Here is a 114,612-nt window from a genome sequence, read left to right on the forward strand (position 1 = left end):
CCGCGTGGGGGGGTTTATCGTTTTTGTGGGGGCGGGGGGGGGGGGGGGGGGGGTTGGTGTGCCAATGTTATAAAAACCCGCCCCCCCCCACCCCCCCACCCGCAGGTGAGGTGTCAGTACTGACGCTGCGGCAGCGCGGCCTTGGCCGACGCCTGGTCGAACTCGGTCTCCTGGGTCTCGATGCGGGCGGGCACCTGCTCGCCGGCGGAAACCTTCTTCACCAGGTCCATCAGCTGCGGGCCGAGGAGCGGGTTGCACTCGACGACGTGGTTGATCTTGCCGTCGGCCAGCGCCGTCAGCGCGTCCTTGACGCCGTCGACCGAGACGATCTTGATGTCCTTGCCCGGGACCTTGCCCGCGGCTTCGATGGCCTCGATGGCGCCGAGGGCCATGTCGTCGTTGTGGGCGTAGAGGACGTCGATCTTGGGCTGGGACTTCAGGAAGGCCTCCATGACCTCCTTGCCCTTGGCGCGGGTGAACTCACCGGTCTGCGAGGCGACGATCTTGTACTTCGGGTCCGCCGCGATGACGTCGCCGAAGCCCTTCTTGCGGTCGTTCGCCGGCGCCGAGCCCGTGGTGCCCTGCAGCTCGACGATGTTCACCTGGCCGGTGGCGCTCGCGAACTCCTTGGTCAGCCACTCCCCCGCCTTCTTGCCCTCGGCGACGAAGTCCGAGCCGAGGAAGGTCTTGTAGAGCGACTTGTCCGGCGAGTCGATCGCGCGGTCGGTCAGGATGACCGGGATGTTGGCGTTCTTCGCCTCCTTGAGCACGGTGTCCCAGCCGGACTCGACCACCGGCGAGAAGGCGATGACCTTGACCTTCTGCTGGATGTACGAGCGGATCGCGGAGATCTGGTTCTCCTGCTTCTGCTGCGCGTCGGAGAACTTCAGCTCGATCCCGGCGGTCTTGGCCGACTCCTGGATCGACTTCGTGTTCGCCGTCCGCCAGCCGCTCTCGGCGCCCACCTGGGCGAACCCGAGCGTGATGGCCCCGCCCGAACCGCCGGACGAACCGCCACTCCCGCAGGCGGTGAGCAGCACGAGTCCGGCCGCCGCGGCCGCCGCGGCGGCCCATCGCTTCTTCAGCACGTTCACTCCTCGATCGACGATGATCAGTGGGAAAACCTGTGTGGGGACTATCGGGGTGTTGCGTCTGGTCAAACCGTTGCGTGTTAGCGCTAACAATCCCTCGGGGACGCCCGGTCCCCGCCGGCCGCCGCGCTACCGCGGTCCGGTGCTTTCGCGCACGATCAACTCGGGGACGACCAGGGCGCGCGCGTGCCGGTCGCCTCCGTCCATCCGCCCGGCCAGCAGGCCGAACGTACGCCGTCCGACTTCGATGAAGTCCTGGCGCACCGTCGTCAGCGGCGGCGTGAAGTACGCCGCCTCGGGGACGTCGTCGAAGCCCGCCACGCGCACGTCCCGCGGCACCGAGATGCCCGCTTCGGCGAACGCGCGCAGCAAGCCCAGTGCCATCTGGTCGTTGCCGGCGAAGACGGCGTCCAGATCCTTTTCCTTGGCGAGGGATCGCCCCGCCTCGTAACCGGAGCGCGAGCTCCAGTCGCCGCGGATCACCCGCGGGACGCCGGCACCGTGGCGTTCCAGGGTTTCCCGCCAGCCGAGTTCGCGGTCGCGGGCCTCCAGCCAGTCTTCCGGGCCGGCGATGTGCCACACGGTCCGGTGGCCCAGCGCCAGCAGGTGTTCGGTGGCCCGGCGGGCGCCGTCGCGCTGGTCGACGGAGATCACCGGGACCGGCGCGGTCTCCCCGCCGCCGACCGCGACGACCGGGAAGTCCGCCGGGGCGGCTTCCAGCGCCCGGCCCGCGCTGACGTGCGGGGCGATCACGATGATGCCCTCGACCGCCTGGCGGCGGAGGTTCTCCACCGCGTCGGCGATCGAGGACCGGCCCGGCCGGCTGACGCTGGAGATCGTGATCGCGTACCCGGCTTCCCGGGCGGCGTTCTCGATGCCGTACAGCGTGCTGGCCGGACCGTACAGATTGGACTCGAGCGCGACGACGCCGAGCGTGCCGGTCCGCCCGGTGACCAGCGCGCGGGCCGCGGAATTGGGCCGGTAGCCCAGCTCTTCGATCGCCGCGAGCACCCGGGCGCGGGTCTCGGGGCGCACCGGGCCGGTCCCGTTGATCACGCGGGACACAGTCATGTGGGACACGCCCGCGACGCCCGCGACGTCGGTCAGGCTCGGCTGCCGCGTCCCGGCCGCGGTCGCCTTCAGGGGTCCGCCGGAGCGGGGTCGTTCGGCCACCGGCGTCCCCTTCCGTCCGCTCCGACATGGTCTGCGTCACCTGTTCCGGTGACGACGAGGAGTTAGTGTTAGCGATAACACCCACGGGGTCAACCCCGGGTCGCGTAACGGTCTAGTCACATGCCCTTCACACGGCCCCGACCGCGGATTCACCGGCCCGACCTGCGCGTAGCGTCGTTTGAAATTCACCGCCCGTCAGCGCGGCCCGGTGTTCAAGCGCATGTTCGCCCCGCCCGCGAGGCTGATTACCACAGCCCGCGGCGAGCCGGCCCGCCAGGGACGCGAGCCGACCGCCCAGGGACGCGAGCCGACCCTCCGGGTACGCGGGCCGCCGGGTCAGAGGGCCAGGGTGGCGGCGACGGGCCGGTGGTCGCTGGCGGTCGCGGGCAGCGTCCAGGACGCCAGCGGCCGCACCCCGGCGACGAAGATCTGGTCGATCCGGGCCAGCGGCAGCCCGGCGGGCCAGCTGAAACCGAAGCCGTCACCGGCTTCGTCCTGCGTCGCGGACAGGCGCGCGGTGATCGGAGCCAGCGCGCGGTCGTCGGCGGTGCCGTTGAAGTCGCCGGCCAGCACCGTCCGCGACGCCGGTTCCGCGGCCATCGCGTCGGCAAGCCGGCGGACCGCGGCGTCCCGGCCGTCCGCGGTGAAGCCCGCGTCCAGCCGCACCCGCACCGACGGCAGGTGCGCCACGAAGACCGCGACCGGCCCCCGTGGACTGTCCACTGTGGTCCGCAGGGCGCGGGTCCACGGCATGATCGCCACCGGCCGCGTGTCCCGCAGCGGGTAGGTGCTCCAGACCCCGACCGTGCCCTGGACGGAGTGGTACGGGTAGCCCGCGGCCAGGGCGTCTTCGTACTTCGGGACTTCGGACTTCTTCAGCTCCTCCAGCGCGATCACCTGGGCGCCCGCCGCGGCCAGGGCCCGCGCGGTGCCCGCCGGGTCCGGGTTCTCGTCGTTGACGTTGTGCGACACGATCGTGAAGTCCCCGCCGGGCTCGCGCTTGTCGAACAGCCGGCCGCCGAAGAACCCGCCCCAGACCAGCGACGGCAGCAGGAGGGCCACGAGCGCGAGCGCCGAGCGCCGGACCAGCGCCGCGACGAGCAGCGGCAGCACGAGCAGGCCGGTCCAGGGCAGGAACGTCTCCAGCAGGCTGCCGGCGTTGCCCGCCCAGTTGGGCACGAGCGGGTGCGCGAGCAGCAGCACCGCGGTCAGGACGGCGAAGGCGGCGATGACGCGGCCGCGTCGCCACGTCCCGGGCCACCGGCGCGCGCGGGCCGGGACCTCCGGCCGTTCGGCGGTGGCGGTCACCGGGTGGCCGCCGGCAGTTCCCGCTGGATCGCGGCGATCAGCTTCCCGCTGGTCTCCAGGGCGGCCCGCAGCCCGGCCGCCGGGGTCCCGCCCGGGCTCTGGTGGAGGACCACGCCGAGGATCAACGCGCCGTTGCGCGCCCGCGCCGCCCACATCAGGGCGCCGCCGGCCGCGGTCGACGAGCCGGTCTTCAGCCCGATCACGCCGTCGTGGCCGAGCAGGGTGTTCGTGTTGGCGATCGTGCCCGGCACGCCGTCGACCCGCAGGTCCGCGGTCGCGACGATCTCGCGCACGACCGCGTTCCGCATCACCTCGCGCGCCAGCCGCAGCTGGTCGGTGGCGGTGCTCGTGGTCGAGTCCTCGACGCCGCTGGCGCCGGTGTAGGTGGTGCTGGTCATGCCCAGCGCCGCGGCCTCGCGGTTCATCTTCGCGACGAACGCCTCCTGGCTGCCCGCGTCCCAGCGGGCGAGCAGGCGGGCGACGTTGTTGCCGGACGGGACGAGCATCAGGGCCAGCAGGTCCCGCTCGCTCAGCCGGCGGCCCGCCCGGACCGGCGCGCTCGACTCTTCGGCGGAGGACGCCTCGGCTTCGGCCTGGTCGTCGACGGTGATCTCCGGGCCGCCTTCGCCCGGGCGGAGCGGGTGGTCCTTCAGCACCACGTACGCGGTCATCACCTTCGTGACGCTGGCGATCGGCACCGGCCCCTGTTCACCACGACTGCCGAGCGAACCCAGGTTCTGCACCTCGGCGCTCGCCTGGCCCTCGGCGGGCCACGGCAGCGGCAGGTCGACGACCGGGCGGGCGGCGATCGCGTGCCCGGCGGTCTCCGGCGGGAACACGACCCAGCAGCCGGCCGCGAGCACCACGGCCACGGCGGCGGCGAGGCCACCGGCGACGGGTGGGATGCGGGTTCGGGCCATCGGTCTCCTCCGGGTGCGGGGTGCGCTCGGGGAAGCGCACACCGCTCACGGTGCCCGGAGAAGATCGCCGGGCTGTCGGGGTTGTTCGACAAGCCTGAATCAGAAATGTCCCGATTGTGTCCCGGAATCGGGTCACGCGTTCACGTACGTGATCGACGTTCATCCTGTTGACGGATTCCGAGGGGGTGTCCTATAAAGGAACCGTCCGGGTGTCCGCCGCACACCTCCGCAGTTCCCTTTCCGGAGGCCGTCGGTGTCCCTGCGAAAATCCGTTTTCCTCGGTGTCACAACCCTTTCCGCCGCCGTCGCGGTGGCCGCGTTCGGCGGTCCGGTCGCCGCGCGGGCCGCCGCGGTGAACCTCTCCGCCGTCTTCGCGCCGACATCGGTCTGGACCAGTGGTTACGGCGGCGGCTACACGATCACCAACCGCGGCGACGCGGCCGCCACCGGCTGGACCGTCGAGTTCGACCTGCCCGCCGGCTCGGCGGTGAGCAGCTCGTGGAGCTCGGTGCGGACGCAGGCGGGGCAGCACTACCGGTTCACCAACGCGGGCTTCAACGGCACCATCGCCCCCGGCGGCAGCGCGAGTTTCGGCTTCAACGTCGCCGGGACCGGCCGCCCGGCCGCGTGCACCGTCAACGGCCTCCCGTGCGACGGCGGCGGCCAGGTGACGACGACGCCGACGACGCCGGCCACCCCGCCCCCGGCGACGACCACTCCCCCGCCCACGGGTGACGTCGTCGACGTCTCCACGGCCGCCCAGCTGCAGGCGGCGCTGGCGAACGCGGTGCCGGGGCAGGCGATCCGGCTGGCGCCCGGCACCTACCGCGGTTCGTTCGTCACGACGAAGGCCGGCACGGCGGCGAACCCGATCCGGCTGTCCGGCCCGGCGAACGCCGTGCTGATCAACGACGGCCCGGCGGGCGACGCCCCCGGCTGCCCGGTGCCGGCGGCCGGCTGGGACTCCGGCTACGGCCTGTGGCTGTTCGGCGCGCCGTACTGGACGTTGAGCGGGTTCACCGTGCAGGAGTCCAAGAAGGGCATCGTGGCGGACAACTCGCCGCACACCACGATCGACGGCGTCACCGTCCACCACGTCGACGAGGAGGCCGTGCACTTCCGCCGCTCGTCGGCCGACAGCGTGCTGAAGAACTCCACGATCACCTACACGGGCCTGGTCCAGCCGGGCTACGGCGAAGGCGTCTACCTCGGTTCGGCCAACTCGAACTGGGGCTGCCACGGCAACTCCGGCGGCGTCGACCGCGGCGACCGGATCCAGGTGCTGGACAACCACATCGGCCCGTTCGTCGCGGCCGAACCGATCGACGTCAAGGAAGGCACGTTCGACGGCGTCATCCGCGGCAACACCTTCGACGGCCGCGGCATCACCGGCCAGAACTCGGCGGACTCCTGGATCGACGTCAAGGGCATCGGCTACACGATCGAAGCCAACACGGGCACGTTCGCCCCGCCCGGGGTGTTCGCCAACGGCTACGAGAACCACAACACGAGCACGAGCCCGTCCTTCGACAACGGCTGCGGCAACGTCTGGCGGGACAACCGGTCCGACCTCGGCGGCGTCGGCGAGTACGCGATCAAGATCAGTTCGGTGTCGAAGTGCGCGGTGCGGCCGAACGTGGTTTACGCGTCGAACACCGTGACCAACGCCCGCGCGGGGCTGACGAACATCCCGGTCACGCCGTAAACCATCGCTAGACCAGGTCGTCCCAGGTCCACGGTTCGGCGGGAGTCCCGTCCGGCTCCCGTCCGAACCGGAACCGAGTCGCGTGGTCGTCCGCTTCGAGGAACCGGTCGAAGTGTCCGGCGGCGGGCAACCGGTCCACCGGAATGACGTCACCGGCCTCGTCAGAAGCACGAGGGATGACGGGATCCGCCGGGTCCCATTCCTCGTCGGACAGGTACGTTGCCTTGAGCCGCCTCTCTAGTTCTTCTGCGTGGCCATCGGCATCCACGGCCAGAAGGGCCTCCGAAAGCCGTGCAATGGTGTCAGGCTGGCCGAACGGTGCGTTTGCGACGATACGGTCGGCGAGAGCGGTGACCTGTTCGCCGGCTCCCAGCTCATGGAGCGTTGGAAGCAGAGAATCAGCACTTCGGTGCAGATTGACTACCACCTGCCGAGCGGGATCTCGCGCAAGCAGCACGGCGACCTGGTCGGCCATCCCGACCCGAGACAGAAAATCCAGGAGAAGTCCCACATTGTGCGCCTCTCCGAGAGGCGCGTCCGCCGCTGCACGAACAGAAAGCTTCCTGACTTGGTCGTCCGCCCCGCACTTCTTCAGCGCCTCGAGGCAACTTATCACTCCGAATAGATTATCCAACTTGATGTTTCCAGCGGGATTACGGGCAAGAAGAGATACAATTTGCCCTTCCGCTTCGACGGCTTTGAACGCCCGCAACAACTCTGCTACTTCGACGGGGTTAGAAATGTCAGCACCCAACCTGAGGTCGCGAGCCAGTAGAACGGCCAGCTCATCGGTGGCTGCCACCTCCAGCAGTGTCGGCATGAGCTTGTACGACTCAACTCCGACACCCTCGGCGACGACCCGGCGAGCCAGTCGAGCACCTGGTCGTCTCGCCCCCAGCGGCATAGCGCGACAAGCAACCTTCGGAGGCCGAAGGTGTGCATTGCCACCGACACGTAAGCCGATGGTCTCCTCTCGAGGAGACCATCGGCCTCTTCCTTCATCCCCAGCGTCTCAAACCGCTCCAACAGGGCACTGGCCCCCAAGGGGTCGTCCAGGGACGCCTCCTGAACCGCGCGCGAAGCCACAATCATCAGCTGCCTGCGCGCCCCTATCTCCTGCAACTTCGACAATAGCATTGCCGCGCCGAAAGGGTCGCGCAGCACTACGAACTCCTCAGGGCGGCGAGCCAGCAGGACAGCCATTTGATCGGCCGCGCCAACCTCGTTGAGGGTTTCCAGCGCACTCGCAAGGCTGCGGGAGTTTTCCAGAGGGAACTCCTTGGCGATGCGCATGGCCAGCTCGACGACCTGTTCGCGAGCGCCGATCGAGGCGAGAATTCTCAGCAGGCGCCTGCCACCGAATTCATTTGTCAGAACGGCCTCGGAAATCAGGCCACGCTCAAGAAGGACCCGCACCTCGTCGTAGGCACGGATGGAGCAGAAAATCTGCAGTAACGATTCAGCTCCGAACACACCGGACAGTGGCACACCCGCTGCAGCGCGCCTCGCCAGGATGACGACTTGCTCGCGAGCTCCGAGCGCCAGCAACTCCGACAACAACGCACCGACCGCGGACGCGCTGTCCAGCGATACGCTCGAGGCTGGATCGCGGGCGAGCAACGCAGCGACTTGATCGTCCTCGCCCACCGTGGACAAGGCTTGCAGAAGTTCGGCGATCCAACGCGGATCTTGGAGGTGCGTGCCCATAGCGGCACGGGCAGCCAATACGGTGACCTCTTCGCCGGCACCCAGATCGTGCAGCACTTTCAACAGCCGAGCGACCCCGCCTGGACCATCCAAGGCAACACAGGCCGCCGGGCTTCGGTCGAGCACCACGGCAACCTTATCGGCATAACCCACCGCGTTCAGGTTCGAGAGGAGGCCGGCGACGGAATAACCCCACGAGAGCGGTGAATCCGCTGCGGCACGGGCTGCCAAGATCGTTGCCTGCTCTTCGGCGCCACTGGCGTGCAACAGCGCGATCAATTCTCCGGTACTGCCGTTGATGTCGGCAACTTCGACATGAGATGCGGGATCTCTGGCCAATAAGGCTTGGACCTGGTCACCAGCGCCGACAGCGAGAAGCGCTTCCAGGAACATCCGAACATCGGCCTGATTGTTCAGAGCGATGGCGGAGGCAGGATCTCGCGCCAAGAACGCGTCGACCTGATCAAGGCTTGCCTTCGGGAGCCTGAGCAGGAAGTACCCGAGTCCGGCGGAGTTGTTCAGGGGGAGGCCGGCAGCCGCCTTCGAAGCGACGGCCCGGAGGCAGTCCCGAGCATCAATCGATTGCAGCTTGTCCATCAGGTTGACCACGGGGTAGAGAGGATCAAGAGCGGCGTGGGCCACGACCCACTCCGCCGGCCGGCGGTCACCGGGGTGAAGCATGTGCATCTGTTCGACGAGCTGGGTTCCCGCCCACACGTTCCCGAGCTCCGCCGCCTTCTTGTTAATTTCCACGGCGTCGCGGTAGAGACCGCGAGCCCACGCCGACCTGGCCAGCGATGCCAGGCTCTCCGGCTTCGCCGACAACACAGCGGCGGTCCAGAACCCGACGGGCGGGATGTGATCCGCGCGTTGGGTACGGCCGTACTGGTCGAGGTAGTCCGCCAGCCGGTACAGCGGCTCACCTGGCTCCGGCTGCCGCGTCCGGCTCTTGCGGCGCTCACGGCTGTTCGCCCGCTCCGGAATGCGGGTCACCGGTCCCAAGGCCCCCTTGCACGGGGCGGAGATGTCGGCAAACGCCGTTTCCTGCCAGTTCCCCTCGAGTCCGCTGTACTGAGCGTCGGTGAGGTAGGCGTCCACGGCAGTTTCCAGCAGCTCGCGGGGAAGGGCATTGCGGTGTCCCATGCGGACCGCGTCCATCGCGACCTGGATGAACGCCTTTGCGGCGGCGCTCGCCCCGTAGTACCGCTCGAGCAGCGCCGGTCCGCCGGCGAGGCACTGGGTGATCTGGCCGTCGTCGGCGTGCGCGGCCGCCCACGCCAAGCGCGTGTCGGCTACGGCCGACTCCTTCAGCCGCGCCAAGTCGTCACCGCCGAACCCTTCGGGCACTTCGATGACCGTGCCGTCCAAGACGAGCCGTACCTGCGAACCTGATTCACGAGTGAGGTCGGTGTGGTACTCGGGCCAGAGCGTCCCCAGTACCAGCACGGGTGCTCGGCCGGCGTCGGAAAGGAGGCTCCGAATCTTGGCCGCGACCCGTTCGCCGTGACGGCCCTTCAGGTACTCCTGGGTTTCGTTGAGCCACACCACCGTCCGCGGCCCGACCAGATCGAGGGCCTCCAGCGCGGCCTCGGGCCGTGTCGGGTCGTAGGGGTGCCACAGCCGCCACCGGCCGTCCGCCCGGAGCTGCTCCAGCGCCTCCCAGCAGGCTCTCGTCTTGCCCGCCGACGATCCGGCGACGAGAACCGCCATCGCGCTTTCGCCGTCCGCCGCCCGGGCCACGACCTGCTCGAGCCGGTCGTCGTGCGCACGCCGGACGTACCTCGGCAAAGGGGGCTGCCCGGCCGTGTCGTCGAGGGCAATCGGACGGTGCACTTCGAGCGCGAACGGGTCGACGACCTCCGCCAGAGGCTTCCCGACCGGTGTGACCAGCCACGCGTCCAGCCACAGCTGTGCGGCTCGCGCGGCCGCGTGCGCCACGTCGTCGGCGACGGCCCGGGCCAGCACCACGACGACAGCCACGACGTCGGCCTGCGACGGCGGCAGCTTCGGCTCTCCGATGACCCGGCCGACGGTCGTGCGGTCGGGCGCCCCGGCCAGCTCGCCGTCGGCCTCGATCCACGCGGCCATGGTGTCGAGGGTCGGTGAATCGGCGCGCAGGTAGAGTTCGTAGACGAAGTCCTTCAGCGCGCGCAGCGGACCTGGCGGTACCTGCGGCCGGCCGACCGGCCGGCGCCGCCGTTTAGGATCGCTCATGTCACCACCCCTCGCGGACATTCTCTACCGTTGCCTGCCAGACATCGTGCGGCGAGCCCGAGCCGTGTCAGTCTCGCGACCGGCCATCACCCGAACGGACGCCGACGAGCAGCTTGAGCACTTTGTACGCGTCAGCGCGGCGCGCGGGATCGCGCACGAACAAAGCGGCGAAGCCGGCGCTGGCCGACAGGAGCATGGAAAGCACGGCCCAGCAGGCAATGATCCAGGTGAACACGGGAACCCCTCGTAGCCGGGTGGAAGGCGCGCCGGTCGGCGCGGACCCAGCTTCGGACCGCCGGCGGGAGCCCGGTTCAGTCGCGATGACACGCACCCAGCATTCGCGCCTTTTGCTGTTCAGTACCTGGTCACCCGGCCAGGGACGCCGTACCGGTGCGATGAGTTGCAACGAACTACGCCATCGCCGGCGACGCAGGTCACCCACGCCCGCAGCGCACCCCTCTTGCCCCTGCCTTCATCCCGTGCCGGTACGACGGTGCCCGGGCCTCACCCGTTGCTGTGCCGGAATACCGTCATGCACGATTCGTGTTGTGCCTTCGCCGCGAGCCGGCCCGTACCGGCCACGAACATCCCGGTCACGCCGTAGCCGGACGCGCTGCCGTGAGGCCGCCGGGCCTCACGGCACGATCGCGTCGACGTACCCGCCGTCCACCCGCACCGCCGCACCCGTGGTGGCCGACGCGAACGGGGAACTCAGGTACACCACCAGGTGCGCGATCTCCTCGGGCTCGATCAGCCGCTGCAGCAGCGACTGCGGGCGGTGCTGCTTCATGAACTCGCGCTGGGCTTCCTCCCAGGGCAGGTCCTTGTCGACGAGCTCGTAGACGAAGTCCTCGACGCCGCCGGTGTGCGTCGGGCCCGCGATCACCGCGTTGACCGTGACGCCGGTGCCGGCCGCGTGCTTGGCGAACCCGCGTGACACACCCAGCAGCGCCGTCTTCGACACTCCATAGTGGATCATCTCGGCCGGGATGACGATTGCGGAATCGCTGGCGATGTACTGGATCCGGCCCCAGCCGCGGTCGGTCATGCCCGGCAGGTACGCGCGGGTGAGGCGGACCGCGGCCAGGACGTTGACCTCGAAGTAGTGCCGCCAGTCGGCGTCGGTGATTTCGAGGGGCTCCTGGGCGCCGAAGATGCCGAGGTTGTTGACCAGGATGTCGGCGTCCGGCACCTCCTCGACCACCTGGGCCGCACCGGCCTCCTCCGAGACGTCACCCGGGGCCGGCAGGAAGGCCGCGTCCGGCACCTGCTCGCGCAGCCGTGCGATGGCCTTGTGCACGCCGGTCTCGCTGCGGCCGTTGATCGCGACCCGCGCGCCCGCCGCCGCCAGGCCCGCCGCGATCGCCGCGCCGATGCCCTGGGTGGATCCGGTGACCAGTGCCGTCTTCCCGCTCAGGTCGACCCGCATCGTGAAAGCCCTTCCTCGCCGCCGTGGCTCCCTCCGGCCGATTCAAGCACAGCTCGCCGGAGCCCACCGGCTGGAAAACCCAGTTGCCCCGCCCGGGCCGCCGCCGTCACGATCGGCCCATGACCACGCACCGCTGTTCGCCCCTGCCGACCGCCGCCGCGACCACCGCGCCGGTCCGGCAGCAGCCGTGCCGCCCGCGGAGGCCGAGCACCCCCGCGTCGTGACCGCCGCGCTGCTCGCCGGCCTGGTGGCCGGCTACGGCATCGCCATCCCGGTCGGCGCCGTCGGCACCTACCTCGTCGCCCTCACCGCCCGCACGTCGCTGCGGACCGGCCTCGCCGCCGCTCTCGGCGTCGCCACCGCCGACGGGGTGTACGCGCTGGTCGCGGTCCTCGGCGGCGCCGCGATCGCGGGCGTCGTCACGCCGGTCGCCGGGCCGCTGCGGCTGGTCTCGGCGGCGATCCTGATCGTGCTGGCGGCCCACGGCGCCCGCCGCGCGGTGCGTTCACACCGCGAAGCCACCCCACCGGCCGTGACGCCGCTCGGGCCCGGCCGCGCCTACGTCAGCCTGCTCGGCATCACGCTCGTCAACCCGGCCACCGTCGTCTACTTCACGGCCCTGGTGGTCGGCAGCCGCGCCGGCACCGCCGTCCCGGCGCTCGAGCAGGGCGTGTTCGTGCTGGCCGCGTTCGCCGCCTCGGCGAGCTGGCAAGCGGCCCTGGCCGGCGGCGGGGCCCTGCTCGGGCGGGTGCTCACCGGCCCGCGGGGCCGGCTGGTGACGGCGCTCGCGTCGAGCGCCGTGATCACCGCCCTCGCCGTCCGGCTTGTCCTCTCCTGAGCCGGAAACCGTTGTCCTGCAACGGTATCTGGCACACTCGGGGCGCGGTCACCGGGCGGCCGGCGTGACGCAGGTCAGTGTCGGCACCGCCCAGTCCGCGTGGTCCTGGCCGTTGCCGTCGCCGCCGTCGGTCACCACCAGGTCGAGCACCTGGGCGCCGGTGACGTCGATGTCGATCGGCAGCGCCGCCTGGCCGCCGCGGACCACCGGCGTCGTCACCTTGGTCGTGCCGTCGGCCGCCACGCTGAAGCTGACACTGCCACCGGTGCCGGTTTCGCCGTCGACGCCGACCGAAGCCGTCAGCCGGGTGCACGAGCCGGCCAGGTAGAGCTGGACGTCGCTCTCCGCGTGGGCGCCGAGGCCCTTGGCGTAGGACACCCCGCCGATGGTCATCGGCTTGCCGTCGCCCGCGCTCGCTTCGCCGTTGCTCGTGTCGCGTTCGACCGGGCCCCAGCCGTTCGTGGCGGTGAGGAACGGCAGGGAGCTGACCGCCACGTCGCCCGCCGGCGGCGCCGGGGGCACCGCGCCCACGATCCGCTCCCCGGTCACCGCACCCGCGCGTCCCGCCTGCCGGTAGGCCACCGCGACCTTCAGCGCGGCCGTGTCCACAGTGGACGGCGGGGTCACGGTCCAGGTGAACGTCGCCGGCTTCCCGGCGTCGATCCGCGGGACCGAAGCCGGTGAAGCAGCGCCGACCGTCCACCCGGCCGGTGCGGTGAGCGCCGGCTTGACGTCGAACGCGGGCGGCGCGCCCGCCGGGATCCGCACGGTCGCCGACGCGGTGAACGGCTGCCCGCCCGACGCGGTGTCCGGCGCGGTCAGCGTCACGCCGGCCGTGGGCGCCGGCGGCATCGCGTACCGCACCGGGTCGTAGCCGGGCGAGACGTTCTGCCGGACGGTCAGCGGCGAGCGGTAGCTGCCGTAGTTCGTCCAGGCGATCGAGCCGAGGCCGCCGGTGCTGCCGTCGAGGTTCCACACCGCGACGGCGATGGTGTTGTGGCCGTTCGGGTTCAGGACGCCGTCCGGGATCGGGAAGCTGTGCTGCGGCCCGAGGTAGTTGACGTACTGGCCGAGCTGCCAGCCGTTGACGAAGATCAGCGCGCGGTACTGCCGCGCCGGGTCGTCGGTGATGGTCAGGCCGAGCGAGGTGTCCTGGCCGCGTGGCAGGTCCAAATCCGCGGTGGTGCGGTACCACGAGACACCGGGGGTGGTGTCCTTCGCCGGGAGCGACGCCGGCGCCCAGCCGCGGTCCGGGAAGCCGGGCAGCGACCAGCCCGCGCGCTCGCCGTACAGCCCGCCGGTGTTGAGCGGGCCGCGCACCGGGTCCAGACCGGTCTCGCCGCCCCGGACGCCTTGCAGCCGCCAGGTCACCGACGTCAGTGGGGTGCCGGTCAGCCGGGCGGCGGTGAGCCCGCGGGCGGCCTTGTTGCCGTTGCTGGCGCCGTAGTCCTCTTCGTGACCCATGTTCACGGTCAGCACGGAGAGCTCGTTGTCGCCCTGGTGCAGTGAACCGGCCGGGAAGGTGAACGTGTGCTGCGGGCTGGTCGAGCTGCCGAGGAAGACGCCGTTGAGCCACGCCGAGAACGCGCCCGCCGGGCCGCCGCTCTGGCTCGACAGGGTGATCCCGGTCTGCTTGCCATCACCGGTGAAGTGACCGCGGTACCAGGTGTTGCCGGTGTGGAAGCCGTAGTCGTCGGCGAAGAGGACGGGTTTCGTGCCGATGGCGGTCGAGCTGTTGGTGGTGTCCTTGTCCGCCACCGGCCACGCCGAGTCGTCGAAGCCGGGCTGGCTTTCCGGGGACTCCGGCTGGTGCTTCCAGCCGGTCAACGCGGGCAGCGTCACGGCCTTCGCGGTGGGGGCCGTTCCGGTGAGGCTGCCGCTGGACGTCGGCTTCACCGGCACCCAGGAACCGTTCCACAGCACGGCCTTCTCGGTGCCGAAGACCTCGAAGGCGCCGTCGGTGCCGGTGTCGCCGGTCAGCGACAGCACCCCGTACCCCGCGGCCGCGGTGCGCACCAGGTGAGTGCCGCGGACCAGCACCGGGCCGGCCGCGGTGTCCTGGCGCCAGAACGTCGCCGCCGTCGCCTTGTCCGCGAGCAGCAGGAGCAGCGGCCGCGCGCCGGGCGCGGTGACGAGCACGCGGGTCAGGCCGTCGTGGGTGTAGTTCAGCCGCAGGTCGCCGCGGGCGGCGTCCCAAGTGGACGTGGCCGCCCCGCCGAGGACCTGCACGGCCGGCTGCTTCGCGAACCGCAGCACGGTCTCCCCCGGCCCGCCCCGGTCGCCGTAGAGCACCGCGACGTCACGGTCGCCGATGGCGGCGTTCGTCATGATCTCCGAGGTCGAGTACTGCATCCGCGTGGCGCCGAGGTCGTAGCCGGCGACGAGGATCTTCGACTGCCGCCCGTTCAGCGTGATGCCGGTGCCGGGCTGCTGCGGCACGACCGGGTAGTAGTCGGTGCTGCCCGACAGCAGGTCGACCGCGTCCACCACGACGAACGCGCCGTTCGCCTTCGCGTTCTTCTGCCCGGTGACGACGATCTTCAGTGTGTGCGGCCCGGCGGGCAGGTCCCGCACCTCGTAGCCGGCGAGCTGGTTCTGCTTGCCCGCCGCGTAGAGGTCGACCGAGGTCACCTTGGTGTCGTCGAGGTAGACGTCGGCGATGCCGTGGCTCGGGTCCTTCGACGTCACCCACCGGATGCCGGTCCCGGTGAACGGGACGCTCACGCTGTCCCCGGCGACGTTCGAGAACGACTCCGTGTGCTGGTAGTCGCCGCCGGTGTAGTTGACCTCGGGACCGACGTGGCTCCAGGTGCCGGTGTAGCCGACCTCGGCCGCGCGGTCGTCGTAGGTGTAGCCGGCGTGCGCGGCCAGATCGAGCGCGACGCTGGTGGCGTTCGTGGCGGTCGACGTCGAGTCGCTGTGCCGCAGGGTGTGGAACTGCGTGCGGGTGTCGGGGTTGATCCGCGCGGTGTCGGTGAGTGCCGGGTCGGTCAGCGGCGCGCCGGCCAGCCCGTCGGTCTTGGTGAGCGGGGCGACGGACTGGGTGAAGTAGCCGATCAGCTTGTCTTCGGCGTACTTCGGGTCGAACTGGCGCGCCTCGGTGATCGCCGCGCCGTAGTCGTAGGAGGTGTAGTTCTGCGGGATCGCGCTCCAGCCCCAGGACGTGCCGCCGTGCAGCATGTAGAAGCTCTGGCCGGTGGCGCCGACGGCGATGTTCTGCTTGTAGAAGACGTTCGCGAACTGGTCGTTGATCAGCTGGGCGCACTTCTCGTAGCCCGGGCCGCCCCACGGGTCGAAGGCGCCGCCCTGGAACTCCGCGGTGATCAGCGGCTTGCCGGGGACGTGGTCGTAGCTGATGTCCGGCACGCCGTTCCAGCGGGTGGGGTTCGAGCAGTCGAAGCCCTGCGGGTAGGAGTCGGCGGCGTCGACGTCGAGCGCGGCGTCACCGGCGTTGAAGGTGCCGTTGTTGTTGCCGACCAGCGGAACGGTGATGCCGTCGGCGCGGGCCTTGTCCTCCAGGTGCTTCATGTAGGCGCGGCCGTCGGCGTTGCCGTTGTAGTACTCGTTCTCGACCTGGTAGGCCAGCACGCTGCCGGTCCCGTCGGTCAGCTGGTGGCGCGCGAGGATGCGGTCGATCTGCGTCTGCCACTCGTCGGAGTACCTGAGGTACACGGGATCGGCGCTGCGGGTGTGGCCGGGCGTGGTGGACAGCCAGGTCGGGAACCCGCCGCCGTCGACCTCGGCGTTGATGTACGGCCCGGGCCGCGCGATCACGTAGAGCCCGGCCTGCTGCGCCATGTCGAGGAGCTTGTCGAGGTCCCGGATGCCGGTGAAGTCGTAGACGCCCTGCCGCGGCGAGTGGTAGCCCCAGTCGAAGTAGAGCGAGGTCGCGTTGAAACCGGCCGCCTTCATCTTCTGGAAGATGTCGAGCCACAGGTCGGGGCTGGGCAGCCGGTAGGAGTGGAATTCCCCCGACCACAGGTAGGTCCGGTGCCCGTCGACCAGGAACGAGTAGCCGTCGTAGGTGACGCTGTGGCCCGGGCGTGCGGCGGGCGCGGGCGCGGCCGCCGCGGCCTGCGGGACGGCGATCCCGGCGAAGGCGAAGAGGACGGAAAGCAGGACGGTGAACAGCGACCGGCGACGTTGGGCGGCACGCATGCGGGGGCCTCCTGGAGCGGCGGGGACCACAATCGAACACGAACCTTTGCCGATCACACAGAAGCGGTCAAGATACAACACCACAATGGATCAGTGCCGAGGTATTGTTAGCGTTAACATCGAAGAGTTCGAAGGCTCGCCAATGCCTCTGGGACGTCGGCATTGCCGGGTAGCCCGAGGCGTCAGCGTGGCCTGGTGCTGTCCCGGACGACGAGCTCGGCGGGCACCAGGTGGCGAGCCCGGGCGTCCCCGCCCGCCATCCGCTCTTCGAGCAGCCCGAACGTGCGGCGTCCGACCTCGATGAAGTCCTGGCGCACGGTCGTCAGCGGCGGGGTGAAGTACGCGGCCTCCGGAACGTCGTCGAAGCCGGCGACGTGGACATCCTCCGGGACCCGGATACCGGCCTCGGTGAACGCCCGCAGCAGGCCGAGCGCCATCTGGTCGTTGGCCGAGAACACCGCCTTGAGCCCGCGCTTGCCGACGAGCGCCCGGCCCGCCTCGTACCCCGAACGCGGGCTCCAGTCGCCGCGGACGACCGCGGGCACCCGCAGGCCGCGCCCTTCCAGGGTCTCCCGCCAGCCGCGTTCGCGGTCGCGGGCCTCCAGCCAGTCCTCCGGCCCGGCCAGGTGCCAGACCGTCCGGTGGCCCAGCGACAGCAGGTGCTCGGTGGCACGGCGGGCCCCGTCGTACTGGTCGACCGAAATCACCGGCACCGGCGCCGTGTCACCGCCGCCGACCGCGACCAGCGGGATGTCCGAGGGCGCCGCGTCGAGCGCCCGCCCGGCCGTGACGTGCGGGGCGATCACCACGATCCCCTCCACGGCCTGGCGCCGCAGGCTCTCCACCGCGTCGCCGATCGACGTCCGGCCCGGCCGGGTCACGCTGCAGATCGCGACGCCGTACCCGGCCTCGCGGGCCGCGTTCTCGATGCCGTAGAGGGTGCTCGCCGGGCCGTACAGGTTGGACTCGAGCGCGACCACGCCGAGGGTGCCGGACCGCCCGGTGACCAGCGCCCGGGCCGCGGTGTTGGGCCGGTACCCGAGCTTCTGCACGGCGGCGAGCACCCGTTCGCGGGTTTCCGGGCGCACCGGCCCGCTCTCGTTGACCACGCGCGAGACGGTCATGTGCGAGACACCGGCCATGCCGGCGACGTCGGCCAGGCTCGGCTGCCGGGGCCCCGGCAAGGGCGCCCTCGTCTGCTCCCCCGGTTTCGCCCGGTCCACCACCCTGGCCCCCTCCACGTCGTACCGCCTCACCCCCGAGACGGTACCGCCGAACCGGCGAGTTCCGGACGCCCCGCGCCGCGTCCGGAGCACCGGAGCGGACCGGAAAGCGCTTTCACCGTCGCCGTGGGTCGCACGAGCCCGATCAGCAGCCCGGCCGGCGGTGCGGAGCGGCCGATCGCGGCCGCGCGGAGATCACGGCCGGGGACGACGACACCGGACTCCCCGTGCACGTGATCGGCGAGCGCGGCCCGCCGCGAAGCTGCTCGACGGCCCGTTCCGGCGGCGCTGCGGTCGCCGTCGTGGCCACGCTCGTGATCAGGGACGGCCCGGCCGGGGGCAGTGGTCCGGCCGGATCCGGCGGGCGCACCGCCGCGGCCACGCCCAGCACCGCCACGACCGCGCCGGCACACGTCCCGGCGACCAGCATTGCGGTTCCCCTGCGCATACCGGCTGTTGTCCGCAGGCCGCCGCGGTGTTCGCGCCGAGGCGGCGGATGTGGCCTGCGTCTCATCCGGGCGGGCGCCCGGGGACGCGGGCAAGGGGCGCCGACAACCAGAATCGCCGAACGGCTGACCCGGCCCGACCTCGCGGCGCGGGACACGAAAGAGGTCTTCGCGCGGCTCTTCGACGAGTACGCCCCTCCCCTGCGCGGCTACCTCGCGGGCCGGGTGGGCGTGTACGTCGCCGACGACCTCGTGGCGGAGACGTTCGTCGTCGCGCTGCGAAGACGGGCGAGCTACGACCCGATCCGCGGCTGGCTCTACGGGATCGCCACGAACCTGCTGCGCAACCACGTGCGCCAGGAGGTGCGCGGCTTCCAGCTGACCGCCCGGGCCGGCGCCGGGGACCGGGCGGCCGAGAACCACGACGCCGCGGTCGCCGGCCGCGTCGACGCGGCGGCGCGCCTGCGCGTGCTCGCCGCCGCCCTCGCCGCACTGTCCGAACAGGACCGGGACGTCCTGCTGCTCACGTCCTGGGCCGGTCTCGAACCGGCCGAAGTCGCCGAGGCGCTCGGCGTGCCCGCGAGCACGGTGCGCTCGCGCTTGCACCGGGTGCGCCACCGCGACGCCCGCACCGCTCCGGCGGACTTGACCGCGGCCCGCGCGAAGCTGCTGGCCGAGCTCGACGCCGAGCTGCCGGCCAAGGTCGTCCCGCTGCACCGGCGCCGGTTCGTCCTGCCGGTCGCGGCCGCGGTGGCCGGCGTGGTGGCGGTGACGACCGTCGTCCTGCTGCAGCGGCCGTCCGATCCGAAGCCGGCCGCGGCACCGCCGGTCCCGTCCGCGGCGCCGTCGCCGGTCCCGACGACGGGCCCGGACGTCCGGCTCACGTCGGTGGTGCAGGTGCTGACCCGGTGCGCAAAGCGGTTGGGCCGCCTCCCCCGGGAGGCGGCCCGCTTCAGTCCCGCGCGAGGCGGACGCAGCAGAAGCCCGGCTGCGGGGCCAGCCGCGCCTGCAGGTCGCACTCCCCCACCCCTTCGAGCATTCCCTCCACCAGGCCCAGGTTCATCTCGCACACCAGCCGCGTGTGCGCCTCGGCCAACCGGTGGAACGGGCAGTTGCCCAGCAGCACCTCCGCGCCCTCGACGCGGGGCTCGAAGCCGTTCTCCTCCAGCGTCCCGACGATGTCCGAGCCGCCGCCGGCCAGCTCGGCCCCGCGCTCGCGGGCGCGGCGGCCCAGGATCTCGCGGGCCGAGGCGCCCGTTTCGTCCGCTTCCTCGACCGCCGCCGCCAGCAGGCCGCCCGCCAGCTCGTAGTGGCGCTCCGGCAGCGACACGCTCACCTGCCGGTCCGAGCGGCGGTACAGCTTCGCCGGGCGGCCCGCCCCCGGCCCGGTGCGGCCCGTGCGGCGCTCGTGGCCGACCGCCAGCAGCTGCTCCTCGACCAGGCGGTCGAGGTGGAACGCGACCGTCGCCCGCGGCACGCCCAGCGCCGCCGCGACGTCGTCGCGGCTCACCGGCTCCGGGCGGCGGACCACGTATTCGTACAGCCGGCGCCGGGTCGGCTCGTCCAGCGCCGCCACCGCGGCCAGCGCGCCCGCCTGGGTCTCGTACATCGCCGCATTCTAAAACACATAACTGTTGACGAAAACCCCCACGAGCTTCTAGCGTCAGTCCGACTTGGTTTTAGAAGGAGGCACCCCCGTGACCGTCGATCCCGTCAGCGCAGCGGTCCCGCTGCGGCACCTCGGTGTCGTCCACGACCGCGACGCCGTCGACCTGCACGCGGCGGAGCGCGCGGTCGCCGACCTGCTGCGCGCCCTGGGCAAGGACCCGTTGTCGGAACACCTCGGCGACACCCCGCGCCGGGTGGCCCACGCCTACGCCGAAATGCTGCAGCCGCGCGACTTCCAGCTGACGACGTTCCCCAACGACGAGGGCTACGACGAGCTCGTGCTGGCGAAGAGCATCCCGGTGCAGTCGCTGTGCGAGCACCACCTGCTGCCCTTCCGCGGGGTCGCGCACGTCGGCTACCTGCCCGGCGAACGGATCCTCGGGCTGTCGAAGCTCGCCCGCGTCGTCGAGATGTTCGCGCGCGACCTGCAGGTGCAGGAGCGGCTGACCAAGCAGGTCGCGGACTGGCTGCAGGAGCACCTGGACCCGAAGGGCGTCGGCGTGGTGATCGAGGCCGAGCACCTGTGCATGTCGCTGCGCGGGGTGCGGGCGAACGGCGCGCTGACCGTCACGTCGTCGCTGCACGGCCTGCTGCGCGAAGAACCCAAGACGCGGCAGGAGTTCTTCGCCCTGAGCGGGGTGCACGCCTGATGGACACCTTCGTCGTCGCCGGCGCCGGCCTGACCGGCGCGAAGGCCGTGGAAACACTGCGCGCCGAAGGGTTCGCCGGCCGCATCGTGCTGATCGGCGCCGAGCCGGACCTGCCGTACGAGCGGCCGCCGCTGTCGAAGGGGTACCTGCTCGGCTCCGAAGACCGGTCGTCGGTGTTCGTCCACGACGAGAAGTGGTACGCCGACCAGGGCATCGAGGTGCTGACCGGGCGGCGCGTCACGGCACTGGACCGGGCCGCGCACGAGGTGGAACTGGCCGGCGGCGAACGGATCGGGTACACGAAGCTGCTGCTCGCGACCGGGGCGTCGCCGCGGCGGCTGCGGGTGCCGGGCAACGACCTCGACGGCGTCCACTACCTGCGCCGGCTCGCCCACGCCGACCGGCTGCGCGACGCGCTGGCCTCGGGTGGGCGGGTCGTCGTCGCCGGCGCGGGCTGGATCGGCCTGGAGACCGCCGCGGCCGCCCGCCACTACGGGTGTGCCGTGACGATCGTCGAGCCGGCCGCGAGCCCGTTGCACGCCACGCTCGGCCGGGAGGTGGGCGGCTTCTTCGCCGACCTGCACCGCCGCCACGGCGTCGACCTGCGGCTCGGCACCGGGGTGACGGGCTTCGCCGGCGAATCCGCGGTCACGGCGGTGCTGACCGACGACGGCGAGATCCCCGCCGACGTGGTCGTGGTGGGTATCGGCGCCCGGCCCGAGACGCAGCTGGCCGCCGACGCGGGGCTGGCGGTCGACGACGGCGTGCTGGTGGACGCGGGTCTGCGCACCGAGGACCCGGACGTGTTCGCGGCCGGCGACGTCGCGAGCGTGTGGCAGGAGCGCTACGGACGGCGCGTCCGCGTGGAGCACTGGGCCGCGGCGACGAACGGCGGCCCGGCGGCGGCGCTGGCGATGCTCGGCCGCGAAGTGGTCCACGACGAACTGCCGTACTTCTTCTCCGACCAGTACGACGCCGGCATGGAGTTCACGGGCTGGTTCCCGCCCGGCGGCTACGACCGCGTCGTCACCCGCGGGGACGCCGAGGCGTTCCACGCGTTCTGGCTGACCGGCGGCCGCGTGGTGGCCGGCCTGCACGTGAACAAGTGGGACGAGGGCCTCGACGCGGTCCGCGAGCTGATCCTCAGCGGACGGACCGTGGACCCGGACCGTCTCGCCGACCCGGCTCGCCCGCTGACGGACTGACTCACCCGGCCGGGGCGAACCCGGCCAGGCCGGAGTCGATGAGACGGGCGGCGCTGCGCACGTCGACGGTGACGGCGTCGCGGATCTCCTCGGGCTTGTTCACGCCGTCGAGGCTCCGGCGCAGGGCGGTGGACTGGACACGGCAGAGGCCGAGCAACGCGGTCGCCGCGACCTGGCACAGCGGGTCGTCGGCGGCGCGGCCGGTCCGGACGGCCAGCGCCTCGGCCGCCGCCGCCTCCAGCTGCTCGGCCATCTCGCGGTGGTGCGCGCGCAGCGCCGGCGTCGACCGGGCCAGCGCGGTGAACGCCTGGACGCGGGCGCTCGCCTCGGCCAGGTCGGGCTGGGCGCCCAGCCAGGACAGCAGCGCGTCCAGTTCCCGCGCCAGGATGTCCAGCACCGCGTCGACCGGGCTGCGGCCGGGCCGGGCCAGCCCGGTGCGCAGGGCCGCCATCGTGGCGGCGGGCCGGTCGAGGACCAGGGCTTCCTTGCTGGGGAAGTAGTTGAAGACGGTCTTCTCCGACACCTCGCAGGCCGCGGCGATCTCGGCGACGCGGACCGCGTCGAAGCCACGCTCCAGGAACATGGCGGTGGCGGTGTCGGTCAACCGCCGGCGCATCAGCCGCTTCTTGCGCTCCCGCAACCCCTCGGCGCGAGGCTCGCCAGGCTGCTCCCAGTCCACCGTGGGCAAGGTCATGCGCCCACTGTACTTGTACGGTGACTGAACTTTGTCCTTGCGTCGATAAGTTCAGTGACAGTAATATTTCGGTGTGAGTAACATAGTGCAGTACGCCGCGCTGTTCCTGATCGGCGTCCTCGCCGGCGAGGAGCTGATCGTCCGGTACGGCCTCCACCCGGCGCTGGCCCGGCTCGACGAACACGCCCACCTGCTCGCCCGCCAGGCCCTGGTGCGCCGCCTGCGGGTGGTGGTGCCGATCGTGATGCTCCCGGCGGCGGCGCTCGCCGCGGCGGTCCTCGTGGTGGTCACCGGCCCGGGCCTGGCGCTGCGGTGGGCGAGCCTGCTCGCGATGGTGGCGTTCCTGCTGCTGTCGTTCCTCGGCACGGTGCCGATCAACATCAAGGTCGACGGCTGGCACGCGGACGCACCCCCGCCGGACTGGCAGGCGGTGGTGCGCCGCTGGGCCAGAATCGACGTGCTCCGCTCGACGGCGGCGGCCGCCGCGTTCCTGTTCGCGATCCTCGCCCAGGCCGGCTGACCTGCCGACGGTCGATGTCGGTCGATTCCACGATCGCCCGGGCGCGAACGACGGGTCCGCGGCGACAAGACCGGCGATCCGCGGACACCTGCGTGCCCGCGGCATCACCGCGACTATCCCCGAGCCGGCCGGTCAGATCGAGCACCGGACCTGACCATTCTCAGACCCGCGCTAGTTGTATTGCCCTGTGAGGTTGGGGACGCGGCTGGCGGGTGGTTGACCGGCGAGTGAGGTGTGGCCGCGGTGGTGGTTGTAGGTGTGCAGCCATCCCGGCAGCGCTGTCCGACGTTCGGTTTCGGTCCGGTAGGGCTGGTTATAGGCCCACTCCTCGAGCAAGGTCCGATTGAACCGCTCGACCTTGCCGTTGGTCTGTGGCTGGTAAGGCCGGGTGCGTTTGTGGGTGATCTGCGCGTCGCGCAGCGTGTCGCGCCAGAGGCGGGATCGGTAGCAGGAGCCGTTGTCGGTCAAAACCCGCGCGACAGTGATCCCGCAGCCGGTGAAGAACGCCTGCGCCCGGCCCCAGAACGCGGCCGCGGTTTCCTTCGTCTCATCGGCCAAGATCTCGGTGTAGGCCAGCCGGGAATGATCATCCACGGCGTTGTGCAGGTAGCTGTAGCCCAGGTTCGCGCGGCCACCGACCTTGCGAGGCCGGGCAGGGTCGCGGTGGGCGGCGCTGTTGCGCCCGCCAATGGTGCGACCGTGGACTTTGTGGCCGCCGCCGTCGGGGATGTTGCCGAGCTTCTTGATGTCGACGTGGACCAGATCACCGGGTGCGGCGTGCTCGTAGCGACGGACCGGCCGGCCGGTGGCCCGATCGAGATGCGCCAACCGCGCCAGCCGGTAGCGGATCAGGATCCGATGCACCGTCGAGGGATTCAGGCCGAGCAGGTAGGCGATGCGGGCCGGGCCCCACCGACGGGTCACCCCGGACTTTGATCACGCGGCGTTCGGTGCGGGTGGGTGTCCGGTTCGGGCTGGTCCCCGGCCGGGAGGAACGGTCGGTCATCCCGGCCTCGCCCTGGTTGCGGTAGCGAGCGGCCCACCGCGCGGCGGTGGAGACCGACACCTGGAACCGTTCCGCAGCTCGCCGCAGCGGCCAGCGGTCTTCGACGATGCAGCGGGCCAGCCGCAGTCTGCCGGTCGGGGTCAGGGGTGCGTTAGCGTGGGTCACGAGGGCCTCCGTTGCTTGGTGTAGACGTCGCAATCCACACCGAACCCGGAGGCCCTCCCTCACACCAAGATCATCCGATCACGTGTCGCACCGATCGCAACCTCTCCGGACAGAACAGCTAGTCCTCGCGCCGGTGCCGCCCGCGGCGCACGCCCGCCAGCGCTCGGACGCGGGTGGCCAAGTCGCCCCGGCGGGAGCGGCGCGCGTACTCCAGCAGCGCCTCCGCCTGGGCCTCCGGCAGCCACCCCTGGTCGGCGCCCGCCTCCAGCCTCAGCAGGTGGGTCACCAGCTCCCGCGACTCCTCGTCGTGCTCGCCCGCCAGCTCCGCGAACCGGCCGGCCGCCTCGACCTCGCCGTCGCACCACGCCGTCATCGCCAGCAGCGTCGCCGTGGCCGTCAAGATGTCGCCGCGGTGGACGCCTCCCTCCGCCGCCAGGTGCTCCGCCAGCTGGAAGCTGTGCGTGCCGACCCCACCGGCCCCTTCCCGGCGCACCGCTTGCGCGAGTGCCCGGATCTGCTGCGTGACATAGTCCCCGCCCGACAACCCCGACATGCCGTCCCCTCTGCCGCGCACGCCAACTCGTGCGTCACCCGACAGGTGTACTCCATCCGTGGCTGGATACGTCGGACGCCCCACCGGTTTCGTCCGATCGGTCCGCAAGTCAGCCCGATCGTCCCGGCTCCGCGCGACGCTGGGACATGTACACCGCCGCCGACGTCCGTCGTTCGACGCCGAGTTTGTGCAGGACCGACGAGACGTAGTTCTTCACCGTCTTCTCGGCCAGGAACAGCCGCTCGGCGATCTGCCGGTTGGTCAGGCCCTCCGCGACGAGGTCCAGCACCCGCCGTTCCTGCGGGCTCAGCTGCTCGTACCGCGGGTCGGGCGCCGAGACGTTCTCGCCGCGCAGCTTGTTCATCACCGACGCGGTCAGCGTGGCGTCCAGCAGCGAGCCGCCGCCGGCGACCGTGCGGACGGCCTCGACCAGCGACCGGCCGGACACCTGTTTCAGCATGTAGCCTGCCGCGCCGGCCATGATCGCGCCGAACAGGGCGTCGTCGTCCGAATAGGACGTCAGCATCAGGCAGGCCGGCGGCGGGTCCACTGTGGACCGGATCTCCCGGCACACCGCCACCCCTTCGCCGTCCGGCAGCCGGACGTCGAGGACGGCCACGTCCGGGCGTGCCTGCGGGATCCGCACCAGCGCTTCCGCCGCCGTCCCGGCCTCCCCCACCACCTCGATGTCCGCCTCGGGCTCGAAGACGGTCTTCAGCCCGGTCCGGACCAGCTCGTGGTCGTCCAGCAGGAACACCGCGATCGTCATCGTCCACCTCCCTGCTCACCGGTCATCGCCGGCAGGTCCGCCGTCCATTCCAGCCGGGAGCCGCCGTCCTCGGCGGCCGCCAGCACGCAGTGCCCGCCCCACCGGGCCGCCCGCGCGGCCAGGTTCGCGAGCCCGCTGATCCGGCCGGCCTCCGGCGGCGGGCCGGCGCCGTCGTCGCGGACCACCAGCGTCAGCCGCCTGCCGAACCGGTCCACGGTGACCTCCACCGACGACGACTTCGCGCCGGCGTGCCTCGCGACGTTCGTCAGGGCTTCGCGCAGCGACGCGATCAGGTCGGTGCGGACGGCGTCCGGCACCGCGGCGTCCAGCGGCCCGTCGAAGCCGACGCGCGGTTCGAAGCCGAGCGCGTCGCGGGCGTCGACGGCCACCCGCAGCAGCTCGGCCCGGAGGCTGCCCTGCGCCTGTGCGGGCGCCTGGAGCGAGAAGATGCTGTTGCGGATCTCGCGGATCGTGCCGTCGAGGTCCTGGGCGAACCCGGCGACCCGCGCGGCGACGCCCGCGTCGGCGATCAGCCTGCTGACGCCCTCCAGCCCGAGCCCGGTCGCGAACAGCCGCTGGATCACCAGGTCGTGCAGGTCGCGGGCGATCCGGTCGCGGTCGGAGAACACCGCCAGCTGCTGGCGCGCCTCCTGCGCCCGGGAGAACTCGACGGCGAGCGCGGCGTGCCCGGCGAACGTCTCGGCCAGCTGGACGTCGGAGTCGGTGAACGGCGACCGGTCGCGGAACTTCGCCACCACCAGCACCCCGAGGGTCTCCTCGCCGACGATCAGCGGCACCGAGATCGCCGAGTCCAGGTCCTTGATCATCGCCGGCATCGGCCCGGTGTGGCCGCGCTGCTGCTGTTGGACGTGCTCGCCGTAGTCGCGCACCACGACCGGGCGCCGGGTGGTGAACGCCATCCCGGTGGCGGTCCCCTCGGTCGGCACGGTCAGCCCGGTGAGGCGGTCGGCGTCCTCGCCCGGCGGCTCGACGACGTCGAACACGAGCCGGCCGGGGCCGTCGGGCCGGGCGATCGTGCCCGCGGTCCCGCCGGCGACGATGCGGGCGCGTTCGGCGACCAGCCGGAGCGTGGCCCGCAGGTCCTGCGCCGCGAGCAGGGCGCGGGTGACGTCGTAGGACGCCTCGAGCCAGCGTTCGCGGCGGCGCATCTGGTCGACGAGCAGGGCCTTCTCGACGGCCATCCCGGTGGCCGCGGTGAGCGCGCCGAGCACTTCGCGCTCGCGGCGGCCGAATTCCCGGCCCTCGCCGGGCTCGAGGGTGAGCATCCCGAACGTCTGCGGCCCCGCCCGGACCGCCAGCTCCACCGCGCCGTCGCCGAACGGGCCGCGGCCGAATTCGGCGGCTCCGCCGTCGGCCAGGTCCAGCCGGCCGCGCCGGGCGCCGAGCAGCTCACAGATCGCGGTGACCGCCCGGGCCGGCAGCGCCGGCAGTTCCAGCTCGCGGGCGATGCCGCCCACCGCCGCGAGGATCGCCGGCATACTGATTTCGTCCGCCACGTCCCGTCGACTCCGCTGGGTCCGGCCGAATCCCGGGCCTGCCCCGGGCCGTCAAGGGTCCCACAGGTGACTGCCCGTGTCGGCCCAATCAGGTTCGTCCATCCGGTGGGTCGATGACGGGACCGCTGCCGTTACGGAACTCGCGCAGTCACCCGGCGTGACAGGCGATGCGGTGGCCGCTGATCGTCTCGGCGGGCACGCGCAGGAACCGGTGGCCGGCCCGGACGGGCCCGGGGCACGCGCAGGCGATGTCGCCGACGTCGACCGCGCCGGACTCGGCGGCCCGGCCCAGCAGGCTGACGTACCAGCCCGCGCCGGTGTCGGCGGCGAACTCGTCGGCTTCGAAGGCGACGACGGCGTCGCGCGCGCCCGCGTAGAGAGAACTGCCGGCCGGAACGGCGAACACCACGGCGTCGTCGACCACGGTGAACCGCACCGGGCGGACAGCGGGCATCGCCCGGTGGGTGAAGATCACCCTGCCGAGGCTCGCCGTCCGGAGCAAGGCGAGGCACTGCTGCCGGTCGAGCAGCAGCCCGAAGCCCACGTCGTCCACCATCGCGTCCCTGTGTTTTCTGCTGTGAAATCCCTGGCCACCAGCGTGATCGGTGCGCCCGCCCGCCCGATAGGGCCGTTCGGCCCGGCCGCCCGCGCCGCGGCGGCCGGGCACATTCCGGCCCCGGGGACCAGGGCCGGAAGACCCGGTTCGCGACGGCCGCCCGGCCGGTGTGCCGACCACGCGGAGTCACCTAACGTCGTGACCGTCCGTTGCCGGAAGTGCCGAGAGGGGGTGAGGCCGATGCCGCCGCAGTCCGCAGGAGGTGCGCACGCACCCACGGTGACGTTTTCCGTCGACCCCCAGCTCGTCCGGTCGGCGGTGCAGGGCAACCGGGCCGCGGTGGCCGCGCTGCTCCGCGCGCTGCGGCCGATGGTGTTCCGCTACTGCCTCGGCCGGCTCCGCACCTGGCAGGACGGTTCGTCCGACGCCGAGGACTGCGCCCAGGACGTGCTGCTGGCGATCGTCCGCGCCCTGCCCGGGTACGCCCACGACGTCGACGGGTTCCTGCCGTTCGTCTTCGGGATCGCCGCGCACAAGGTGTCCGACTTCTACCGGCGCCGGGCGCGCGACCGCACGAGCCCGGTCGCCGAGCCACCCGCGGAACGCGACGGCGGCGCGGACCCGACGAGCGAAGCGGCCGAGCGTTCGGCGGCGCTCGACTGGTCGGCGGGGCTGCTGGACACGCTTCCGCCGCGCCAGCGCGAGATCCTGGTCCTGCGGATCATCCTCGGCATGACGGCCGAGGAGACGGCCGCCGCGGTCGGCCTCGGCAGCGCCGGCGCGGTCCGCGTCGCCCAGCACCGCGCCCTGACGACCCTGCGCCGGTTGCTCGCCGGGAACTGAGCGGCGTTCCGGCCGGGTGAGAGCGGCTGCGATCGCGGACCGGTGCCGCGGCGTCCGCCACCGTCACGGCTATTGGCGATCCGCAGTTCCGAATGACCGGCGGGGCATTTCACGCCCATTTCCGCGAGCGTTCCGGCCGTGGACATTCCGCTGGTCTCACCCGGGGATACGGCTGCCGGTTCAGTTCGGTTCAAACTTTTTTCCGCGACCTCTCACCATCAGGACAATCCCCAGGTCACGGCCATGTCCGATCACGGAGACGGCAACTCGGCCTGACGGTTCGTGACGACGGAAAAGAACTTCTTGCCCGGTGTCAAATGCCCGTGTAACTTGCATAACGGAACGATAACCAGCCGGTTGACGGCGCGGCCACGGGCAGGTGTGCCGCGCGCCCACTGATGTCGGGTCAGTGGACCAGCCGGTGCCGTTCCTGCCGACGTTCCGCATTGCCAGCACATCGCGCACGAACCCCGCCTGACCGGCGAGCCTGGGCTCGTCCCCGGTCAGAGTCGTGCGCGCTCCCGCCAGCCCGACATCCGGAGGATTTTCCCATGTCCCGCACCCAAGGACGGCATCGGCTGTCCCGCCGCACGAAGATCGCGACCGGCAGTCTCGCCCTCGCGATCGCGGTCGGCGGCATCGTCGTCGCGACGACCACCGGCAACACCGGTGAAGCCAGCGCCGACGAAGCGAACCCCGCGTTCTTCGTCGACATCCTGAAGGTGAAGCCGAACCAGTTCGACCCGCGACCGGTCACCGGCGCGTCGACCGGCACGTTCACCGTCAACTGCGGCCGCAACGAAAACCAGCACTTCAACCCGGACAACTTCATCGCCCAGCCGGGTGTCCGCAACGGCGCCCAGCACCTGCACGACTACGTCGGCAACCTCTCCACCAACGCCGACTCCAACAACAAGAGCCTCGTGAAGGCGGGCACCACCTGCCGCAACGGCGACAAGTCCGCCTACTTCTGGCCGGTCGTGCGCATCGACACCGGCGAGGAGGAGAAGAACGAGCCCGCCAAGGTGCCCGACGGCGACCGGGCGCAGGCCGACCGGGAGAGCAAGACCGCGCAGGTGGCGTGCCCGGACGTGGCCAGCAAGCTGACCGACATCCCCGACCAGGCCATGGCCGAGGTCGACAGCAACCTCGACCAGCTCGACGGCCAGGCCGACGAGGCCAACCAGCGCATCGCCGCGACGCAGGGCCAGGGCGGCCCGGACTTCGTGCGCAACGCGATCCTCAACCCGCTCAAGGACCGCCGCGCGGCGATCATCGACCGGATCGCGACCGCGATCGGCCGGTTCGCGCCGAAGCCCGGTGACCTCGGCGGCCTCGCGCCGTGCGCGACGAAGCCGGGCAAGGACACCGGAACGCCGACGCCGCCCCCGAGCACGACGGCCGGCGGCGCGCTGCCCGGCCAGGACGAGAACAACGAGCTGCCCGGCAACGACGGCAAGATCCTGCGGCCGCAGCGGGTGCAGATCACCTTCCGCGGCAGCCCGGTCGGCAAGGTGGTGGCGATGCCGCGCTTCCTGCGCGTGCTCTACGGCGACGCGAAGGTGTCGACGAACGGGCCGGCCAACGCCAGGGCGAGCTGGACCTGCACCGGCTTCGAGAACCGCGTCACCGACAAGTACCCGATCTGCCCCGACGGCAGCAAGGTCAAGCGGATCCACACGTTCCCGAGCTGCTGGGACGGCAAGAACACCGACAGCACCAACCACCGCACGCACATCGTGTTCCCGGACCAGTTCGGCCGGTGCGCCAACGGGTTCAAGGCCGTGCCGCAGCTGCAGATCTCGCTGACCTACGACATCCCGCACGACATCCAGGTGAAGAAGCAGTACAAAGTGGACGCGTTCCCGCAGGAGAAGCACAACCCGGGCTCCGACCACGACGACTTCGCCAACGTGATGTCGCAGCGGATCATGAACGGACTGGTCAACTGCGTGAACCGCGGGCGGGCCTGCCGGGCCTGACCACTTCGGACACGCGCCGGGACGCGAACGGCCCCTGCCGGGCAGGCAGGGGCCGGTTTCGGTGGCCAGGCACCGAAAGAGTGGTGCTTTCAAGCGGAACGCCCCGGCCGGGGATGGTGGCCGGGGCGGTTCGCCACCCGGGCGGGGTCTCGCCACCGAAGCCGGCGAGACCCGCGCCGCCGTCAGCGGGTCAGTGGTTCACCTTGAACCACGGCTGCGACCAGCCGAGGTAGGTCTGGCCCCACTTGCTCTTGATCTGCGCGATCGTCGTCTCGGTGTAGCTGCCGTAGCCGTTGATGTCGTTCGACAGGAACTTGCCGTCGCCGATCGAGATCATCGTGTGGCCCGCGCCGCTGCTCTTGAAGAAGGCCAGGCCGCCGGCCGGGACCTGGTAGTCACCCGGGTGCTTGAACGACGCCGGGATCTGGGTCCAGTGGATGTAGGCCGTCTCCGAGCCCGAAGCGGACCAGCCGTAGTTCTGCGCGTTGATCCGGTCGCACCAGCCCTCGTAGGAGTCGAGGTCGCTGGTGTGGATGCGGGTCTTGGCGTAGGCCACCGCCTGGGCGCAGGTCTTCGAGTCGCCGGTGCCCGCGGTGGAGCAGGTCAGCGTCGAGCCCGCGCAGTCCGGCGCCACCCGGCCGTCGGAGCCGGTGTAGACGTAGGAGTCGCTGACGTAGCCGTCGCCCACCTTGTCCCAGATGTCCGACGTGCCGTACTTGCCGTCGACCGTCGAGCCGTTGGTCTGGCAGCTGATGGTCACCGCGGTGCCGTCGGCGATGGACCCGACCGAGGTCGCGCTCGCGCTCGGGCTGGACCGCACGGTCAGCGGCGCACCCGAATCGGTGTGCACCGTGCCCGATGCCGCGAACGCCGGGCCTGCCCCGGCGACCACGATCGCCGCAGCGATTCCGGCCACCCCGGCCATCCGCTTAACGATCCCCATGTTCATTCTTCCGTCCTCCAGTTTTCCGGTGTGAGGACAGCATGGGGACCGCCGGTACAAGGCCCGTACAAAGCGCGGCCGGCGTTCTGGAGTTGCGGCAAACCGGACGAAACCCCGCCACCGGGGCGGGGTTTCGTCGGGTTTCAGGCCAGATATTCCGCCGCGGCGCGCAGGCTGACGTAGGAGCCGCTGAACGTGTCGATCCTCGGACCGTCGCCGGCGGGGCCCGGCACGCCGGTTTCCACCCGGATGAAGTCCACAGTGGACAACGCGGCCAGCAGCGCGCGCACCCGCGGGTGCCGGTGCGCCTCCCGGGTGACCACGACGACGCTGCGGAAGTCCCGCGCCGCCTCGAGGACCGCCTCGGCGTCGTCCGGCGTCGCGGTCATCACCCGCGTCCCCGGCACCAGCTCGGCCAGGTGCGCGCCGAGGCCCCACGGCATCGGCCCGGCCGCGATGGTCGGCTCGGTCTGGACGTCGACCACCAGGGGCGGTCCGGCCAGGCGCGGCTCACCCTGCACCCGCAGCGCCTTGCGGGCCGCTTCGAGGCCGAGCCGCCGGTCGACCGGGCCCACCGAAGCCGGCGCCGGGTCGGTGCCCAGCGCCGCCGTCCGCGCGGCCGCCTCTTCCAGCCGGTCCAGGGGCAGCTCCCCCGCCTCGACGGCGGCCACGATCGCGGCGACGCACGCGTCCAGGTGTTCGGCCTCGAACGCCGCGCCGCCGAGGCACAGCGCGTCCGCGCCCGCGGCCAGCGCCCGCACGGCGGAGCGGCCGAGGCCGTCGTGCCGCCCGTACGCCCCGGACACCGCACCCATCTCGAGCGCGTCGGTGATCACCGCGCCGGTGAAGCCGAGCTCGCCGCGCAGGACGCCGGTGAGCGCCGTCCGGTTGAGCGTGGCCGGCTCGTCGCCCCAGGCCCGCACGACCAGGTGGCCCGACATCACCGAGCGCACCCCGGCCCGGATCGCCGCGGCGAACGGGACCAGCTCGATCTCCCGCAGCTCTTCGACGGTCCGCGGCAGCACCGGCAGGGCCACGTGCGAGTCCTCGGTCGCGGCGCCGTGGCCCGGGAAGTGCTTCGCGCAGGCCGCGACCCCGTACTTCTGCAGGCCGGTGACGTACGCCGCGACGTGCGGTGACGCCTTCGCCGGGTCGGACCCGAAGGCCCGGACGCCGATGATCGGGTCCTCGGCCGCCAGGGTCAGGTCCGCGCACGGCGCGAGGTTCAGCGTGACGCCGCAGGCCGCCAGCCGCTCGCCGAGCGCGGCCGCGACGGCCGTGGTCAGCTCCGGGTCGTCCGCCGCGCCGAGGGCCAGCGGGCCCGGCACGAACGAGCCGGTGTTCACGTCGAGGCGGGTGACGTCGCCGCCCTCCTCGTCGATCCCGACCACAACGCCGTCGCGTTCGCCCCGCAACTGCGCGGTGAGCGCGGCGACCTGCTCGTCGTCGACGACGTTGCGGCCGAACAGCACCACCCCGCCGAGGCCGCCGGCGATCCGGCGGCGCAGCCAGTCCGGCGCGGTGGTCCCGGCGAACCCGGGCAGGAGGACGGCCTCGGCGAGCTTCTCCGGTGAGGTCAACGCGCTACCCCTTCACGGCACCGGCGGTCGCGCCGGACACCAGCTTGCGTTGCACGAGCAGGAAGAAGATCAGCGCCGGCACCGCGTAGATGACCGACGCGGCCATCACCCCGCCCCAGTCGGTGGCGAACGCCGTGCGGAACGACGCGAGCCACACCGGCAGGGTCTCCTTCGGCTTGTCCTGGATGAAGACCAGCGCGAACAGGTACTCGTTCCACGCGGTGATGAAGCTGAACACCGACGTGGTGACCAGGCCCGGGCCGAGCAGCGGCAGCGTCACCCGGCGGAACGCGCCGGTCTGGCTGCAGCCGTCGATCATCGCGGCCTCTTCCAGCTCGTACGGGATCCCGTTGACGAAGCCGTAGAGCATCCACACCGTGAACGGCAGCGTCGTGGCGAAGTAGATCAGCAGCAGCGACGGCAGCGTGTTGAGCAGCCCGGCGTCCCGCATCAGCAGGAACAGCGGGATGAACAGCGCCGACACCGGCGCCAGCTGCGCCACCATGACCAGCACCAGGAAGCCCTTGCGGCCGGTGAACCGCAGCCGCGACAGCGGGATCGCCGCCAGCGTCCCGGCGACCAGCGCGCACAGCACCGACCCGACCGTGACGATCAGGCTGTTCATCAGGTAGGTCGGGAAGTTGTCCTTGCCCAGCGCGGTGGCGAAGTTGCCGAACGAGAACGACGTCGGGATCAGGTCGTACTTGGGCGAAAGGATCTCACCCGGCGTCCGCAGCGACGTGACGAACATCCAGTACGTCGGGAAGAGGATCAGCAGCGCCACGACCACGCCGACGACCGAGAGCGCGATCCGCTGCGGCAGCGACTTCCTCACTTGAGATCACCTTCCGGGGTCCGGACCAGCAGCTGGATGTACCGGCCGGTGATGAGCGCGAGCACGATCAGCATCAGCGTCGCGATCGCGCCCGCCGCGCCGAAGTGGTTGCCCGCGATGCCCTTGAGGTACAGCACGACGGCCAGCGTGGTGCTCCCGCCGTCCGGGCCGCCCTCCCGGATCGCCCAGATCTGCGCGAAGGCGTTGAAGTCCCACAGCACCGACAGGAACGTCACCATCGTGGTGATCGGCCGGATCGCGGGCCAGGTGACCGCGCGGAAGGTCTGCCACGCGCTCGCGCCGTCGATGCCGGCGGCCTCGTACTGCTCGCGCGAGACGCCGATGATGCCCGCGTACAGCGAGAACGTCACGAACGGCACGGCCTGCCACACGATCAGCAGCCCGATCACGGTCAGCGTGCTGGGGCCGCTGGAGAACCACGAGAAGCCGATGAAGCCGTGGAAGCCCAGCCGGTCCAGGGTCTTGTTGAGGATGCCGTACTGCTGGTCGAAGATCCACTGGAACACCGTGGTCGTGGCGATCACCGGGGTGGCCCAGGCGAGCACCAGCGTGACCTGCACGATGATCCGCACGACCGGGTCGAGGTGGCGCATCAGGATCGCCAGCAGCAGGCCGCCGAGGATGGTCGCGGCCACGATCGCGGCGGTGAAGACCAGGGTCCGGACGGTGATCGTCCAGAACTCGGGGTCGGCCAGGGTGTTCGTGTAGTTGTCGAACCCGATCCAGATCGTCTTGCCGGAGACGAGCTGGCCGATGTCGAGCTTGCGGAAGCTGATCGCCAGCACCTGGACCAGCGGCCAGGCGAGCAGCACCAGGATGGCCGCCAGCGCGGGGAGCAGGAGCAGGTACGGGAGGACCCGGTCGCCGAACCGGCCCCGCCTGCGCCGCTTGACCCCGGGGTCGCGCGGCGATGCCGGCGGGGTCGCCCCCGCCGGCATCGTCACATTCGCGGTCGCTGTCATCCGCCGATGAGCTTGTTCAGCGCTGCGTTGGCGTCGGCGGTCGCCTGGTCGAGCGTCTTCTTGCCGGTCAGGTACGCGGTCAGCATGTCCTTGACCGGGTTCTGGCCGGACTCCACGTCACCCCACTTCGGGCTGGCCGGCACGGCCTTGCCGTTGGCCGAAGCCTTCGCCATCACGCTGCCCAGCGGGTCCTTGTCCAGGCCGGTGAGGTCGGTCGAGGTGCCGGGCACGACGCCGGCGGCGGCGAGCTGGCTCTGGTACTTCGCGCTGGAGAGCAGCTTGATGTACTCCTTGGCCGCGGCCACGTTCTTGCTGTTGGCCGGGATCGCCAGGTTCGAACCACCCAGGAACACCGGGGCGCTCTGGCCGGCGGTCTTGCTCGGGATCGCGAACGCACCGGTCTTGGCGGTCAGGCTCGGGTCGGTCTTCGCCGCCGTCGCCAGCTCCCACGGCAGACCGATCATCATGGCCACCTTGCCGGCGCCGTAGACGGTCGCCTGCTGCGGCTTGGCCTCGTCGGCGTCCTTCGGCGCCTTGGTGCCGGAGGTGTCGACGAGCTTCTTGTAGAAGTCGAGCCCGGCCTTGGCCTCGGGGGTGTCGAGGGTGGCCTTGTAGTTCTTGCCGTCGGCCTTGGCGATGTCACCGCCGTTGTCCCAGATGAACGACAGCAGCGCGTACCAGTTCTGGCCCGGCATGTAGAGGGCCTGGAAGTCGGGGTCGGAGCCGAACTTCGTCTTCAGCTTGCCGATCGCGTCGATCCACTCGTCGTTCGACGTCGGCGGCTTGGTGACGCCCGCCTGCTCGAACATGTCCTTGCGGTAGATGACCTCGCGGTTGGCCGCGTAGAACGGGACGCCGTAGGTCTTGCCGTCGTAGGTGCCGGAGTCCGCGAGGCCCTTCAGCCACTGGCCGCCGTTGAAGCTGTCCTTGTCACCGGACAGGTCGGTCAGCACGCCGTCCTGCGAGGCGAACGCCGCGGTCTGCGTGTTGCCGATCTCGATCACGTCCGGCGGGGTGCCGCCGGCCAGCGCGGTGGTCAGCTTCTGCTGGATGCCGTCCCACTGCTGGACTTCGTACTTGACCTTGACGCCGGGGTGCGCGGTCTCGAATTCCTTGTTCAGCGCGTCGGTCAGGGTGGCCGGCGCGGAACCCGTCATCAGCCAGACCGTGACCGTGCCGCTGAGCTGCGCGGGAGCGCCGCTCGACGAAGCGGCCGTGTCCGAGCCGCTGGAGCCCGCGCAGCCTGCGGTCGCGAGGGTGAGTGCGGCGGCGCCCGCCGCCAGCTTGAGCCAGCGTTTCACTCGATGCCGTCCTTTCGATGCCCGGCCACCGTGGCCAGGCGCCCCAAATGGTGTAGACCAATGTTGGGGTTAGAGTGGTACGTACCACAGGCCCTGTCAAGGCGGTTGCCGGAACGTTGTAAACGCACCGGGGAGTTGTACGAGCAGTAGCCGGGTGGTTACCGGCGTCCGGCGCGCCGGTGCCAGAAGTCGTCCTGATAGGAAGGCGTCCCGGTCGTTTTTCACCGCCGGGCAGCGGGAATTCCGCGCGGCCCCACCTGGGCCGCACGACGAAAACCGCCCCGGGAAAGGCTTCCCGGGGCGGCAGTTGCGCGTGCGGCGTGGTTTTGTGTGGCAGCGCTGGTGGAACGGCAGGTCACACCGGTGTTTTCGCCGGCGATCCGGCGCGTCGGCGCGCGCGGTGGGCGGCCATCCGCACCGGAGCGTTGACCACCCCGTAGCCGTGGTACCCGCCGATCCGCTGCACGACCTCGAAGAACACCCGAGCCCCGGCCAGCGCCGTGTAGAAGTGCAGGAACTCGCCGCCGTCGTCCCGGTCGTAGAGCACCGAGTGCGCGCGCAGCCCGGCCAGCCGCTCGGACGGCAGGTCCAGGCGGGCTTCGAGGTCGTCGTAGTAGTTGGCCGGGACGGCCAGCAGCGGCGCGCCCGCGGCCCGCATCGCCGCGGCCGCCGCGAGGGCGTCGGCGCAGGCGAACGCCACGTGCTGCGGTTCGGGCACCGCCGGCGCCCATTCGCCGCGGCGGACCAGGGCGCTGTCCAGCGTAAGCCGGACCTCCCCCGCCGCCACCGCGCGGCTGCGGACCAGCCCGAACGGTGCCGCGAACTCGGCCACCGGGGACGGCGTCAGCCCGAACACCGATCGGTAGAACAGCGCCGCCTCGTCGAAGTGGTCGAAGGGCTGGGTGAGCGCCACGTGATCGATTCCGAGGATCCCCGCGCCGGCCGCCGTTTCGCCGGTCGGCACGAAGTCGTCGCGCCAGTCGTCCCCGCAGAGGAACACCTGGGTGCCGTCCGGCGCCGCGACCGACGCCAGGTCCGCCTCGCGCGGACCGCGCACCCGCGGCAGGACCGGCGCGAGCAGCGCTTCGGCCCGCCGGGCCGAGCGGGCCGGGTCGGCGCTGGCCAGCGCGACCGCACCGACGGCCCCGTGCGCCGCGCCGCCCTCGTTGACCACCACACGGGCGTCGCCCTGCTCCCACAGCTGCACCGGCTTGGTCCGGTGGACGCCGGTGCGCGCGAAGCCGAGCGACGCCAGGATTTCCCCCGCACCCGGGTCGGTGACGACCTCGGCGAACGCGTGGCCGGTCAGCGCCGGGGCGGCGGGCAGGTCCAGCACGCCGAGCGACTCCTTCAGCGCCAGCAGGGACCGCATCGCGTCGACCGCGGCCGGCCGCGGGTCGGCCTGGCGGAAGACATCGTTGAAGACCTCCAGCGACAGCGGGCCGCGGTAGCCCGCGGCCAGCACGTGCCCGGTGAACGCCGTCAGGTCGAAGTCGCCCTGGCCGGGGAAGAGCCGGTGGTGGCGGCTCCACGGCAGCACGTCCATCGGCAGCTTCGGCGCGTCCGCGAGCTGCAGGAAGAAGATCTTCTCGCCGGGGATGGCGCGGATCGGCGCCAGGTCGTGGCCCTTCGACAGGATGTGGAAGCTGTCGAGGCAGACGCCGAGCGCGGGGTGCGCGGCGCGGCGCACGATGCGCCACGCGTGCTCGTACCCGCTGACGTGCCGTCCCCAGGCCAGGGCTTCGTAGGCGATCCGCATCCCCCGCTGCTGCGCCAAGTCCGCCAAGGCCCGCAGCTGCTCGGCGGCGAGTTCGTCGTCGTCGATCGCGTCCGGGGCGACGGACGAGCAGACTAGCACCGTGTCCGTGCCGAGCCCGGCCATCACGTCGAACTTGCGCGCCGCGCGCCGGAGGTTGGCCGCGTGCACGTCGGGCGGGACGGCTTCGAAGTCGCGGAAGGGCTGGTAGAGGTCGATCGACAGGCCGAGGTCCGCGCAGCGGCGGCGGATTTCCGCCGGGCTCGACGGGGAGACCAGCAGGTCGTTCTCGAACAGCTCGACGCCGTCGAAGCCGGCCGCGGCCGCCGCGGCGAGCTTGTCCTCCAGCGTGCCGGAGAGGCAGACGGTGGCGATCGCGGTGCGCGGTTCAGGCGGCACGGGCGGCCTCCCCGTCCAGAGCGTCGAAGTGCCGCAGCATCCGCGCCGGATCCGGCTCGACTCCGGTGAACAGCCGGAACGACTCGGCCGCCTGCAGCACGACCATGCCGCCGCCGTGCAGCACGCGGCAGCCGCGGGCGCGGGCGGCGGCCAGCAGGGCGGTTTCCAGGGGCCGGTAGACGATGTCGGCGACCCACAGCTCCGGGCGCAGCAGCTCCGCCGGGAGCGGCGAGCCGGGGTGGGCCGCCATCCCGGTCGGGGTGGCGTGCACCAGGCCGTCGGCGCGGCGGACGGCGTCGAGCCCGCCGGCCGCCGCGCGCCCGGTGCCGAACCGGCGGTTCAGCGCGTCGACGAGCTTCGCGCTCCGGCCGGCGTCGACGTCGTGGACGGTCAGCCGGCCGGTGCCCAGGGAAAGCAGCGCGTGCGCGACCGCCGCGCCCGCTCCCCCGGCGCCGAGCAGGACGACGTCGTCCAGCGGGACGTCCGGCAGGCCGCGGGTGAGGCTGCGGGCGAAGCCGGTGGCGTCGGTGTTGTGGCCGACCGCGCGGCCTCGGTCGAAGACGACGGTGTTGACCGCGCCGAGCGCGGCGGCCTCGGGCGAGAGCTCGTCGAGGTGCTTGAGCACGAGCTGCTTGGCCGGGTGGGTGACGTTGAGCCCGTCGAACCCGGCGAGCCGGGCGGCGGCGAGGACGTCGGCGACCGGGCGGCGCAGCACGTCGAGGTCCAGCAGCCGGTAGACGTAGCGGAGGCCGAGCTCGTCGGCCTCGCGTTCGTGCAGCGCCGGGCTGGCCGACGGGCCGATGCCCGAGCCGACGAGTCCGATCAAGTAGCTGGCCAAGCGTCGCCTCCGGATTAATGTACGAACTAGTACGTTCACGGTAGCGCCGCAGCGGCCCGCGCGGAAGGGCTGAGCTAGAGTGGGCCCGTCGACCTGCAGCGGAAGGAGCCCGGTGGCCGCACCATCGTCGGAGGCCGAGCGCCAGCGCGACAAGGAACGCACGCGCGCCGACATCCTCGCGGTGGCCACCCGGGAGTTCGCGGACAAGGGCTACACCGGCGCCCGCGTCGACGAGATCGCCGCCCGCACGAGCACCACCAAGCGGATGATCTACTACTACTTCGGCGGCAAGGAACAGCTGTACATCGCGGTCCTGGAACAGGCGTACTCCGCGATCCGGGCCTCGGAGCAGCAGCTCGACGTCGAACACCTCGACCCCGAGGACGCCCTGCGGCAGCTGGCCGCGCTGACGTTCGACCACCACGAAGCGAACCCGGACTTCATCCGGCTGGTCAGCATCGAGAACATCCACCGCGCGGAGCACCTGTCGCGGTCGGAGATCCTGGCCGGACTGGCCGACCCGGCACTCGGCGGAATCACGCGCATCCTCGAGCGCGGCCGGAAGGCCGGCCTGTTCCGCGAGGACGTCGACGCACTCGACGTCCACATGGTCATCAGCTCGTTCTGCGTGTTCCGGCTGGCGAACCGGCACACGTTCCAGGCGATCTTCGGCCGCGACATGCTGGACCCGGGCCGCCGGGAGCACTACCGCGCCATGCTGGGCACCTTGCTGATCGAGTACTTGACCGCGCGCTGAGCTCCCCGCTCCCGCCCGGCGAAAAGGATCTCTTGACACCCGGGGTCCGGTCTCGCACCCTCTATTAACTAACTAGACCGTACATTGCTTCCCGCCGCAGTCTTGAGCACCACAGTCTGAGCAACGAAGCACGGACGTCAGGAGCACCTCCCCGTGACCGGATCGATGCCCCGCAAAGCGGCGCTGGCCGCCTGGATCGGCAGCGCGCTCGAGTACTACGACTTCTTCATCTACGGCACCGCCGCCGCGCTCGTGTTCGGCAAGGTGTTCTTCCCCGCCTCCGCTCCCGCCACCGGGACCCTGCTGGCGCTGGCCACCTTCGGCGTCGGCTACCTCGCCCGGCCGGTCGGCGCGTTCGTGCTCGGCCACATCGGGGACCGGTTCGGCCGCAAGCGGGTGCTCGTCTTCACCCTGCTGCTGATGGGGCTCGCGACGTTCTGCGTCGGCTGCCTGCCGACGTACGCCAGCGTCGGCGTACTGGCTCCCGTGCTGCTCGTCCTGCTTCGCCTGCTGCAGGGGCTTTCCGCGGCCGGCGAGCAGGCGGGCGCCAACTCGATGTCGCTGGAACACGCCCCCGAACACCGGCGTGCGTACTTCACCAGCTTCACCCTGAGCGGCACGCAGGCCGGGCAAATCCTCGCCACCGCGATCTTCCTGCCGGTCGCCGCGCTCCCCCAGGCGCAGCTGCTGACCTGGGGCTGGCGGGTGCCGTTCTGGGGCAGCGCGCTCGTCGTGGTCGTCGGGTTCGTGATCCGCCGCAAGCTCGAAGAGACGCCGGTGTTCGAACGCACCGAGGTCGCGAAGCTGCCGGTCGCGATCCTGTTCCGGCACCACTGGGCGGACGTCCTGCGGGTGGTCGTCGCGGCGACGATCGCCTCGGTGAGCACGATCTTCACCGTCTACGCGCTGAGCTACGCGGTCAACACGATCGGCCTGGCGCGCACCCCGATGCTGTGGGTCGGCGTGCTCGCCAACGTCGTCGCGCTGGCCGCGATCCCGCTGCTGGCCGGGCTGGCCGACCGCGTCGGGCGCAAACCGGTGTTCATCGCCGGCTGCCTCGCCTGCGGGGTGCTGATCTTCCCCTACCTGTGGTCGATCTCGATCGGCTCGTACGCGCTGCTGTTCGTGCTCGGCATCGTGCTGTTCGGCGTGGCGTACTCCGGCGTCAACGGCGTCTGGCCGGCGCTGTACGGCGAGATGTTCAGCGCCCGGGTCCGCCTGTCCGGGATGGCGATCGGCACCCAGATCGGCTTCGCGGTGGCGGGGTTCGCCCCCAGCGTGGTGGCCGCGATCGGGTCCGGCAAGGGCGACTGGCTCGGCGTCGCGATCTTCACCGCGGCGGTGTGCGCGGTGGCGGCGCTCGCCGCGGCGACGGCCCGGGAGACCTACCGGGTGCCGACCGCGCACCTGGGCGGCACGGCACCCGCGACCCCGCTGGTCGCGTCCACTGTGGAGGGTTAGAGCGGGAGGCCCACCGCGGCGGCGAGGGCCCGCACCGCGGTCCACAGCCCGGCGCCGGCGGTCGCGAGGCCGCCGGCGTCCCGGAGCAGGTCCCGGGCCCGCCGGACCTTCGCGCCCGCACCGCTTCCGCCGTGCACGACGTCCCGGTCGACCTCGTCGAGGGCGTCGTGCACGGCGTCCTTCGTGGCCGCCGGCAGCCGGGCCGCGTCGAGTTCCGCGCGGACCGCCCGCACCAGCGAAGCGACCTGCCGCGCATCGAGGCCGCGGCGGATCTCCTGGTGTCCACCGTGGACGGTGTTGATGTCGCCGTGCACGGCGTTGTTGACCGTCCCGGCCCGGACGTCGCCGTGGAAGTGGATGCCGTCCACTACCGCCTCCCGTTCCGGTGCCGCGCCGCCTTGGCCAGCACCAGCCCGGCCGTCGCGACCACGCCACCCAGCCCGAACAGCGCGAAGCCCACCGCACCCAGCGGCACGCCGCCGAAGACGTCCGGCCCCAGCAGCGACGGCGGCGCCTCGAAGCCGCCGCGGGAAACCGCCTTGGCGAACCGGAAGATCACCGACGCCCAGATCGCGAACCCGGCCAGGACCATCAGCAGCCCCAGCACCATCACCGCCCGGCCGGCCCCGCGCCCGGTGGCCAGTTCCGAGATCAGCTGCCCTTCCGGCGTGCTGAATTCGTAGTGCCGCCGGTTGTCGTAGCTGTGGTTGACATCGCGGCCGGCATTGTTGATCGTCCCGGCCGACACATCACCGAACGAGACACCCCGCTGCCACGTCCTGGTGTGCGCGGCCCCGGCCGCGCCGTCGGAGTAGACGGCGGTGATCGGCCCGAACTCGAGCCGGTCCCCGTCGCGCAGCGGATGGTCCTGCCCGGCGGCCAGCGGCCGCCCGTTGAGCCGGGTCCCGTTGCGCGACCCGGCGTCGGACACCCAGGTCCCCCGCCCGTCCCGGCGGACCCAGGCGTGCCGCAGCGACACCTGGTCCGAGTACAGCCGCAGATCCGCGCCGGGCCCCCGCCCGACCAGCCACGAACCCCGCCGCACGGCCAGCCGCGCGACGGCCCCGTCGAGCGTCTCGATCCTCGCCTCAGCCTGCCCGGCCATCGGCCCTCCTCCCGCCACACGGCTTCTTCACCAAAGGAAGAGCCGTGCGGCGGGCGGGCAGATATGGGGCGAACGGGTGAACCCGCTCAGACCTTCGGGGCCGAGGCGTCCGTGGCCTTCACCCGTTCCAGCAGCAGCTGGGCGACGTCGCGGACGTCGACGTTCTCCGCCTTCTGCTCGCTCTGGCGCTGGACCAGGCCGTCGGTCAGCATCACGCGGCAGAACGGGCAGCCCGTCACGATCGTTTCCGCGTCCGTGGCGATCGCCTCGTCGACCCGCTCGAGGTTGATGCGCTTGCCGATCTGCTCCTCCATCCACATGCGGGCGCCGCCGGCGCCGCAGCACAGCGCGCGGTCCGCGTGGCGGGGCATCTCCGCCAGCGTCGCGCCCGTGGCGCCGACCAGCTCGCGCGGCGGCGTGTAGACCTTGTTGTGGCGGCCCAGGTAACACGGGTCGTGGTAGGTGACCTTCGGGCCGTCCTCGACCGGCTTGACCGGAGTCAGCTGCCCGCCGCGGACCAGGCGGTTGAGCAGCTGCGTGTGGTGGACCACCTCGTAGTGCCCGTCCAGCTGGGGGTATTCGCGGCCGAGGGTGTTCAGGCAGTGCGGGCAGGTCGTGACGATCTTGCGCAGCCGGGGCTCGCGGCCCTCGAACACGGCGTTGAGCGTCTCGGCCGTCTGCTGGGCCATCATCTGGAAGAGGAACTCGTTGCCCGCGCGGCGGGCCGGGTCACCCGTGCAGGACTCCTCGTTGCCCAGCACCACGTACTTGACCCCGGCGATGTGCAGCAGCTCCGCCGTGGCGCGGACGGTCTTGCGCGCCTGGTCGTCGAACGCCCCCGCGCAGCCGACCCAGTAGACGTACTCGACGTCCTCGGGCAGTTCGCCGTCGAACACCGGGACGTCGAAGCCCAGGTCCTTCGTCCAGGCGAGGCGCTCGGAGTTGTTCTGGCCCCACGGGTTGCCCTTGGTCTCCAGGTTCTTGAACAACCCGCCCAGCTCGGTCGGGAACGCCGATTCGATCATCACCTGGTAGCGGCGCATGTCGACGATGTGGTCGACGTGCTCGATGTCGACCGGGCACTGCTCGACGCACGCACCGCAGGTGGTGCACGACCACAGCACGTCCGGGTCGATGACGCCGCCGTCGTCCTCCGGCCCGACCAGCGGCCGCGCGCCCTCGTGCTCGGTGCCCGCCAGGATGTAGGGCGCCTCCTCGAACAGGTTGTCGCGCAGGTTCATGATGACGAGCTTCGGCGACAACGGCTTGCCGGTGTTCCACGCCGGGCACTGCGACTGGCAGCGGCCGCACTCGGTGCACGTGGCGAAGTCGAGCATGCCCTTCCACGTGAAGTCGCCGATCTTGCCGCGGCCGAACGTGTCGTCCTCGCCCGGGTCCTCGAAGTCGATCGGCTTGCCCGCGGACTCCATCGGCAGCAGCGGGCCGAGCGCGTCCGGCAGCCGCTTCGCCGAGACGTTGATCGGTGCCACGAAGATGTGCAGGTGCTTGGAGTAGAGCACGATCGACAGGAACACCAGCATGACGCCGATGTGCAGCAGCAGGCCGACCGTCTCCAGCACCTCGGTCGTCGAGTGGCCGAGCGGTTCCAGCAGGTTCCCGACGCCGAGCGAGACGTACGCGCCCGAGTCGTACGGGAAGTTGCCGGACGCCGAAGACGCGCCGCGGAAGAAGAACATCGTCCAGACGACGTTGAAGATCATGAGCAGGATCAGCCACGCGCCGCCGGTGTGCGAGCCGTAGAACCGGGACGCGCGGTCCTTGCGCTCGGGGGCGTTCCGGATCCGGATGACCGTGAAGACGCCGAGGGACACGGCCACCGCGACGGCGATGAAGTCCTGCAGGAAGCCGAGCACCGCCCAGTGGCCGATCCACGGGATGGCGAACCTCTCGTCGAACAGCGCGCCGTACGCCTCGAGGTACACCGAAGCGAGGATCACGAAGCCCCAGAACGTGAAGAAGTGGGCCAGGCCGGGCACCGACCACTTGAGGAGCTTGCGCTGGCCGAACACCTCGCGCACCTGCGCGAAGACGCGGGCGCCGAGGTCGTCCGACCGCTTGGTGTCGGGCTGGCCCGCCTTGATCAGCCGGTACAGGAAGGCCACGCGCTTGCCGGCGACGGCGAGGCCGACGACGGTCATGAGCAGGCCGAGGATGAGACGAACGAGCACGAGTCCTCCGCGTCGTGATGGAAGGACCGGCTCAGTGCGAGCCGGTGTAGTACCGGCACGCCTGGCACGCGTACCGCATTTTCGCGACCCGCCAGCGTTTCCGGTACAGATCGAGGTCGGGCGACCGCCGGACGCCGAGGCGCTGGTAACGCCCGGGCCGCCGGCCGGTTTCGTACTGCTCGGTCGCGCGGCCGAGGTGGGCGCGCCGCAGCACGCACCCCCGCGTCCGGCAGCGGCCGAGCGCGCTGCGGCAGAACCGGTGCAGCAGCACGAGGTCGCCGGTCAGTTCTTCGACCACGCCGTACCCGGGGTGGTCGCCCGGCCCGGCGAGCCGCACCGGCAGCCCGCAGTACACGCATTTGAGCGTGCAGGTGAGGCAGCCGGTGAGGTGCCTGAGCCGCAGTTCGCGCCGGTCTTCGGAGCCGGGTCCTCGGACGCGCGACGCCATGAGGCCTCCTGGAGCGACTGTGATCGGCACCACTGTCTGCTACTGGAGGGTAATGAGGAGATCACTTCACGCGACAGGACCGAACGGCCCAGTTTCCCTGAGCTGTCCGGCGTAATTTTCGTGGCAAGGATCACCTTACTGTCCGTAGAGCGGACGCTTAACCCCGCGAATCGTACGTTCGGCCCTGCTGCCGGCCGCGTGTTCCCCGCCACAATCCGGACATGACCTACCACCCGGTTCCCTACCGGCCCACCCGGCTGCCCGACGACGAAAGCCTCGCCCGGGTCGCCGCGCTGCGGCAGCGGATGGAGGCGCGGCGTTCGGTCCGGATGTTCTCCCCCGACCCGGTCCCCGAACGCGCGGTGCTCGACGCGATCGCGGTCGCCTCGACGGCTCCGAGCGGGGCGCACCAGCAGCCGTGGACGTTCGTCCTCGTCACCGATCCCGCGGTGCGCCGCCGGATCCGCGAAGCCGCCGAAGAAGAGGAACGGATTTCCTACGACGGCCGGCTCGGCGACGAGTGGCTCGCCGCGCTGCGGCCGCTCGGCACGGACGCGGTGAAGCCGCACCTCACGGACGCGTCCTACCTGATCGTCGTGTTCCAGCAACGGTTCACCCTCGACGAGGACGGCGGCGTCCGCAAGCACTACTACGTCGACGAGTCGGTCGGCATCGCGGTCGGCATGCTGCTCACGGCGTTGCAGGTGGCGGGACTGGCGGCGTTGACGCACACGCCGTCGCCGATGCGGTTCCTCGGCGAGCTGCTGGGCCGCCCCCGCAACGAAAAGGCGTTCGCGGTGATCCCGGTGGGCTACCCGGCCGACGACTGCGTCGTGCCGGACCTGCATCGCAAGCCCCTCGACGAAGTCCTCGTCCGGATCTGACTTCAGCCGCCGGGCCAGCCGCCCGGCGGCTCCGGGAACGCCGGGCCCGAAACCAGGTCCGCACCCCGCTCCTGCCACCACACCGCTTGCCCGGCGGTCTCGACGCCGTCGACCGACACCGACGCCCCGGCCGCGTGCGCCGCGTCGACCAGCGCCGCCAGCGTGCCGGTCACCAGCGGGTGTTCCCGGCGCGCCACCAGGTTCGGCGCGATCCGGACCGCACGGGCCGGGAACTCCGTGAGGCAGGTGGCGTCGCCGAAGCCGTGGATCTCCACCGGGACCCCGATTTCCGCCAGCACCCGGATGTTGTCGGCCGCGTCCGCCGCCGTCAGCGCCGCGGCCGGGAAGCCGGGACGCACCCGGTCCGCCGGCAGGCCGGTGGCGGTCAGCACCTCGCGGATCTCGCCGACCAGCTCGGGATCGGCCGCCTGCGGTGCAGTCAGCTCGACGACGAGCGGCACGCCGAGCCCGGAGGCGGCCAGCCGCTCGGCCGCCGTGCGCAGGAGCCAGGTGCCCAGCGGCAGCGCCAGCCCGGTCTCCGCCGCCAGCCGGACGCACGTCTCGTGGCCCAGCACCTCTTCGCCCTGGCGGTTCCAGCGCAGCCGCGCTTCGACGGCCGCCACGGCGCCGTCTTCCGGGCGCACCAGCGCGCGGTAGCCGACCTCGACTTCGCCGTTCTCCCACGCCCCCGCCATCGCCGCGGCCAAGCTGAAGTCGTGCCGGTCGCGCCGGTCCAGCTCCCGGTCGAACAGGCCCCACTGGTTCCCCGTCCGCTGCACGCGCCGGAGCGTCAGGTCCGAGGCCCGGAGCAGCTCCACGGGCGTGACGTCCCGCGGCGGCCGGTGCACGACGCCGACGGCCGCCGACACCGCGACCCCGTGCTGCCCGTCGACGTACTCGGGCTCGGCGAGCTCGTGGGTGATCCGCCGGACGAGCGTCACCACGTCCGGGGTGTCCGCGGTGTTCTGCACCAGGACGCCGAACTCGTCGCCGCCGAGCCGGGCCACCAGCGCCTTCTCCGCCTCGAAGACCGTCTTCAGCTTGGCGGCGACCCCGCGCAGCACCCGGTCCCCCAGCTCCTGGCCGAGCCCGCCGTTGATCCGCGAGAAGCCGTCGAGGTCGAGGTGAAAGAGCGTGACGCCGTGAGCCGGGTCCGCGTCGCGCAGCAGGGTTTCCAGGCGGGTGCTGAAGAACTGCCGGTTCGGCAGCCCGGTGAGCACGTCGTGCAGGGCCTGGTGGCTCAGCCGCCGCTGCAGCAGCGACACCTCGGTGTCGTCGTCGACGATGGTGAGCACCTGCCGGGGCGTGCCGACCGCGTCCCGGATCACCGACGCGGCGAAGGTGGCCCACATCGGCTCGCCGTCCTTGCCGACCAGGCGGCGCCCGGTGCGCAGCCGGTGCAGCCGGCCCGCCACCAGTTCGCGGTAGCCGTCCCGCAGCTGCTCGACGTCCTCGGGGTGGACGAGGTCGAACAAGCTCAGCGCGCCGATCTCCGCCGGCGTGCGGTTGAGCGTCTTGGCCAGTGCCGCGTTGGCCCGCAGCACCCGGCCGTCCAGCTCGGTCAGGGCCACGCCGCTGGCCGAGCCGGCGAACACCTCCTCGAACTGCGCGCGGGTGATCACCTGCTTCTGCCGCGTCTCCTGCTCGACCTTCAGCAGGGCGCGGCTCAGGCCCTCCTGCCGCTTCTGGATGTCTTCGCGCAGCATCTCGCCGTAGCCGGAGCTGAGCGCACCGAGCACCAGCACGACCCGCTCGGCGAGCGCGTCGACGCCGCGCAGTTCCGGTTCGCGCAGCAGCGCCTTGGCCAGCACCTCCAGGCTGCGCCGCAGGCTGTCCGCGCCGACGCAGCGCAGCTCGACGAGCCGCCCGCCGGCGGCGGCGGCCGCTTCGAGGTCCGGCGGATCGCTCACGACCGCCTCGAACAACCGACCGGACAGCGCGGCCAGCTCACGCTCGATCTCCTCGGGGGTGTGCGGCAGGTAGGCCGTGGTGCTGATCAGGTAGCCCCATTTGCGCGCGAGCGTGCCGAGCCGGCGCGCCGCGCGTTCGGCGGACGGTTTTTTCAGCGGGCCGTCGCCGCGGGGATGAGGAGCACTCACCTCAGGCTGTCCAAGGGTTCGAGGCACACACCGGTTCGGGGTAACCGATATATCTTGGCCCGGAATTGCGGGGGACGCACGGATTCAGTTACGTCCGATCGAGTGATAACCCTGCGGAGCGACGCCGAGGCGGTCCTGCAGCCATGAACGCGTGGCACTGCGGTATTCGCCGGCGTTTTCGTGCAACGCCACGGAATGCCCCGCCCCGGGCAGCACATACATCGACAACTTCGACGGATCGGCGTAGTAGGGCGCCTCCTGCGACCGCAACACGCCGGCGTCCGAACAGTCACGCAACGCCAGGACCCCGCAAAAAAGAACGTCGTTTTCCCCGACCACCTGGAAAACCGGTACCGTGATTCCCCGCGTCGACGGCAACACGATGCCGAACAACGCGACCGTGCCCATCCCGGGCACCGAAACCTCGTCCTTGGTCGCCTCGTCGGCGGCGATCACGGCGGGGTCGGCGTCACCCGCGGCGTAGAACAACCCGGCGCGCGTGCCCGGCTTCGTCGTGAAGTACAGCGGGTCGCTGCCCAGCGTCGACAGCCCGCTGTCGAGCATCGCCGGCTGCAGGCCGAGCGCCGCGCCGAGCGCGAGCACGGGCAGCGCCGGCAGGTGCGTGATGCCGGTGAGGACGACGCCGTCGACGTCGTGGTAGGTCGACGCCTCCACCGCGACGACCCCCGATCCGACCGAGTGCCCGACGATGACCACCTTCGCGAACGGCACGCCGCCGGCGCGGCCGGCCCGCAGGTGCCCGACCACCTCGTGCATCGATTCCGCCTCGGCCCAGACCGACAGCGGCAGGCTCAGCGGCCGGCTGCTGCGCCCGGCGCCGAGCTGGTCGGCGGCGAAGGTCGCGTAGCCGTGCGCGGCCATGTCGCGCTGGTAGGAATAGCGTTCCGGCTGGTACGGCAGGTCCCAGTACGCGCTGTTGTACGTTCCGCCGTGCACGAGCAGCTGGACGGTGTCCGGCGCCTCCCCGGCGGGCAGGCACAGCCGGCCGTGCACGGTGGCGGGCGACCCCGGCACCAGTGGTGGCAGGCCGGGCCCGGTGACCGGCAGATCCGTGTCGGTGCAGGAGATCGCGACGGCTTCCGCGGGAACCGCCGCGGTCAGCGAAGCGAGCAGGACACCGCAGGCGAACAACGCCGACGTCAGCTTGAGCGGCCGTCTCACGCCGTATTCCCCTTCATCGGGCACAGCCCTTTCCTCGGGCACCTCTGGCTGTTCGGGACCCAGGAACACTACACCCGGTAGTGGGACAGGTACCGTCAGGTCCGGCGCGGCACCACGGTCATCGGCAGCCGGTTCGGCTGCATCGTGGCCTTGATCTGCGCGTACACCTTCCGGCCCGGCACCGGGACCAGCCGCCAGCGCGCCCCGATGGTCGCGGCGACGATGCCGATCTCGGTCGGGGCGAACACGTGCCCCGGGCACAGCCGGGCGCCGGCGCCGAACGGGATGTAGGCACCCTTCGGCAGTTCGGCGGCGCGGCCGGGCGCCCAGCGGTCCGGGTCGAACCGATCCGGCTCCGGGAACCAGCGCGGATCGCGGTGCAGCGTGTGCTGGCTGACGGCGACCTCGCTGCCCGCCGGGATCGCCACCCCGCCGAGCTCGACGTCCTCCCGGGCGCGGCGCATCAGGATCAGCGGCGGGGTGCGGCGGACGATCTCGGCGACGATCTGGTGCGTGTACCCGAGATCGGGCAGATCCTCGAAGCGCGCGGCCCGGCCGTCGAGGACTTCGTCGACTTCGGCGTGGAACCGCCGTTCGACGTCCGGGTGCTGCCCGAGTTCGTGGAAGAACCAGGCCAGCGCGACCGCGGTGGTCTCGGCGCCGGTGGTCAGGATGGTGATGACCTCGTCGTGCACCTGGCCGTCGGACATGCCCTCGCCGGTGTCCTCGTCGCGGGCCAGCAGCAGCATCGAGAGCAGGTCGCCGTGGTCGGCGCCGGTTTCGCGGGCCGCGACGACGGTTTCGCCGATGACTTCGCGCAGGCGCGCGGCCGCGGCGTCGAAGCGGCGGTTGGGCGGGATCGGCAGCTTCTCGACGAACGCCGGCGAGAACGCCCGGACCAGCACGTACTTCAGCATGACGGGGATCGAGCGCCGGATCTCCGCCAGTGCTTCGTCGCCGAGCGCGGTGGAGAACAGCGTCTGCCCGGCGATGGTCAGCACGAGGTCCTGCATCAGGCGGTCGAACTGGACGACTTCGCCCGGGTGCCACGAGCTCGCCAGTTCGCCGGCCAGCTTCGTCATGGTGTGCTCGGCGTAGCCCGCGATCCGCGTGCGGCCGAAGGCGGGCATCACCAGCCGGCGCTGGCGGCGGTTGAGCTCGCCGTTGGACGTGGCCAGGCCGTCGCCGAAGAGCGGGCGCATCTTGTCGAAGACCAGGCCCTTGTCGAACTTGCCGGCGTCGGTGGCCAGCACCTGCCACGCCAGCTCTGGGGTGGTGACCACGTGCACCGGCAGCGGGGCGAGGTGGATCTTGACGACTTCTCCGTGCTGAGGCAGCGAAGTGAAGAACTTCAGCGGGTCACGCAGCAGGGCCACCGAGTGCCCGAGCACGGGCCGCCGGCCGGGAACGGGACGCGGGTTCGTCATGGCGTCGTCTCCTCGTGACCGAGCCACCTTAGCCGCGCGCGGGTACGCCGAACGCGAGTCCACACGAACGGATGAGAGGACTAGGCTTCGCCACTCCAGAGCCGCGAGGGTGGGAGGTCCCGTGACCGGAGAGCTGAGCTGGGTACCGCCGGAGATCGACACCTCGGTGCCGAACCCCGCGCGGGTGTACGACTTCTGGCTCGACGGGGACCACAACTTCGCCGCCGACCGCGCGCTCGGCGAGCAGATCCTGAAGATCATGCCGGGCGTCCGCGACGCGGCCCGGCTCAACCGCGCCTTCCTGCGCCGCGCCGCGCGGTACATGGTCGACACCGGGATCCGGCAGTTCCTCGACGTCGGTTCCGGCATCCCGACCGTCGGCAACCTGCACGAGATCGTCCAGCAGGCCGACCCGTCGTGCCGGGTGGTCTACGTCGACCGCGAGCCGATCGCGGTCGCGCACAGCGAGCTGCTGCTGCAGGGCAACGACAACTGCGCGGTGCTCCAGGCCGACCTGCGCGACGTCAACGACATCTTCGACGCCGAGCCGGCCCGCCGGCTGCTCGACCCCGAGCAGCCGACCGGCGTGTTCATGTTGCTGCTGCTGCACTTCGTGCCGGATTCGTGGGACCCGGCCGGCATCCTGGCCCGCTACCGCGACCGGCTCGCGCCGGGCAGTTTCCTGGCGCTGACGCACGTCGCGGCGGACTCCGGCTCGGCCGGGCTCGACGAGGCGATCGAGGTCTACACGAACCGGCAGAACCAGCAGAACCGGCCGTTCCCGCGCACGCACGACCAGGTGCTCCGGTTCTTCGAGGGCTTCGACCTGGTCGAACCGGGCCTGGTCGGCTGCGCGATGTGGAACCCCGAGGGCGCCGGCGACATGTCCGACAGCCCCTCGGTCAACTCCCTCCCGTACGCCGGCGTGGGCCGGAAGCCGTAACGGCCCCCACCGGCGAATATGGCGATCGTGTAGGGGCCGCCTGCCACCATCGGACGCAGGGCGCTGCCCGCCGGGGGCACGAGGAGACGAGGGGGCTCGCCGTGCGCCCGGCGGCAGCGAACGGCGGGCAGGTCACCGCAGCGAGAACGTCGCCATGTTCACCGGGCCGTCGAACGTCAGGTACACGTCGTGCCGCCCGCTCGCCTTCGCCAGCGCCGCCGTCACCGTCGTGTAGGCGTAGTGGTCACCGGTGGCGGCCACCGGCACCGTGCCCAGCACCCGTCCGGTCGGTGAGTCCAGGCGGACGGTGACCTGCGACGCCGCCGGCGCGGACACCGAGGCCGAGAACCGCGCCGGGCCGTTCAACGCCACATTGCGGTAGGCCACCCAGCTCCCCGCCACAGCGGCGACCGAGGTACCCGAAACCTTCGACGTGTCCGTCAGCGTCGTGCCGGAGTAGTCGTCGAAGTTCTGGGCCTGGGTCGGCCGGCTCAGGTCGCGCGGCAGCGCCGGCTCCCCCGGCACGTAGACCGGCCGCGATGCCGGGAGTTCGGAGGCGTTGCGGCCCACCGAGAACTCGTACACCCCCGCCGCCACCACGGACCGGTCCCGGGAGACGTCCCAGGTCGCCAGGTCCGCCACCGGCACCTCGAACCGCACCGTGCGGGTTTCCTTCGGGGCCAGCGTGAGCTTCGAGAAGTCCCGCAACCGCTGCACGCCGGAGTTCTTCGAGTACAGCTGGACGACGTCGGATCCGCTGCGGGTGCCGGTGTTCGTCACGTCGACGCTGACCCGGACCTGGCCGCCGGCCTGGACGGCCCGCAGCCCGCCGTAGCGGAAGCTCGTGTAGCTCAGCCCGTAGCCGAACGGGAACAGCGGCTTGCCGCGGTAGTACTGGTAGGTCATCCCGGTCTTGGCGATGTCGTAGTCCAGGATGCTCGGCAGCCCGGCGTCGGAGGCGTACCAGGTCTGCGTCAGCCGCCCGCTCGGGTCGACGTCGCCGAAGAGCACGTCGGCGACCGCGTGCCCGGTTTCCTGCCCGGCGTGGCTGGTCCACAGGATGCCGGGCACGGACAGGGTGTCCCAGCCGGTCGTCGGGTAGCTGTTCTCCACCACGACGACGGTGTGCGGGTTCGCCTTCTGCACCGCCTCGATCAGGGCGCGCTGCGCCGGGGCGAGCTCGGTGCTGGTCCGGTCGTTCGCCTCGCGGCCGTTGATGAACGGCATGCTGCCGACCACGACGACCGCGGTGTCGGCGTCCTCGGCCGCGGCGACCGCGCTGCCGACCCCGCTGGTCAGCACGTCACGGCCGAACTTCGTCGCGTGCGCGGCGTCCGGGGACGAGATCGTCAGGACCCCGTCGGCGCCGACGACGGCGAACTTGTTCGGGCCGAACCACGGCTCGTTGACTTCGTTGCCCGCGTACTCGAGCACGTAGCTGCCGTCGGGCTGGGCGTCGAGCTTCAGCTGCTGCTGGACGAACCAGCCGGCCGGCTGGTCGACGTCGTTGACCAGCGCGCCGCCGGAGTAGCTGAAGAACTTGCCGTTCGCGGCCGCGCGCAGGGTGTTCTTGCCCGCGCCCCAGTCGTAGACGTCGAACGACTCGGGCGTGCCCGCGACGGTCCCGCCGGCGGTGATCTTGCCGGTGGTCGCGGGGGCCGTCAGGTAGCGGCCGGTCGAGAGGTCCTTCAGCGCGATCCGGTCGACGCCTTCGGACGACGCGACCGTGCCGGCCGAGCCGAGCCGCTCCCGGATGCCCTGCACCGGGGTCACCTTGTACTGCATCGCGCCGCTGTACCAGTCTTCGTACAGCGTGTTCGACAGGGGCCCGACGACAGCGATCTTCTTGTTCCGCGCGGCGTTCAGCGGCAGCGCGCCGCCGTTGTTGCGCAGCAGCACCATCTGCTCGTCGGCGGTCTTTCGCGCCAGGGCCTGGTGCTCCGGCGAGCCGATGACCGCCGGGGTGATCTTGGCGTACGGGTTGCGCCCCGGCGGGTCGAACTCGCCGAGCCGGAACCGCAGCGACAGCAGGTGCCGGTCGGCGTTCTCGACGTCGGCCATCGTGAGGAAGCCCTTGGCCAGCGCTTCCTTGACCGCGGCGACGGTGATCGAGCCGTCGGTGTCGTTGTCGGTGAAGCTGTCGAGCCCGGCCTTGATCGCCGCCGCGTCGCCTTCGGCCTTGGTGGCGTAGTACTTCTCGGAGTTGACGAGGTTGGACGGCGCGCCGGCGTCGCTGACGACGGCGATGTCCTGGGGCGCCCACCTCCGCAGCTTGCCGTCAAGATCCGGGCTGACGTGGTTGGGCCGCCCGTTGACGAGGTTGTACGACGGCATGACGGCATTGGCCGCGCCCGCCTGCAACGGGATCTTGAACGCCTGCTCGTCGTAGTCGTGCAGGATCTTCGGCGGCACCGAGGAGTTGCTCGTGTCGCGGTTGGCCTCGTTGTTGTAGGCGAGGAAGTGCTTCAGGGTCGGCGCGGCCTGCAGGTACCGCGGGTCGTCGCCCTGGATGCCGTGGCCGTAGGCGACCGCGAACTTGCCGGTCAGGTAGGGGTCTTCGGAGTAGCCCTCTTCGTTGCGGCCCCACCGCGGGTCGCGCAGCAGGTTCACCACCGGGGCCCAGAGGTTGAGGCCCCACAGCGTCGGGTTCCGGACGTTGAAGCCGCGGGCCTCCTGCCCCACCGCCGCGCCCACCTGCTTGACCAGCGCCGGGTCCCAGGTGCTGGCCAGGCCGATGGCCTGCGGGAACACCGTGCCGTCCGCCTTGACGACCGCACCCTTGTTGTCGTAGTCGGTCGACCAGGCGACGCCGTGCAGCGCCTCGGTGCCCGTCTTGAACACGCCGATGCCGAGCCGCGGGATGGCCGGCTCGTACTGGTGCAGCAGGGAGATCTTCTCGTCCGCGGTCAACCGGGACAGCAGGTCGTCGATCCGTGTGGTCAGCGGCAGCGACGGGTCGCGGAACGGGGGTGGCGGTGCCGCGAGCGCCGGCGAAGGGGCCAGCAGCAGGGTCGCGGCCACCGCCGGGACGAGGGCACGGCGGAACAGGGACTTGCGCACGGACGGCCTCCGGAATCGTCGAATCGTTTCGACGGCGCGGCGCGGAACATTCGCGTCGAAGGGTGGGAGCCTGACGACTATTACAGCCGCGTGAGCACGAGGTCAAGAGTTCCTGGGAACGCTCCCAGACAGCTCGAGCGACCACCGGAAACCCTGCGCTGAGCTGCAAGAAGAACCACCAGCAGGCAGTTTCGACGAATTCGACGCGCGGGCCGGTTGTCGAATCCGAATCGAATGCACGCGAACGGCGAATGGCGCTTGTGTTTCCGGCCGGTGTCACCTACCTTCGTGCCATCGTCGATGCGCTTCGACACCGACACACCCTCCCCCGTCCCCAGGAGGCCGCCCGTGGTCACGATCAACGACGTCGCCAACGCGGCCGGGGTCGCCCCCAGCACGGTGTCGTACGTGATCAGCGGCAAGCGTTCGATCTCGCCGAAGACCCGGCGGCTGGTCGAGGACAGCATCCGCAAGCTCGGGTACCACCCGCACGCCGGGGCGCGGGCGCTGGCCAGCAGCAAGACCAACGTGCTCGCGCTGGTGGTGCCGCTGCGCACGGACCTGAACGTCGCCGTCGTGATGGAGTTCGTCGCCTCGGCGGTCACCGCGGCCCGCGCGCACGACCACGACCTGCTGCTGCTCACCAAGGACGAAGGACCCGCCGCGCTGCAACGGGTGGCGTCCTCGGCGATCGCCGACGCGCTGATGGTGATGGACGTCGAAACCGCCGACCCGCGGGTGCCGATGCTGCTCGCCCTCGACCTGCCGGTGGTGCTCATCGGCGTGCCGGACCACCCGGCCGGGCTCAGCTGCGTCGACCTCGACTTCACCGCGGCGGCCTCGGCGTGCGTCGCGCACCTGGCCGAGCTCGGCCACCGCTCGATCGCGCTGATCGGCCCCTCCCCGGCCGTCTACCGGCGCGGCACCAGCTACGCGACGCGGTTCCTGCGCGGTTTCGACGAAGCCGCGAAGAGCCGTGACATCCGCGCGGCCTCCCGGTCGTGCGCCCATTCCTACGAAGCGGTGAGCGCCTGCCTGGACGACCTGCTCGCCACCGACCCCGGCCTGACCGGCCTGGTCGTGCACAACGAGGCCGTGCTGCCCGGGCTGCTGTCGGACCTGCGCCACCGCGGCCTGCGGGTGCCCGAGGACATCTCGGTCATCGCCGTGTGCCCGGACAGCATGGCCGAGCAGCACGTGGTTTCGCTGACCAACGTGGCCATCCCGGCCGAGGAGGTCGGCACCCAGGCCGTCGAGATGACCATGCGCCGGCTCGCCGGCCACACCACCCCGGAGGTCCGGCTGCTCGGGCCCCGCCTCACCCGGCGCGAGAGCACCGCCTCCCCGCGCTCCTAAACCCCCTGGTTCTGCTCCGCCGCCGAAGGAGAATCACCATGTCCTTGGTTCGACGCGCCCTCGTGCTGTCCGCCGGTGCCGCGCTGCTGGCCGCCTGCAGCCCCAGCCCGGCGCCGTCCGCGCCGGCCGGCTCCGGCGCCCCGGCCGCCACGTCGATCACCGAACTCGACTACTACTCCGACGAGCAGGGTTCCGCCGCCTGGCAGAAGATCCTCGACACGTGCGCCCAGCAGACCGGGATCAAGATCGAGCGCCAGAAGGTGCCGACCGCCCAGATGCTGCCGAAGGTGCTGCAGGGGGCCAGCTCGAAGACACTGCCGAACCTGCTGTTCACCGACAACCCGACGCTGCAGCAGGTCGCCGCCACCGGCGCGCTGACCCCGCTGGACGGCTACGGCATCACCACCGACGGCTACTACCCGAGCATCGTCAAGGCGGGGACCTACCAGGACAAGGTGTACGGCGTCGCACCCGGCGTCAACGGCCTCGCGCTGATCTACAACAAAGACCTCCTGCAGGCCGCGGGCGTCCAGCCGCCGAAGACCTGGGACGAACTGAAGGCTGCCGCGGCGAAGCTGACCAAGGACGGCAAGTACGGCCTCGCCTTCTCCGCTGTCCCGTCCGAAGAGGGCACCTGGCAGTTCCTGCCGTTCTTCTGGAGCAACGGCGCCGAACTGTCCCAATTGGACTCTCCGCAGGCGGCGCAGGCGATGCAGTACGTGACGGACCTGGTGACCTCCGGTTCGGCGTCGAAGTCCGTGGTGACCTGGAACCAGAACGACGTCGCCGACCAGTTCGTCGGCGGCAACGCGGCGATGATGATCAACGGGTCGTGGAACATCGCCCGGCTCGACGAGCAGAAGTCGCTGCACTACGGCGTAGTGCCGATCCCGGTGCCGCAGGCCGGCGGCAAGCCGGTGGTCGCCCTCGGCGGCGAGGTCGGCACCGTGCCGGTCACGAACGGGCCCGGCCAGCAGGCGGCGGGCAAGGTGCTCTCCTGCATCCTGTCCGAGCCGACGATGCTCGAGTGGAGCAAGGCGCACGCCTACATCCCGTCGAAGTCGGCCACCGCGCAGAAGTTCGGCACCGAGCAGCCGGCGATGCAGGCGTTCGTCGACGAGGTCGGCACGGCCCGCTCCCGCACCGCCGAGCTCGGCGAGAAGTACCCGAAGGTCTCGCAGGCGCTGGCCGACGCGCTCCAGGCGGCACTGACCGGCAAGACCCCGGTCGACCAGGCCCTCAAGGCCGCGCAGCAGGCGAGCGGGTCGTGACGCTCACCGCCGCCCCGGCGGTCGCGGCACCGTCGCGCGCGAACCGGAAGTCCCGCCGGGACAGCCGGTTCGCCGCGTGGGCGTTCCTGCTGCCCGCACTGGCCTACGTCGTCGTGTTCTTCGGCTACCCGCTGGCCGCGAACCTGGTGATGAGCACCCAGAACTACACGGTGAAGTCGTTCTACACCGGCGAAGCGCCCTTCGTCGGCTTCGCGAACTACTCCGCCGTGCTGAACAACCCGCTCTTCTCGACGGCGGCGCTCAACACGGTCCTGTTCACCGCCGGGTCGCTGGTCTTCCAGTTCGGCATCGGCCTGGCGCTCGCGGTGTTCTTCAACGGCCGGTTCCTCGGCAGCGCGCTGCTGCGGTCGCTGCTCCTGCTGCCGTGGCTGCTGCCGCTGGTGGTCAGCGGCGCGGTCTGGCGGTGGATGTTCGACCAGGACCACGGCGTGCTCAACGCGGGCCTGCGCGCGGTGGGGCTCGATGCGGTGCCGTGGTTGAGCAGCACGAACTGGGCGCTGCCGGCGGTGATCCTGACCAACATCTGGATCGGCATCCCGTTCAACCTGGTGATCCTGCACGGCGGGCTGCGCGCGATCCCGGCGTCGCTCTACGAAGCCGCCGAGCTCGACGGCGCGGGCGCGTGGCAGCGGTTCCGGCACGTCACCTGGCCGCTGCTGCGGCCGGTCACCGGGATCGTGCTGATGCTCGGGCTGGTCTACACGATCAAGGTGTTCGACGTGATCATGGTCGTCACCGGCGGCGGCCCGGCGAACGCGACGCAGACGCTGACGACATGGTCCTACCGGCTGTCCTTCCAGGACTTCGCGTTCGGGCAGGGAGCCGCGGTCGGCAACGTCCTCATCGTGGTGGCGACGGTGTTCGGGCTGCTGTACCTGCGTTCGGCGAAGGCGACGCTGGCCGAGGCGGCGGCATGAGGACGTCGAGCTGGCCGCGGACGGTGATCGGCGTGCTGATCGTCGCGGTGCTGCTGTTCCCGCTGTACTGGATGGTCAACGCCTCACTGCAGCCGAGCGGCGCGCTGCTGCGCCCGGATCCGGCCTTCTTCCCCGTCGGCGGCACCCTGGACGGCTACCGCAAGGCGCTGTCGACGCAGGGTCCCAACCTGCTCTCCAGCGTCGTGGTCGCGGCCGGCACAGTGCTCGTGTCGCTGCTGGTGGCGACGCCGGCGTCGTACGCGCTGGCCCAGCTGAAGGTGCGCGGCGGCCCGGTGCTGGTGTTCGTGCTGCTGATCGTGCAGATGATCCCGGGCATCGTGATGGCCAACGCGCTCTACACGGTGTTCAGCAACCTCGGCCTGATCGACGACTACCTCGGGCTGGTGCTGGCGGACTCGACCGCGACCATCCCGTTCGCCATCCTGCTGCTGCGGGCGTTCATGATCTCCGTGCCGAAGGAGCTCACCGAAGCGTCCCGGGTGGACGGTGCCGGGTACTGGCGCACGTTCTTCTCGATCATCCTGCCGGTCAGCCGCAACGCCCTCGTCACCGCCGGGCTGTTCGCGTTCCTGTTCGCCTGGGCGGACTTCCTGTTCGCCGTCACCCTCACCACCGGGCAGTCGTTCGAGCCCATCACCGTGGGCATCTACCGGTTCGTCGGCAACCAGTCCGCCGACTGGAACGGGATCATGGCCACCGCCGTCCTGGCCGCGGTCCCCGCGGCCGTCCTGCTCGTGGTCGCCCAGCGCTACGTCGTCGCCGGGCTGACCAGCGGCGCCGTCAAAGACTAAGGAGTCCGCTTGATCGCCACGACCGAAGACGGCCGCTCGCTCGAGATCAGCGTGCGGCACGAGGTGCTGCGCATCGAGCCGTGGGGCGACGGCAGCCTGCGCGTGCGCGCCGGGCGGCACCGCATCCTCGACGACATCCCGGGTGCGCTGCTGCCCGCGAAGCCGTCGGCGGCGTATGCGGAGGCGTCCGGCCGCTCGGGCCGGGTGGTCAACGGCGGCCTCACCGCGATCGTCGAGATCGCCGACACCGACACCGGGATCGACGCGCAGCTGCGGTTCGTCCGCACCGAGACCGGCGAGGAGCTGCTGTCCGAGCAGCGCGCGCACTTCTGGTGGCCCGGCGCGCGGCTGTTCATGCCTTCACGCAACGGGTACGGCCGGCTGGAACAGCGGTTCAGCGCCTACGACGACGAGCGGCTCTACGGGCTGGGCCAGCACACGCACGGCCGGCTCGACCAGAAGGGCCTGGTGCTCGACCTGGTGCAGCGCAACGCCGAGGTGTCGGTGCCGTTCCTGCTGTCCAGCCGCGGCTACGGGTTCCTGTGGAACAGCCCCGCCGTGGGCCGGGTCGAGCTGGCCGCCAACGGCACCCGCTGGGTCGCCGACGACGCGCGTCAGCTCGACTACTGGATCACCACCGGCGACGGGCCACGGCAGATCCTCAGCCACTACGCCGACGCGACCGGCCACGCGCCGATGCTGCCGGAGTGGGCGGCCGGGTTCTGGCAGTCGAAGCTGCGCTACCGCACGCAGGAGGAACTGCTCGCCGTCGCGCGGGAATACCACTCGCGCGGGCTGCCGCTTTCGGTGATCGTGGCCGACTTCTTCCACTGGACGCACCTGGGCGACTGGCAGTTCGATCCGGCCGAGTGGCCGGACCCGGCCGGGCTGGTGCGCGAGCTCGCGGAACTCGGCGTCAAGCTCATGGTTTCGGTGTGGCCGTCGGTCAGTCCGCTGTCGTCCAACTACCGCGAGCTGCACGAGCAGGGCCTCCTGGTCGCCGCCGAGAGCGGCGTCCCGGCGCATGCGCCGTGGAAGGACAAGGGCTTCGACGTCGAGATGCCGGTCGCGTTCTACGACGCGACCAACCCGGAGGCGCGGCGGTTCGTCTGGAGCAAGGTCAAGGAGAACTACTACGACCTCGGCGTGCGCGCGTGGTGGCTGGACGGCGACGAGCCGGAGATCCAGCCGGGCCACCCGCACAACCTCGGCTTCCACGCCGGCCCGGGCGCGGAGGTGTTCAACCTCTACCCGCAGGCGAACGCGCAGACGTTCCACGACGGCATCCGCGCCGAGGGCGACGACGAGGTGGTGCTGCTGTCCCGCTCGGCGTGGGCGGGCAGCCAGCGCTTCGGCGCGGCCCTCTGGTCCGGTGACATCGGCGCGACGTGGGAGTCGCTGCGGACGCAGGTGCGGGCCGGGCTGAACGTGGCTCTGGCCGGGATTCCCTGGTGGACCACGGACATCGGCGGCTTCCACGGCGGCGACCCGGACTCGCCGGAGTACCGCGAGCTGATGGTGCGGTGGTTCCAGTACGGCGTGTTCTGCCCGCTGTTCCGCCTGCACGGCTTCCGCGACCCGCGCCCGGCGTTCGGGCCGGAGATGACCGGCGGCCCGAACGAGGTCTGGTCGTTCGGTTCGGCGGCGTACGAGTCGATCACGGCGTCGCTGCGGTTGCGCGAACGGCTGCGGCCGTACCTGATGGAGCAGATGCGGGTGGCCCACGAGCAGGGCATCCCGCCGATGCGCCCGGTGTTCGTCGACTTCCCCGCGGACCCGGCGGCCTGGGACGTGGACGAGGAGTTCCTGCTCGGGCCGGACCTGCTGGTGGCCCCGGTCCTCGAACCCGGGGTGACGGCCCGCCGGGTGTACCTGCCCGCGGGTGCTTCGTGGACGGACGCGGTGACCGGCACGCGGCACGAAGGCGGCGGCTGGGTCGAGGCGCCGGCGCCGGCGGAGCGGATCCCGGTGTTCCTGCGCGACGGGGCGGAGCTGCCGATCCGCGCGGATTAATATGGACCCGTGAGTCCAAAGCTGACCCCGAAGGGCGCCGCGACGCGGCAGCGGATCGTCGAAGGCGCCGCGGCGGAGATCCGCGAGCACGGGGTGGCCGTCACGACGCTCGACGACGTCCGGGCGCGAACGGGGACCAGCAAGAGCCAGCTCTTCCACTACTTCCCGGACGGCAAGGAGGAGCTGCTGCTGGCGGTCGCGCGGTTCGAGGCGGACCAGGTCCTGGCCGTCCAGCAGCCGCAGCTGGGCGCGCTGACGTCGTGGGCGGCGTGGCGGCGCTGGCGCGACACGGTCGTCTCGCACTACGCCAGCCGTGGCCAGCACTGCCCGCTCAACGTGCTGATCTCCCAGCTCGGGCGGGCGACGCCGGGGGCGCAGGCGGTGGTGGGCGAGATGCTGCGGCGGTGGCAGGACGAGATCGCCGCGGGCATCCGGCACCTGCAGCGGGCCGGCGAGGTCGGTGCGGAGCTGGACGTGGAACGCACGGCGGCCGCCCTGCTGGCCGGCATCCAGGGCGGCGTGGTGGTGATGCTGTCGACGGGCCGCATCGATCACCTCGAAGCGGCCCTCGACGTCGGGATCGGCACCCTGCGGGCGAGCGGGAACCGGCGCTGACACCGGTCCCCGCCCCCGGGCTCAGGCGGACTTGATCGCGGAGATCTCGAACTCCAGCGTGACCTTGTCGCTCACCAGCACGCCACCGGTCTCGAGGGCGGCGTTCCAGGTGATGCCGTAGTCCTTGCGGCTGATCGTGGTGGAGCCCTCGAAGCCGATCCGGTCGTTGCCGAACGGGTCCTTCGCGGCGCCCTCGAACTCGAACGGGATGGTCACCGAACGGGTGACGTCCTTGATCGTCAGGTCGCCGGTCACCTCGAAGCTGGTCTCGCCGGTCTGCTTGATCTCGGTCGAGGTGAAGGTGATCTGCGGGTACTCGTCCATCGACAGGAAGTCGTTGCTCTTCAGGTGCCCGTCGCGGTCGGCGTTGCGGGTGTCGATGCTGTGGGCCTGGATGGTGACCTGGGCCGACGACTTCTCCGGGGCGTCGCCGTCGATGGTGGCGGAGCCGGTGAACTCGTTGAAGCTGCCGCGCACCTTGGTCACCATGGCGTGCCGGGCGACGAACCCGATCCGCGAGTGCGTGGGGTCGAGGGTGTATTCGCCGGTCAGCTGGGGGTAGGTGGTCGCGCTGGTCATCGCTGTCTTCTCTCCTCGTGGTGGCACCCCCCGGTGATTGAGGGTTCAACGACACTGTACTCACTTTTACTGGTTGCGCAAGCAAGCTTTCGGTAGACTCGCCGATATGGGTGATCAGGCCGCGCTCGACGCCGAAGAAGCCGCCTTCTGGCGGCCGCTGATGCGCATCATGACCGCGCTGCCGCGCGCGCTCGAGGACCAGTTCCTGCCCGAGACGGGCCTCACCATCACCGACTACGGGGTGCTGGTCGCGCTGTCGGAGGCACCGGACCACCTGCTCCGCATCTCGGGGCTGGCCGCGACGACCGGGCTGTCGCTGAGCCGGATCAGCCGGGTGGTCGACGACCTGACCCGCCGCGGCCTGACCGAGAAGCGCCGGTGCGCCGAGGACGGGCGCGCGTCCAACGCCGTGCTGACTCCCGTGGGATTGGCCAGACTGGAGGCGGCCTTCCCGAGCCACCTGGCGCGGGTGCGGGCTTCGGTGTTCGATCACCTGAGCGCCGAGGACATCCGCGCGGCCGGGCCGGTGCTGGCCCGGCTGGCCGCGGCACTGGACACCGCTCCCCCGACCGACGACTGCTGAAGGGCGCCGATGAGCGACAAGGGCGAGTACGAGAGGGACCTGAACTACCTGCCGGACCGCATCACGGCGGACGGCCGCGACGGCTGGCCGGTCGAGCCGGGCCGGTACCGGCTGGTCGTGGCCCGGGCCTGCCCGTGGGCGAACCGCGCGGTGATCGTGCGCCGGCTGCTGGGACTGGAGCCGGTGCTGTCGATGGGCATCGCGGGCCCGGTGCACGACGAGCGGAGCTGGAGCTTCGACCTCGATCCGGGCGGCCGCGACCCGGTGCTCGGCATCGAGCGCCTGCAGGAGGCGTTCTTCAAGCGCGACCCGGACTACCCGCGCGGCATCACGGTGCCGGCGTTCGTGGACATCCCGACCGGCAAGGTCGTCACGAACGACTTCGCGCAGATGACGCTCGACATGTCGACCGAGTGGACGGCGTACCACCGCGACGGGGCCCCCGAGCTGTACCCGGAGAAGCTGCGCGACGAGATCGACGACGTAGCCCAGAAGGTCTTCACGGACGTCAACAACGCGGTGTACCAGGCCGGCTTCGCGCGGTCCCAGGAGGCGTACGAGCACGCGTACGAGAAGTTGTTCGCCCGCCTGGACTGGTTGTCCGACCGCCTGGCGGACCAGCGGTACCTGGTCGGCGACACGATCACCGAAGCCGACATCAGGCTGTTCACGACGCTGGTCCGCTTCGACGCGGTGTACCACGGCCACTTCAAGTGCAACCGCCAGAAGCTGACGGAGCTGCCGGTGCTGTGGGCGTACACCCGCGACCTGTTCCAGACGCCCGGCTTCGGCGACACGATCGACTTCGCCCAGATCAAGGAGCACTACTACGTGGTCCATAAGAACGTGAACCCGACGGGCATCATCCCGGCGGGCCCGGACGTCTCGGGCTGGCTGACCCCGCACGGCCGCGAGGCACTCGGCGGCCGCCCGTTCGGCGACGGCACCCCGCCGGGCCCGCCCCCGGCGGCGGAGAGGGTGCCGCACTGACCTGACGGACTGGCGTTGTCGCCATGGAACGCCCGCGCGAACGCCGACTCCTGGTGACGGGGGCGGCATCCGGAATCGGCCGCGCGACAACGCAGCGCCAGCTGACCGAGGGAGCCCGGGTGGTCGCCACGGACGTGGCGGACGAGGCATCGGTGGCATCCGGAGTGGCAATCGCCCCCGGGAGCGCGAAGAGCGGAATAACGGACTCGGCGGCGAGCTGGTTGCCGCAGGAGGTCGACTTCGGGTGGTTCGGGAGGTTGCTGCCGATCCTCCCGACGGGCATGACGACAGAGGTGGGCAACCCGGTGACAGTCCCGGAGTCGGTGGCGGGCGTGGTGGCGATGCTGGTGTCGGAAGACGGCGAGTTCATCACGGGCACGGAGATCCGCATCGACGGGGGCACGCACGCCTGAGGTGCCTGGGGGCCGGAGCGGGTGGGGCGACGACGACGGGCCGCCAGTGGCCGCGGTCGGCCGGCGGCCACAACGACGGTCTGGCTGCCTCGGGACCCGAGCGAGTGGGGCGACGACGGTGGGCCGGCAGTGGCGCGGGTCGGCTGGCAGTGGCAACGACGGCCGGGCTGGCACGAGGCCCGAGCAGGTGAGGCGGCGACGGCGGTCCGACACAGGCGCAGTTGGCTGGCGACGGCAACGACGGCCGACTGGCAGCGAACCGGCTACGACAGCGATGGCGGGACCGGCAGCAGCAAATGGGGGCCAGCTGTGGCGATAGCGCGCGTGGCCATGTCGGACGGGATAGCTGTTGGCCTTTGCTGCGCCCGGCGGGGTGTGGGTGTAGGCCCGTAGCCGTGGGCTGCGGGCCTTTCCCGTATTCAGGCTGCGAAGGGCAGCGGTTGGTGCAGGTTGTTACGCCTGGGTTTTCGGAGTTTGTCCAGAAACCGCGGTGGCAGGAACTCCGGGAGGCCGTCGGCGGCGATGCGGACCTCCCAGCCGGAGCGATGCAGGAGCCGGTGGTGGTGGGCGCACATCAACACCAGGTTCCCCAGGTCGGTGGGGCCGCCCTCGGCCCAGTGCCGGATGTGATGCCCCTGGCAATGCCGGGGCGGGCGGTGGCAACCGGGGAAGGCGCACCCGCGGTCACGGAGGTAGAGAGCGCGGCGCAGGCCGGCGGAAATCAACCTGCGGAGGCGACCGAGATTGAGGGGTTCGCTCTTCTCGCCCAGCACCGCGGGGATGACCATGCTGTCGCAGGCATGGATCCGCGCCTCGGCCGCGGAGATCCGGCCGATGTCACCCAACGTCGCCGCCCCCACCCCGGTTTTGAGGTCATCGAGGGAGACGGCGACCAGAACGTGGGCGCGTTCCCCGGCCTGCATCGGCAAGTCCGGAGAGTTCAACGCCAAGTCGAGAGTGTCGGAGAAAGCGTCGCCGTAGCGTTCCTGCGGGGACCGCAGATCCGGGCCCTCGTCGGTGGTGCGGCGCTGCGCCAACGCATCGAGCAGGGCGCTGGCGCGGGTACCGGTCTCATCATCGAACCTGCCGTGCAGCTCCCACATCCCGGATCTCTTCCGGCGCAGCGACAGTTCCCGGGTCGGGGTGGCCGGTTCAGTGTCCTCAGGCGCGGGGCCATCAGGGTCCAGGTGAGCCAGGATCCGCGCACCGAGCACAGCAACCTGCTTGTGCCCCGCCTCAGCGGCGAAAGACAGCAGATGGCTCTCGGCGGTGTCGCGGTGCTCGGGCGGCATGTCAGTGAGGGCACCGACAATCACGTCGATCATCGGGGTACTCAGCCGACCCGAGCGAGCCGCAACACCAGTGGCCGGGGCCAGGGCGGGAATGGGGGTGCCGTCGAGGGTCCGGCCGGGATTGAGAGCCCGCGCACGCTGCACCACCCGCTCCGCCGCCGCCTTCGGGACATCCGCCAGGTGCTCCAGAAGACGCGCGAGGGAACGATAGCCGAACAGCTCCATAACCCCGCGCTGCTCGATCTCCACCAACACAGCACCCAGCTCGGCCTCAGCAGACCGGATGGCCGTGAGCAGCTCACCGACACGGTCGGCCAGCGCCACCGCCTCGGCTTCCTGCATCACGTTCGGGGCCATACCTCAACAATACCGACGATCGAACACCTGATCATCACACGAACGGGTGCACCCACCGAGCCTTCAAGACCCCACCCGCCGAGCCCGCTCGATATCCGGCCCTCGATAAAGCCGCTCAGGGATCCGCGACAAAGCCGACGGATGAACCTGACCTCCCAAACCATAAAACTTCTGAAAGCTCATGATAAGCGGCCGCCAAGAGTCCGGATCAATACGATCGTCACTACCGGCCATCCGAACCGAGTCATGAACGAAAACCCGCTGCACCCGAACCTCGAAGGCGACAATCCCTCCATCATCACCAACAGGGTGAACAGCCTCGACAACAGCCTCCATCACCACGGGACACTCCCCCACCCGAGGCGGCGCGACGGTCTCCGACGGCACAGCAGTAAGCCCAGCCCGCCCGAACTTGTCATCCACATGAAAGTACCCCCGCTGCTGTTTCCCGGCCGGCACAGGATCCGACCCGGTGGTGAGCGCCAGCCGGTCGACAGCAGGCGCAAGCGCGTCAGAGGGGAGATTGAGCACGCACTCACGAGTGCGCAGCATGTTCTGCGTCGTCTTCGATCGGGCGCCGAGGCCGAGCATGGCTCGCCAGCCGAGCCAGAATACGGACGACATCGGAGCCAGGTTGGCCGAACCGTCTTCGTTGGTGCTGGAAATGAGTACCACCGGCGTTCCGAAATAAAGGATACCCGGCTCGATGGCCGTGTGCGCGAGAGTTTCCACGCCGCCGAGTCTGCCGTCCACACGGGACTCCGGGCTGGCGGGAATCAGCCGTCGCGATGCAGCAGTGACACCAGCGGGGCCGACGTCCAGCCCCGTTGTCCGGTGCAGCTCCGCGGAATCGTTCAACGCCGCCTGGACGTCTTCGGCATCGTGTGGGCCCTGGAGGGGCGCCCGAAGCTGGGGCTCCGCCCGCTTCGCGAACTCCTTGCACGGCGCACCCTCCCGGCCGAGGATCGCCGAGACCTGCCCACGGCAGCGGACCGGGGCGGCACCTCCCGCGAACCGCGAGGGGGCCGCCCCGATCCGTCAGCTCCGCGAAGCCGCCTGCAACGCCCGCCGCGTCAGCACCCGCGCCAGGTGACGCCGGTATGCCGCCGTCGCGTGGGGCTCGTCCGGCGGGTTCGTGCCCTCCGCCGCCAGTGCGGCCGCGTCTTCGATGGACGCCCCGGCCGCCAGCGCCTCCTCCGTGGCCATCGCCCGGAGCGGGACGCCGCCCAGGTTCACCAGGCCGACGCGGCCGCCGGCGACCGCCACCCCGGCCATCGCCCAGTCGAGCGAGCGGCGGGTGAACTTCTGGAAGCCCCAGCCCTGGCCCGTCTGGGCCGGCAGGCGGATCTCCGTCAGCAGTTCGGCCGGCTCCAGCGGGGTCGTGAACGGGCCGAGGAAGAACTCCGCCGCCGGGATCCGGCGCTCCCCCTCGGGTCCGCGGGCCACCAGGACCGCGTCCGACGCCAGGACCGCCGCGGGCAGGTCCGCCGCCGCGTCCGCGTGCACCAGCGAGCCGCCGATCGTGCCGCGGTGGCGGACCTGGCGGTCGCCGACCTCGCCGGACACGTGCGCCAGCAGGGGTGCGTGTTCCCGCAGCACCGGGTCCTGGACCAGCGCGCTGTAGCGCGACAACGCCCCGATGGCGACCTCGTCGCCCTCGAGCCGGACGTACCGCAGCTCGTCGAGCGGGCCGATGTCCACCAGGTACTCCGGCGTGGCCAGCCGCAGCTTCATCAGCGGCAGCAGGGAATGCCCGCCTGCCAGCACCTTTGCTTCGTCGCCGTGCGAGGCGAGGAACGCCAGCGCTTCGTCCACTGTGGACGCGCGGGTGTACTGGAACGAAGCCGGGATCACCGGTCCACCTCCTGGCCCGAAGCGTCGATCACGGCGCTGACGATGTTGTGGTAGCCCGTGCAGCGGCAGAGGTTGCCCTCGAGCCCGGCGCGGACCTCGTCGCGGGTCGGCTTCGGGTTGTCGGCCAGCAGCGACACCGACGCCATGATCATCCCCGGCGTGCAGAACCCGCACTGCAGGCCGTGCTGCTCGCGGAAGGCCCGCTGCACGGGGTGCAGCGAACCGTCGGCGCCCGCGAGCCCTTCGACGGTGGTGACGGCGTGGCCGTCGGCCTGCGCGGCCAGCACCGTGCAGGACTTGACCGACTCGCCGTCGAGCAGCACCGTGCAGGCGCCGCACGACGTCGTGTCGCAGCCGATGTTCGTGCCGGTGAGCCCGGCGGTGTCGCGCAGGAAGTGCACCAGCAGCGTCCGGTCCGGCACCTCCTCGGTCACCGGCCGCCCGTTGACCTCGATCGAGACCTTCACTGCGCGTTTCCCTTCGCGGTTTCTTCGAGTGCGGCCCAGACCCGGATCGGGGTCGTGGGCATGTCCAGGTGCTTGACGCCGCGCGCGGAAAGCGCGTCCACCACGGCGTTGTGCACCGCCGGCGTCGAACCGATCGTCGCCGCTTCGCCGATCCCCTTGACGCCCAGCAGGTTCCGGTCGGTCGGGGTGGCCATGTCGACGAGCTCGAAGTCCGGCAGTTCGACGGCGGTGATGAAGGAGTAGTCCGCCAGCGTCGCGGTCGTCGGGTTGCCGTCCTCGTCGTAGGTGACGACCTCCAGCAGGGCTTGGGCCGCGCCCTGGCCGAGGCCGCCGTGGCGCTGCCCGCGGAAGGTGAGCGGGTTGACGATCGGGCCGGCGTCGTCGACGGCGATGATCCGGCGCAGCTCGACCTTGCCGGTCTCGGTGTCGACCTCGACCACCGCGAGGTGCGCGCCGAAGGGGAACGTCGGCTGGCCGTCGCCGAACCAGACGTCGGCGGTGAGCTTGCCGCCGGTGGCGGTCTCGGCGACCTGCGCCCAGCTGAGCACGGTGCTCGATGGCGCGCCGCGAACCTGCCAGACTCCGCGTTCGACGTCGAGTTCCAGGTCGTCGGGCGCGGCCTCCAGCAGGTTCGCCGCCAGCTCGCGGGCCTGGGCGATCACCTCGTCGGCCGCCTGCCGGATCGCCGAACCGCCCAGCTGCAGCGACCGGGAGCCGAACGTGCCGATCGCCTTCGGCACCTCGTCGGTGTCGCCGTGGCGGACGGTGATCTTCTCCAGCGGCACGCCGAGCCGGTCGGCCAGCAACATGGCCAGCGACGTGCCGAGCCCCTGCCCGTGCGGCGAGCTGCCGGTCCACGCGACGACCGAGCCGTCCGGGTGGATGTCGACCCGGCCGCTCTCGCCGCCGCCGTCGCCGCCGGTGATCTCGACGTAGGCGGCGATCCCGAGGCCGAGTTCGACCGGGTCGCCCGCCTCGCGCCGCCGCCGCTGCTCGGCTCGCAGCTCGGCGTACCCGGCGGTGTCCAGGACCTTGTCCAGCGCCGCCGCGTACTCCCCGGTGTCGTAGAAGGCGCCGGTCGGCGTCCGGTACGGGAACTCCTCGGGCCGGATGAAGTTCGCCCGGCGGACGTCGGCCGGGTCCAGCCCGAGCTCGGCGGCGAACAGGTCCATCGCCCGCTCGACGGCGGCGGTCGCCTCCGGGCGGCCCGCGCCGCGATAGGCCGCGATCGGCGTGGTGTTCGTGACGACCGCGCGGCTGCGCGTCTGGACCTTCGGGAACCGGTAGACGCCGACGGCCATCAGCTCGGTCAGCGTCGGCAGGAACAGCGTCCGCGGGTACGCGCCCGCGTCCTGGACGACGTCGAGGCGGTAGGCGAGGACCGTGCCGTCGCGTTTCCCGCCGATGGTCACGGTGTTGAGCTGCGCGCGGCCGTGCGTCATCGACGTCAGGTTCTCGCTGCGCGACTCGACCCAGCGCACCGGCCGCCCGAGCCGCTTGGCGGCCCAGCCGAGCACGGTGGCCTCGGGGTCCGCGCCGATCTTCGCGCCGAACCCGCCGCCGACGTCCGGGGCGATCACCCGCACCGACTCCTCGCCGACGCCGAGGCTCCCCGCCAGCTGCGACCGGGCGATCTGGGCGTTCTGCGTGGACAGCCAGGCTGTCAGCCGGCCGTCCTCGCCCCACGCGAGGGACGCGCCGCGCACTTCCAGCGGCGCCGGGGCGACGCGCTGGTTGGCGATCGTCTGCGTGACGACGACGTCGCAGCCTTCGAAGATCGCGTCGTCGAACTCCGCCATGCCGTTGACCTGCACGATGTTGCTGCCGGTCTCCGGGTACAGCAGCGTCTCGCCGTCGAGCGCGGCGTCGATGCTCGCGACCGCGTCCAGCGGCTCGTAATCGACGTCGACCAGCTCGGCGGCGTCGGCCAGCTGGTAGCGCTCTTCGGTGAGGACCAGCGCGACGGGTTCGCCGACGTAGCGCACCACCTCACCCGCCAGCCAGGGCTCCTCGACCGGTCCGGCCGCGTGCGGGCCGAGGCCGAGGTCGGCGGCGGTGAACACGCCGAGCACCCCCGGTGCCGCCTTCGCCTCGCTCACGTCGATGCCGCCGATCCGCGCGTGCGCGATCGGACTTCGCACGAAAACCGCGTGCGCGGCACCGGAAAGCGCTTCCGCCCGCAGATCGTCCACGTAGGTGCCGCCCGCGGTGATCAGGTTCTGATCCTCCTGGCGGACCACCCTGGTCCCGACAATGCTCATCTGGTCTCCTGCTCGCCGATACCCCGCCGATCATGCCCGCAGGCCGAGCACGACCGCCAGACCCAGTCCGCCGATGCCGATCGCGATCCGCAACGGCGTCGCCGGCAGCCGGCGCACGAGGGCGGACCCCAGCCACGAGCCGGCGAGCGAGCCGAGGCAGACGGCGAGCGCGGCGGACCAGACGACCTTGCCGGTGGCCGAGAAGACGATCGCCGCGAGGAGGTTCGCCGAGCCGGTGATCAGGTTCTTCGCCGCGTTCGTCCGCGCGAGCGGCTGGTTCCAGGCGGTCACGAGCAGCGCGAGCATCAGCACGCCCGCGGCGGCGCCGAAGTAGCCGCCGTAGATGCCGATCAGGAACGCGCCCACGGCGGTTCCCGGGCGCAGGCCGTGGTGTTCGGCGCCTTCGGCCAGCCGCCGCAGCCGCGGGCCGGCCAGCAGCACCAGCGACGCCCCGCCGATCAGCCACGGCACGATGACGGTGAAGGCGTCCGACGGCGTCAGCAGCAGCACGAGGCCGCCGCACGCGCCGCCGACGGTGGTGAGGGCGCAGAGCGGGACGAGCCGGCGCCGCTGCCCGGCCAGCTCCGGCCGGGCCCCGGCGGCGGCGCCCGCGGTCGTGCCCAGCATCGCGACGGTGTTGGTGATGTTCGCGGTCACCGGGGGCAGGCCCGCGGCGAGCAGCGCGGGGTAGGACACCAGCGACGCGAGCCCGGCGGTCGCCCCGGTCAGGCCGGCCCCGGCGCCGGCCAGCACGAGCAGGAGCAGCACCCACGGGTCGGTGATCACGTTGTCATCCCACCACGCCGCCCCGCTGTCGATCCGGGCCGCCGCCGTTCGTATGAGCAGTGACACCACACCGCAGCGGAAGGACTCCCTCGATGCGATCGATCCACGTCACCATGAGCGTCACCCTCGACGGCGTCGTGCAGGGCCTCGGCCGGCCCGACGAGGACACCCGCGGCGGCTTCGCCCACGGCGGGTGGGGCACGCGTCACCAGGACGACGTCATGGCCCGCGAGATGGGCGAGGGCATGCGCCGGCCCGGCGACATGCTGTTCGGCCGCCGCACCTGGCAGGACTTCACCACGGCGTGGGGCGGGCGGGACGACGGGAACCCGTTCACCAAGCACCTGAACGCCGCGACCAAGTACGTCGCCTCGGCCACGCTGGAGGACGCCGATGCCTGGCAGAACTCGATCCTGCTCCGCGGCGACGCCGCGGACACCGTGGCCGAACTCAAGGCGCAGCCCGGCCCGGACCTGTCGGTCATCGGCAGCGCGTCGCTGGTGCGGGCACTGCACGCGGCCGGTCTGGTCGACCGCTACACGCTGCTGATCCACCCGTTGACGCTCGGCACCGGTGCGCGCCTGTTCGGCGCCGCGCCGCTCACCGAGTTCGGCCTCACCGGCTGCGTCCCGACGACGAAGGGCGTCCTGATCGCGCACTACGAGCGCCGGGTATAGGGCGTTATACGGAAGGTTGTCCGAAACCGGACGGGATCCGCCGCCGAGCTTGCCCGGTGCGGCAGCAGCGTCCCAGAATCCGCGCTGACAAGGTTGTCAGCGAGCGGAGGCCGGGGCATGGGCGAGCTGGACCGGCGGCAGGTGCTGCGCCTGCTGGGCGCGGGCGGAGCGGCGGCCGTGCTGGCCTCAGGTCTGCTCCCGGGGCCGGCAGGGGCGGCGGACGACGGGCCGCCCGATGCCGTCGCGGCGACCTACCTGCGCGTGCTGCTGCGGCACACGCGCTGGGCGGAGCAGCAGTTCGACCCGGCCACCGGGACCTACCCGCTGCGCGACTTCACCTTCGCCGTCGTGCTCGGCAACGCCGTGCTGCTGACCCGTGCCGGCTACGACGCCGCGATCGCCGGCGTCAGCCGGGAGACCCTCCGCGAGCACACGCTCGCCACGATCCGCCGGTTCGCCGCGTCCAACCGGCTCGCCGGCGGCACCGAGTGGGGCCGCAAGCTGTTCTTCGACACGACCTTCCAGTCGTACTTCGTGCTCGCCGCCCGTCTGCTGTGGATGGACCTCGACGACGTGACCCGGCAGAACGTCGAGCGCATCACCACCGGCCAGGCCGCCTACACCACCGGGCTCGGCACCGGCGACGACCCCGATTCGGGCAGCTGGACACCGAACGGCCTGCGCGGCGGCCACGTCGGCGACACCAAGCTCGAAGAGATGGGCGTCTACGCCCAGTCGCTCGCCCCCGCGCTCGCCTGGGCGCCGGCCGATCCGCGGGCGGGCGGCTGGCGGGACGCGTTCGGCACGTGGAGCCGCAATGAGGCCGGGCTCCCGGCCGCCGACCTCGCCAACCCGCGGCTCGTCGACGGCCGTCCGGTCAGCGCCAACACCGCGGTCAACCTCTACGACACCTTCCTCGTCGAGAACCACGGCTCGTTCGGCCCGCACTACCAAGAGGAACTCTGGCGCACGTCCGGCCGGAACTCGATGCACTTCCTCGTCGCCGGCACGCCGCTGCCGGAGGTGCTGACCGCGCAGCCGAACGGCGAACTGCTCTGGCGCACGATGCTGCTGATGACCAGCGACGCCGGCGAGCCGCTGATGCCGATGGTCGCCGACCGCGAGCACCTCTACGGCCGCGACGTCATCCCGCTGGCTTTCCGCGCCCAGGTGCTCGGCGACCGCCACGCCGCCCACGCCGAGGCCCAGCTGGCCGCGCGGCTCGAGCCCTACCAGGCCTACGCCCCCGCCGACCGGATCACGAAGTTCTCCGGCGAGCCGAAGTACGAGCCGGAGGCCCGCGCCGAGCTCGCCATCAGCTACCTGCTGCACGAGTGGCGGGCGAGCCACGGCGGCCCGGTCGTCCCGGTGAGCGACCGGGAGTTCGCCGCCCACGCGGCCGGGGTCGCCGACTTCGGCGCCGGGCCGGGCCTGCTGGCGCACCGCTCCCCCGCCGCCTGGGCCGGGACGGTCAGCAAGCCCGGCTTCGTGAAGTTCGCGTGGCAGCCGCACCACGACGACTGGCTGTTCGTGCTCGGCGGCGCGAACCCGATGCTGCTGCCGTCGACGAACCTCGCGGTGCAGGAACGGCACGCGACGACGTACACGAAGGTCCGTGACGGCTTCGACGGCACAGTCGGCGTCCTGCGCTTCGCCACCGGGTACGCGGCGCTGGCCACCCTGCCGACCGGCGCCGCCGTGTACGCCAGCACCGGCGTCGCCGCGGGCGAAGGCGTGCTGAACGTCTACAACCTGACCATGCCCGGCGTGCCCGGCCTCGACGGCGACCGCACCTACACCGCCGCCGAAGGCACGGTGACGATCAAGGCGCAGGCCCTGCCGGGCGGGGCCCGGACCGACGAGCTGACCTTCGCGCCGGTCACCGCGCGGTACGTCCGCATGCTCGGCGTCGAACCGGACCCGCAGTACGGCTATTCGCTCTGGGCGTTCGAGGTCGCGGGCGGCAACGGCCCGGACCTCGCGCGCGCCGGGACCGCGTCGGCTTCCTCGGCTTCGCCGGGGAAGGAGGCGAAGTACGCCATCGACGGCGACGCCGCGACGAGGTGGGCAGTGTCCACATCGGACCGTCCGCGCGCGGACAGCTGGCTCGCCGTCGACCTCGGGACGCCGAAGAGCCTCGACCGCGTCCGGCTGAGCTGGGAGTCGGCCGCCGGCCGGAAGTACCGGATCGAGACCTCGCCCGACGGCGTGACCTGGACGACGGCGGCGACCTACCCGGTGCCCGCGCTCAGCAGCACGAAAGGCCGGCTGGACATCGACGGCCGGGCCGGGATCACCGTCGCGGGCCCGAACCCGCTCACCGTCACCGGCGACCGCGTCACGCTCTCCGACGGCCCGCGCGCCCCGTTCGTCGCCGAGCTGCGGCCCGGTCCGCCGCAGGCGTCCGGCCGGGTCGCCACCGGCGCGGCCGCGGTCGAAGCCACCGTCACCGACGGCTTCCTCGTGCTCCTCAACCTGAGTGACGCCGCGGCGAGCGGCACCGTGACCCTCCCGGGCGGCACCCGCCGGCTCTACCGCGGCGAGCAGACCGTCACCGGGACCGGCACGGAATTCTCCTACGCGCTGGCCGCGGCGGAGGGCCGCGTCGAGCCCCCGCGGTTCACGCTGACCGGCCCGGCCGGGGTGAAGGCGGTCGTCCGCGACGCGAGCCGGGTCGACCTCACCGCGCCGGCCGGGCTGCTGCCCGTGCTGGTCACCGTGACCCCGGACGGCGGGCGTGCCCGGCCGGTGCTGCTGCCGCCGCGCCGGACCGTGCCGGTCGTCTTCGGCGACGTCCGCCCGTACCCGCTGGCCGACCGGGCGCTCGGGCGGACCACCTTCCCCGCCGAACCCTGCCGCCGGGGATGTCGAGCCCGGCCGCGGCCGTCGACGACGACCCGGCGACGGCGTGGCGGCCGGGCCCGGACGGCCGGATGGTCGTCGATCTCGGGGCGGTGACGGAGGTTTCCGCGGTCGAGCTGGCCTGGACCCGGGGACGCGTCCCCGTCGCGACCGTCGAAACCAGCGTCGACGGCGTCACCTACGCGACGGCGGACACCGGGCCGGCCCGGTACGTGGCGGTCCGGACGCGCTGGAAGCACGGCGACGCGAGCCTCACGCGGTTGTCCGTCCGGACTTGATCGATCTCGGACATCTCGCACGGGGCCCGGAGGCGGGTACCTTGGCACCACGAGGCTTGCCACCCCTCGATCGGGAGGACGGATGCGCGTCACGATCGCCGAGGTCGCCCGCCGCGCGCGGGTGAGCAAGACGACCGTGTCGCGGGTGCTCAACAACAAGGCCGACGTGGACGCCGCGACCGCGATCCGGGTGCGCGAGGTGATCGCCGCGACCGGGTACATCCCCAGCGCCGGCGCGGTCGGGCTGGCCCGCGGGGTGACGCGCACGGTCGGGATGCTGGTGCCCGGGCTGACGTGGCCGTGGATGGGCGAGGTGCTGCAGGGCGTCGCCGACGTCGTGGAGTCGAAGGGCTACGGCCTGCTGCTGTCCACCGCCAACCGCGGCCCCGACTCGCTGGAGGAGTTCTCGCGCCAGGTGTCGGCGAAGGCGTTCGACGGCCTGCTGCTGGTGGAGCCGCCCGACGCGGTGCGGCACCTGCGCGTGCTGCACGACTCGGGGCTGCCGGTGGTGGTGATCGACGACCGCGGCCGCCGTCCCGCGTTCCCCTCGGTCGGCACGGACAACCGCCAGGGCGGCGCGACCGCGGCCCGGCACCTGCTCCGGACGGGACGGACGCGCCTGGCCACCGTCACCGGGCCGCGCGACTTCGGCTGCACCGCCGACCGCCTCAACGGGTTTAACGACGCCGTCCGCGACGCCGGACTGACGCTCGACTCGCGGCTGATCATCGAGGGCGACTTCACGAGCGAAAGCGGCGAAGCGGCGATCCTCCAGCTGCTGCACTCCGGCCCGGAGTTCGACGCGGTCTTCGCGCACAACGACCTGACCGCGGCGGGCGTGCTGGCCGGCCTCCGCAAGGCCGGCCGTTCGGTGCCGGGGGACGTCGCCGTGGTCGGCTTCGACGACATCCCCCTGGCCGCGCACACCCAGCCGCCGCTCACCACGATCCGCCAGCCGCTGCGGCAGATGGGCGAGGCGGCGGCCGGGCGGCTGCTCGACCGGCTCGCCGGCGGGCCGTCACCGGAGGGCCCGCTGATCGTCCCGACCTCGCTGGTGGTCCGCGAGTCGACTCAGGACACGGTCAACGCCCCCGACAGCGGGACGTTGCGCGAGGAGTCACCGACGTAGACGCGGTACTGGCCCGCGTTGGTCGTCCACGCGCCCGTCCAGTGCGCCAGATCCCGCGGGGTGAGCGGGAACGACACCTGAGCGCTCTGCCCGGGGTTCAGCTGCACCTTCCTGAACCCCTTCAGCTGCTTCGGCGGCTCGCCGTTGCCGGCCGGCTGGCCGACATAAAGCTGGACGACGTCGGCGCCCGCGCGGGTGCCCGTGTTGGTCACCGTCGCCGTCACCGTTGCGGTGCCGTTCGTCCCCTGCGGTGTCACGGCCAGGTTCGAGAACCCGAACGTGGTGTACGACAGGCCGAAGCCGAACGGGAACAGCGGCTCGAGGTTGCGGCTGTCGTACCAGCGGTAGCCGACGTTGAGCCCCTCCGAGTACTCGATCCGGTCGTTGGCGCCGGGGAACTGCTGGACGTTCGCCGTCGGCAGGTCGGCGAGCTGCTTCGGGAAGCTGACCGGCAGCTTGCCCGACGGGTTGACGTCGCCGTAGAGCAGCGACGCGAGTGCGTTGCCGTTCTCCTGGCCGGGGTACCAGCCCTCGATCACCGCCGCGACCTTGCCCAGCCACGGCATGGTGACCGCCGAGCCGGTGTTCAGCACGACGACGGTCCGCGGGTTGGCCGAGGCAACGGCGTCGATCAGGTCGTTCTGCTGGTGCTGCAGGTCGATCGTGTCGAGGTCCTGGGTTTCGGACTCGCCGTAGCTGGCGAACACGATCGCGACGTCGGCGGTGCGAGCGGCCGCCACCGCACCCGGGATGTTCGGCGTCTGGACGTGCTCCCCCGCCCCGTCCACATAGGACACGGTGACGCCGGACCCGGCGCGGGCCCTGATGCCGTCGATCGGGTTCACCGACGCCGGCGACGGGTTGACCTTGGCACTCCCGCCCCCGATGTTCTGCGGGTCGATCCCGTCGCCGCCGGAGAGCGCGATCGACTTGACCGACGACCCCAGCGGCAGCACGCCGGTGTTCTTCAGCAGCACCGCCCCGGCCGCGGCGACGTCCCGGGCCGTGCCGACGTTCGCCGCGTTCGTCACGACCGACTGCGGCGTGCCCCGGCGGCCCCGGTCGAAGAGACCGAACCGGAACATCTGGGTCAGCACCCGCCGGACCATGTCGTCGACGCGGGCCTGCGTGACCTCGCCGCGCGAGACGGCGTCGAGCAGGCCCTGGCCGAAGAACGCGCCGCCGGGCATCTCCATGTCGAGCCCGCCGTTGGCCAGCTGCCGGGCACCGCCGGTGGCCGAGCCCCAGTCGGAGCCGACGAACCCACCCCACCCGGCGTCCTGCTTGATCGCCTGCGTGAGGACCCCGGCGTTCTGGCAGGCCGGGACGCCGTTGATCTGGTTGTAGGCGCACATCATCGACGCGACCTGGCCCTGGCTCGCCACCTGCTGGAAGGCCGGCAGGTAGAGCTCGTGCAGGGTCCGGTCGTCGATGATGACGTTGTCCGACGGCGTGCCGCGCGACGCCCCGGCCTCGACGTTGTACGCGGCCGCGTGCTTGGCCTGCGCCATCACGCCCTGGCTCTGGATGCCCTGGACCGTCGCGGTCCCGGCCGCGCCGGCGAGGTACGGGTCTTCGGCGTAGGTCTCGAAGTTCCGGCCCCAGCGCGGGTCGCGGACCAGGTTGATCGTCGGGCCGAGGGCGATGTCGACGCCCTTGCCCGCGAACTCCGCCCCCATCGCGCTGCCGTACCGGTTCAGCAGCGCCGTGTCCCAGGTCGCCGCGGCGGTCACCGGCGCCGGGAACTGGGTGACGCCGTCGAGGCCGTCGCCGACCCCGGCCGGCCCGTCCTGCAGGCCGAGCGCCGGGATGCACAGCTCGGGCACGGCGTCGGTGTTGCCGATGTACGGCCCGGTCGCGCCGTTGCCGTGCAGCACCTTCACCTTCTGCTGCGGGGTCATCACGGCCATGAGCTGGTTGACGCGGTCGGCCACCGGCGCGGTGGATCCGACCCACGGACAGCCACCGGGGTTGGTCGGTGTGGTCGTCGGCGGGGCACTGTCGGAAGTGTGCACCGCGAACTCCCACAGCGAGACGCCCCACTGGGTGGCCCGCGCGGTCGCGGTCAGCCGGACGTACCGGGCCGTGCCCGACACGGCCGGGTGCTCGGTCCCGCCGGCGCCGGCCACGGTCGCCGCCGTCGTCCACGACGAGCCGTCGGTGGACAGCTGGATCGTGTACGCGCTCGCGTAGGCCGCCTCCCACGTCAGGTCCACGCCGCAGACCGGGCGCGCGCTGCCCAGGTCGACCTGGATCGACTGCGGGTCGGTGGCCAGGCTCGACCACCGCGTCCCGAGGTCGCCGTCGAAGGCCGCCGATGCCGGGAAGGCGTCCGACTGGACGCTGGAGGCCGTCGCCGGTTGCCGCAGCGCCGCGTTGGCGCTGCCGCACGCCTGCGCGGAGCCGTCGCCGAAGACCTGGAACTCCCAGAGCGAAACGCCCCACTGGGTGGCCCGCGCGGTGGTGGCCAGCCGGACGTACCGGCCGGTGCCGGTCACCGGCAGCGTCTGCGTGCCGCCGGTGCCGGTGGTGGTCGAGTACACAGTGGACCACTGGCTGCCGTCGGCCGAGGCCTGGATGGTGAACGCCTTGGCGTAGGCGGCCTCCCACTGGAGCACGACCTGGTTCAGGGTGTGCGACGCCCCGAGGTCGACCTGCAGCGTCTGCGGGTCCGCGGCCAGGCTGGACCAGCGGGTGCCGGGGTCGCCGTCGACCGCGGCCGACGCCGGGAAGGCGGCGTTCTCGCTGGAGGACGCCGTCACGGCGTGCCCCTGCGACAGCAGCGCCGGGGCCGCCTGGGCGGTGAACAGCGGCGCGGTGAGCAGCCCGGCGGCCACCACGGCGCCCGTGACGAGCGCCAGCCGGCGCCTCACTGGTACACCCGCACGTAGTCGATCACCATGTCCTGCGGCAGGACGGTGCCCGCCCCCGGCGGACCGGGGAAGTCGCCGCCGATGGCGTTGTTGAGGATCAGGAAGAACGGGTGGTCGTAGACCCACGGCCCGCGCGTGCTCTCGACGGTGTCCCGGTTGATCGTCTCGAACGCGTTGCCGTCGACGTAAAACGTCATGTGCGAGGAGTCCCAGTCGAGGCCGAACTTGTGGAAGCCCGCCGAGACGTCCTGGCCGAGGTCGTAGGGCGCGCCGATACCGCCGGCGCCGTTGTAGGCCGGGGCGTGGATCGTCGAGTAGGCCAGGTTCGGCGACTTCCCGACGTGTTCCATGATGTCGATCTCGCCGCAGTTCGGCCACGGCGTGCCGTTGAAGAAGTTGGCGCCCAGCAGCCAGAACGCGGGCCACAGCCCCTGCGTGCCGGACACCTTGATGTTCGCCTCGACGTGGCCGTAGGTGAAGCTGAACTTGCCCGCGGTGTTGATCCGGCCGGAGGTGTACTGGCAGGTGCCGCTGCCGCTGATCGGGTCGACCGGGCACGCGCTGCCCGGGGTCACCTCGCGGCGGACCTGGATGACGAGGTTGCCGCGGCCGTCCTGCTTGGCGTTGTTGTTGTTCGTGTAGTACTCGAGCTCGTTGTTGACGCCCGGGCCGGTCTCGGCGGTCCACTTGCTCGCGTCCGGGGCCGCACCCGCGGCGCCGTTGAACTCGTCGCTCCAGACCAGCGTGCCCGGGAAGTGCGGGGCCGGCGGCGCGGCCGGGGGCGGCGTCGGATTGCCGCCGGTGCCGTAGACGTCGAAGCCCCACAGCGAGTAGCCGTAGCCGTTCGAGCGGGCGGTGCCGTACATCCGGACGTACCGGCCGGAACCGTTGACGGTCAGCGTCTCCTTGAAGCCCTTGCCCGTGGTGGTCGAGTAGATCGAGGTCCAGTTCGCGTTGTCGTTCGACACCTGGATCTGGTAGGCGACCGCGTAGGCCGGGTCCCACTGCAGGACGACCTGGTGGATCGCCGCGGGCGCGCCGAGGTCGACGGTGATCCAGCCGGGGTCGACCCAGCCGGTGGTCGCGCTCGTCGCCCAGCGCGTGGCCGGGTCGTGGTCGAACGCCTTGGCCGGCAGGCAGCCGGGGCAGTTGCCGTCGTCCTGGTACGAGGACGCCTGACCGGACTTCCCGTACGACAGCAGGACGTCACCGGGCTGGGTCGTGCCGCCCCCGCCGTAGACCTGGAACTCCCAGAGCGAGTAGCCGTACTGCGTGGCCCGCTGGGTGCCGGTCAGCCGGACGTACCGGCCGCTGCCGGTGACGTTCAGGGTCTGGGTCCCGCCGGTGGCGGTGGTCGTCGAGTACAGCGTGGTCCAGGCGGCACCGTCGGCGGACGCCTGGAGCGTGAACGCCTTGGCGTAGGCGGCTTCCCAGCTGAGCACGACCTGCGTCAGCTGCTGGGCCGAGCCGAGGTCGACCTGCAGCCACTGCGGATCGCTGAAGCCGCTCGACCAGCGCGTGCCGGGGTCGCCGTCGACGGCGGCCGAGGCGGGGAAGGCGGCGGACTCGGTCGAGGACGCCGTCACCGGGCGCCCTTGGGAGAGCAGGACGGGCGCGGCTTGGGCGGCCGGCGCGGTGAACAGGGCGGCCAGGGTCAGGGCGAGGACGGCGAGCACCCGGGTCCTCGGCATGCGGCGTTGCATGGGCACCTCCACGGCGAACCGGCGCCGGGGCGGCCTTGCCCCGGCGCGGATCGGCTCACGTGGTCTTCGGCGCGGGTGTGGGTCCCGGCCGTCGGCACGCTCTTAGTTCAAGATATAAATAAAGAGCCGTAAAATGTCAACGCCGCAGCGCCGGACGGTCGCGGACCACACCGGACACTGGTCCGGGCGAGGAGAATCCGCCGTGGATCCTTGACGCGGGCGAACCTCCCGCTGTTAACTGCCATCTCACCGACGGAACCGGTTCCGTGACCGCCACCGGAACGGCTCCGCCGCGACACGCACCTTTCGGGCTGACTGGTTCGCGCTCCTCGCACCACCCGGTACCGCTCCTCCGGCTCACGGCGCCGGGCGGGTGACCTGGGGGCGAACCCGCCGCACCACCCGACGCCGGCGCGAGCTGTGGGGCTCGCCCGGCCCGTTTCGCACGTCCTCCCCCCGATCAGCAGGCAGGCCGATGAGATCAACGACGTTCTCCCCCGTACACCGCCTCCTCGTCATCGCCACCACCTTCGTCACCGCGGTCACGACCGCGGCGGTGGTCGGCTCCGCACCGGCACAAGCCGCCGCGTGCGGCACCACCAACCTCGCCCAGGGCCACCCCGCGACGGCGTCCTCGACCGAAAACGGCGGCACCCCCGCGTCCGCCGCGGTCGACGGCAATTCCGGCACGCGCTGGTCCAGCGCCTTCAGCGACCCGCAGTGGCTGCAGGTCGACCTCGGCTCGGCCCAGCAGCTCTGCGACGTCGCGCTCAGCTGGGAAGCCGCGTATGCGAAGGCATTCAGCGTCCAGCTGTCCACCGACGCGAGCAACTGGACCACGGCGTACTCGACGACCACCGGCGCCGGCGGCACGCAGACCGTGCCGCTGTCCGGCACGGCCCGCTACCTGCGGGTCTACGGCACCCAGCGGGCGACCGGCTACGGCTACTCCCTGTGGGAAGTGGCCGTGCACGGCTCGGGCGGCAGCACGATCCCGCCGACCGACCCGCGCAACCCGGACCTCGGGCCGAACGTGTCGGTGTTCGACCCGTCGACCCCGGCCGCGACGATCCAGAACCGGCTGACGCAGATCGCGGACCAGCAGCACACCAACCAGTTCGGCAACGAGCGCTACGCCGTGCTGTTCAAGCCGGGCACCTACAACGCCGACGTCAACCTCGGCTTCTACGAACAGGTCGCCGGGCTCGGCCTCTCCCCCGACGACGTCAACCTCAACGGCCACGTGCGCGTCGAAGCGGACTGGCTGCAGCAAGGTGACAATCCGGCCAACAAGGGCAACGCGACGCAGAACTTCTGGCGGTCCGCCGAGAACCTGTCGGTGACACTGCCGGCCGGCCAGGTCGAACGCTGGGCCGTCGCGCAGGCCGCGCCCTACCGCCGGATGCACCTGCGCGGCAGCCAGATCCAGCTGTGGAACGGCGGCGACGGCTGGGCCAGCGGCGGCCTGATCGCCGACAGCAAGATCGACGGCGTCGCCGTTTCCGGCTCGCAGCAGCAGTTCCTGACCCGCAACAGCGAGCTCGGCGGCTGGCAGGGCGGCGTCTGGAACATGGTGTTCGTCGGCTCGACCGGCACCCCGCCGGCGTCGTTCCCGAACCCGCCGGAGACGGTCGTCGGCCAGACCCCGGTGATCCGCGAGAAGCCGTTCCTCTACGTCGACGGCTCGGGCAGCTACAACGTGTTCGTCCCGGGCCTGCGGCAGAACTCGTCGGGGACGAGCTGGGGCCACGGCGCCCCGGCCGGGCAGTCGATCTCGCTCAGCGAGTTCTACGTCGCCCACCCGTCCGACTCGGCCGCGACGCTCAACGCGGCACTGGCCGCGGGCAAGAACCTGCTGGTGACCCCGGGTGTCTACCACCTCGACCAGTCGCTGAACGTCACGCGCCCGGACACCGTGGTGCTCGGCCTCGGCCTGGCGACGCTGATGCCCACCAACGGGACCGCGGCCATCACGACGTCCGATGTGGACGGCGTGAAGATCGCCGGGCTGCTGATCGACGCGGGCGCGGTCAACTCGCCGGTGCTCGTGCAGATCGGCCAGCCGGGCTCGACCGCGAACCACGCGGCCGACCCGACGTCGCTGCACGACGTGTTCTTCCGGATCGGCGGCGCGGCCGTCGGGAAGGCCACCCAGACGCTGGTGGTCAACTCGAACAACGTCATCGGCGACCACATGTGGCTGTGGCGCGGCGACCACTCGTACGGCGTCGGCTGGAACGTCAACACCGCGGCGAACGGCCTGGTCGTCAACGGCGCGAACGTGACGATGTACGGCCTGTTCGTCGAGCACTACCAGCAGTACGAGGTGCTCTGGAACGGCAACGGCGGCCGGACGTACTTCTTCCAGAACGAGATGCCCTACGACCCGCCGGACCAGGCGTCCTGGTCCAGCGGCGGCGGCCGGCAGGGCTGGGCGGCGTACAAGGTGGCCGACTCGGTGACCAGCCACGAAGGCTGGGGCCTGGGCAGCTACTGCTTCTTCAACACCAATCCGTCCATTGTGGCCAGTCATTCGTTCGAGGTGCCGAACAACGGCGGGGTCCGGTTCCACAACCTGGTGTCGGTGTCACTCGGCGGTGTGGGCACGATCGCCCACGTCATCAACGATGCGGGTGACGCCGCGAACACCGGGCACCAGGTGAGCCCGCTGGTCTCCTACCCGTAACACCGCGGCGACGTACGCGTCCGGGCGGACCAGCCAGGCTTCGCCCGGACGCGCACCCAGCGCCCCGCCCACCGGGATCGCCACCGACCGCACGCCCTCGGCCCGCACGCCGGGGGTGGTGAGCATCAGGAACCCCTGCCGGGCCAGGTCGCGCAACCGTCCACTCGCGACGGTGACGTCCGGGAGCAGCACGCCCGGCCCCGGCGGCGGCAACGCGCCCCGCGGCGGCCGTCCCGCGAACGGCCGGTCCGGATCCGGGGTGGTCAGTGGCGAATCCGCGTACCAGAACGGTTCGGCCAGCCGGCCCGAGTCGACCTGCTCGCAGGCGGCCGGGTCGTGCGCCGCCCGCGTGAGGACGTCGAGCCGGCGACGGTGTTGTCCGGCGTCCTGGGGCACCAGGAAATCCATCGTGGCCGTGGTGACGGCGGCGTTCTCCACCGCCGCCGCGTACCGCTCGGCGTGGTAGCTCTCCAGCAGCTCCTCCCCCGCGTCACCGCGCAGGACGGCGGCCAGCTTCCAGGCCGCGTTCTCGGCGTCGGCGACCCCGGAGTTGAGGCCGCGTGCCCCGAACGGCGCGACGAGGTGCGCGCAGTCCCCCGCCAGCAGCACGCGCCCGACGCACATCCGGTCGACGAGCCGCGTGTGGAAGCGGTACACCGATCGCCAGCGCACCTCGTACGGCCGGTCGCCGATGATCGCCCGGATCCGCTGGTCGAGCGCGCCGCCCGACTCCTCGGCCGTGAGGTCGTAGTCCGCGGGGACCTGCCAGTCGATGCGGAACTCCGAGCCCGGGCACGGGTGGATGAGCACCTGGCGACCCGGGTTCCACGGCGGGTCGAAGTAGAACCGCCGCTCCGCCGCCCAGCCGGGCAGATCGGCGCGGATGTCGCAGATCAGGAACAGATCCCGGAACGACACGCCGCCGAGGTGCTGCCCGAGCGCCCGCCGCACGGTGTCGCCCCGCGCGCCGGCGCAGGCGATCGCGTAGTCGGCCTCGATCCGGCGTGGCCCGTCCTTCGTCTCGCACTGGATTTCGACGCAGCCGGGCTGGGTCACGCCGGTGACGCGGTGGCCGCGGCGGACGTCGATCAGCGGCTGCCGCGCGACGAGCTCGTCCAGGACCGCCTCGACGCGGGCCTGCGAGAGGTTGACGAACGGCGGCAGCGCGGACCCCGCGTCCGGCAGCGTCAGCGAGAACAGCTCGCGGTCGCGGTGGAACGTCCGCGCGGTCGTCCAGGTGAGCCCTTCCTCGGCGAGGCACCCGGCGCCGAGCGACGCCCAGACGTCCAAGGTGTCCCGTTGCTGGCAGATGGCCTTGGACCCGACGGGGTCGCGCACCTCGTGCTCGTCGACGAGCACCACCGGTACGCCCCAGCGCGCGAGCAGCAGCGCGGCCGTCTGGCCGACCGGGCCGCTGCCGAGGACGGCGACCGTCATCCCTGGAGCTGGTCCCAGACTTCGCGGTCGCGTTCGGCCGTCCAGACCACCGGCCGTTCGATGCCGCCCAGCTCGTCCCACAGCCGCGAGACGTCGAAGGGCAGGCAGTGCTCGAAGATCGGCCAGTGGCCGTACTGGTCGTGCAGGGCCGCGTGGGTGCGTTCGAAGGCTTCCTTGAGCGTGCCGCCGGCGTCGCGGACCGCGCCGACCTCGCGGAGCATCGTGGTGAGGAAGTGCCGGGTCTGCGCGACGGCGGCGTCGGCCGCCTCCCGGCCCCGGCTCACCCCGCCGCGGCCGCCGATCAGCGTCTCGGCCCCGAACGCGGCCACCCGGTCCAAAGTGGACGACGCCCAGTCGCGGTGGAACGCGTCGCCGGTGTACAGCGCGGCTTCGGCTTCCACGAGGTCACCGGCGTAGAGGATCTTCTCGCGGGGCAGCCAGGCGACGATGTCGCCCTCGGTGTGGCCGCGCCCGCAGTACTGCAGCACGAGGTCGCCGCGGTCGCCGCCGAGGTCGATCGTGAGCCGGTCGGAGAAGGTCAGCGTCGGCCAGGTCAGCCCGGGCACCGACTCGGCGCCCTTCGCCAGCCGCGGCATCCGGCCGAACTCGCTTTCCCAGTCCTCCTTGCCGCGCTCGGCGACCAGCGCGCGGGTGTTCTCGTGCGCGACGATCACCTCGGCGTCGAACGCCGACGCGCCGAGCACGCGCACGGCGTGGTAGTGGCTCAGCACCAGGTAGCGCACGGGTTTGTCGGTGTGCTCGCGCAGCTTCGCGAGCCACTCGGCGGCCGCGACCGGGGTGGCGAGCGCTTCGAAGCAGACGAGGAAGTCCTCGCCTTCGATCGCGCCGATGTTGGGGTCACCCTCGGCGGTGAGGGCGTAGACGCCGTCCGCGAGGACTTCCAGGGTCTGCGCTTTCTCCGCCAGGTCGGCCGAAGAGGCGAAGGCTTTCTTCGTCACGGCGAGCGCTCCTCGATTGTCAAAGGATTGACTACCTTCGGGTCAGGCTAGCCCCGCCGGCCCCCGCGGGGAACCCCCGTTCGCCTAACCTGGCCGCATGACGGACCGACCGGCCGACCTCGACTACCTCTCGTTCGTCGACTACGCGATCGGGAAGACGCAGGCCGAGCTGCCCGCGACCGACCCGGTGGCGATGCGCCTCGGCCTGACGCTGCACCGCCTGGCGGGGGCGCTGGTCTACGACTGGGAGTCGACGGTCCACCGCCCCCGCGGCTGGAGCTGGGGCGGCTTCCGGGTGCTGTTCGTCCTGTGGCTGGCGGGCCCGCTGGAGTCCCGCCACGTGGCCCGGCTCGCCGGGATGAGCCGCGCGGCGGTGTCGGCGCTGGTCAAGACCCTGGAGCGGGACGGCCTGGTGACCCGCACCCAGGTCCCCCACGACCGCCGCGCGGTCCGCCTGACCCTGACGGAGGCGGGCCACACGGCGGTGACCGACGCCTACCAGGAGCACAACACCCGCGAACAGGCCTGGGCGGCGTCCCTGACCCCCGCGGAACAGACCACCCTGATCGGCCTGCTGGAAAAGCTGACGACGAGCCCGGCGGCCGCGGCGGCCCAGCGCCTGGCCTGAACCGACCCTCCGGGTCAGCTCGCCAGGCCGGGCAGGGTGAGCGTGTGCCCGGTCTGCTCGGCCTTCGCGCGCAGGTACCGGACGTTGTTCTCGGTCGCGAACACGCCCGTCGGGACCTGGTCGCGCACGGCGATCCCGGCCGCGCGCAGCTGCGCCGCCTTGTCCGGGTTGTTGGACAGCAGGTCGACCCGGCCGACACCGAGCGCGCCCAGCATCTGGGCGGCGACGGTGTAGTCGCGGGCGTCTTCTGGCAGGCCGAGCGCGGCGTTCGCGGCGTAGGTGTCGAGGCCGCCGTCCTGCAGGGCGTACGCGTCGAGCTTGTTGTACAGCCCGATGCCCCGGCCCTCCTGGCGCAGGTACAGCAGGTAGCCGCCGGTCTCGGAGATCCGCGCGACGGCCTCGGCCAGCTGCGGGCCGCAGTCGCAGCGCGCCGACCCGAAGACGTCACCGGTGAGGCATTCCGAGTGGGGCCGCACCAGCGGCACGTCGCCGGGGGTACCGAGGACGAACGCCAGGTGCTCACCACCGTCGGCCAGCCCGCGGAAGGTCACGGCCTCGGCGTCGACCGCGACGCCGCCATCGAGCCGCAGCGGGATCCGCACCCGCGTCCGCACCTCGGCCGTCATGCCGTCGCCCCTGGAGTCACCCACAAGATCGACCCTACACGAAGTTCAAATTCGAACATCCGCACCGGCACGGCGTGCGGGCGCGACGTCGTCCGGCGGGAAAACCACTGGCAGCCGGGTCGTATTCTCAGGGTCATGATCCCCGGGGCCACCGCCGTATCGTTCCTGCTGGTCGTCGTGCTCGGGGCGATGTCGCCCGGGCCCGACTTCGTCGTCGTCACCCGCTCATCGCTCGCCGGGGGCCGGCGGGCCGGGATGGCCGCCGGGCTGGGGATCGCGCTCGGGGTCTTCGCCTGGGTCGTCGCGATCGCCCTGGGGGTCGCCGCCGTGCTGACCGCCTCCGCGATCGCCTTCACCGTCGTCAAGCTGGCCGGGGCGGCCTACCTGGTCGTGCTCGGGGTCAAGGCCTGGCTGGCCGTGCGCCGCGGCGAATACCGGGATCTCGGGGAGGCCACCGGTGCCGCGCGGCTCAAGCCCGGCGCCGCCTTCCGGCAGGGGCTGGTGACCAACCTGCTGAACCCCAAGGTCGCCGTGTACTTCCTGGCCCTGCTCCCCCAGTTCCTCCCCGCGGACGGCGCCACCCTGCAGACCCTCGAACTGGCCGCCATCGCCACCGCCGGCACCGTGCTGTGGTTCGTCACCCTCGCCGTGGTCGTCGGGGCGCTGAAGCGGTTCTTCAGCGCCGGGCGGGTCCGCCGGGTCCTCGACGCCGTGCTGGGCAGTGTGCTCGTCGCGCTGGGGCTGAAGGTCGCCGCCGAAACGGCGTGAGCCCGCCTCCGGGCCCACGCCGCCGGCGCTCAGAGGATCTCGGAAGCCAGGCGTGTGCCGTCGACGCGGGCCTTGATCTTCGCGAAGGCGATGTCGCGCGAGGTCGACGTGTCGTCGGCGAACGGCGAGAACCCGCAGTCGTCGCAGGTGCCGAGCCGCTCGGCCGGCACGTACTTAGCCGCGGTGAGCACCCGGTCCCTGACCTCTTCCGCCGTCTCCACCCGCGGGTCGATCGGGTCGATGACGCCGACGAAGATCCGCTGGTCCGCCTTGAGGTGGTCGGCGATCACCCGCAGCGCGCGCTCGGGGTCGGCTTCGCTGGCCAGCTGGACGAAGAAGCGGCCGGCCTTCAGGCCGAACAACGCCGGCAGCAGGCCCGCGTAGTCGACGTCGAGGCTGTGCACCGAGTCCTGGTCGCCGCCCGGGCAGGTGTGGACGCCGATCTTCGCGCGTTCCTCGGCGGTGAACCGGTCGAGCACCGCGTTGTTGAGGTCGACGAACTGCCGCAGCAGACCGCCCGACGGGTCGAGCTTCAGCGACAGCCGTCCCTCGGTGAAGTCGATCTGGACGCTGTCCGCGCCCGCGTCGAGGCTGCCCCGGATGTCCGCCTCGGCCTCGTCGACGAGGTCGGCGACGAACTGCTCCTGCGAGTACCCCTCGATCCCGTCGGCCGGGTAGATCAGCGAAAGCGCGGACGCGGCGATCACCGCCTGCTTGACGGGCCGGTCGGTAAGCGTTTTCGCGCGCGTCAAGTACGAGTCAGCGTGGGTCGCGTAGCGGAAGGGGCCCGCGGTCAGCCGAGGCAGCTGCCGGGTGTGCCCGTCGGCGAACGGGATGACGACGCCGTCCGGTGCCAGCGCTTCGAGGCCGGCCAGCGGGTACGTGGCGAAGCTCGGTTTGCCCTGTTCGCCGTCGCTCAGCACCGGCGAGCCGGTCTCCTCGAACCGGCGGATCGTGTCCGCCAGTGCGCGGCTCTCCAGCTCGGCGAGCGCGGCGGCGTCGATCCGGCCGGCCGCGAACTCGCCGAGGGCCTCGACCAGGTAGCCGGGACGCGGGATGCTGCCGATCGGTTCGGTGGGCAGGGTCATGGAATCCTCCGCTTGCTTGAAGGTCCTGACCGGGCACGGGCACGACGCCAGGACGTGGCCGCCCCCAGCCGTCCGGCCGTGACCGGCCACGTTCACGCAGCAACTTAACGTGGCGAAGCCCGGTCACGGAGCGCGGATCACCCGGTCGGCCCAGAGAAAAGCACGAAATCGGAAGGCGTTCGGCGGTTCGCGAGGAGGACGATTGGGTATTCGCTACGGCGATACGGCGGGTTCGGCGCCGAAGGAGTGCCCCGATGCTCAGTCACCACGATCGCACCGAGCTCGAGAAGATCGAGCGCAGTCTCGAACTCAGCGACCCCGACCTGGCTGCCGCGCTGCGCGACGGCCGGCGCCCGAAGTCGCGCGCGCTCCGCTCCACCCTCCTGATCGTCTTCGACGTCACCGCCGTTGCGTTGCTGGTCCTGGGCCTCGCGCTGCCCGACCCCGGCGTGACGCTGTGCGGGATCATCGCCCTCACCGGCACCGTCTGGACCCACGTGGCGCGGCACGGGATCTGAGCACCTCGTTCCGGTCAGGACGGCGCCACGGGCCGACGGCTGAGCGAGGTCTGAGGCAGACTGGGCGACGTGAAGTGGGTCCTGCACGTCGACCTCGACCAGTTCATCGCCGCGGTCGAGATCGCCCGCCACCCGGAGCTGCGCGGCAAGCCCGTCGTGGTCGGCGGCAACGGCGACCCGGCCGAACGCGCCGTCGTCGCGACGGCGTCGTACGAGGCCCGCGAGTTCGGCGTTCAATCCGGCATGCCGCTGCGGATCGCCGCCAAGCGCTGCCCGGACGCCGTCTTCCTGCCCAGTGACCCGGACGCCTACCTCGAGGTATCGGCGCGGGTGATGGCCGCGGTGCGGGAGCTGCCGGTCGTGCTCGAGGTGCTGGGCTGGGACGAGGCGTTCGCCGGCGCCGAGACGGCCGGCCCCGAGGCGCTGGCGGCGTCGATCCAGGAGGCGGTGGCACGCGAGACCGGCCTGTCGTGCGCGGTCGGGATCGGCGACAACAAGCTGCGGGCCAAGCTCGCCACCGGGTTCGGCAAGCCGGGCGGGATCTTCCGGCTGACGCAGGAGAACTGGTGGGCGGTGATGGCGGCCCGCCCGACCGACGCGCTGTGGGGCATCGGCGGCAAGACGGCGAAGAAGCTCGCTTCGCTGGGCATCCACACCGTCCTGGACCTGGCGGGCGCGGACCCGGCGGAGCTCGCCGCGCACTTCGGCCCGAAGACCGGGCCCTGGCTGCGGCTGCTCGGCGGCGGCATCAGCGACGCCGAGGTGAGCGCGACACCGTGGGTGGCCCGCTCCCGCAGCCGCGAGACGACGTTCCAGCGCGACCTGACGGACCCGGCGGAGATGGCGGCCGAGGTGTCGGCGCTGGCGAAACGCGTCGCCCAGGACGTCCTCGACGAGGGCCGGCCGGCGGCGCGGGTCGCGGTCAAGGTGCGGTTCGTGCCGTTCTTGACCCACACGCACAGCATCACGCTGCCGGAGCCGACGTCGGACGCCGCCGCGATCGACCGCGCGGCCCGGGAGGTGCTGGGCATGTTCACCCTGACCCGCGCGGTGCGGCTGCTGGGCGTGCGGGCGGAATTCCGGCGCGAGGAGTCGTGAGTGGTAAGGAGGGTTAGAACTCGCCTTAACACTCACGACGAGCCGCGGGAGACCTCGTCCGGCAGCGGCAGCGGCTGGTCCGGGTCCACCGTGACCCCGCCGGCCCGGAGCGTGTGGTCCAGCATCGCCCAGATCGTGCCGGTGAGCTGGCCGGTCAGCTGGGCCAGGCTGAGCGTGCCCGGGTGGTCGAGCCAGCGGGTCGTCGCCGACTCGACGTAGCCGACTAGGCCGAAGGCGATCGTGTCCGCCGGGGCCGGGTCGAGGCCGAACGCCGTCAGGTAGCCGGTGAACAGCCCGCTGAGGTGGCGGGCGATCGCGCCGCGGACGTCCGGGCGGTCGTCCGGGCCGCCCGGCAGCGTGCGCGTGAGGTAGCGGTGCAGGTGGGCGTGCTCGGTCAGCCAGCGCAGGTGCGTCGAGATCACCGTGGAGATCATCTCGTTCGGCGAGCCTTCGGGGTGCCACAGCGGCGCGAGGTCGGCCGTCACCAGCTCGGCCGCGCGCTGGGCGATCGCCCGCTGCAGGTCGGCCGCGCCGTCGAAGTGCCGGTAGAGACGGGTGCGGGCGACGCCGGCGCGCTCGGCGATCTGCTCGGTCGAGACGTCCGGGCCGTGCTCGGCGATGGCGGCCAGTGCCGCGTCGACGAACTCGGCGCGCCGCCGCTCCTGCTGGCCCGCCCAGCGCGCGGCCCGTCCGTCGACCTTGGTCACGGCGGAAGCCTACTCAGGACCGGCCGGGCGGTGTACGCTCCCCGAAGTAACTAGTACACCGCGTACCCCCTACTTTTCCGGAGGTCGCCATGGGCGTCGAGGCCCAGGACCGGGACGTCACCGCGGCTCGCCTGCTCAAGAGCTCCGCGAAGAACTCCTACGACCCGTACGTCGACATCGACTGGGCCGCGCCGCTCGCCGAGGGCAAGGCGTACATGCCGCTCGAGCGCGTCTCCCTCTACGGCACCGATCTCTGGGCGAAGCTGACCCCGGAGCAGCGGATCGAGCTGTCCAAGCACGAGATCGCCAGCATCATGAGCGTCGGCCTGTGGTTCGAGATCGTCCTCATGCAGCTGCTGGCCCGGTACGTCTTCGACCTGGACGCGCGCACCGAGCACGCGCAGTACGCGATGACCGAGATCGGCGACGAGACCCGGCACTCGGTGATGTTCGCCCGCACCGCCGAGCGGCTCGGCGTCCCGCGCTACGGCGTCCCGAAGGTGGTGCACCGCGCCGCGAAGGTGTTCGGCGCGACCGCCGCCGGCCCGTCGATGTTCGCCAGCGTGCTGGTCGCGGAGGAGACCACCGACCGGCTGCAGCGGTCGATGATGGACGACGACGGCATCCAGCCGCTGATCCGCTCGGTCAACCGCATCCACGTGGTCGAGGAGGCCCGGCACGTCCGGTTCGCCAAGGAGGAGGTGCTGCGGGAGACACCGAAGCTGTCGAAGGCGGCCCTCCAGCGGCACCGGCTGCGCACGGCCCTGGTCGCGTTCGGCGTGATCGACAGCATGGTCGACGCGCGGATCTACCGCAGCGTCGGGATCGACCCGCGCGAGGGCCGCGCCGCGGCACTGGCGAACCCCCACTTCCACGAGACCCGGCGCTGGATGGCGGAGAAGATCGTCCCGTTCCTGCGCGAGGCGGGCCTGATCGGCGGCCGCTCCGAGAACATCTGGCGGCGCGCACACCTGGTGTAATCCGTTCGCACGCCGCGCTGGTTTCGGCCAGGATGCCCGGGTGATCACCACCAGGACGGCCCGCGCCGAGGACGAAGCCGCGCTCGCGAAGATCGACGAGCGCACGTGGACCCCGGCTGTCTCCCCCGCCCCGGCCCCGCCGGCCGGAACGCCGTTCTTCGGCGACGACACGCGTCCCGAGGACCTCCTCGTCGCCGAGCAGGACGGCGTGGTCGCCGGGTACGTGCGGCTCGGCGAGGGGTTCGGCATCCCCGCCCACCGGCACGTGGTGGTGATCGACGGGCTCGCCGTCGACCCGGACCGGCAGCGGCTCGGGATCGCGGGGCAGCTCGTCGACGCCGCCGTGGCCGAGGCGCGGCGGCGGGGCGCCCGGAAGGTGACGCTGCGCGTGCTCGGGCCGAACACCGGCGCCCGCCGGGTCTACGAGCGGTGCGGGTTCGTCGTGGAAGGCGTGCTGCGGGGCGAATTCCGCATCGACGGCCGCGACGTCGACGACATCCTCATGGCGCGCCCGCTCGCTTGACAGCCTCGCGGCCGCTTTGCCATCCTGGTTCCGGGCCGAGAGGCGCTGCGACGGAAATCCTTCCGCCACGCTCGGCCCGTTACCACGACTCCAAGGGCGCCTCCCGCGAGGGAGGTGCCTTTTTCTTTGTCCGCAAGGACTTTCGTGCCTCCCGAGCGTTCCGTCGACGAACTCCGGAGTGCACCGAAAAATGAGTGACAAACTCCAGAAGCGCAACGGCCTCGACTTCGCCGTGGCCGACCTCACGCTGGCCGACGCCGGCCGCACCCAGCTGCGGCTGGCCGAGCACGAGATGCCCGGCCTGATGGCGATCCGCCGCGAATACGCCGCCGCGCAGCCGCTGAAGGGCGCCCGCATCGCCGGGTCGCTGCACATGACCGTGCAGACCGCCGTGCTCATCGAGACCCTGGTGGCCCTCGGCGCCGAAGTGCGCTGGGTGTCCTGCAACATCTTCTCCACCCAGGACGAGGCCGCCGCCGCGGTCGTCGTCGGTCCCGGCGGCACGGTCGACGCCCCGGCGGGCACCTCGGTGTTCGCCTGGAAGGGCGAGACGCTCGAAGAGTACTGGTGGTGCACCGACCAGCTCTTCGCCTTCCCCGGCGGCCAGGCGCCGAACATGATCCTCGACGACGGCGGCGACGCCACGCTGCTCGTCCACAAGGGAGTCGAGTTCGAGGCCGCGGGCGCCGTCCCGCAACCGTCCGAAGAGGACCCGGAGGAGTTCCGGATCGTCCTGGAGACCCTCCGCGCGAGCCTCGCCGCCGACGGCGACCGCTTCACCCGGATGGCCAAGGAGATCCGCGGCGTCACCGAGGAGACCACCAACGGCGTCAAGCGGCTCTACAAGCTCGCCAAGGACGGCGAGCTGCTCTTCCCGGCGATGAACGTCAACGACTCCGTCACGAAGTCCAAGTTCGACAACAAGTACGGCATCCGGCACTCCCTTGTGGACGGCCTGAACCGGGCGACCGACGTGATGATCGGCGGCAAGCGCGTCCTCGTCTGCGGCTACGGCGACGTCGGCAAGGGCGCGGTGGAGGCCCTGCGCGGCCAGGGCGCCCGGGTCTCGGTCACCGAGATCGACCCGATCTGCGCGCTGCAGGCGGCGATGGACGGGCTCGACGTCGTGGAGCTCGACGACGTCGTCGAGCAGGCCGACATCTTCATCACCACCACCGGCAACTTCGGCATCATCTCGGCGGCGCAGATGGGCCGGATGAAGCACAACGCGATCGTCGCCAACGTCGGGCACTTCGACAACGAGATCGACATGGCCGGCCTGGCGAAGCTGCCGGGGGTGGTGAAGAAGGAGATCAAGCCGCAGGTCCACGAGTGGACGTTCCCGGACGGCCACGCGATCATCGTGCTGTCCGAGGGGCGGCTGATGAACCTGGGCAACGCGACCGGCCACCCGTCGTTCGTGATGTCGAACTCCTTCACCAACCAGGCCATCGCGCAGATCGAGCTGTTCGCCAAGCCCGGCGAGTACGCCACCGACGTCCACCGGCTGCCCAAGCACCTCGACGAGAAGGTGGCCCGCCTGCACCTCGACGCCCTCGGGGTGAAGCTCACCAAGCTGACGAAGGCCCAGGCGGAATACATCGGCGTCGACGTCGAAGGTCCGTACAAGCTCGATCACTACCGGTACTGATCCAAGATTGCTCCATTCGCCGTAGTTTGGTTTATCCGGAAACTGGCCATCCTCCCGTCGAGAGCGCATCCGCCCGGACGGCACGGAGCCGGGCCGGGTCTCATGCGAAGGAGTGTGTCAAGTGATCATTCTCGGTGTGATTCTGCTTGTCATCGGGTTCATCGTGGGCATCCCGGTGCTGTACACCATCGGTATCATTCTCGCGGTGGCTGGCGTGGCACTGGCCATCCTGGGCGGCACCGGCCGCCGGATCGGTGGCCGGGCGCACTGGTACTGATCCCGAGACCTCGCCGCGGCCTGGCGCGCGTCAGCAGCAATGCTGGCCGCGCCAGGCCGTTCGGCCTGTCCGCACCACCGCGGAAAGGCAAGGGCAGAGTAAAATCTGCCGCGAAGCCACGAAAAATGACCGCGAGGACGAATCCGGTCCGGCGAAAATTCCGTTGCCGGTAAAAAACGCACCGGCAACATCGCCTGTCAGGTAAATCGCGAACGCGAAAACCGAAACGGCGGTCGCCCTGCTCGACGGGTCCGGCGTACCCCGGCGGCGGTCAGCGTCCGGACTACCCCGGACATGAAAGGGTCCTCCGGCTCCGAGGGGGAGGGAGAGCCGAAGGACCCCGTTAGTGTTAGCACATCGCCAAGCCCGTGTACACAGCTGCATACACGATCGGGTTACGCTCTTGACGCCGTCCTGACGCCGCCGCCGATGCCCTGGCGGGTTCAGGCCGACTTCGGGGCCCGCTTGCGAGCGGCCGGCTTCTTCTTCGCCGGCTTTTCGTCCTCATCGGACGCATCGGACGCTTCCGACGCCTCCGAAGAGGACGTTTCCGACGCGGACTGCCGCGACTTCTTCGCGGCGTCCACACTGGCCTGGAGCGCGGCCATCAGGTCGACGACGCCGGCCTTGGCGGTGACCGCCGCGGGCTTGGTCGTCTCGTCGCCGGCGACCTTCGCCTCGATCATCTCCTCGAGGGCCTCGCGGTAGTGGTCGTGGTACTTGTCCGGCTCGAACACCGGCTCGGCCAGCGAATCGATCAGCGACCCGGCCATGGTCAGCTCCTGCGGCCGGATCTGCGGCGGGTCGTCGCGCAGGAACGGGAAGTCGGGCTCGCGGACCTCGTCCGGCCACAGCATGGTCGTCATCACCAGGACGTCGGCGTGCACCCGCAGCACCGCCATGCTCTCCCGCTGCCGGACCGCCACCTTCGCGATGGCCACCTGGCTCGACTTGTGCAGCGCGTCCCGCAGCACGACGTACGGTTTCACCGCGTTCTTCTGCGGCTCGAGGTAGTAGGTCCGGTCGTACTGGATCGGGTCGATCGACTCCAGCGGGACGAACTCCAGCACGTCGATGGTGCGCTGGGTCGACAGCGGCAGCTCGGCCATCTCCGCGTCGGTGATCACCACCATCTCGCCGTCGGGCAGCTCGTAGCCCTTGGCGATCTCGGCGTACGGCACCTCCTGGCCGTCGATCGTGCAGAACCGCTTGTACTGGATGCGGCCGCCGTCGGCCTCGTGCACCTGCCGGAGGGAGACGTTCTTGTTCTCGGTGGCCGCGTACAGCTGGACCGGGATGCTGACCAGCCCGAAGGACACCGAGCCTTTCCACATCGCCCGCATGCCACGTACCTCCGATAGACCACCCTGCCGACTTCACTCTCGGTAGTTACGGTAGCCCGGATCGTCCCCCGGCGACAGTCTGATCTAGACCTCTGCCAGGTATTTCTCCCAAAGTGCGGGGTCCATGAACCAGTGCTGGAAGTCGGCCGGGTTGGTGAATCCGTTGACGAACCGCCGGGCCACGGCCGGGTTCTGCCCGGCCACCCCGAGGATCTGGAGCACGTGCGGGGGCGGCGGCAGGAGCAGCGCGTTCGTCCATTCGGTGACGTGCCGGGCGTACTCCCAGTAGCGCTCGAACGTGGCTTCCATCCACGCCGCGTCGAACGGCCGGTCACCGCGCTCGACGATCGCCTCCAGGTAGGTCGCCGCGCAGTGGCTCGCGTTGTTCGACCCCTGCCCGGTGATCGGGTCGTTCGCCACGACGACGTCGGCCATGCCCAGCACGATCGCCCCGCCGGGCAGGGTGCCGACCGGGTGGCGCACCACCGGCGGGTACCCGCCGGCCAGGGTCGCTTTCGCGTCGGTCAGCTCCGCGTCGCGGCAGCGGTCGTACTCCCACGGCACGAACTGCCGCATCAGGTCGAGCACGCGCTTGAAGTGCTCGTCCGGGCCCGGGTGGTCGTCGAAGCAGTCCAGCGGCCCGCCGGGCACACCTTCGAAGAAGAGGATGTCGCAGTTGCCGCTCAGCGTGTAGGCCGGGATCATGAACAGCTCGCCGACGCCGGGGACGATGTTGAACCGCACCCCCACCTTGTCCGGGTGCTCCGGGCGCCGGCCCACCCCGTGGGCGTAGACCAGCGAAAGCGCGCGCATCGGCCGCGTGTACGGCGAGCGCTCGGGCACCCGGTCGAACAGCTGGACCAGCTCGCCCTTGCCGGCCGAGATGATCACCAGGTCGTAGAGCCGGGACAGCGCGTCCAGCTCGGACGTCATCACGCCGTGGATGACGAGCTTGCCGCCGCGGTCCTCGAACAGCTCCAGCCAGCCGGCCATCTTGACCCGCTGGTCGACCGACTGCGCCGGCTCGTCGAGCTCGGCGAACCAGTCGAGCGCGCGGCCGCCGTCCGGCGCGGCCACCGAGACGCCGAGGCCCTCGACGTTGACCGTCTCGGCCTCCCACAGGTTGATCCCGAGGTCCCGCTCGTGCTGCAGCGCGTCGTGGAACATGCACTGCGTCGACATCACCCGCCCGTGCCGGATCTCCTCCGGCGTCCGCGCGGACATCACCGTGACGTCGTAGTCCTTCGCCTGCAGCCCGAGGGCCAGCTGCAGCCCGGACTGCCCGGCGCCCACCACCAGGACCTTGCGCATGGAGCTCTTCACCTTCCGGTTCAGGCGTGCGGGGTGCTGCCGGCGAGCTCGCGGCCCGCCGGGCCGGAGAGCACCGCCAGCGACAGCGTGTGGCTGACCAGTTCGGTCAGGGTGGCGATCGTCGACGCGCGGTCGCGGGCGTCGCAGGTCACCAGCGGGACGGCCGGGTCGAGCGCCAGCGCGTCGCGCACCTCGTCGAGGTCGTGCACCGGCTTGCCCTCGAACTGGTTGACCGCCACGACGAACGGCAGCTCCGAGTCGTTCTCGAAGTAGTTGATCGCCGCGAACGACTCGTCGATCCGGCTGGTGTCGACCAGCACGACGGCGCCGAGCGCACCCCGGCTCAGGTCGTCCCACAGGAACCAGAACCGCGCCTGCCCCGGCGTGCCGAACAGGTACAGCAGCAGGTCCGGGCGCAGGGTGATCCGGCCGAAGTCCATCGCCACGGTCGTGGTCGACTTGCCGCCGGGCGGGATTTCGTCGATGCCTTCCCCGGCCTCGGTCATCCACGCCTCGTTGCTCATCGGCGGCACCTCGGAGACCGCCCCGACGAACGTGGTCTTGCCGACACCGAAGCCCCCGGCGACGACGATCTTCGCGGAGATCGTCAGCAGATCGCCCTCAGGCGGGGAGCCGCTTGAGCCCATCAAGGATCCTCTCGAGCACGTTGGTGTCGTGGTGGTAGGCGTGCGCGGTCGGGTGCACGAACACCGCCCCCTGGGCGGCGAGGTCGCCGATCAGCACCCGCACCACGCCCAGCGGCAGGTCGAGGCCGACCGACAGCTCGGCGATCGAGCACCGCACGCGGGCGCGTTCGTAGAGCCCCCGCGACTCGGGCATGAGCGTGTCGCTCAGCGCCGGGTCGTACTCCGGCACCGACACCAGCGTCTCCACCAGCAGCTGGAACCGGGTACCGGTGCGGCCGCCGGTGAGCGCGTACGCGCGGATCCGGCGGCTCCGGCGCGGCAACGGGGTGTCCGCTGTGGACACGGGCATCACATCCTCGGCGTGCGCTTCGGGGCTTCGCCCCGGGCCGGGGGCTCTGCCACCCGGACCCCCGGAAGACTGATCAGGCATCGGCGTCACATCCGGGGCCGGCGCGCGGTCAGCACCTGCCGCAGCTCCGCGCGCACCTCGGGGGTGAGCGCGTGCCCGGCGTTGGTGATGAACTGCGTCATCTCGTAGGCGACCACCTTCATGTCCGCCTCGCCCGAGGTCAGCACCGCGAGCCCGGCACCGGAGCCGATGCCCATGAACAGGAAGTAGCCGTGGGTGAGCCGGATGATGATCTGCTCGCAGGCGCCCTTCCCGAACAGGGCCGCGCTGTTGCCGGCCAGCGAGAGCAGGCCGCTGGCGATGGCGGCCAGCTGTTCGGCTTCGGCCTCGGCGACCGAGTCCGACGCGGTGAGGGGGAAGCCGTCCACGCTCATGATCAGCGCGTGGCTGACGCCGTGGACCTTGTGCACGAAATCGTCGAGCAGCCAGGCGAAGTTCGCCGTGGCCGGGTGGGGCGCACTCACCGCGTGGTTCCTCCGGGCGTCTCGTCCTGCCGGGTGCGGTTCTCCGCGAGCGCGGCCTGCTCGCCGTCGGCGAACGCGCCGAGGTCGGCGAGCAGCCGCTCGTGGCCGGACGCCGGGTTGCCGCCGTCCGATGGAGGCGGCGCCGGCTCGGGGGCGGCGCCGCGGATGCTGCCGGGCACGCGGCGCGGCAGGCCGTTGGCGGTGGTGCCGCCGACGGCCCGCTCGACCGGCCGTGGCCGGGGACTGGGCCGGCGTGCCGCCGGTTCCTCGCGGGAGAGGGTGCCGGAGCGGCGGCGCGGCAGCCCGGCGGCGGTGGCCGGTTCGCGGCCGCCCTTGACCGGCTCGATGGTGACGGTCCGGGTGCCCGACCAGGCGTGTTCGGCGAGCTCGGTCACGACGCCGGTGGGCAGCAGCACGGTGGCGACCGTGCCGTGCGGGCTGCGCCGGTCGAGCCGCACGGTGACGCCGTGCCGGGCGGCGAGGCGGGCGACCACGGCGAGGCCCATGTGCCGCGCCGAGGCGTCGTCGAGGTCGCCGCCCGCCGCGAGCCGCGCGTTGAGGTCGCCGACGCGGTCCGCGGGAATGCCGATGCCCTCGTCCTCGATCCGGACGAGCACGCTGCCCTGCTCGGTCAGGTGCGCGCTGACGTGCACCGGCGAACTCGGCGAGGACTGGTTGGCCGCGTTGTCGAACAGCTCCGCCAGCACCCGCCCCAGGTCCTCGGCGGCGAAGCCGACGACGCCGAGGTTGACCACCCGGCCGATGGTGATCCGGGCGTAGTGGTTGATCGAGGACATCGCCTCGCGCATCAGGTCGAGCAGCGAGGTCGCCCGGGCGGCGTCGTCGGCGGTGTCCTGCCCGGCGAGCACCCGCAGGTTCTCGGCGTTGCGCCGCAGCCGCGTGGCGAGGTGGTCGAGCTGGTAGAGCTCGGCGAGGCGGTGGTGGTCCTCCTCCCCCGCCTCCAGCTCCTCCAGCCGCGCGAGGAGCTGGTCGAGCAGGTTCAGGTCGCGCAGGGCGACGCTGGCGCAGATCTCGGCCAGCACGCCTTCGCCGTCCGGCGCCGGTGCCGGAACCGGCACCGTCAGCTCCGCGATCGCCGGCCCGGCGGCGGGCGTGTACCCCGGGTGCTTCGGGGGCGCGGTGAGGAACTGCGCCGCGGCCACGCGCGACCGGTCCAGCAGGACGCGTGATCGATCCAGGAGTTCCCGGGCCCGGCTCGCCATGTGGCCCCACTTCTTCCTTGCTCAGGTGCACGAACGACGGTGGTGTGCGCCGACCCCCGGCGGCGATGCGGGACATGCAAGCAGAAAGGTTCGTGGGATGTCCACAGCCGGTCCCCGTACGATCGCCCTGTGTGATCGTGATTTCGGAGCGTCGCTGCTGGTGAGCGCAGTGGATTAGGCCATTCGGTTCAATTTTGCAAATTGCGGGTCGCAACACTGCGCACACGGCTGTCGATCCCGCAGCTGAGGCCGGGTGCGACCACGGAACCCCGCTCGTGTCCGATTCGTCCCAAACTTGCGTGCCACGCAATTTTTTGCGTGGCACGCAAGTTTTTCGCTACACTCTGCACATGCCACCGGAAGAACTCCCGAAGCTGACCCTGCGGGAGCGGAAGAAGCGCGAGGCGCGGCGGGCGCTCGCGCAGGCCGCGCTGCGGCTCACGCTGGAGCGGGGGCTGGAGAACGTCCGGGTGGAGGACATCGCCAACGAGGTCGGCGTCTCCCCCCGCACATTCAACAACTACTTCTCCAGCAAGGAGCAGGCGGTCTGCGCGGTCGTCGTCGACCGCCACGAGGGGATGCGCGAGGCCCTGCTCGCGCGGCCGCCGGGGGAACCGCTCTGGGAGTCCGTCAAGCACGCCGTGCTCGAGCAATATTCGCGTGAAGGCGAACCGGATCGCGCGTATGTTGCGCGTATCCGGGAGCTGATGGGCCAGCTGGCGCTGCGTGGGGAGTTCCTGCGCGCCCACGCGACGGTCGAGCAGGTCCTGGCCGAGACGATCGCGAAACGGGTGGCCGGTGTGGACCACCTGCTGTGCCGGCTGATGGCCTCCTCGGTGGAAAGCGCCGTCCGCGTCGCCTTCGTCAACTGGTTCACGAGCGAAGGCGAGCAGCTGCTGCCGGTTCTGGAGCGGCTGCTGGACGAGCTGGCCGCCGGGATACCGGGCCTGACCGGGGGCACCGCTGTGAAATCCGACCCGAACACCACCACCGCACTGGGGGAACCGTTGTGCTAGTCAAGCTCCTGCGCAGCCACCTGCGCCCGTACCGGGGCACGCTGTGGGTGATCGTCGCGCTCCAGCTGGTGCAGACGATCGCCATGCTCTACCTGCCGACGCTGAACGCCGACATCGTCGACAACGGCCTGATCAAGGGCGACATGGCCTACATCGTGCGGATCGGCGCGGTGATGCTCGCCGTCACGCTGGCCCAGATCGCCGGCTCGGTCGGCGCGGTCTACTTCGGCGCCCGCACCGCGATGGCGATCGGCCGCGACATCCGCGCCGGCGTCTTCCACCGGGTGCAGGACTTCTCGGCCCGCGAGGTCGGCCAGTTCGGCACGCCGTCGCTGATCACCCGCACCACCAACGACGTCCAGCAGGTCCAGATGCTGGTGCTGATGACGCTGACGCTGATGGTGTCCGCGCCGATCATGTGCGTCGGCGGCATCATCCTGGCGCTCAACCTCGACGTGCCGCTGTCGTCGCTGCTGCTGGTGATCGTGCCCGTGCTCGCGGTCTCCGTCGGGCTCATCATCGCCAAGATGCGTCCGGCGTTCCGCCTGATGCAGGTGCGCATCGACCGGATCAACCAGATCCTGCGCGAGCAGATCATGGGCATCCGGGTCATCCGGGCGTTCGTCCGCGACAAGCACGAACGGCGGCGGTTCGACGTCGCCAACGACGAGCTGCTGACCGTGTCGCTGCGGGTCGGGCGGCTGATGGCGCTGATGTTCCCGATCGTGATGCTGGTGATGAACACCTCCAGCGTCGCGGTGCTGTGGTTCGGCGGCCAGCGCATCGACTCCGGCAGCATGCAGATCGGCGCCATGACGGCGTTCCTGTCCTACCTGCTGCAGATCCTGATGGCCGTCATGATGGCCACGTTCATGTTCATGATGGTCCCGCGCGCGGAGGTCAGCGCCGAGCGGATCAGCGAGGTGCTCGACACCGAGTCGAGCGTCCGCCCGCCGGTGTCGCCGATCCGCCCGGGCGCGGTGCACGGGCACCTGGAGCTCTCCGGGGTCGAGTTCCGCTACCCCGGCGCGGAAAAGCCCGTGCTGTGCGACATTTCGCTGATCGGGCGGCCGGGTGAGACCACCGCCGTGATCGGCTCCACCGGCACCGGCAAGACCACACTGCTCAACCTGATCCCGCGGCTGATGGACGCCACCGCCGGCACGGTGAAGGTCGACGGCGTGGACGTGCGCGACCTCGACCCGGCGGTGCTCGCCCGCGCGGTCGGGCTCGTGCCGCAGAAGCCGTACCTGTTCGCCGGCACGGTGGCGAGCAACCTGCGCTACGGCAACCCGGACGCGACCGACGAAGAGCTGTGGCACGCGCTGGAAGTGGCCCAGGGCAAGGACTTCGTCGAGGCGATGGCCGAGGGCCTCGACGCGCCGATCGCCCAGGGCGGCACGAACGTCTCGGGCGGCCAGCGGCAGCGGCTCGCGATCGCCCGGATGCTGGTGCACAAACCGGAGATCTACTTGTTCGACGACTCGTTCTCGGCGCTGGACTACGCGACCGACGCGGCCCTGCGCCGCGCGCTGGTGTCGGAGACGAAGGACGCGACGGTGGTCATCGTCGCGCAGCGGGTCAGCACGATCCGCGGCGCCGACCGGATCATCGTCCTCGACGAAGGCCGCGTCGTCGGCACCGGCACCCACCACGAACTCATGGACGGCAACGAAACCTACCGGGAAATCGTGCTGTCCCAGCTGACCGAGCAGGAGGCGGCGTGAGCACCACCGAATCGCCCAAGGCCGCCGTCACCGACGCCGGGGAACGCCCCACCGCCCAGCGCCACCGCAACACCGGGGCCGCGGCCGCCGGCCCGGGCGCCCGCTTCATGGGCGGCGGCGCGCCGCCGGAAAAGGCGCTGGACTTCAAGGGATCCCTCAAGCGGCTGCTGCAGCTGCTGAAACCGCAACGGGCCGCCCTGGTCGGCGTCCTCGTGCTCGGCGCGGCGAGCGTCACCCTGACCGTGATCGGGCCGAAGATCCTCGGCCAGGCCACCGACGCCATCCTCGCCGGCGTGCTCGGCAAGCAGGTGCCGCCGGGGGTCACGAAGGAGCAGATCGTCGCCGGCCTGCGGGCCCGCGGCGACGGCACGCTCGCCGACATCTACAGCCGCGTCGACCTCGTGCCCGGGGTCGGCATCGACTTCGACAAGGTCGGCCAGATCCTGCTGACCGTGCTGGCGCTGTTCGTCATCTCGTCGTTCCTCGGGCTGATCCAGGCCCGGCTGACGACGACGCTGGTGCAGCAGGCGGTGTACCGGCTGCGCCAGGAGGTCGAGGACAAGTTCGCGCGGCTGCCGCTGAAGTACTTCGACCGCCAGCCCCGCGGCGAGGTGCTTTCCCGCGTCACCAACGACATCGACAACCTGGCGCAGTCGCTGCAGCAGACGCTGTCGCAGATCGTCTCGTCGCTGCTGACGGTGATCGGCGTGCTGATCATGATGTTCCTGATTTCGCCGCTGCTGGCGCTGATCGCCCTGCTCACGGTGCCGCTGTCGGCGGTCGTGGCGGCGAAGGTCGGGAAGCGGGCGCAGCCGAACTTCATCAAGCAGTGGTCGACGACCGGGAAGCTCAACGCGCACGTCGAGGAGATGTACACCGGCCACTCGCTGGTCAAGGTGTTCGGACGCCGCGACGAGTCCGCGGCGATCTTCGACAAGCAGAACGAAACGCTGTACCAGGCGAGCTTCCGGGCGCAGTTCATCTCCGGGATGATCCAGCCGGCGATGATGTTCATCGGCAACCTGAGCTACGTCCTGGTGGCGGTGATCGGCGCACTGCGCGTCGCGTCGGGCAGCCTCACGCTCGGCGAGGTGCAGGCGTTCATCCAGTACTCGCGCCAGTTCAGCCAGCCGGTGACGCAGATCGCCAGCATGGCGAACCTGCTGCAGTCCGGCGTCGCCTCGGCCGAGCGGGTGTTCGCGCTGCTCGACGCCGAGGAGCAGGGCCCGGAGCCGGCGGACCCGCAGCGGCCGTCGGTGATCCGCGGGCGCGTCGAGTTCCAGGACGTCTCCTTCCGCTACCTGCCGGAGAAGCCGCTGATCGACGACCTGTCGCTGACCGTCGAACCCGGTCAGACGGTCGCGATCGTCGGACCCACCGGCGCGGGGAAGACGACGCTGGTCAACCTGCTCATGCGGTTCTACGAGCTCGACAGCGGGCGCATCACGCTCGACGGCGTCGACATCGCGAAGATGAACCGCGAGGAGCTGCGCGACCAGACGGGCATGGTGCTGCAGGACGCGTGGCTGTTCGGCGGCACGATCGCGGAGAACATCGCCTACGGCGCGGACGACCCGAGCCGCGAGGAGATCATCGAAGCGGCGAAGGCGACGCACGTGGACCGCTTCGTGCGGACCTTGCCGGACGGGTACGAAACGGTGCTCGACGACGAAGGCGGCACGGTCAGCGCGGGCGAGAAGCAGCTGATCACGGTGGCGCGGGCGTTCCTGGCCAAGCCGGTCATCCTCATCCTGGACGAGGCGACCAGCTCGGTCGACACCCGCACCGAAGTGCTCATCCAGCGGGCGATGAACTCGCTGCGCAGCGGCCGCACGAGTTTCGTGATCGCGCACCGCCTCTCGACCATCCGCGACGCCGACGTGATCCTGGTGATGGAACACGGCCGGATCGTCGAACACGGCGACCACGACACGCTGCTGCGCAGCGGTGGTGCGTATGCGCGGTTGTACGCGGCGCAGTTCGCCGAAGCGATGGCCGAGACCGACTGACGTCGCCGCCCCGGTACCCTGGAAGCTCTTCGAGCGGAAGGGGTACTGGGGCGCCGATGGCGGACAGACTCGAGGAATACCGCGGCAAGCGGGCCCGTGACCGCACCTCCGAACCGTGGCCGGACGGCCCGCCCGTCCCCGGGGACAACGACCTCTTCGTCATCCAGGAACACCACGCCACCCGGCTGCACTGGGACTTCCGGCTGGAACGCGACGGCGTGCTGGTGTCGTGGGCGGTGCCGAAGGGCCTGCCCCTCTCCCCCGGCGTGCCGCGGCTGGCGGTGCACACCGAGGACCACCCCATGGAGTATCTGACCTTCTCCGGGGAGATCCCGGCGGGCGAGTACGGCGGCGGCCGGATGACCGTGTGGGACACCGGGAAGTACGAAACCCTGCACTGGAACGACCACAAGGTCGAGGTGGTCTTCCACGGCGACCGCGCGCGCGGCAAGTACCTGTTCACCAACCGGCACGACGAGGACGCCCGCGACTGGACGCTGCGGCGCCTCGACCCGGCCGAACCGGGCCACGAAGACGCGCCGGAGTTCCTCGAGCCGATGACGGCGGCCCCCGGCGAGCTGCCGGCGGACGACGACGAGTGGGCCTACGAGTTCGCCTGGGGCGGCCTGCGCACGATGCTGCTGGTCTGCGGCGGCCGCGTCACCGCGCACGACGAGACCGGCGCCGACGTCACCGGCCGGTATCCCGAGCTGCACAAGCTCGGCGAGCAGCTCGGGTCGACGGAAGTGCTGCTGGACGGCGAAGTCGTCGTGGTGAAGGACGGCAAGCCGTACCCGGACGGTCTCGAAGAACGCCGCCGGGCCGACGGCGCGGCCGCCAAGCGGCTCAAGACCAGCTGCCCGGTCTTCTACTTCGCGTCCGACGTTCTGCACCTCGACGGCCGGGCCACGCTGGAGCTGCCGTACACGAAACGCCGGGAACTCCTCGACGGCCTGGCGGTCGAGGACCGGCACTGGCAGGTACCGCGCTACTTCCTCGGCGGCGGCGAGGCCGTCGCCGGGGCCAGCCGCCAGCACGGCCTCCCCGGCGTCGTGGCGAAGCGCGCGGACAGCCCGTACCGCCCGGGCGGCGGCCCGGGCGACTGGCTGCTCGTCAGGAACTGACCCGGCGGGCCAGCGCAACGCCGGCCACGACGACCACCAGTCCGGCCACGACGTTGCCGATCAGCGCGCCGGCGGACGGCGAGGTCTCACCGGCGTGCCGGAGCAGCCACGGCGAGACGGCGGCCCACGCACCGAGGACGGGGACCACCCAGCCGATCAGGGCCAGCCTCCGGGTGGCCGTGCGGGCGATCGCCAGCGCGACCAGGACCAGGCCGACGAGGGTGTCGCTCAGCGCGAGGACGGCCGCGCCGCCGAAGCCGGTGATCCACGGGGCCAGGACCAGGTAGAGCCCGGCCAGCAGAACGAATCCGGCCGCGGCGCCGACCACCGTCGTGCGGTGCCGGGCGGCCGGGGTGCTGGGGGTTGTCATTTTCCCACCTCCACCCCTGGAGATACCCCTTCGTCGCACCGGGTAACCGGGGCCTGCCCGCCGCCCTTGCCGCCGACAGGCCCCGGCGCCTCAGTAACCGCAGATGTAGTAGGTGACGTCTCACCGCCTCACCTCGCCGCTGCAGGACCACCGCTAGATCATCAGCACGAGGGGCGCAGTCGAAGCTGCCGCCGTGCCGACGCGTGAGGGTGTCACACTCGGGGCGCATGCCTTCGCGGTTACCGGCCGGCCAGCTCGGCAACGACCGGAGCAAGAGCACCGGCGGCCTCGGCGCCGACCACGAAGTAGGAGAACCCGATCTCCTCCCGTCGCCGTTGAATCTCCTCGGCAGCCGCAGAAGGGTCACTGGGCAGGAACGCCAGCGAGTCCGCGGCCCGGACTGCAGCCGGGTCGGTGCCGGGTCCGGCCATGAACGCCGCGACCGAATCGCCGACCACCGGCACGTGCAACGCCAACTCCGCACCACGACGGTTGTCGAAGCGTTCCACCCGCTCGATCGACGCGGCCCGCGTCTCGATCTGTGGCATCACGAACGTCACCGTGTCGGCGAGTTCTGCGGCGAGCGCTTCCGCCTTCGGCCCGCCCACGGCCATGACCACCGGCGTGTGCAGGTCCGGCCCATCGAGATCGCGCAGCGCCGCGACGACCTCACGCACCTGACTCGACCGCTGGCCCACCGGGGTGGCCGGCAGCCCCAGCTCACGGAGCTGGCCGGCGATCCCGGGCCGGCCGGTGCCGATGCCCATCTCGAAACGACCCTCGGTGAGCACGGACAACGAGTGGGCCTCCCACGCGGTGATCCACGCCGGCCGGACCGGAGACGCGTACACCCAGGTGCCCACCCGCAAGCCGGTGATCGTCGCCGCCACCGCGAGCGCCGGCCCCGGTGCCGGCTGCCACTGCGGCACATCGGGCATCAAGATCGTCGAATAACCGCTATCGGCCAGAACACGCAGCTGATCACGCCAGGCCGGCAGACCAGCGGTGATCGGCGCCACGACCCCGAACCGCAACGGCCTGATCTCGCGTGTCGAGTTACCCGCCATGGTGAAGCCCCTTCCCCTGCGGCCCGGTCTGGCGCCGAGCTCATCCCTACCACGAACGAGCGACCGCGCATCCGACATCACGCGCCAAACAATCAGGCGCATCCGGTCGCGCCGTCGAACCGCTATGAGGCCGCATGGATACTCATCGCCTACGCTCCAAGAGACCGGCGTGGACACAAGGCAGATCCGCCCGGCACAGGGCGATCCGGGCACGGAACGACTGCACCACCGGGCCAGTCGGCAGTGGAGCCGTCCACCGGTAGGACGGGGCACGAGCCACCACGGCCGCCACCAATGTCCGGCCGAAGCCGAGGCGTCGGTATTCGGCAACGACATGACATAGTCGAGGGTGGCCGTCCGGCAGCTCGCGCACAGGCTGGCGGTCACCGCGCCGACCTCGGTGCCGTCGAGATGGAGTTCGATCCGACCCGCCGGCGTTCCCACGGCCGGCGGATGGGCAACCAAGACGAGCCCGTCACAAATCCCGCCCGCTCGCCGTCACACTGACCGGCGGCCACCGCAATGACGTCATGGCCGGCCTCGCGCGTTCACGCTCGTCAACGCGAGCGGATAGCTACCACGCCTCGCGTGCCTCCCCGGCCAGGGAGGGGCGACCGACCGGAATCCGAGCCGTTACGGACCCGTCGGCGCCCTGCACAGGCTCCGGTAGAAGTCCCGATGGGCTTCGGCGGCCGCGGGCCACGTGTAGCGGCGGGCCAGTGCCCGGCCGGCCGCCGGGTCGGTGCCGTCGAGTGCCGCGCGCAGCTCGGCGGCGAAGCCGGGTGGGTCGGCGGCGAACCGCACGGCCTCGCCGAAGACCTCTCTCAGTACGGGCAGGTCGCGGGTCACCACCGATACCCCGGCGGCGAGCGCCTCCATCGCGGCCAGCCCGAAGCCCTCCTTGGTGGACGGGAAGGCGAACACCGCCGCCGAAGCGACCAGTGACGGCAGCTCGTCGTGCGCGACCGGACCCAGCACGACCGGCGAGACGCCCAGCTCGGCGGCGCGTTTCTCCCAACGGGCCCGGTAGTCGCGGTAGTCGAAGAGCGTCTCGCCGCCGGCGATCAGCAGGCGGAGGTCCGGCTCGGCCAGCAGCGCGTACGCCTCCAGCAGGTCCAGCGAGCCCTTCCGCGGCTCGATCCCGCCGACAGCGAGCACGTATCGCCCTCGCGCAGAAGAACGGCGGGCCGTCGCGAAGCGGTCGTAGTCGACGCCGTTGGGGATCACCGCCGCTTCGATGCCCCAGCCGTCGCGGACCTCGGCGGCGACCGAGGCGGACACGCAGATGTGCGCGTACGGCCGGACGATCGCGCGTTCGTGGCAGGCCGCCAGCTCCGGCGTCGTGAAGGTGTCGAGGTGGTGGACGGTCCGGACGCAAGCGTCGACGGCGTTCGCGCTGATGCAGTCCTGCGCGTGCACCACGTCGTAGGCGTCCGGGGTGAAGGCCGCACGCAACACCGCGATGGAGCGCAGGATCCGCTCGCCGACGGACTCGTCCGGGACGTCGGGGAACGGGACGATCGCCAGCCGCACGCGCGGGTCGACCGGCCGGAAGAACCCCGCGTCGCCGCCGCGTCCGAGCGTCCACACGGTGACGTCTTCGCCGAGTTCCGCCAGCGCCTCGGCCAAGGCGAGAGTGTGCACGACCCCGCCGCGCGGTTTGGTCGAGTAGCTCAGCAGGGCGATCCGCATCAGACCTCCCGGTACACCGACGGTTTCCGTTCCCCCAGGTGGTGCAGGACGCGCCGGGCGTTGGCGACCTCCTGCCCGACGTCGAGTTCGGCCACCGCGATCCCGGCTTTCGACCAGGTGCGGGCGAGGATCTCGCCGCCGGGTCCGACGACCTTGGCCTGGCCGAGGAACCGCATTCCGCCCATCGCGCCGGTCTGGTTGGACGAGACCAGCACGACCTGGTTCTCCGCCGCCCGCGCCTGGTCGTAGAGGTCGAACAGGCGGGACTGGCGGTCCTGCGCCATCCGCGGCGCGCGGTTGGTGATGCTGGTCGGCCACGCGCTCAGGCAGGCCACGATGTCGGCGCCGTCGATGGCGAGGGACCGGGCCGACTCGGGGAACGTCTTGTCGTAGTCGATCAGCATGCCCAGCCGCCCGACCGGCGTGTCGAACGCGGCGAACCGGTCACCCGCCGTGTAGGCGATGCTCTCCCCCGGCGGCTGGTGGACCTTGCGGTGCCGCCCGAGCACCCCGTCGCCGGTGAGGCACACCGCGGAGTTGTAGCGGCGTGGCCCGTCGGCTTCGCAGTAGCCCACGCAGACGACCATCTCCGCGGCGAGCGACGAGATGGTCTTGAGTTCCGCGCAGTCCGGGTCGAGCGCCGGTGGCAGCGCGTCCGGGTCCGGGTGGCGCAGGTCGGCGAGGTAGCCGCCGAGGGCCGCGTCCGGCAGCACCAGCAGCGCGGCGCCGGACGAGCGCGCGTGGTCGATCAGCGTCGCGATGCGCTGGAGGTCGAAGTCGAGGTCGCGGCCGAAGTGCGCGGCCACGGCGGCGATCCGGGTCTGCCCCATTCACGGGACACTAACCGGGTAGGCGTCGGGCCGTCTGTCCGCCAGGTGCCCCATCGACCGCCGGGCGGTGGCCAGCGCCGCGGGGACGTCGAGCTCGGCGATCGCCATCCCCTCGGCGACGCCGGTGTCGGCGAGGACTTCGCCGCCGGGGTCGACGACCTTGGCGCTCGCGACGAACCGGAGGTCGCCGAAGGTGCCGGACTGGTTGGCCGAGAGCCAGACGATCTGGTTCTCCAGCGCGCGGGCCCGGTCGAACAGGTCGAACCGGCGCTTCCACCGGTCTTCGGCGAGGTCGGCGGCCGGGTTGGTCCGGCTGCCGGGCCAGGCGCTCATGCAGACGACGATTTCGGCGCCGTCGAGGGCCAGCGCCCGCGCCGATTCCGGGAACGCCTTGTCGTAGCAGATCAGCATGCCCAGCCGCCCGACCGGCGTGTCGAACGCGGCGAACTCCCGCCCTGCGCCGTAGCTGGCGTTTTCGGAGAGGGGCTGGTGGACCTTGCGGTGGTGGCCGAGGACGCCGTCGCCGCTGACGCACACCGCCGAGTTGTAGCGGCGGCCGCCGGCCAGTTCGCAGTACCCCGCCGTGACGACCAGGTCGCCGGCCAGTGCGGCCAGCCGCTTCAGCTCCGGGCCGTCGGCGGCCAGCGCGGGCGGCCCCTCGGCGCCACCGTCGAGGTTGGCCAGGTAGCCGCCGAGCGCCGCCTCGGGCAGGGCCAGCAGCCGGACGCCTTCGGCCTTCGCCTCACCGATCAGCTTCTCGATGCGGGCGAAGTCGGCTTCGAGGTCGCGGTCGAACGGCGCGGCGACCGCGGCCATCCTCAGTGTCGTCATGAATTCCCCAATCCGGTGACGCCGCCGTCGATGGCGGTCGTCAGTTCGCCGTCGGGCCAGCGCAGCGTGACGCCGGTGCCCGCGACCAGTTCGCCGCAGGCCGCGGTGGCCGCGGGCCCGGCGGGGGCCGGGGCGCCGGTGGTCAGCATCGCGAAGCCCGGGAAGCAGGTCAGCCAGTCCCCTGTGGACGCTCCACGCGGCCGCGGCACGCGTTCGACGTCGAGCACCGCGCCGCAGCCGGACGCTTCGGCGAGCATGCCGAGGGTACCGGCGATCCCGGCCATCGAGACGTCCTTGGCCGCGGCCGGTCTCGCCTTCGCGACCGAGCCGAGCAGTTCGCGCAGTTCGGGAGTACGACGGGAGCTCGTCGAGTCCCACTGACGTCCCGTGTAGCCGGGCCGCCAGCCACCGCCGAGGTCGGCGGTGAGCCAGACGCGCTGCCCCGGCCGGCCACCGCCGCCGGGCACCGGGTCGGTGGTCCGGCCCAGCGCCGTCACCGACAGCGAAGCCGGGACGCCGAACTGCGTGTGCCCACCGAGCACCGGCACGCCGTACGCCTCGCTCGCCTTCCGCAGTCCGCTGAGGACACGGGCGGCGAAGGACGCGTCCCGGGCGCCGAGCGCGTCGAGCAACCCGGTCGGCGTGGCGCCCATCGCGGCCAGGTCGTTGAGGTTGACCAGCACCGAGCACCAGCCCGCCCACTCCGGGTCGCGCTCGACCATGGCCGGGATGATCGCGTCGCAGGCGGCGACGACGTCGGTGCCGGGCAGCGGGACGCCGTCGTCGCCGACGAAGCCGGGCACGCCGGTCAGCCCGCGCAGCAGCGGCCCGAGCGCGGCCTTGGTCGAGCGGGCCAGTGCGGCGATCCGGCCGATCGGCCACCGCATCAGCACGTGGTCGTGGCCGGCGACGGTCGCCGGCCGGACCCGCTGCCAGCCGAGCCGGGTGAACAGCTTCTCGGTGCGGGTCTGCACGGTCGCTTCGAACCGCAGCGCGCCTTCGGCCTCGGCCCGCGCGCAGGCCGCGCGGATCAGGGCCGAGCCGATCCCGGCCGGCGAGCCGGGCGCGACGACCAGGCGCCCGCCCCGCCACCACCCGAGGTCGGGCCCGTCGGTGGCCGGGCCGAGCCGGACCCCGCCGAGCACGTCACCGGTGGTGTCCCGCGCGACGAGCACGATCGTGCGCGGATCCGTGTCGTGGTCGTCGAGGTCGTGCCCGGCGAACAGGCCCTGCCGCGCCACGAAGGCGTCGTGACGCAGCGCGCGGTAGGCCGTGAGTCCACTGTGGCCGGCTTCGGCGATGTGGAACGCCGGGCGGGCGGCGACGCTGCGGACGTCACCGAGCAGCGCGAGGATGTCGTCGTCCACGTCAGCCTCCCGCCGCGCTGAGCAGCCCGCAGGCACCGCACGCGGCGCAGCCCGCGCCCTGGTCGGCGCCGGTCATCCCGGCCGCCCGCAGCAGCGCCGCGACCCGGCTCGTGACGTCGGCGACCAGCGACGGCGAAGGCGCGGTGGCACCGTCGCGGCGGGCGAGGGTGCCGAGCATCGGCCGCATCGGGACGACGAACGGGTACACGCCCGCGTCGATCAGCCGCCCGGCGCCTTCGACCAGGTCGTCCGGGTCCTCGCCGAGGCCGATCAGCAGGTAGGTCGAGACGCGGTTGCGGCCGAACACCCGGACCGCCTCCGCCCACGCGGCCTCGTACTCGGCCAGCGGCACGGTCGCCTTGCCCGGCATCCAGCGCCGCCGGACGTCGTCGTCGAGCGACTCCACGTGGATGCCGATCGACGTCGCCCCGGCTTCCCGCAGCTCGGTGAGCACGCCGAGGTCGCCCGGCGGCTCGATCTGCACCTGGATCGGCAGGCCCGGCACGGCGTCGAGCACCGCCCGGACGCACCGGACCAGGTGCCGGGCCCCGCGATCCGGCCCGGCCGTCGTCCCGGTCGTCATCACCATCTGCCGGACGCCGTCGAGGCGCACGGCCGCCTCGGCGACCTCCGCGAGCTGCTGCGGTGTCTTCGCGGCCACCGTGGCCCCCGCCCGCAGCGACTCTTCGATGGTGCAGAACCGGCAGCGCTGGTCCTCGGCGTACCGGATGCAGGTCTGCACGACGGTCGTCGCGAGGACGTCCTTGCCGTGCAGCAACGCGATCTTCCGGTACGGCACACCGTCCGCTGTGGACAGATCGTAGAACCGCGGGCGGGCCACGGGTGTCACGCTGAGGCCGAGGTCGGCCGGGCCCCGGTGGATCCGGCCGTCGCGGACCTCGTAGGGGCTGTCGGGGTTCAGCGGCAGCGTGGCGTTGGCACCGTCGACGACCAGGTGACCGTCGTCGCTCGGCCCGGCGCCCTTGCTGCGCTGCACGGGTGCGTCCATCCGCACCCCGCGGACGGCGATGTCGGCGCGGGTGTCCAAATCCTCTTCGATGCCAACGCGCACGGACCGCTCCTAGAACATGTAGGTGGAGTTGATGATCGCGCCCTTGCGCGCGTAGTGGATCAGCGCGTCCTGGACGTCGAGCGGGTGCGTCGGGATGACGCCCTCGATGAGGTCCTCCTCGCGGGCGCCGTGCAGCGAGAGGCCGAAGCGGCAGCAGTAGGCCTTGCCGCCTTCCCTGATGAACGTCTTGAGCTGGTCGTTGATGTTCAGCTCGCCCGGGAACGCGGCGTTGCCCGTGGTCGGGAAGCCGCGGGTGGCCAGGCAGTTCAGCGAACCCGGGCCGTAGAAGTAGATCGCCGCCTCGAAGCCCTTCCGCAGCGCGCGGGTCGCCTGCAGGATCGCCACGAAGCTCACCGACGACTCGTGCGCGATGCCGTGCACGAGGGTGAAGTAGCTCTGGCCGGGTTCGGCCTGGTAGTCCGGGAAGACCTTGGTCCCGCCGTAGAGGCTGGACCCCTGCGGCAGCGACGGGTGCGGGATCTCGTCGAGGCTGGTCTTCTCGGTCTCGGTCAGCTCTGCCATCGGTCTATTTCCCTTTCTTCGGTCCGTACAGCACGTCGAACGTGCCGCGGAAAACCAGGTCGCCGAGCTCGCCGTCGCCGGCCGCGGCGGCCAGCTTCGCGAGTTCGCCCTCGTGATCGCCCCACGGCTGGTCGGAGGCGAACAGCACGCGGTCGTGGCCGAGGCCCCGGCGTGAGATCTCCTCGACGAGCCAGCGCGGCGTGAAGCCGATCGCCCACGACAGGTCCGTGTAGACCTGCTTCCCGGCGGCGATCCAGTCGAAGAACCGGCCGCCGACGAGCTTGATGTGCCCGCTCATGCCGCCGCCGAAGTGGACGAGGTGCAGCTTGACGTCGTCGGCGTAGGTGTCGACGAGCTTGCCGACCTAGTCGATGTCGGACGCCGCGCCGGGCGAGGTGTGGACGTGCACGACGAGGTCGTGCTCCCGCGCGGTGGCGAAGATCCGGTCCAGCTGCGGCTTGCAGGCAGGATCGGACGCCCGGCCACCGAGCAGGAAGCTGAGCTTCAGCGCCCGCACGCCTTCTTCGCCCGCCAGTTTCAGGGCTTCCTCGGTGCGGTCGGCGTCTTCGGCCCGCGGAGACACCCACAGCGCGGCGCTGATCCGGTCGTCCTTGCCCGCCGCTTCGACGCAGAGTTCGTTGAAGGAAAACGCGATCGCCGGGTCCGGGACGCCGTAGTTCGGGATCACCAGCGCCCGTTCGGTGCCTTCGCGGTCCAAATCGGACAGCAGCTCGCCGATCGTCGCGCGGCTGCCGATGGCCGGCGCGACCGGCGGACCACCGTAGAACGGGTAGGCCGGCAGCACGCCCAGGTGCCGGTGAGCGTCGTGGGTCCAGCGCATCACGCCACCGTCCGGGGCGCGACCCAGTCGTCGTCGGCCGGGTAGGTGCTCACCGGCGTGCCGGAGAGCCACCGGACGTCGCCGCCGCGGCCGACGTCGGTGATCCGCCGGGTCAGATACTCCGCGTCCGCGGCGACGCCGCAGAACCGCCCCGAGCCCCAG

At 71.5% G+C, this 114,612-nt stretch carries 100 protein-coding genes, 2 pseudogenes and 1 riboswitch (1 of these 103 only partly in view); of the genes and pseudogenes, 38 read left to right on the forward strand and 64 right to left on the reverse strand.

Annotation, left to right across the window (positions count from 1 at the left end; genetic code table 11):
- Positions 1–113: 113 nt before the first annotated feature.
- From AB0M93_RS07390 to AB0M93_RS07405, 4 genes are all read right to left on the reverse strand, one after another.
- Entirely contained in the window at positions 114–1,094 is a 981-nt protein-coding gene (locus AB0M93_RS07390) for an ABC transporter substrate-binding protein (RefSeq protein WP_364269434.1), read from the reverse strand.
- A 126-nt stretch (positions 1,095–1,220) separates the two neighbouring features.
- Positions 1,221–2,264: a LacI family DNA-binding transcriptional regulator gene (locus AB0M93_RS07395; protein ID WP_364269436.1), complete on the reverse strand. Its 1,044-nt coding sequence runs from the start codon at positions 2,262–2,264 to the stop codon at positions 1,221–1,223.
- A 336-nt stretch (positions 2,265–2,600) separates the two neighbouring features.
- Positions 2,601–3,572 carry an endonuclease/exonuclease/phosphatase family protein gene (locus AB0M93_RS07400; protein ID WP_364269438.1) on the reverse strand — a complete coding sequence of 324 codons (972 nt, stop codon included), beginning with the start codon at positions 3,570–3,572 and terminating at the stop codon, positions 2,601–2,603.
- On the reverse strand, positions 3,569–4,492 hold the full coding sequence (locus AB0M93_RS07405; RefSeq protein WP_364269440.1) for a serine hydrolase: 924 nt from the start codon (positions 4,490–4,492) through the stop codon (positions 3,569–3,571). The genes AB0M93_RS07400 and AB0M93_RS07405 overlap by 4 nt, the downstream gene beginning before the upstream one ends.
- A 253-nt stretch (positions 4,493–4,745) precedes the next feature.
- Between AB0M93_RS07405 and AB0M93_RS07410 the strand changes: the two genes are divergently transcribed.
- Positions 4,746–6,197, forward strand: a complete 1,452-nt coding sequence (locus AB0M93_RS07410) for a cellulose binding domain-containing protein (RefSeq protein ID WP_364269442.1) — start codon at positions 4,746–4,748, stop codon at positions 6,195–6,197.
- A 7-nt stretch (positions 6,198–6,204) separates the two neighbouring features.
- Here AB0M93_RS07410 and AB0M93_RS07415 read toward each other — a convergent pair whose 3' ends face one another.
- From AB0M93_RS07415 to AB0M93_RS07430, 4 genes are all read right to left on the reverse strand, one after another.
- Positions 6,205–6,999, reverse strand: a complete 795-nt coding sequence (locus AB0M93_RS07415; RefSeq protein WP_364269443.1) for a hypothetical protein — start codon at positions 6,997–6,999, stop codon at positions 6,205–6,207.
- Complete coding sequence (locus AB0M93_RS07420; protein ID WP_364269445.1) at positions 6,918–10,118, reverse strand: hypothetical protein; 3,201 nt, start codon at positions 10,116–10,118, stop codon at positions 6,918–6,920. Before AB0M93_RS07420 ends, AB0M93_RS07415 begins: the two co-directional genes overlap by 82 nt.
- A 67-nt stretch (positions 10,119–10,185) precedes the next feature.
- Entirely contained in the window at positions 10,186–10,353 is a 168-nt protein-coding gene (locus tag AB0M93_RS07425) for a hypothetical protein (RefSeq protein WP_364269447.1), read from the reverse strand.
- Between the two features lie 399 nt (positions 10,354–10,752).
- Positions 10,753–11,547: an SDR family oxidoreductase gene (locus tag AB0M93_RS07430; protein WP_364269449.1), complete on the reverse strand. Its 795-nt coding sequence runs from the start codon at positions 11,545–11,547 to the stop codon at positions 10,753–10,755.
- 187 nt (positions 11,548–11,734) lie between these two features.
- Here AB0M93_RS07430 and AB0M93_RS07435 point away from each other — a divergent pair, with 187 nt between their 5' ends.
- On the forward strand, positions 11,735–12,385 hold the full coding sequence (locus tag AB0M93_RS07435; RefSeq protein WP_364269451.1) for a LysE family transporter: 651 nt from the start codon (positions 11,735–11,737) through the stop codon (positions 12,383–12,385).
- 48 nt (positions 12,386–12,433) lie between these two features.
- On the opposite strand, the gene AB0M93_RS07440 is transcribed toward AB0M93_RS07435, so the two are convergent.
- From AB0M93_RS07440 to AB0M93_RS07450, 3 genes are all read right to left on the reverse strand, one after another.
- Positions 12,434–16,543, reverse strand: a complete 4,110-nt coding sequence (locus AB0M93_RS07440) for a beta-galactosidase (protein ID WP_364269452.1) — start codon at positions 16,541–16,543, stop codon at positions 12,434–12,436.
- A 182-nt stretch (positions 16,544–16,725) separates the two neighbouring features.
- Positions 16,726–17,769: a LacI family DNA-binding transcriptional regulator gene (locus AB0M93_RS07445; RefSeq protein ID WP_364270669.1), complete on the reverse strand. Its 1,044-nt coding sequence runs from the start codon at positions 17,767–17,769 to the stop codon at positions 16,726–16,728.
- 142 nt (positions 17,770–17,911) lie between these two features.
- Entirely contained in the window at positions 17,912–18,214 is a 303-nt protein-coding gene (locus tag AB0M93_RS07450) for a hypothetical protein (protein WP_364269454.1), read from the reverse strand.
- A 112-nt stretch (positions 18,215–18,326) separates the two neighbouring features.
- On the opposite strand from AB0M93_RS07450, the pseudogene AB0M93_RS07455 reads away from it, so the two are divergent.
- Positions 18,327–18,827, forward strand: a pseudogene (locus AB0M93_RS07455) (RNA polymerase sigma factor); the annotation flags it as partial.
- A 337-nt stretch (positions 18,828–19,164) separates the two neighbouring features.
- Here AB0M93_RS07455 and AB0M93_RS07460 read toward each other — a convergent pair.
- Positions 19,165–19,821: a helix-turn-helix domain-containing protein gene (locus tag AB0M93_RS07460; RefSeq protein ID WP_364269456.1), complete on the reverse strand. Its 657-nt coding sequence runs from the start codon at positions 19,819–19,821 to the stop codon at positions 19,165–19,167.
- Positions 19,822–19,942: 121 nt separating this feature from the next.
- On the opposite strand from AB0M93_RS07460, the gene folE reads away from it, so the two are divergent.
- On the forward strand, positions 19,943–20,530 hold the full coding sequence (gene folE / locus AB0M93_RS07465) for a GTP cyclohydrolase I FolE (protein WP_364270672.1): 588 nt from the start codon (positions 19,943–19,945) through the stop codon (positions 20,528–20,530).
- Entirely contained in the window at positions 20,530–21,735 is a 1,206-nt protein-coding gene (locus AB0M93_RS07470; RefSeq protein WP_364269458.1) for an FAD-dependent oxidoreductase, read from the forward strand. The genes folE and AB0M93_RS07470 overlap by 1 nt, the downstream gene beginning before the upstream one ends.
- Position 21,736: 1 nt before the next feature.
- On the opposite strand, the gene AB0M93_RS07475 is transcribed toward AB0M93_RS07470, so the two are convergent.
- Positions 21,737–22,429 (reverse strand): helix-turn-helix domain-containing protein, encoded by a 693-nt coding sequence (locus AB0M93_RS07475; protein WP_364269460.1) that lies wholly within the window; start codon positions 22,427–22,429, stop codon positions 21,737–21,739.
- Positions 22,430–22,502: 73 nt separating this feature from the next.
- Here AB0M93_RS07475 and AB0M93_RS07480 point away from each other — a divergent pair, with 73 nt between their 5' ends.
- Positions 22,503–22,949 carry a DUF1772 domain-containing protein gene (locus AB0M93_RS07480; protein ID WP_364269462.1) on the forward strand — a complete coding sequence of 149 codons (447 nt, stop codon included), beginning with the start codon at positions 22,503–22,505 and terminating at the stop codon, positions 22,947–22,949.
- Positions 22,950–23,120: 171 nt separating this feature from the next.
- On the opposite strand, the pseudogene AB0M93_RS07485 reads toward AB0M93_RS07480, so the two are convergent.
- The 5 genes and pseudogenes from AB0M93_RS07485 to AB0M93_RS07505 all read right to left on the reverse strand — a co-directional run bounded on the left by AB0M93_RS07485 (position 23,121) and on the right by AB0M93_RS07505 (position 27,515).
- Positions 23,121–24,120 (reverse strand): annotated as a pseudogene (locus AB0M93_RS07485) (IS481 family transposase).
- A gap of 118 nt (positions 24,121–24,238) precedes the next feature.
- The gene (locus tag AB0M93_RS07490) at positions 24,239–24,673 is read right to left on the reverse strand and encodes a hypothetical protein (protein WP_364269464.1); all 435 of its coding nucleotides are present in this window, start codon (positions 24,671–24,673) and stop codon (positions 24,239–24,241) included.
- Between the two features lie 109 nt (positions 24,674–24,782).
- Positions 24,783–25,442: a response regulator transcription factor gene (locus tag AB0M93_RS07495; protein WP_354814641.1), complete on the reverse strand. Its 660-nt coding sequence runs from the start codon at positions 25,440–25,442 to the stop codon at positions 24,783–24,785.
- Positions 25,439–26,941, reverse strand: a complete 1,503-nt coding sequence (locus tag AB0M93_RS07500; RefSeq protein WP_364270675.1) for a GAF domain-containing protein — start codon at positions 26,939–26,941, stop codon at positions 25,439–25,441. The genes AB0M93_RS07495 and AB0M93_RS07500 overlap by 4 nt, the downstream gene beginning before the upstream one ends.
- A 166-nt stretch (positions 26,942–27,107) precedes the next feature.
- Positions 27,108–27,515: a pyridoxamine 5'-phosphate oxidase family protein gene (locus tag AB0M93_RS07505; RefSeq protein WP_364269466.1), complete on the reverse strand. Its 408-nt coding sequence runs from the start codon at positions 27,513–27,515 to the stop codon at positions 27,108–27,110.
- Between the two features lie 240 nt (positions 27,516–27,755).
- On the opposite strand from AB0M93_RS07505, the gene AB0M93_RS07510 reads away from it, so the two are divergent.
- Both AB0M93_RS07510 and AB0M93_RS07515 read left to right on the forward strand, forming a co-directional pair.
- Positions 27,756–28,358, forward strand: a complete 603-nt coding sequence (locus tag AB0M93_RS07510; RefSeq protein WP_364269468.1) for a sigma-70 family RNA polymerase sigma factor — start codon at positions 27,756–27,758, stop codon at positions 28,356–28,358.
- Between the two features lie 551 nt (positions 28,359–28,909).
- The gene (locus AB0M93_RS07515) at positions 28,910–30,340 is read left to right on the forward strand and encodes a DUF1996 domain-containing protein (RefSeq protein ID WP_364269469.1); all 1,431 of its coding nucleotides are present in this window, start codon (positions 28,910–28,912) and stop codon (positions 30,338–30,340) included.
- Between the two features lie 190 nt (positions 30,341–30,530).
- Here the strand turns inward: AB0M93_RS07515 and AB0M93_RS07520 are convergent, their stop codons facing one another.
- The 7 genes from AB0M93_RS07520 to AB0M93_RS07550 all read right to left on the reverse strand — a co-directional run bounded on the left by AB0M93_RS07520 (position 30,531) and on the right by AB0M93_RS07550 (position 38,975).
- A complete protein-coding gene (locus AB0M93_RS07520; RefSeq protein WP_364269471.1) occupies positions 30,531–31,289 on the reverse strand; it encodes a hypothetical protein in 759 nt (252 codons plus the stop codon).
- Positions 31,290–31,426: 137 nt separating this feature from the next.
- Positions 31,427–32,863: a glycoside hydrolase family 3 N-terminal domain-containing protein gene (locus AB0M93_RS07525; protein WP_364269473.1), complete on the reverse strand. Its 1,437-nt coding sequence runs from the start codon at positions 32,861–32,863 to the stop codon at positions 31,427–31,429.
- Between the two features lie 4 nt (positions 32,864–32,867).
- The gene (locus tag AB0M93_RS07530; RefSeq protein ID WP_364269474.1) at positions 32,868–33,698 is read right to left on the reverse strand and encodes a carbohydrate ABC transporter permease; all 831 of its coding nucleotides are present in this window, start codon (positions 33,696–33,698) and stop codon (positions 32,868–32,870) included.
- Positions 33,695–34,681, reverse strand: coding sequence for a sugar ABC transporter permease (locus tag AB0M93_RS07535; RefSeq protein ID WP_364269476.1), 987 nt, complete (start codon positions 34,679–34,681; stop codon positions 33,695–33,697). The genes AB0M93_RS07530 and AB0M93_RS07535 overlap by 4 nt, the downstream gene beginning before the upstream one ends.
- Complete coding sequence (locus AB0M93_RS07540; protein WP_364269478.1) at positions 34,678–35,982, reverse strand: sugar ABC transporter substrate-binding protein; 1,305 nt, start codon at positions 35,980–35,982, stop codon at positions 34,678–34,680. The genes AB0M93_RS07535 and AB0M93_RS07540 overlap by 4 nt, the downstream gene beginning before the upstream one ends.
- A gap of 355 nt (positions 35,983–36,337) precedes the next feature.
- A complete protein-coding gene (locus tag AB0M93_RS07545; protein ID WP_364269480.1) occupies positions 36,338–38,137 on the reverse strand; it encodes a TIM barrel protein in 1,800 nt (599 codons plus the stop codon).
- Complete coding sequence (locus tag AB0M93_RS07550; protein WP_364269482.1) at positions 38,127–38,975, reverse strand: shikimate dehydrogenase; 849 nt, start codon at positions 38,973–38,975, stop codon at positions 38,127–38,129. The genes AB0M93_RS07545 and AB0M93_RS07550 overlap by 11 nt, the downstream gene beginning before the upstream one ends.
- A gap of 112 nt (positions 38,976–39,087) precedes the next feature.
- Here AB0M93_RS07550 and AB0M93_RS07555 point away from each other — a divergent pair, with 112 nt between their 5' ends.
- Together AB0M93_RS07555 and AB0M93_RS07560 are read left to right on the forward strand one after the other, a co-directional pair.
- A complete protein-coding gene (locus AB0M93_RS07555; protein WP_364269484.1) occupies positions 39,088–39,732 on the forward strand; it encodes a TetR/AcrR family transcriptional regulator in 645 nt (214 codons plus the stop codon).
- 153 nt (positions 39,733–39,885) lie between these two features.
- On the forward strand, positions 39,886–41,193 hold the full coding sequence (locus tag AB0M93_RS07560) for an MFS transporter (RefSeq protein ID WP_364269486.1): 1,308 nt from the start codon (positions 39,886–39,888) through the stop codon (positions 41,191–41,193).
- Here the strand turns inward: AB0M93_RS07560 and AB0M93_RS07565 are convergent.
- The 4 genes from AB0M93_RS07565 to AB0M93_RS07580 form a co-directional block, all read right to left on the reverse strand.
- Positions 41,190–41,561 carry a hypothetical protein gene (locus tag AB0M93_RS07565; RefSeq protein WP_364269488.1) on the reverse strand — a complete coding sequence of 124 codons (372 nt, stop codon included), beginning with the start codon at positions 41,559–41,561 and terminating at the stop codon, positions 41,190–41,192. The genes AB0M93_RS07560 and AB0M93_RS07565 overlap by 4 nt on opposite strands.
- Positions 41,561–42,298, reverse strand: a complete 738-nt coding sequence (locus AB0M93_RS07570) for an FHA domain-containing protein (RefSeq protein ID WP_364269490.1) — start codon at positions 42,296–42,298, stop codon at positions 41,561–41,563. Before AB0M93_RS07570 ends, AB0M93_RS07565 begins: the two co-directional genes overlap by 1 nt.
- An 86-nt stretch (positions 42,299–42,384) precedes the next feature.
- A complete protein-coding gene (locus tag AB0M93_RS07575; protein ID WP_364269492.1) occupies positions 42,385–44,487 on the reverse strand; it encodes a (Fe-S)-binding protein in 2,103 nt (700 codons plus the stop codon).
- Between the two features lie 31 nt (positions 44,488–44,518).
- Positions 44,519–44,935: a hypothetical protein gene (locus tag AB0M93_RS07580; protein WP_004558371.1), complete on the reverse strand. Its 417-nt coding sequence runs from the start codon at positions 44,933–44,935 to the stop codon at positions 44,519–44,521.
- A gap of 221 nt (positions 44,936–45,156) precedes the next feature.
- Between AB0M93_RS07580 and AB0M93_RS07585 the strand changes: the two genes are divergently transcribed.
- On the forward strand, positions 45,157–45,819 hold the full coding sequence (locus tag AB0M93_RS07585; protein ID WP_364269494.1) for a nitroreductase family protein: 663 nt from the start codon (positions 45,157–45,159) through the stop codon (positions 45,817–45,819).
- A 2-nt stretch (positions 45,820–45,821) separates the two neighbouring features.
- On the opposite strand, the gene AB0M93_RS07590 is transcribed toward AB0M93_RS07585, so the two are convergent.
- The 3 genes from AB0M93_RS07590 to AB0M93_RS07600 form a co-directional block, all read right to left on the reverse strand.
- Entirely contained in the window at positions 45,822–47,918 is a 2,097-nt protein-coding gene (locus AB0M93_RS07590) for a diguanylate cyclase (RefSeq protein WP_364269496.1), read from the reverse strand.
- A gap of 84 nt (positions 47,919–48,002) precedes the next feature.
- Positions 48,003–49,100, reverse strand: a complete 1,098-nt coding sequence (locus AB0M93_RS07595; protein ID WP_364269498.1) for an alpha/beta fold hydrolase — start codon at positions 49,098–49,100, stop codon at positions 48,003–48,005.
- 95 nt (positions 49,101–49,195) lie between these two features.
- On the reverse strand, positions 49,196–50,527 hold the full coding sequence (locus tag AB0M93_RS07600; RefSeq protein ID WP_364269500.1) for a cytochrome P450: 1,332 nt from the start codon (positions 50,525–50,527) through the stop codon (positions 49,196–49,198).
- A 121-nt stretch (positions 50,528–50,648) separates the two neighbouring features.
- On the opposite strand from AB0M93_RS07600, the gene AB0M93_RS07605 reads away from it, so the two are divergent.
- The gene (locus AB0M93_RS07605; protein WP_364269501.1) at positions 50,649–51,470 is read left to right on the forward strand and encodes an SAM-dependent methyltransferase; all 822 of its coding nucleotides are present in this window, start codon (positions 50,649–50,651) and stop codon (positions 51,468–51,470) included.
- Between the two features lie 132 nt (positions 51,471–51,602).
- On the opposite strand, the gene AB0M93_RS07610 is transcribed toward AB0M93_RS07605, so the two are convergent.
- A complete protein-coding gene (locus AB0M93_RS07610) occupies positions 51,603–54,530 on the reverse strand; it encodes a glycoside hydrolase family 3 C-terminal domain-containing protein (protein WP_364269502.1) in 2,928 nt (975 codons plus the stop codon).
- A 348-nt stretch (positions 54,531–54,878) separates the two neighbouring features.
- Between AB0M93_RS07610 and AB0M93_RS07615 the strand changes: the two genes are divergently transcribed.
- From AB0M93_RS07615 to AB0M93_RS07640, 6 genes are read left to right on the forward strand one after another with little or no spacing between them, the layout of a single operon-like run.
- Positions 54,879–55,886 carry a LacI family DNA-binding transcriptional regulator gene (locus AB0M93_RS07615; RefSeq protein WP_364269503.1) on the forward strand — a complete coding sequence of 336 codons (1,008 nt, stop codon included), beginning with the start codon at positions 54,879–54,881 and terminating at the stop codon, positions 55,884–55,886.
- A 38-nt stretch (positions 55,887–55,924) separates the two neighbouring features.
- Positions 55,925–57,157 carry a sugar ABC transporter substrate-binding protein gene (locus AB0M93_RS07620; RefSeq protein ID WP_364269505.1) on the forward strand — a complete coding sequence of 411 codons (1,233 nt, stop codon included), beginning with the start codon at positions 55,925–55,927 and terminating at the stop codon, positions 57,155–57,157.
- Positions 57,154–58,095: a sugar ABC transporter permease gene (locus tag AB0M93_RS07625; RefSeq protein ID WP_364269507.1), complete on the forward strand. Its 942-nt coding sequence runs from the start codon at positions 57,154–57,156 to the stop codon at positions 58,093–58,095. The genes AB0M93_RS07620 and AB0M93_RS07625 overlap by 4 nt, the downstream gene beginning before the upstream one ends.
- Positions 58,092–58,907, forward strand: coding sequence for a carbohydrate ABC transporter permease (locus tag AB0M93_RS07630; protein WP_364269509.1), 816 nt, complete (start codon positions 58,092–58,094; stop codon positions 58,905–58,907). Before AB0M93_RS07625 ends, AB0M93_RS07630 begins: the two co-directional genes overlap by 4 nt.
- 9 nt (positions 58,908–58,916) lie before the next feature.
- The gene (locus AB0M93_RS07635) at positions 58,917–60,920 is read left to right on the forward strand and encodes a TIM-barrel domain-containing protein (RefSeq protein WP_364269511.1); all 2,004 of its coding nucleotides are present in this window, start codon (positions 58,917–58,919) and stop codon (positions 60,918–60,920) included.
- Between the two features lie 9 nt (positions 60,921–60,929).
- On the forward strand, positions 60,930–61,535 hold the full coding sequence (locus AB0M93_RS07640) for a TetR/AcrR family transcriptional regulator (RefSeq protein ID WP_364269513.1): 606 nt from the start codon (positions 60,930–60,932) through the stop codon (positions 61,533–61,535).
- Between the two features lie 21 nt (positions 61,536–61,556).
- Here the strand turns inward: AB0M93_RS07640 and AB0M93_RS07645 are convergent, their stop codons facing one another.
- Positions 61,557–62,114 carry a YceI family protein gene (locus AB0M93_RS07645; protein WP_364269515.1) on the reverse strand — a complete coding sequence of 186 codons (558 nt, stop codon included), beginning with the start codon at positions 62,112–62,114 and terminating at the stop codon, positions 61,557–61,559.
- Positions 62,115–62,220: 106 nt separating this feature from the next.
- Between AB0M93_RS07645 and AB0M93_RS07650 the strand changes: the two genes are divergently transcribed.
- From AB0M93_RS07650 to AB0M93_RS07660, 3 genes are read left to right on the forward strand one after another with little or no spacing between them, the layout of a single operon-like run.
- A complete protein-coding gene (locus tag AB0M93_RS07650; RefSeq protein WP_364269517.1) occupies positions 62,221–62,697 on the forward strand; it encodes a MarR family winged helix-turn-helix transcriptional regulator in 477 nt (158 codons plus the stop codon).
- A gap of 9 nt (positions 62,698–62,706) precedes the next feature.
- Positions 62,707–63,687 carry a glutathione S-transferase C-terminal domain-containing protein gene (locus AB0M93_RS07655; protein ID WP_364269519.1) on the forward strand — a complete coding sequence of 327 codons (981 nt, stop codon included), beginning with the start codon at positions 62,707–62,709 and terminating at the stop codon, positions 63,685–63,687.
- Positions 63,688–63,710: 23 nt separating this feature from the next.
- A complete protein-coding gene (locus AB0M93_RS07660) occupies positions 63,711–64,100 on the forward strand; it encodes an SDR family NAD(P)-dependent oxidoreductase (RefSeq protein WP_364269520.1) in 390 nt (129 codons plus the stop codon).
- Positions 64,101–64,519: 419 nt separating this feature from the next.
- Here AB0M93_RS07660 and AB0M93_RS07665 read toward each other — a convergent pair whose 3' ends face one another.
- The 6 genes from AB0M93_RS07665 to AB0M93_RS07690 all read right to left on the reverse strand — a co-directional run bounded on the left by AB0M93_RS07665 (position 64,520) and on the right by AB0M93_RS07690 (position 71,117).
- Entirely contained in the window at positions 64,520–65,749 is a 1,230-nt protein-coding gene (locus tag AB0M93_RS07665) for a DUF222 domain-containing protein (protein WP_364269522.1), read from the reverse strand.
- A 63-nt stretch (positions 65,750–65,812) separates the two neighbouring features.
- Positions 65,813–66,481 carry a flavin reductase family protein gene (locus AB0M93_RS07670; protein ID WP_364269524.1) on the reverse strand — a complete coding sequence of 223 codons (669 nt, stop codon included), beginning with the start codon at positions 66,479–66,481 and terminating at the stop codon, positions 65,813–65,815.
- 306 nt (positions 66,482–66,787) lie between these two features.
- Positions 66,788–67,603 carry a xanthine dehydrogenase family protein subunit M gene (locus tag AB0M93_RS07675; RefSeq protein ID WP_364269526.1) on the reverse strand — a complete coding sequence of 272 codons (816 nt, stop codon included), beginning with the start codon at positions 67,601–67,603 and terminating at the stop codon, positions 66,788–66,790.
- Positions 67,600–68,070 (reverse strand): (2Fe-2S)-binding protein, encoded by a 471-nt coding sequence (locus AB0M93_RS07680; protein ID WP_364269528.1) that lies wholly within the window; start codon positions 68,068–68,070, stop codon positions 67,600–67,602. The genes AB0M93_RS07675 and AB0M93_RS07680 overlap by 4 nt, the downstream gene beginning before the upstream one ends.
- Positions 68,067–70,331: a xanthine dehydrogenase family protein molybdopterin-binding subunit gene (locus tag AB0M93_RS07685; protein WP_364269530.1), complete on the reverse strand. Its 2,265-nt coding sequence runs from the start codon at positions 70,329–70,331 to the stop codon at positions 68,067–68,069. The genes AB0M93_RS07680 and AB0M93_RS07685 overlap by 4 nt, the downstream gene beginning before the upstream one ends.
- A gap of 30 nt (positions 70,332–70,361) precedes the next feature.
- Positions 70,362–71,117 carry a sulfite exporter TauE/SafE family protein gene (locus AB0M93_RS07690; protein ID WP_364270678.1) on the reverse strand — a complete coding sequence of 252 codons (756 nt, stop codon included), beginning with the start codon at positions 71,115–71,117 and terminating at the stop codon, positions 70,362–70,364.
- 92 nt (positions 71,118–71,209) lie between these two features.
- On the opposite strand from AB0M93_RS07690, the gene AB0M93_RS07695 reads away from it, so the two are divergent.
- The 4 genes from AB0M93_RS07695 to AB0M93_RS07710 all read left to right on the forward strand — a co-directional run bounded on the left by AB0M93_RS07695 (position 71,210) and on the right by AB0M93_RS07710 (position 76,063).
- Positions 71,210–71,794 (forward strand): dihydrofolate reductase family protein, encoded by a 585-nt coding sequence (locus AB0M93_RS07695; protein ID WP_364269531.1) that lies wholly within the window; start codon positions 71,210–71,212, stop codon positions 71,792–71,794.
- Between the two features lie 117 nt (positions 71,795–71,911).
- Positions 71,912–74,752: a discoidin domain-containing protein gene (locus AB0M93_RS07700; RefSeq protein WP_364269533.1), complete on the forward strand. Its 2,841-nt coding sequence runs from the start codon at positions 71,912–71,914 to the stop codon at positions 74,750–74,752.
- Positions 74,659–74,934, forward strand: coding sequence for a discoidin domain-containing protein (locus AB0M93_RS07705; protein WP_364269535.1), 276 nt, complete (start codon positions 74,659–74,661; stop codon positions 74,932–74,934). The genes AB0M93_RS07700 and AB0M93_RS07705 overlap by 94 nt, the downstream gene beginning before the upstream one ends.
- Positions 74,935–75,016: 82 nt before the next feature.
- On the forward strand, positions 75,017–76,063 hold the full coding sequence (locus tag AB0M93_RS07710; protein ID WP_364269537.1) for a LacI family DNA-binding transcriptional regulator: 1,047 nt from the start codon (positions 75,017–75,019) through the stop codon (positions 76,061–76,063).
- On the opposite strand, the gene AB0M93_RS07715 is transcribed toward AB0M93_RS07710, so the two are convergent.
- Both AB0M93_RS07715 and AB0M93_RS07720 read right to left on the reverse strand, forming a co-directional pair.
- Complete coding sequence (locus tag AB0M93_RS07715; RefSeq protein ID WP_364269539.1) at positions 76,006–78,936, reverse strand: glycoside hydrolase family 3 C-terminal domain-containing protein; 2,931 nt, start codon at positions 78,934–78,936, stop codon at positions 76,006–76,008. The genes AB0M93_RS07710 and AB0M93_RS07715 overlap by 58 nt on opposite strands.
- Positions 78,933–80,639, reverse strand: coding sequence for a discoidin domain-containing protein (locus tag AB0M93_RS07720; protein WP_364269541.1), 1,707 nt, complete (start codon positions 80,637–80,639; stop codon positions 78,933–78,935). The genes AB0M93_RS07715 and AB0M93_RS07720 overlap by 4 nt, the downstream gene beginning before the upstream one ends.
- 475 nt (positions 80,640–81,114) lie before the next feature.
- Between AB0M93_RS07720 and AB0M93_RS07725 the strand changes: the two genes are divergently transcribed.
- A complete protein-coding gene (locus AB0M93_RS07725; RefSeq protein ID WP_364269543.1) occupies positions 81,115–83,325 on the forward strand; it encodes a discoidin domain-containing protein in 2,211 nt (736 codons plus the stop codon).
- Here AB0M93_RS07725 and AB0M93_RS07730 read toward each other — a convergent pair.
- Together AB0M93_RS07730 and AB0M93_RS07735 are read right to left on the reverse strand one after the other, a co-directional pair.
- Positions 83,227–84,762, reverse strand: coding sequence for an FAD-dependent monooxygenase (locus tag AB0M93_RS07730; RefSeq protein WP_364269545.1), 1,536 nt, complete (start codon positions 84,760–84,762; stop codon positions 83,227–83,229). The two genes, AB0M93_RS07725 and AB0M93_RS07730, sit on opposite strands and share 99 nt — an antisense overlap.
- On the reverse strand, positions 84,759–85,721 hold the full coding sequence (locus AB0M93_RS07735; protein ID WP_364269547.1) for an MBL fold metallo-hydrolase: 963 nt from the start codon (positions 85,719–85,721) through the stop codon (positions 84,759–84,761). The genes AB0M93_RS07730 and AB0M93_RS07735 overlap by 4 nt, the downstream gene beginning before the upstream one ends.
- 97 nt (positions 85,722–85,818) lie before the next feature.
- Here AB0M93_RS07735 and AB0M93_RS07740 point away from each other — a divergent pair, with 97 nt between their 5' ends.
- A complete protein-coding gene (locus AB0M93_RS07740; RefSeq protein WP_364269549.1) occupies positions 85,819–86,349 on the forward strand; it encodes a MarR family transcriptional regulator in 531 nt (176 codons plus the stop codon).
- Between the two features lie 14 nt (positions 86,350–86,363).
- Here AB0M93_RS07740 and ribA read toward each other — a convergent pair whose 3' ends face one another.
- Entirely contained in the window at positions 86,364–86,975 is a 612-nt protein-coding gene (ribA, locus tag AB0M93_RS07745) for a GTP cyclohydrolase II (RefSeq protein WP_364270681.1), read from the reverse strand.
- Positions 86,976–87,110: 135 nt separating this feature from the next.
- On the opposite strand from ribA, the gene AB0M93_RS07750 reads away from it, so the two are divergent.
- Positions 87,111–87,743, forward strand: a complete 633-nt coding sequence (locus AB0M93_RS07750) for a LysE family translocator (protein ID WP_364269551.1) — start codon at positions 87,111–87,113, stop codon at positions 87,741–87,743.
- A gap of 29 nt (positions 87,744–87,772) precedes the next feature.
- Here AB0M93_RS07750 and AB0M93_RS07755 read toward each other — a convergent pair whose 3' ends face one another.
- The gene (locus AB0M93_RS07755) at positions 87,773–88,831 is read right to left on the reverse strand and encodes a cobalamin-independent methionine synthase II family protein (protein ID WP_364269553.1); all 1,059 of its coding nucleotides are present in this window, start codon (positions 88,829–88,831) and stop codon (positions 87,773–87,775) included.
- A 254-nt stretch (positions 88,832–89,085) separates the two neighbouring features.
- Here AB0M93_RS07755 and AB0M93_RS07760 point away from each other — a divergent pair, with 254 nt between their 5' ends.
- Positions 89,086–89,349: a DUF3040 domain-containing protein gene (locus AB0M93_RS07760; RefSeq protein WP_364269555.1), complete on the forward strand. Its 264-nt coding sequence runs from the start codon at positions 89,086–89,088 to the stop codon at positions 89,347–89,349.
- Between the two features lie 69 nt (positions 89,350–89,418).
- Positions 89,419–90,447 carry a DNA polymerase IV gene (locus tag AB0M93_RS07765; protein ID WP_364269557.1) on the forward strand — a complete coding sequence of 343 codons (1,029 nt, stop codon included), beginning with the start codon at positions 89,419–89,421 and terminating at the stop codon, positions 90,445–90,447.
- 32 nt (positions 90,448–90,479) lie between these two features.
- Here the strand turns inward: AB0M93_RS07765 and AB0M93_RS07770 are convergent, their stop codons facing one another.
- Positions 90,480–91,154: a TetR/AcrR family transcriptional regulator gene (locus AB0M93_RS07770; protein WP_364269559.1), complete on the reverse strand. Its 675-nt coding sequence runs from the start codon at positions 91,152–91,154 to the stop codon at positions 90,480–90,482.
- Between the two features lie 89 nt (positions 91,155–91,243).
- Between AB0M93_RS07770 and AB0M93_RS07775 the strand changes: the two genes are divergently transcribed.
- The 4 genes from AB0M93_RS07775 (at position 91,244) to AB0M93_RS07790 (ending at position 94,585) form a co-directional block, all read left to right on the forward strand.
- Positions 91,244–92,134 carry a diiron oxygenase gene (locus tag AB0M93_RS07775; RefSeq protein WP_364269561.1) on the forward strand — a complete coding sequence of 297 codons (891 nt, stop codon included), beginning with the start codon at positions 91,244–91,246 and terminating at the stop codon, positions 92,132–92,134.
- Between the two features lie 40 nt (positions 92,135–92,174).
- Complete coding sequence (locus AB0M93_RS07780) at positions 92,175–92,657, forward strand: GNAT family N-acetyltransferase (RefSeq protein WP_364269563.1); 483 nt, start codon at positions 92,175–92,177, stop codon at positions 92,655–92,657.
- 31 nt (positions 92,658–92,688) lie between these two features.
- A riboswitch (S-adenosyl-L-homocysteine riboswitch) is annotated at positions 92,689–92,766 on the forward strand.
- 81 nt (positions 92,767–92,847) lie between these two features.
- Positions 92,848–94,308, forward strand: coding sequence for an adenosylhomocysteinase (gene ahcY, locus AB0M93_RS07785; protein ID WP_364269565.1), 1,461 nt, complete (start codon positions 92,848–92,850; stop codon positions 94,306–94,308).
- 121 nt (positions 94,309–94,429) lie between these two features.
- Positions 94,430–94,585 carry a hypothetical protein gene (locus AB0M93_RS07790; RefSeq protein WP_004559113.1) on the forward strand — a complete coding sequence of 52 codons (156 nt, stop codon included), beginning with the start codon at positions 94,430–94,432 and terminating at the stop codon, positions 94,583–94,585.
- A 443-nt stretch (positions 94,586–95,028) separates the two neighbouring features.
- Here the strand turns inward: AB0M93_RS07790 and AB0M93_RS07795 are convergent, their stop codons facing one another.
- The 6 genes from AB0M93_RS07795 to AB0M93_RS07820 all read right to left on the reverse strand — a co-directional run bounded on the left by AB0M93_RS07795 (position 95,029) and on the right by AB0M93_RS07820 (position 99,982).
- Positions 95,029–95,928, reverse strand: a complete 900-nt coding sequence (locus tag AB0M93_RS07795; protein ID WP_364269567.1) for a Ku protein — start codon at positions 95,926–95,928, stop codon at positions 95,029–95,031.
- Between the two features lie 84 nt (positions 95,929–96,012).
- Positions 96,013–97,239, reverse strand: coding sequence for a styrene monooxygenase/indole monooxygenase family protein (locus tag AB0M93_RS07800; protein WP_364269569.1), 1,227 nt, complete (start codon positions 97,237–97,239; stop codon positions 96,013–96,015).
- 20 nt (positions 97,240–97,259) lie between these two features.
- Complete coding sequence (locus tag AB0M93_RS07805) at positions 97,260–97,886, reverse strand: ATP/GTP-binding protein (RefSeq protein WP_364269571.1); 627 nt, start codon at positions 97,884–97,886, stop codon at positions 97,260–97,262.
- Positions 97,861–98,235, reverse strand: a complete 375-nt coding sequence (locus AB0M93_RS07810) for a DUF742 domain-containing protein (RefSeq protein ID WP_364269573.1) — start codon at positions 98,233–98,235, stop codon at positions 97,861–97,863. The genes AB0M93_RS07805 and AB0M93_RS07810 overlap by 26 nt, the downstream gene beginning before the upstream one ends.
- A gap of 86 nt (positions 98,236–98,321) precedes the next feature.
- Positions 98,322–98,759: a roadblock/LC7 domain-containing protein gene (locus AB0M93_RS07815; RefSeq protein ID WP_364269575.1), complete on the reverse strand. Its 438-nt coding sequence runs from the start codon at positions 98,757–98,759 to the stop codon at positions 98,322–98,324.
- On the reverse strand, positions 98,756–99,982 hold the full coding sequence (locus AB0M93_RS07820; RefSeq protein WP_364269577.1) for an ATP-binding protein: 1,227 nt from the start codon (positions 99,980–99,982) through the stop codon (positions 98,756–98,758). Before AB0M93_RS07820 ends, AB0M93_RS07815 begins: the two co-directional genes overlap by 4 nt.
- A gap of 350 nt (positions 99,983–100,332) precedes the next feature.
- Here AB0M93_RS07820 and AB0M93_RS07825 point away from each other — a divergent pair, with 350 nt between their 5' ends.
- Genes AB0M93_RS07825 through AB0M93_RS07840 form a run of 4 tightly spaced genes read left to right on the forward strand, consistent with a single transcriptional unit; the run spans position 100,333 to position 105,858 of the window.
- Positions 100,333–100,998: a TetR/AcrR family transcriptional regulator gene (locus AB0M93_RS07825; protein WP_364269579.1), complete on the forward strand. Its 666-nt coding sequence runs from the start codon at positions 100,333–100,335 to the stop codon at positions 100,996–100,998.
- Positions 100,992–102,725, forward strand: coding sequence for an ABC transporter ATP-binding protein (locus AB0M93_RS07830; RefSeq protein WP_364269581.1), 1,734 nt, complete (start codon positions 100,992–100,994; stop codon positions 102,723–102,725). Before AB0M93_RS07825 ends, AB0M93_RS07830 begins: the two co-directional genes overlap by 7 nt.
- Positions 102,722–104,734 carry an ABC transporter ATP-binding protein gene (locus AB0M93_RS07835; protein WP_364269583.1) on the forward strand — a complete coding sequence of 671 codons (2,013 nt, stop codon included), beginning with the start codon at positions 102,722–102,724 and terminating at the stop codon, positions 104,732–104,734. Before AB0M93_RS07830 ends, AB0M93_RS07835 begins: the two co-directional genes overlap by 4 nt.
- A gap of 56 nt (positions 104,735–104,790) precedes the next feature.
- Complete coding sequence (locus tag AB0M93_RS07840; RefSeq protein WP_364269585.1) at positions 104,791–105,858, forward strand: DNA polymerase ligase N-terminal domain-containing protein; 1,068 nt, start codon at positions 104,791–104,793, stop codon at positions 105,856–105,858.
- Here AB0M93_RS07840 and AB0M93_RS07845 read toward each other — a convergent pair.
- From AB0M93_RS07845 to AB0M93_RS07895, 11 genes are all read right to left on the reverse strand, one after another.
- The gene (locus tag AB0M93_RS07845; RefSeq protein WP_364269587.1) at positions 105,848–106,228 is read right to left on the reverse strand and encodes an SPW repeat protein; all 381 of its coding nucleotides are present in this window, start codon (positions 106,226–106,228) and stop codon (positions 105,848–105,850) included. The two genes, AB0M93_RS07840 and AB0M93_RS07845, sit on opposite strands and share 11 nt — an antisense overlap.
- A 239-nt stretch (positions 106,229–106,467) precedes the next feature.
- Positions 106,468–107,247, reverse strand: coding sequence for an LLM class flavin-dependent oxidoreductase (locus tag AB0M93_RS07850; RefSeq protein WP_364269589.1), 780 nt, complete (start codon positions 107,245–107,247; stop codon positions 106,468–106,470).
- Positions 107,248–107,928: 681 nt separating this feature from the next.
- On the reverse strand, positions 107,929–108,987 hold the full coding sequence (locus AB0M93_RS07855) for an MSMEG_0565 family glycosyltransferase (RefSeq protein WP_364269591.1): 1,059 nt from the start codon (positions 108,985–108,987) through the stop codon (positions 107,929–107,931).
- A complete protein-coding gene (locus AB0M93_RS07860) occupies positions 108,987–109,817 on the reverse strand; it encodes a carbon-nitrogen hydrolase family protein (RefSeq protein ID WP_364269593.1) in 831 nt (276 codons plus the stop codon). The genes AB0M93_RS07855 and AB0M93_RS07860 overlap by 1 nt, the downstream gene beginning before the upstream one ends.
- Positions 109,818–110,648 (reverse strand): carbon-nitrogen hydrolase family protein, encoded by an 831-nt coding sequence (locus AB0M93_RS07865; RefSeq protein ID WP_364269595.1) that lies wholly within the window; start codon positions 110,646–110,648, stop codon positions 109,818–109,820. It lies immediately after the preceding gene.
- Positions 110,645–112,015, reverse strand: coding sequence for an MSMEG_0567/sll0787 family protein (locus AB0M93_RS07870; RefSeq protein ID WP_364269597.1), 1,371 nt, complete (start codon positions 112,013–112,015; stop codon positions 110,645–110,647). The genes AB0M93_RS07865 and AB0M93_RS07870 overlap by 4 nt, the downstream gene beginning before the upstream one ends.
- A gap of 1 nt (position 112,016) precedes the next feature.
- Entirely contained in the window at positions 112,017–113,087 is a 1,071-nt protein-coding gene (locus AB0M93_RS07875) for an MSMEG_0568 family radical SAM protein (RefSeq protein ID WP_364269599.1), read from the reverse strand.
- A gap of 9 nt (positions 113,088–113,096) precedes the next feature.
- On the reverse strand, positions 113,097–113,609 hold the full coding sequence (locus AB0M93_RS07880; RefSeq protein WP_364269601.1) for an MSMEG_0572/Sll0783 family nitrogen starvation response protein: 513 nt from the start codon (positions 113,607–113,609) through the stop codon (positions 113,097–113,099).
- 4 nt (positions 113,610–113,613) lie between these two features.
- Complete coding sequence (locus tag AB0M93_RS07885; protein WP_364269603.1) at positions 113,614–113,907, reverse strand: hypothetical protein; 294 nt, start codon at positions 113,905–113,907, stop codon at positions 113,614–113,616.
- A 66-nt stretch (positions 113,908–113,973) separates the two neighbouring features.
- The gene (locus AB0M93_RS07890; RefSeq protein ID WP_364269605.1) at positions 113,974–114,450 is read right to left on the reverse strand and encodes an amidohydrolase family protein; all 477 of its coding nucleotides are present in this window, start codon (positions 114,448–114,450) and stop codon (positions 113,974–113,976) included.
- A protein-coding gene (locus AB0M93_RS07895) for an MSMEG_0569 family flavin-dependent oxidoreductase (protein ID WP_364269607.1) crosses the window boundary here: on the reverse strand, positions 114,450–114,612 show its end. 1,160 nt of this gene lie beyond the right edge of the window; the window shows 163 of its 1,323 coding nt (coding positions 1,161–1,323); its start codon lies beyond the right edge, outside the window; its stop codon occupies positions 114,450–114,452. Before AB0M93_RS07895 ends, AB0M93_RS07890 begins: the two co-directional genes overlap by 1 nt.

Source organism: Amycolatopsis sp. NPDC051102, from assembly GCF_040682815.1.
Classification (GTDB): Bacteria; Actinomycetota; Actinomycetes; order Mycobacteriales; family Pseudonocardiaceae; genus Amycolatopsis.

Excerpts from the sequence above, each read along its gene's own strand:
- AB0M93_RS07405 (WP_364269440.1), bottom strand. The coding sequence starts at position 4,492 with ATGGCCCGAACCCGCATCCCACCCGTCGCCGGTGGCCTCGCCGCCGCC.
- AB0M93_RS07420 (WP_364269445.1), bottom strand. The coding sequence starts at position 10,118 with ATGAGCGATCCTAAACGGCGGCGCCGGCCGGTCGGCCGGCCGCAGGTA.
- AB0M93_RS07430 (WP_364269449.1), bottom strand. The coding sequence starts at position 11,547 with ATGCGGGTCGACCTGAGCGGGAAGACGGCACTGGTCACCGGATCCACC.
- AB0M93_RS07440 (WP_364269452.1), bottom strand. The coding sequence starts at position 16,543 with ATGCGTGCCGCCCAACGTCGCCGGTCGCTGTTCACCGTCCTGCTTTCC.
- AB0M93_RS07450 (WP_364269454.1), bottom strand. The coding sequence starts at position 18,214 with ATGCGCAGGGGAACCGCAATGCTGGTCGCCGGGACGTGTGCCGGCGCG.
- AB0M93_RS07460 (WP_364269456.1), bottom strand. The coding sequence starts at position 19,821 with ATGTACGAGACCCAGGCGGGCGCGCTGGCCGCGGTGGCGGCGCTGGAC.
- AB0M93_RS07470 (WP_364269458.1), top strand. The coding sequence starts at position 20,530 with ATGGACACCTTCGTCGTCGCCGGCGCCGGCCTGACCGGCGCGAAGGCC.
- AB0M93_RS07475 (WP_364269460.1), bottom strand. The coding sequence starts at position 22,429 with ATGACCTTGCCCACGGTGGACTGGGAGCAGCCTGGCGAGCCTCGCGCC.
- AB0M93_RS07490 (WP_364269464.1), bottom strand. The coding sequence starts at position 24,673 with ATGTCGGGGTTGTCGGGCGGGGACTATGTCACGCAGCAGATCCGGGCA.
- AB0M93_RS07495 (WP_354814641.1), bottom strand. The coding sequence starts at position 25,442 with ATGACGATCGCGGTGTTCCTGCTGGACGACCACGAGCTGGTCCGGACC.
- AB0M93_RS07500 (WP_364270675.1), bottom strand. The coding sequence starts at position 26,941 with ATGCCGGCGATCCTCGCGGCGGTGGGCGGCATCGCCCGCGAGCTGGAA.
- AB0M93_RS07505 (WP_364269466.1), bottom strand. The coding sequence starts at position 27,515 with ATGGTGGACGACGTGGGCTTCGGGCTGCTGCTCGACCGGCAGCAGTGC.
- AB0M93_RS07510 (WP_364269468.1), top strand. The coding sequence starts at position 27,756 with ATGCCGCCGCAGTCCGCAGGAGGTGCGCACGCACCCACGGTGACGTTT.
- AB0M93_RS07515 (WP_364269469.1), top strand. The coding sequence starts at position 28,910 with ATGTCCCGCACCCAAGGACGGCATCGGCTGTCCCGCCGCACGAAGATC.
- AB0M93_RS07520 (WP_364269471.1), bottom strand. The coding sequence starts at position 31,289 with ATGAACATGGGGATCGTTAAGCGGATGGCCGGGGTGGCCGGAATCGCT.
- AB0M93_RS07535 (WP_364269476.1), bottom strand. The coding sequence starts at position 34,681 with ATGACAGCGACCGCGAATGTGACGATGCCGGCGGGGGCGACCCCGCCG.
- AB0M93_RS07570 (WP_364269490.1), bottom strand. The coding sequence starts at position 42,298 with ATGGCCGGGCAGGCTGAGGCGAGGATCGAGACGCTCGACGGGGCCGTC.
- AB0M93_RS07580 (WP_004558371.1), bottom strand. The coding sequence starts at position 44,935 with ATGGCGTCGCGCGTCCGAGGACCCGGCTCCGAAGACCGGCGCGAACTG.
- AB0M93_RS07585 (WP_364269494.1), top strand. The coding sequence starts at position 45,157 with ATGACCTACCACCCGGTTCCCTACCGGCCCACCCGGCTGCCCGACGAC.
- AB0M93_RS07600 (WP_364269500.1), bottom strand. The coding sequence starts at position 50,527 with ATGACGAACCCGCGTCCCGTTCCCGGCCGGCGGCCCGTGCTCGGGCAC.
- AB0M93_RS07620 (WP_364269505.1), top strand. The coding sequence starts at position 55,925 with ATGTCCTTGGTTCGACGCGCCCTCGTGCTGTCCGCCGGTGCCGCGCTG.
- AB0M93_RS07630 (WP_364269509.1), top strand. The coding sequence starts at position 58,092 with ATGAGGACGTCGAGCTGGCCGCGGACGGTGATCGGCGTGCTGATCGTC.
- AB0M93_RS07645 (WP_364269515.1), bottom strand. The coding sequence starts at position 62,114 with ATGACCAGCGCGACCACCTACCCCCAGCTGACCGGCGAATACACCCTC.
- AB0M93_RS07650 (WP_364269517.1), top strand. The coding sequence starts at position 62,221 with ATGGGTGATCAGGCCGCGCTCGACGCCGAAGAAGCCGCCTTCTGGCGG.
- AB0M93_RS07655 (WP_364269519.1), top strand. The coding sequence starts at position 62,707 with ATGAGCGACAAGGGCGAGTACGAGAGGGACCTGAACTACCTGCCGGAC.
- AB0M93_RS07660 (WP_364269520.1), top strand. The coding sequence starts at position 63,711 with ATGGAACGCCCGCGCGAACGCCGACTCCTGGTGACGGGGGCGGCATCC.
- AB0M93_RS07665 (WP_364269522.1), bottom strand. The coding sequence starts at position 65,749 with ATGGCCCCGAACGTGATGCAGGAAGCCGAGGCGGTGGCGCTGGCCGAC.
- AB0M93_RS07685 (WP_364269530.1), bottom strand. The coding sequence starts at position 70,331 with ATGAGCATTGTCGGGACCAGGGTGGTCCGCCAGGAGGATCAGAACCTG.
- AB0M93_RS07695 (WP_364269531.1), top strand. The coding sequence starts at position 71,210 with ATGCGATCGATCCACGTCACCATGAGCGTCACCCTCGACGGCGTCGTG.
- AB0M93_RS07700 (WP_364269533.1), top strand. The coding sequence starts at position 71,912 with ATGGGCGAGCTGGACCGGCGGCAGGTGCTGCGCCTGCTGGGCGCGGGC.
- AB0M93_RS07705 (WP_364269535.1), top strand. The coding sequence starts at position 74,659 with ATGTCGAGCCCGGCCGCGGCCGTCGACGACGACCCGGCGACGGCGTGG.
- AB0M93_RS07710 (WP_364269537.1), top strand. The coding sequence starts at position 75,017 with ATGCGCGTCACGATCGCCGAGGTCGCCCGCCGCGCGCGGGTGAGCAAG.
- AB0M93_RS07720 (WP_364269541.1), bottom strand. The coding sequence starts at position 80,639 with ATGCAACGCCGCATGCCGAGGACCCGGGTGCTCGCCGTCCTCGCCCTG.
- AB0M93_RS07725 (WP_364269543.1), top strand. The coding sequence starts at position 81,115 with ATGAGATCAACGACGTTCTCCCCCGTACACCGCCTCCTCGTCATCGCC.
- AB0M93_RS07730 (WP_364269545.1), bottom strand. The coding sequence starts at position 84,762 with ATGACGGTCGCCGTCCTCGGCAGCGGCCCGGTCGGCCAGACGGCCGCG.
- AB0M93_RS07740 (WP_364269549.1), top strand. The coding sequence starts at position 85,819 with ATGACGGACCGACCGGCCGACCTCGACTACCTCTCGTTCGTCGACTAC.
- ribA (WP_364270681.1), bottom strand. The coding sequence starts at position 86,975 with ATGACGGCCGAGGTGCGGACGCGGGTGCGGATCCCGCTGCGGCTCGAT.
- AB0M93_RS07750 (WP_364269551.1), top strand. The coding sequence starts at position 87,111 with ATGATCCCCGGGGCCACCGCCGTATCGTTCCTGCTGGTCGTCGTGCTC.
- AB0M93_RS07755 (WP_364269553.1), bottom strand. The coding sequence starts at position 88,831 with ATGACCCTGCCCACCGAACCGATCGGCAGCATCCCGCGTCCCGGCTAC.
- AB0M93_RS07760 (WP_364269555.1), top strand. The coding sequence starts at position 89,086 with ATGCTCAGTCACCACGATCGCACCGAGCTCGAGAAGATCGAGCGCAGT.
- AB0M93_RS07775 (WP_364269561.1), top strand. The coding sequence starts at position 91,244 with ATGGGCGTCGAGGCCCAGGACCGGGACGTCACCGCGGCTCGCCTGCTC.
- ahcY (WP_364269565.1), top strand. The coding sequence starts at position 92,848 with ATGAGTGACAAACTCCAGAAGCGCAACGGCCTCGACTTCGCCGTGGCC.
- AB0M93_RS07795 (WP_364269567.1), bottom strand. The coding sequence starts at position 95,928 with ATGCGGGCGATGTGGAAAGGCTCGGTGTCCTTCGGGCTGGTCAGCATC.
- AB0M93_RS07800 (WP_364269569.1), bottom strand. The coding sequence starts at position 97,239 with ATGCGCAAGGTCCTGGTGGTGGGCGCCGGGCAGTCCGGGCTGCAGCTG.
- AB0M93_RS07805 (WP_364269571.1), bottom strand. The coding sequence starts at position 97,886 with ATGGGCTCAAGCGGCTCCCCGCCTGAGGGCGATCTGCTGACGATCTCC.
- AB0M93_RS07810 (WP_364269573.1), bottom strand. The coding sequence starts at position 98,235 with ATGCCCGTGTCCACAGCGGACACCCCGTTGCCGCGCCGGAGCCGCCGG.
- AB0M93_RS07820 (WP_364269577.1), bottom strand. The coding sequence starts at position 99,982 with ATGGCGAGCCGGGCCCGGGAACTCCTGGATCGATCACGCGTCCTGCTG.
- AB0M93_RS07825 (WP_364269579.1), top strand. The coding sequence starts at position 100,333 with ATGCCACCGGAAGAACTCCCGAAGCTGACCCTGCGGGAGCGGAAGAAG.
- AB0M93_RS07840 (WP_364269585.1), top strand. The coding sequence starts at position 104,791 with ATGGCGGACAGACTCGAGGAATACCGCGGCAAGCGGGCCCGTGACCGC.
- AB0M93_RS07845 (WP_364269587.1), bottom strand. The coding sequence starts at position 106,228 with ATGACAACCCCCAGCACCCCGGCCGCCCGGCACCGCACGACGGTGGTC.
- AB0M93_RS07855 (WP_364269591.1), bottom strand. The coding sequence starts at position 108,987 with ATGCGGATCGCCCTGCTGAGCTACTCGACCAAACCGCGCGGCGGGGTC.
- AB0M93_RS07860 (WP_364269593.1), bottom strand. The coding sequence starts at position 109,817 with ATGGGGCAGACCCGGATCGCCGCCGTGGCCGCGCACTTCGGCCGCGAC.
- AB0M93_RS07865 (WP_364269595.1), bottom strand. The coding sequence starts at position 110,648 with ATGACGACACTGAGGATGGCCGCGGTCGCCGCGCCGTTCGACCGCGAC.
- AB0M93_RS07880 (WP_364269601.1), bottom strand. The coding sequence starts at position 113,609 with ATGGCAGAGCTGACCGAGACCGAGAAGACCAGCCTCGACGAGATCCCG.
- AB0M93_RS07885 (WP_364269603.1), bottom strand. The coding sequence starts at position 113,907 with ATGAGCGGGCACATCAAGCTCGTCGGCGGCCGGTTCTTCGACTGGATC.
- AB0M93_RS07890 (WP_364269605.1), bottom strand. The coding sequence starts at position 114,450 with ATGCGCTGGACCCACGACGCTCACCGGCACCTGGGCGTGCTGCCGGCC.